Origin of the sequence: Lacinutrix venerupis (assembly GCF_001971745.1) — a bacterium.
In the GTDB taxonomy this organism is placed as follows: Bacteria; Bacteroidota; Bacteroidia; order Flavobacteriales; family Flavobacteriaceae; genus Lacinutrix; species Lacinutrix venerupis.
Genome location: NZ_CP019352.1, coordinates 2,043,259 through 2,137,500, shown reverse-complemented (window position 1 = coordinate 2,137,500; position 94,242 = coordinate 2,043,259). Strand labels below are relative to the sequence as shown.

Here is a 94,242-nt window from a genome sequence, read left to right as displayed (position 1 = left end):
TTTACTAAGTACTATATATTATTTATTTTCAAGTTGATACACATATTAAGTGTACTTTTTTCAATATGTTATTTTATACGGTTAAGTAGTTGATAAAATCACTACATACACCGAAAGATTTAAGGTGATTATTGCGATAGGGCTCACCTCTTACCATTCCGAACAGAGAAGTTAAGCCTATTTGCGCCGATGGTACTACATTTGTGGGAGAGTAGGTCGTCGCCTTTTTTAGAAAGTCCTAAACATTTATTTGTTTAGGACTTTTTTTTGTTTAAAATTTTTTGAATTATGTAAGTTTTAAGTATGTTTAAGACTAATAGAAGACATTATTTTTATTACTAAATTTATTCTAATTAATTTCATAAATATGCATAATATTATAGAATCTAGTTTATTTACTCTTAAAAAATCTAAAGTACTTTTAAATAAACTTTCTAATGAAGAGTTAAGTAATTCGTCAGTTTCTCCATACTATTCTAGTATAGGTTCGCATATTAGACATATTTATGATTTTTATGACTGTTCTTGTAACTTAAATCATGAAGGAATAATAGATTTAACTTCAAGAAAGAGAGATTTATCTGTTGAAGTTTGTTGTGATTCGGCTATGGGTTACCTTAATCAAATTTTAGAAAGATTATCTGTTTTAAAAGATAAAATAAATGAAAGAATTATTGTTATAGATGATCTTGGTTCTGGTAAAATAAAAATAAACTATACTTATGAAGCTTTATTAGCTCAAGCAAATAGTCATACAATACATCATTATGCTATAATAGGTTATATTTTAGATAGGTTAAATATTGAAATTGAAGATAATAATTTTGGATATAATCCTACTACACCAAATTCAAGAATAAACTTCAAGTAGTTTTTTTGCTTTTAAACATACTGTCAAGAATAGTATTTAAACCTTTAAAAGCAAAAAGAATAGCAGTACAACAGGCTATAATTCCAATTATTAATATAGGAATATATAATTTTTTTTCTTGATTACTAAATGCAATATATATTAACGTAGGACCTAAAAACATTAAAAATAATGATATTCCCATTTTTTTTAAACCATTTATTAAAATTTCTTTATCGGTTTTTTTAGTTTTCATTTTTTTTATTCTTAAATGCAATTATTGCTGTTCTTACATTTTTATTCTGTTCTAAAAGTGATTTAGCTAAACTTCTATCAATATTTAGTTCTGACATTATCATTTTTATACCTCTATCAACTAATTTATTGTTACTAAGCTGCATGTCTACCATTTTATTGCCTTTAACTTTTCCAAGTTTAATCATTGTTGAAGTTGTTAGCATATTTAGTACTAATTTTTGTGCTGTTCCAGCTTTCATTCTTGAACTCCCTGTAACAAATTCTGGACCGACAACTACTTCAATTGGATATTTAGCTGTATTTGATAATGGACTATTTTTATTACAAGAAATTGAGCCTGTTATTATATTATTTAAATTACATTTTTTTAAAGCTTCAATAACATATGGTGTGGTACCAGAAGCGGCTATACCAATTACAATATCTTTTTTTGATATGTCATGGTTTTGTAAATCGTACCATCCTTGATTTACTGAATCTTCTGCAAATTCTACTGCTTTTCTTATAGCAATATCTCCTCCAGCTATTAAACCAATAACCATTTCATGAGGTACACCAAATGTTGGAGGACATTCTGAAGCATCAACTATACCTAATCTTCCGCTTGTACCAGCTCCGATATAAAAAAGTCTTCCGTTATTTTTTAATTTTAATACAATTTGATCTACTAATTTTTGAATTTCCGGTAATGCTTTTTCTACTGCTAATGGTACAGTTTTATCTTCGTTATTTATATTTTGTAAAAGTTCTAACGTGCTCATTTTTTCTAAATGATTATAATTAGATTCTTTTTCTGTAGTTTTTATAAATGCCATATTTTCAAAAATACAATAATTGTATTTATTTTAAGTTTTTTATTGCGTTAGTGGTAGAATCGGCATCCTTTTTTTTGTTGCATATATGCAACAAAAAGATATAGCGGATGACACGACGAAAACATGCTTTGTTGCATGTTTTGGTAACGCCAAAATTATTTTATTCAATTGTATAGACAACTTCTGTTGCTTGCGACACTCTAAAATATCCAAATGGAAAATTTTCTGGATTTGTTTGATTTATACAATTACCACGGACTATTGCTGGCTGAACTTCAAAAGGACCTCCTCCTTCTGACGTTTGTTGCAATAGTAAAGACATAAATTCGAAAAACTGCTTTGAAACGCCATAGTTTTTTATGGTTAAATTATTACCAGAAACAGTGTCTTCATTTGTGTAATATGCAAAAATTTGATTTCCATTTGTAAACTCGTCATCGTAAACTTCTAAATAAGGAAGAGTTTCATACTCTTCTTTAAATTCAAAAAAATAGTAATTTTCTTGATCGATTGGATCTGTATAGTATGCTTTTATTTCTATTTCATCTCCTTCGAAACCTCCATCGTTATTTTGTTCTATATAATCTATTGGAGTTACAGATTTCATAATTTCTGTACCGGTATAGCTTTCATTATTATAAATAATATTTAAAGTATATTCTTGATTTAATTGAGGATTAAAATCAAAACATTGATAAATACCGTTAGAGTTTGTATCTAAAAAAGTATAAACATTATTGCTTTGATCCGTTACTATTACATTAGCTCCAATTGCTGGCGGAGTTTGACTATTAAAAAAAGGTGCAGAAAGCGATAGTATTATAGTTTGATTTGTTCCTGAAGTACCTTCGAACCAATTTAAAGATGCATCTATTACTAAACGTGGTTGTGTATTTGGTACTTCTACATCTATTACATCTTCGCATGCTGTGACTATGTTTAATATAATTAATAGAAGAAATATTTTTTTCATTTTTTTAGAATTTAAAATTGTAAGAAACTGATGGTACAATACCAAATATTGCCAATCTAGTCGCCTCATTATTACCTGTGTCTTCGTTTTGAGCAAAGGAAATTGAAGTGGCATTACGTCTATTGTATGCATTATAAATACCAAAAACCCATGAACCTTGCCAACCTTTTGTTTTTTCTGGTTTAGGTTTATAAGTTGCGGATAAATCTAAACGATGATAAGTTGGTAATCGTGTTGAGTTTCTAGCACTATAATTTGGTACTACAATGTTATTATATACGTATTGACTGTTTGGATATGTTGTAGGTTGTCCTGTTTGAAATAAAAAATTAGCATTAAAATCCCATTTTTTATTTAAATTATAACTTGTTGTTATTGATAAGTCGTGTGTTTTATCGTAGCCAGTATTATACCATTCTCCATTGTTAATTCCTGTTTCAAGAGGTGTTCTACCTTCAGTTTTTTGTTCAGATTTAGATATTGTATATGCTAGCCAACCTTTAAAGCGACCTTCGTTTTTTCTAAAAAGTATTTCTAATCCATAAGCTCTAGCTTTTCCGTTTAAAATTACTTGTTCTATAGCATCGTTTGCGATAAGATCTGCACCATCAATATAGTCGATTCTATTTTTTACGTCTTTGTAAAAACTTTCTATTTCTAAAGAGAAATCGCCATCTTTTAAATTTTTAAAATATCCAATGGCATATTGATCTAATATTTGTGGTTTAATAAATTTTCCACTAGGAGCCCAAATATCTAAAGGTGTTGGAGAGCTTGTATTAGAAAGTAAATGCAAATATTGAGACATACGATTGTAGCTCGTTTTTACAGATGTATTTCTATTAAATTGATAGGCAGCAGAAAAACGTGGTTCTAAATTTAAAAAGGATTTTATAGATTTATTTTTACTTACAGTTTCTGTACCAATGGCATCTGCGCTTTGATATATTTGAAAATCATTATTAAATATTACAGCTTGATTGTTTTCATAAATATTTATTTCACTTTGTCCTAAACGATTAAAAGTACTTAATCTTAATCCGTATGCTAGTGTAAGATTTTTTAAAACTTTGTGTTCGGCATCAAGATATAATGCGTTTTCGAAAGCGTATTTATCTATAAGTTTTTCGGCATTTATTCCTGAAGTAGGAGTAGAAGGTTCAATTTCACCAGGATTAAATTTATAATAGATACTGTTTAAACCATATTGTAGTTTAAAATTATTACTTATATAGTGCTTAAAATCGTATTTAAAATTAAAATTTTGAATTCCAGAATTCCATTTAAATTCTACAAAATCTAAATTTAACCCATAATAATAATCTGAATAAATAAGTGACATATTAGAAAATAACTTGTCGTTAAATAGATGATTCCATCTAAAATTTACAATAGTATTTCCATAAATGTTTTCGAAACTATCTGCTAAGCTAAAGACATCTCTTCCAAAATAACCAGATAAGTAAATGTTATTATTATCGTTTAATTTATAGCTTAATTTTGTGTTTAAATCGTAAAAATAGGCAACATTGTCTAAATCAAACAATGGTAAAAATAAGTGTGCATAGCTACTTCTGCCTCCTAATAAAAATGAACCTTTATCCTTTTCTAGCGGACCTTCTAATAACAAACGGCTTGATACAACACCAATTCCGCCATTAGCATGAAACTCTTTACTATTTCCTTCTTTTTGATAAATGTCTAAAACAGATGCTACACGTCCTCCATATCTTGCAGGAATGCCACCTTTATATAATTTTAAATCTTTTATAGCATCTGGATTAAAAACAGAAAATAGACCAAATAAATGTGAAGAGTTATAGACAGTTGCTTCATCTAAAAGAATTAAGTTTTGATCTGCCGCACCACCACGAACATTAAAACCAGACGAGCCTTCTCCTGCATTTGTAACTCCAGGAAGTAATGTTATAGCCTTTAAAACGTCTGCTTCACCTAGTACTACAGGAATTTGTTTTATAGTTGCAGAAGTTAATGCATTAACACTCATTTGTGGTTTTCTAATGCTTAATTTTTCAATATTTTCGGTAATAATAACTTCTTCTAAACTTTCTGTTGCTTCATTTAATAAAAAGTTTCTTTTTAAATTATCGTTTAGTAAAATTGTCTCCAATTTATCGGTATAACCAATATAACTAAGTTGTAATTTATAGCTTCCTTTTGGTAAGGTTATAGAATAAAACCCATATTCGTTTGTTGTTGTACCAGTATTTAATTCGGGAAAAAGAACTGTAACTCCAATTAATGTTTCGTTTGTATTTTGATCTTGTATTATACCGCTAATGGTAAATTTTTCTTGAGCGAAAAGAAATGTTATACTAAAAAAAAATAATGTGAAAATGATTAGTTTAGATTGATTCATTTATAACAATTTAGAGTATGTAAAGTTAATTAAAACATAATTTTGTAATTAAGAGTTTAACATATTATTTGTGTGTTATTTTATTATAAAAATTGTGATATCAAACTTTTAACTGATTCTTTTTTTAGAAAATTAAATATGCTTGTTTAGTCTTTAATGTAAAAAGCTCCTTAAAAAGGAGCTTTTATAAGAATATTAATATTTTAATATCTATTAGTTTAAAATGTTATTTAACGTTTTACTTGGTCTCATAACTGTATTTATTAAATCTTCTTTTGGTTCGTAATAGCCACCAATAGTTACAGGACTTCCTTGTATATCGTTTAATTCTTTAACAATTGTTTCTTCATTATCAGCTAATTGTTTAGCAAGTGGAGTAAACTCTTTAGCTAAATCTGTATCTGTAGTTTGGTTAGCAAGTTCTTGTGCCCAATACATTGCTAAATAAAAATGCGAACCTCTGTTATCTAACTCACCAGCTTTACGAGAAGGACCTTTTTTATTTTCTAATAGTTTTTCAGTTGCATTATCTAAAGCATCTCCTAAAATTTTTGCTTTAGGATTATTATTTACTTGGCTAAAATGTTCTAAAGAAACGGCAAGAGCTAAAAATTCTCCTAAAGAATCCCAACGTAAGTGATTTTCTTCTAAAAGTTGTTGTACGTGTTTTGGTGCAGATCCACCAGCTCCAGTCTCAAACAATCCACCACCATTCATTAATGGTACAATAGATAGCATTTTAGCACTGGTTCCAACTTCAAGAATTGGGAATAAATCTGTTAAATAATCACGTAATACGTTTCCAGAAACAGAAATAGTATCTTTTCCTTCTTTTAATCTTTTACAAGTAAATATTGTTGCATCAACAGGAGATAAGATACGTAAATCTAATCCATTAGTATCATGATCTTTTAAGTAAGTATTTACTTTTTTAATTAATTGTGCATCGTGTGCTCTGTTTTTATCTAACCAAAAAACAGCAGGTGTTTGTGAGGCTCTCGCTCTAGTTACAGCAAGCTTAACCCAATCCTGTATTGGAGCATCTTTTACTTGACACATTCTCCAGATATCTCCTTCTTCAACATTATGAGAAATTAAAGTTTTTTCATTTGCATCAATCACTTCCACTTTACCATTTGAAGTAATTTCAAAAGTTTTATCATGAGAACCATATTCTTCAGCTTTTTGAGCCATTAATCCTACATTAGGAACAGTTCCCATTGTAGTAGGATCGAAAGCACCATGCTCTTTACAAAAATCTATAGTTGCTGTATAAATACCAGCATAGCTACTGTCTGGAATAACTGCTTTTGTATCTTGAGCTTTTCCTTCTGCATTCCACATTTGTCCAGAGTTGCGAATCATTGCAGGCATTGAAGCATCAATAATAACGTCACTTGGTACATGTAGGTTTGTAATACCTTTATCGCTATTTACCATAGCTAAGTCTGCACTATGCTCTAAGGCATAACGTATATCTTCTCTTATTTCTTCGTGCTTATCGTCTGGTAATTGGTTTAAGTTACTTAATAAGTTTCCAAATCCATTGTTAACATCTACACCAATTTTATCGAAAGTTTCTCCATGTTTTTTAAATAAATCTTTAAAGAATACACGTACAGCGTGACCAAAAATAATAGGATCACTAACTTTCATCATTGTAGCTTTCATGTGTAATGAAAATAACACACCTTTATCTAAAGCATCTTCAACTTGTTCATCTAAGAATTCAATTAAAGCTTTTTTGCTCATTACAGTTGCGTCAATAATTTCGCCTTGTAGTAATGCTAAATTATCCTTTAAAATGGTTTTATTTCCATTCTCATCTGTATGTACAATTTTTACAGAAGTTGCATCTGTTAAAGTTGTAGATTTTTCGTTATGTGCAAAATCTCCTTCAGTCATTGTAGCAACATGAGATTTAGAGTCTTTAGACCATGCTCCCATAGAATGTGGGTTCTTTTTTGCGTAGTTTTTTACAGCTTTTGGAGCACGTCTATCACTATTTCCTTCACGTAATACTGGATTTACAGCACTACCTTTAACTTTATCATAACGAGATTTTATTTCTTTTTCTTCAGTGTTAGAAGGTTCATCTGGATAGTTAGGAATTTTAAAACCTTGTTCTTGAAGTTCTTGAATTGCAGCTTTTAATTGAGGAATAGAAGCACTAATATTAGGTAATTTAATAATATTAGCTTCTGGTTTTTTAGCTAATTCTCCTAAAAAAGCTAAGTCATCATTCACCTTTTGGTCATCATTTAAAAAATCTGGAAATATAGCTAAAATTCTAGCAGCTAAAGAGATGTCTTTAGTCTCAATATTAATTCCTGAAGACTTTACAAAGGCTTCAACAATTGGTAAAAAAGAACGTGTTGCTAAAGCTGGAGCTTCATCTGTTTTTGTATAAATGATTTTTGGAGTTGTTGACATATGATATAGGATATTTTAATTTCTAAAAGTCCCGAAAAAGTTCGGTTTGCGAATATACAAAAATTCAAAATTATATTAAAGCTTGAAGCCTACGAGTTTAAAGGATTTGAATAGAGTATAGTTAAAAATGTTTGGTATTGTTAAATTGATAATTTTTGTGTTTAAAAATTATCTAATTATAATATTATAGTCTTTTAAAAGGCCGAAAATTTCGTTTTTCGAAAATTGAGCACCTTTAATGTTGTTTTTTGAGGGTGAAATAGAGTAGTTGTATGATGTTAAAAAATTTACTTTTTCTAAATTAGTATTATCAAAGATAGCTTGGTTTAAATCGCAATTATTAAAAGTAGATTGTTTTAAATCTGTATTTGTAAAATCTGTTTTTTCTAATTTGCAATTATCAAAAAACGTATTGTTTAATTTTAAGTTATAGAATGAAGCTAAATTAAGCTGACATTTTTTTAATGTTATTGCTAATAAAAAGGGATCACATTCGTTAAAAGGTGTTCCTACTAATTTACAATCGGTAAATAAAACATCTTTAAACGATGTTTCACCAAGTTTAACAGAGCTTAAATTACAGTTATTAAATTCGCATTCTAAAAATGATATTCCAGATAGGTATATATTACTAAAATTACAATTATTAAAAATACAGTTATCGTATTCTGCTTTTTGTAGGTTATTGTTTGTTGTATAATCTTTAGAATTAAAAGATTCTTCTGTTATTAAAGGTAAATTCATTTTATAAAATTACATGTTTCAATATATTTATAAAAAAAATTAGAATAAGAATTTTAATACTAAAGGAATTGCATCTTAAAAAATAGAAGGAGTTTATAAAGAATAAAAGCCATAATAAAATAGATTTAACTATTATTATCATGGCTTTTTTGAGATAACATCAACTGATCTATTTAGCTTTCACTAACTCAATCCAAAACCAAAGTTTTACATCTTTTCGATTCAAAATCTGTTAAATCAATGATACATTTGGGTAACTTTCAAAATGTATTGACTTGTTACGCCTATGTACCGAGTAATTGTTTTTCTTGAAACTTTAAATTAATTTGTTTTAACAATATATTTCTTTTAAAGTCTTGTTTCATCCTTTCGTATTCACTTTCGATCTCTACTACTTTTTCCGAAACTTTCAATTTCTATAATTTCAACCTGTATAAACATACTGAAATTTTCAAAATGTCATGATTTTTATTATTCATATATAATATGAAATTTTTAAACCTCAAAAAACAATTAATACTTAAAATAAATTTAAGTACTTATTTTAAAACTCATTAGTTAAAAAAACAAAGTTTTAAAATCAATTAAATATAAATCCTAAACTAATTCTATTTAGAAACCAACATAAAGTTGTTATTAATTGTTTTACTAAAGTACATAATTAGTTTAAAATAAACTAGATTTTTAACATTCTATTTATCAACTAGTTATAAACCAATGTTATTAACAATTGTTTATAACCAAAAAAGTCCATCTTATATAAGATGGACTTTTTAATATCATTTAAGAGTCTAGTATTATCTTCTAGCTTCTTTAATTCTAGCTTTCTTACCAGTAAGACCTCTAAAGTAAAAGATTCTTGCTCTACGCACTTTACCTTTTTTGTTTACTTCAATTTTTTGTAATGCAGGTAAGTTAATTGGGAAAATACGTTCTACACCAATTGTTCCAGACATTTTTCTAATTGTAAAGGTTTCTGATGTTCCAGTTCCTCTTCTTTGTAAAACAACACCTCTAAAAAACTGTGTTCTACTTTTTTCTCCTTCACGAATTTCATAATAAACAGTGATTGTATCACCTGCTGAAAATTCTGCGAAGTCTTTTTTTGGTACAAATTCGTCTTGTACAAATTTAATTAAAGATTCCATCTTTATTTATTTTTAAATTATTAAATCAGAACAACATTCACGTATATCGCCAGAGGTTAACCCGAAATTGGCTGCAAATATAGTTATTAATGCTCAATTACCAAATAAGAAAAACATTTTTTAAAAAATTAATTTAAAGACTAAGTTTTAGGCTGTATTAGTTTGATTTATAGTGTTTAAAAAGACTTATCTGTTTTCTATTTCTTTTAGTTTTTTTGCTGAAAAACTAATTAATTCATTAAAAAAGAGAGTAAATTCATTTTCAAATTCTTTGTAGAATTCTTGTAACTCGTTAACAGCTAAATTCATTTGAGAACGGTTTTGTGTTCTCCTATTCATACCTTCTAAAACTTTTTTTATACCCTCAATAGATGCATAACTTAATAACCAATTATCTGCAATCATATATGGCATCATTTTTTGTATCCTCGTTGGTAATATTTCAAAATTATCTTGTAGACTATTATAAAAATTATCTATATAATTATCTAAAGGAATATTAGAATAATTGCTCCAATTTTTAGCTAGAAAATGGTCATATAAAATATCTACAATTACACCAGAATAATGGCCGTAATTTTTGTGAAGCCTTTTAGTACTTAACCTTACTATTTTATGAGCATCTGTAAAAGTATCTATTTGACGATGCAATAAAATACCAGTTTGTATGTCTTTAGGATATTTTAAATACTTTTTACCACGAATACCATCTGCAATAAAATTACCAATAGTAATAGCTTCATTATTTCCAGAAAGATAAATGTGTGCGAGAAAATTCATAATTCGAATTTACGAATTCAGAATTGATAAATACGCTTTTGAAATAGTATATTTGTACTTCAATTTTAAAATATAATTAATGACACTTATAAAATCTATTTCAGGAATTCGAGGAACTATTGGCGGAAACGTTGGAGAAAATCTTACTCCTATTGATGCTGTAAAATTTGCTTCGGCCTATGGTACTTGGTTAAAATCGCAACGTAATAAAGAAAACTATCGTGTTGTAGTTGGTAGAGATGCTAGAATTTCTGGAGAAATGATACAGAATTTAGTAATGAATACTTTAGTTGGTTTAGGTATTCATGTTATAGATTTAGATTTGTCTACAACACCAACTGTTGAAATGGCAGTTCCATTAGAACATGCAGATGGAGGTATTATTTTAACAGCAAGCCATAACCCAAAACAGTGGAATGCTTTAAAATTACTAAATGAAAAAGGAGAATTTTTGGATGCTGTAGAAGGTGCAAAAATTTTAGAAATAGCAGAAGGTGATGCCATGCAATTTGCAGACGTAGATAGCTTAGGTAAAATAACTAAAAATGATGCATATATAGATATACACATAGATGAAGTTTTAGATTTAGAATATGTAAACAAAGATATTATTGAAAAAGCTAATTTTAAAGTGGTTGTAGATGGCGTAAACTCTACAGGCGGAATTGCTATACCATTATTATTAGAACGTTTAGGTGTAGAAGCGGTAAAACTGTATTGCGAACCTACAGGACATTTTCCACATAACCCAGAGCCACTTAAAGAACATTTAACAGACTTATCTGCCGAAGTTAAAAAACATCATGCAGATTTTGGTATTGTGGTAGATCCAGATGTAGATAGATTAGCATTTATGGATGAAAACGGAGAAATGTTTGGAGAAGAGTACACTTTAGTTGCTTGTGCAGATCATGTTTTAAGTAAAAATCCTGGAAATACAGTAAGTAACATGAGTTCTACTCGCGCATTAAGAGATGTTACAGAAAAACACGGTGGCACATACGAAGCTAGTGCTGTAGGAGAAGTTAACGTAGTATCTTTTATGAAAAAAAATAATGCTGTAATTGGTGGAGAAGGTAATGGAGGTATTATATATCCTGCTTCTCACTATGGTCGTGATGCTCTAGTTGGTGTAGCTCTATTTTTAACACTTTTAGCCGAAAAGAAAATGAGTGTTAGTGAGTTGCGTAAAACATATACAAGTTATTATATGAGTAAAAAGAAGATTGCATTAACTCCACAAATAGATGTAGATGCAATTTTAATACAAATGGCAGAAAAATATAAAGATGAAAACTTAAACACTGTTGATGGTGTAAAAATAGATTTTGCAGATAATTGGGTACATTTAAGAAAAAGTAATACCGAGCCAATTATTAGAATTTACACCGAAGCTTTATCACAAGAAATAGCAGATGAATTAGCTGATAAAATTATTACAGAAATTAAGCAAATAGCTAATATTTAGTATTTTAGCAACACAAAGATAATTTTCATGATTACTACAAAAGCACCAAGAGAACAAAAATCTGAATTAGAAGTTTACTTTTCTCAATTTAGAAAACATATTATTGGTATAGATCAAGAGTTTGAATCTCCATATGGTATACAAAAAATGGTATATACAGATTGGACAGCTTCAGGTAGATTATATCGACCAATTGAAGAAAAAATAACAAATCAATTTGGACCTTTTGTAGCAAACACGCATACCGAAACTACAGTTTCTGGCACAGCAATGACGAATGCTTACCATAAAGCAAGACATATTATTAAAGGCCACGTAAACTCTAATGCAGATGATGTTTTAATTGTGTCTGGAAATGGTATGACTAGTGTTGTAAATAAATTTCAGCGTATTTTAGGTTTAAAAATACCAGAAAATTTAAAAGATTATACTAAAATTCCAGACCAAATGCGTCCTGTAGTTTTTGTAACTCATATGGAGCATCATTCTAACCATACTTCATGGCTAGAAACTATGGCAAAGGTAGAAGTTATACCTGCAGGAGACGATGGATTATTTAGTATTGAAAATTTAAAAACTCTTTTAGAGCAATATAAAGATTGTACACTTAAAATAGCTTCTGTTATTGGTGGAAGTAATGTTACAGGTATAGAAACTCCTTATCATGAAATAGCAAAAGTTATGCACGAGCATGGTGGAGTATGTTTTGTAGATTTTGCATGTTCTGCTCCTTATGTGAATATAGATATGCATCCAGAAAATGAAGACGAAGCACTTGATGCTATTTTCTTTTCGCCACATAAATTTTTAGGTGGTCCAGGAACTTCTGGAGTATTAGTTTTTAATAAAAAATTATATAAAAATATGGTGCCAGATTGTCCTGGTGGTGGTACCGTATCATGGACAAATCCTTGGGGAGAACACAAGTATATAGATAATATAGAAGACAGAGAAGATGGTGGTACACCAGGTTTTTTACAAACTATAAAAACTGCTTTAGCAATTAAGTTAAAAGATCAAATGGGTGTAAAAAACATGCTGGATAGAGAGCACGAATTGTTAGAAAAAGTTTTTTTAGAATTAGAGCACGTAGACAATATTAAAATTTTAGCAGGTGACCAAAAAAAACGACTTGGTGTTGTTTCTTTTTATATTGAAGATTTACATTTTAATTTAGGAGTTAAAATACTTAACGATAGATTTGGTATACAAACTCGTGGAGGTTGTAGTTGTGCCGGAACTTATGGACACTTTTTATTACATGTAGACCAAGAGCAATCTAATAGTTTGGTAAACGAAATAACTTTAGGAGATTTAATACGTAAACCAGGTTGGATACGTATGTCTATTCATCCAACTACAACTTGTAATGAAATAGATTATGTGTGCAATAGTTTAAAAGCTTTAGCAAAAAACCATAAAGAATGGGCTAAAGATTATGAATACAATAAAGTCAATAACGAATTTATACATAAAACTTTTGTGCCTAACCAAGACATGAGAGTAGATGGTTGGTTTGATTTATAATCAATTAAAAAGCAAAGCACATTTTATAAAAATTCTTTTGGCACTTTATCTCGGTGTTTCCAACGTTTATGTGTCCATAAATAAAATTCAGGAGCTTCTAAAATTTGTTGTTCAACAATTTTTAAAAATGCATCTGTAATTTCATAGTTTTTATAATCGTTTGGATTTTCAGCTAAAATTTTAAAACCAGTTTGGTAATAACCACGTTTTAACCTTTTGGTTCCAAAGAAAACAACAGACATGTCTAATTTTTTTGCAATCATTTCTGCTCCTGTATGCACAGGAACTTTAATACCCATAAAATTTTGCCAATGATGTGCTTTATCTATTTTTGGCGATTGGTCCGATGCAAAACCACTCATAGATAATTCTCCTTTTGCTTTAGATGCCGAAAGGGTAGATACTGTTTCCTTTGTAGTTATTAAATAGGAGTTGTATCGCGCACGAATTCTTTTAACTAAAGCATCAAAATATTTATTACTTAAACGTTTATATATACCAAAACCAGTATAATTAACATGCTTTTGTAATATAAAAATCCACTCCCAGCTTGCATAATGCGCACACATTAAAATAAGACTTCTATTCTTTTTTTCAAAATTTTGTAAAATATCTAAATCTGTAAAAGTAAAACGTTTACGCATTTCTTTTTCAGAGATTGTCATCGATTTTATAGATTCAAAAATCATATCACACAAATGGTGATAAAACTTTCTGGTAATTTCTTCTATTTCATCTTTACTTTTTTCAGGAAAAACTAAACGTAAATTTTGTTTAACTACCTTTTTTCTATACTTGAAAATACGATAAACTATAATGAAAACAAAGTCTGAAAAAGCATACAATAATTTAAATGGAAGAATAGAAATTAACCATAAAAACGGATAAATTAAAATGTAAGCTAATAATTGCATGAATTAGTTTTAGATTTGTAAATGCAAATATATGCTATATTTAAAAAATACGTTTATTGTTTATGGATATAAATATTATTACAATTATCATTATTGGAGCCAATGCTTTAGCTTCTTTTAAGGGTTTTAACGACTATGCATTTTTCGAAAAATATAAGTTTAGTATTGGAGCAATTACAAGAGGCGAAAAGATTAGAATGATAACTTCTGGATTTCTTCATGTTAATCCACAACATTTATTTTTTAATATGTTTTCTTTATATTTTTTTGCTCCTGTTGTGGTTGCAGAATTAGGTAATGCTAAATTTATTATTATATACTTAGGAAGTTTGTTGATAGGTAATATTTTATCGTATTATTTTCATAAAAACGAGTATCACTACACTGCTGTTGGAGCAAGTGGAGCGGTAATGGGTATTATTTATTCTGCAATATTATTACAACCAGGAATGAGTTTATATTTGTTTTTTATTCCTATACCTATTCCATCTTATATTTTTGGAGTAGGTTATTTACTATATTCAATTTATGGAATGAAAGCAAAAGCAGATAATATTGGTCACGATGCGCATTTTGGTGGCGCTATTGGAGGCTATGTTTTTACACTTTTATTTGCAACATATTTATTTAAAACAAACGTTACAATGATTCTTGTTTTAGCAATACCTATTGTATTATTATTTGTATTAAAGCGTTTAGGAAAAATATAATTTATGAGTTTTAATAACGACACTATAGTAGCATTAGCAACCGCATCTGGCGCTGGAGCAGTGGCGATAATTCGTCTATCTGGAGAAGAAGCAATTACTATTGCTAACGCCCATTTTAAGTCTGTAAAAAATAACAAATCACTTTTAAAGCAAAAAACGCATACAATACATTTAGGTCATGTAGTTGATGGAGAAAGAGTTATAGATGAAGTTTTAGTTTCTATTTTTAAAAACCCAAACTCTTACACAGGAGAAAATGTGGTAGAGATTTCTTGTCATGGTTCGGTTTATATTCAACAAGAAATAATTCAATTATTTTTAAGAAATGGTTGCCGTATGGCAGATGCAGGAGAGTTTACACTTAGAGCATTTTTAAACGGAAAACTAGATTTAAGCCAGGCAGAAGCTGTTGCAGATTTAATTGCGAGTGATAATGAAGCATCGCACCAAATAGCGATGCAGCAAATGCGTGGTGGTTTCTCTTCTGAAATTGCTAAGCTTCGCGAAGAACTTTTAAATTTTGCCAGCTTATTAGAGCTAGAATTAGACTTTGCAGAAGAAGATGTTGAATTTGCAGATAGAACACAATTTAAAGAGCTAATAAATAGAATAACCTTTGTATTGAAACGTTTAATAGATTCTTTTGCTGTTGGAAACGTAATAAAAAACGGAATACCAGTAGCTATTGTTGGCGAGCCAAATGTTGGAAAATCTACACTTTTAAATGCACTTTTAAACGAAGAACGCGCCATTGTAAGTGATATTGCAGGAACAACTCGAGATACCATTGAAGATGAGTTAGTAATAGATGGTATAGGTTTTAGGTTTATAGACACTGCAGGAATTAGAGAGACAAAAGATGTAGTAGAAAGCATAGGAATTAAAAAAACCTTTGAAAAAATGGAGCAGGCTCAAGTTGTTATTTTGCTTTTTTCTGCTGGAGAGTTTCAAACCGAAAGCCAACGATTAATTGTAGAAATTGAAAAAATAAAAAATCGTTTTCCGCTTAAACCATTAATAATTATAGCAAATAAAATTGATATTTTAAATACTTCTGAAATTGAAAGTTTAAAGTCTAAAATTGATAATATTCATTTATTATCTGCTAAATCAGGAATTGGAGTAGAGGAGTTAAAGCAAAAATTAATAAGCTTTGTAAATACAGGAGCATTAAGAAATAACGAAACTATTATAACAAACACACGTCACTACGATTCGTTATTAAAAGCATTCGAAGAAATTAATAAAGTTAAAGAAGGATTAGAGTTTGGATTGTCTGGAGATTTAATGGCAATAGACGTTAGGCAAGCTTTATACCATTTTGGTGAGATAACAGGAGCTATAACAAATGACGATTTATTAGGTAATATTTTCGCTAATTTTTGTATTGGGAAGTAAATTAAGTATAAAAATATGACTCTAGTTAACATTAAATTGTCTTAAAGCCTACAATGCATGCTTTACATTAAATTTAATATAGAAGACAGATATAAATTTGAAGATTTTAAAAAAATCTATAAGCATATGGTTATGGTCAGGCAACCAGATTTTAAATTTGATGATAAAGGACCAGATTTTGATTGGGATAGTATGACAGAGGAGGAGGTTGATATAGCATTAATAGAGCTAAATAATTTTTTAGACCAACAAGCAGAACCAGAAAAATATAGATGTAAAGAATTATTTCCTAGTTATGTAAATGAATATATAAAGGATTTTTTTAAAGAAGAAAATAATAATATTGAACAATTAGGAAATCTTGATACTCTTTCCATTTTTAATTACTTAGAATATGGTTTTGAAGTTGATATGAGTAATTTAAAAAAAATAAATCAAGATACTGGTATTGTAGAGTTTTCCACAGGAAATTATCCATTTGGAGGTTTAGATCGATTTATAATTACTTTGGCAGCTTACAATTTAAAACCTATAATGTGTTTTGATGGTTTTAATAAATGCGAAATTACCTGGAATTCGTTATATCAATACAATTTAAATATATTACCAAAAACAGAATAAACATTATTTTATTACATAGCTTATACAGCAATAAAGAATGTTTTTTATATAAAAAAAGACATTAGATTTAATCTTTTTATAATTATTTATTTGCTTTTGTAATGTTTTAAATAATGTTTTTATAGAAAATATTTTTTGCTGTAAAAGGTTTTAAATTTTAAAATTATTGGATTTTTAATAAATAAAGTTTACATTTAATTAATAAAATTCATTTTTTTATGATTTTAACTAAGCCCAAAAAAGGAGATTTATTAATTGCAGAACCATCTATAATAGGAGATATGTCGTTTAATCGTTCTATTGTTTTATTAACAGATCATTCTGCAGAAGGTTCCATAGGATTTATTTTAAATAAACCTTTAGAGTTTACCATTAGCGACTTAATACCAGAAATCGAAACACCAATTAAGGTTTATAACGGTGGTCCAGTAGAACAAGATAACCTTTATTTTATCCACAAAGTACCAGACCTAATACCTAATAGTATTGAAATTTCTTTAGGTATTTTTTGGGGAGGAGACTTTAGTGAAGTTTCTAAATTAATTATGGAAGGTAAAATTAGCGAAAAGGATATAAAATTCTTTTTAGGTTATTCTGGATGGGAAATTAACCAATTAGAAGAAGAGTTAAAATCTAACGCTTGGGTTGTAACTAAAAATGTACATAAAAAAGCGATTATAGAAAAAGACTACCAATTTTTTTGGAAAGAAAAAATGGTGGAACTTGGTGGCGATTATAGCATTTGGTCTAATGCACCAGAAAACCCTAGTTATAATTAGCCTAATCTAACCTTTACATTTATTTTTTGAAGCAGTAATTTACTTACATTATTAGTAAATGTCTTTTTTCTATACTTAGTTATAGGTTGAATGCCTTGTATAACATTGGTTGTAAATAACTCGTCTGCTTTTTGCAATTCGAAAGGAGAAATAGAAGACTCATCTAAATTATAATCTGGTAACAGTTCTATTATATTTATAATTTGCTGTCTCATTATTCCTTTTAAACATCCATCTGCAATAGGTGGTGTTTTAATAGTGTTTCCTTTTACTAAAAATAAATTTCCGTTTAAAGCTTCTACAACATTTTTGTTTGTGTTAAGTAGTAAACAATTATCTAAATCATTTTCTTTAGCATAAATACTACCAATTACGTTTATAGATTTACTATTTGTTTTTAATGTAGAGAGTAATCCAGGTGCAACATAAAAGTCTTTAAATAAATCGACTTCATGTTTTTCTTCATTTAATAAATAAAAATCATTATCAATTTTTTTTGCTGAAATAATAAATGATACTTCTTTATTTGTAGGTAAATATAAACCTCCAAAATTTCTATGTACTTGAATTTTAACTCTGCAAGAATTGTTAATTAATTCATTTTTTTCAATGGTTTTTAAGATTTCAGTCTCAAAAAACTCCATAGTATAGTTCATAGGAATTTCCATACGCATAATACGCATAGAAGCCATAAGTCTAAAATAATGATCCTCTAGAAAAAGTATTTTACCATGCGATACTTTTATTGTTTCAAACAAAGCATCACCATAACTGTAACCACGATTTTCTGGAGTTAAAATTTGATTATTGTTGCTAAAATTTCCGTTAATGTTTATCATAAAAAAAGTGCCGAATTTCTTCGGCACAAATATAAGTTTAAATTATGGAATGTATTAAGCAGAACCTAATACTTGTTTTAAATCTGAAATTTGGTTTTCCCACAACATTTTACTTTCTTCAACTTCATCTTCTTCAGCAAAATCTGTAACAATTATTGAAACATCTTTTGTTATTTCATCTACTTGTATTCTAATTTCAAAGAAATAAGCTTCTCCTTCGTCTTCTAACCAACGAAATTTAATGCGTTCTCCACTTTTTTTTGTTAATAATTTAGCTTGTTCTTCTGCGCCATCCCAAATGAACTTAAAAAGCTCTCCACGAGAATTTACGTTATCGGCATACCATTCAGACAAACCAGAAGGCGTTGAGATATATTGATAAAGTAGTGTAGGTGAGGCGTGTATGGGGAATTCTAATTCGTATTTAACTTTTTCGTCCATGTAATAAATGATATAAAAATATTATGTCTCCAATATATACATTAATTAATGAGTTTAGAAAAAAAATTAAATAAATATTTTATTTGCTTTTATGTTTGCTCACTATAAATTTGTTTTTATATTTGCAGCCACAAATAAATGGCGAGGTAGCTCAGTTGGTTAGAGCGTCGGATTCATAACCCGGAGGTCACGAGTTCAAATCTCGTTCTCGCTACTTAATAAATAGTACTGATGTAAACGGTTTAGCCTTGCTAAACCGTTTTTTTATGTCTAATTTTAAACAGATTGTTAAATTTGCATACGATAGTGAATACGATAATGCATACGATTTGAAAATTAAAAAGAATTATTCTACTCCTAAAATTTATGATGCCAATGGTGATTTATCCAAACGTTGGTATGTTTATTTTTCATATAGAAATCTTGAAACAGGTAAGCTTAAAAGAGTAACACATTTTTATGGAGACGCTAATAGGTCTACTTCCAATAAAAGTAAGGCTGCTACTAAAGGAGATTTAGAGGCATTAATAAACTTACTTACTTTTAGATATTTACCTATAAATAATATGGAACTTAATCAATTTGGTAATATGTCTTAATATGATTTGGAAACTTAAGGTGTTGTTTATTTGAATGGGTAAATTTTTAAAAAATATCCTCTTCCTTTTCTCTTTTTGTTAATGTTTGAGTTTTAGTTTCACCTTTCTTTAAATCTTCTTTATCTGAATCAGAACTTGCTGGTCTAGCTCTTGTTGATGCCCAATCTCTTAATCCGTCAATTTTATTTTTCATTGTGATTGCAAGAGGAACAATTGCTTTGGCTGATTCAATTAGATGTGATAATTTTATTGCAGGTTCTTCATTGTTTTCGATATACGCCTTAAACATTGCTTCTTTAACAGTTTCTTCTATTTCAGCTCCATTGAAATATTTAGATTCTTCAATTATTGGATTGAAGTCAGTTATATTTAATTGATTATTTTTATTGAGATGAATTTCAAATATATTTTTCCTTTCTTTTTTTGTTGGTAAGTCTATAAAAAAGATTTCATCAAAACGACCTTTCCTTAAAAGTTCAGGTGGAAGATTGCTAATATTGTTGGCAGTTGCAACTACAAAAACTGGTTTCGTTTTTTCTTGCATCCAAGTTAAAATGGTTGAAAATACTCTTGAATTTGTTCCTCCATCTTTTTCGCCACCACCAGTACTCAATCCTTTTTCGATTTCATCTATCCACAAAACACAAGGTGCAATTGCTTCTGCTGTCATTATAGCATTTCTTATGTTGTTTTCACTACTACCAACTTCTGATTGAAATACTTTACCTATGTCTAGTTTTAATAAAGGTTGATTCCATTCTGTAGCAATTGCCTTTGCTGTTAAACTTTTTCCAGTTCCAGGAACACCTAAAAGCAACATTCCTTTTGGTTCTTTTAAACCAAAAACTTTCGCTTTTCTTTCAAATGCTTTGCTTCTTTGTTTCAACCAAACTTTTAAATTGTCTAAACCACCAACACTTGAATCTAAATTTTCTGTTGTATGATAATAATCTAGAATTCCACTTTTCTTTATTATCTGTTCTTTTTCGCTTGCTATGATTCTAATTGCATCTTTACTATTTAAGCCAACTTTTTCTTTTGCTAAGCGAAAAGCCAAATCAGCTTCAACATCTGTTAATCCAGCACCTGCATCAAGAATTAGATTTTTTAAATCATCATTTATAACTTCATCCTTTGTTATTACTTTCAACCTTTTTTCTAAATCGTTTTTATCTGGTAAAGGCATATTTAGAACTGTCACATACTTTTCTAATTCAATAGGCAATTTAAAAAATGGCGATAATAACAATAAGTGTTTGTTTAAGACTTTAAAATATTGTGTAAGTTTTCTTAATTGAACCACAAATTTTTCATCTCGAAATTGTTTATGTGCATCTTCAATAATAAAAATCTCTTTTGATTCTTGGTTCTCATTATTACCTTTTAATAAAAATTCAAGAAAAGAATCAGGATTTTTAGTTTCGCCATTATTTGGATGTTTCTCAACCTTATCTAATTTATTTGAGTTTTCATCTTTATTGTGGATTTGTAAACCATCTACAATATCCCAAGTGCTAAATGTATATCCTTTTCTAAAAGCTGTGCTTCTAACTTTTTGAATTATGCGTCCATATTCTGGTGATGCTAGATAAATTAGTGGATAATTAGCGTCAAGCATATATTTTAAATCTTCAAATGATTTTTCCATTGTTTTAATTTTTTGCTATAATTTTATTTGAAGCACTACAGTAAGACTTGTTTTTATATCTTACTGGTATTTCTTTTCTTTTTATTTCTATTCCTTCTCTTCTTGTATTTCCAAATGACTTTTCTATTCCTTCCATTGCTTTATCCGCTAATTCGTGAACATCATATGGAATATAGTTTGAATCAGAAATAATAGTACCATCTTTTAGAATTGAAAATTCTATTTCAGTTCGTTTTTCGTCTTCATTGTCAAGTTTAGAATAACCAACCATAAAAAACTTCTCTTTCACTTCTTCATTTGGTTCAAAGTCATAATCTTTTTTTAAAGAAAACCCAACACTTTCAAATTCAGTTAGGATTGTTTTTTTTGCGTATTCAACGTTCAACGTAAAAAACTCACTTTGTAATTCTTTAACTAATTCTTTTCCGTTTTTCAGGTAATAACTATTATAGGTTACTGTTCCATTTTTAATTTTTATTGCATATTCTCCGTGAAGCTTTGTATTTGGTATTTTAGTAACAATAACTTCATTATCACTTTTAATTTCATATTCCCAGTTAAATTTCTCAACTGCTTCAATAAAAACCTCTGTTTTAAATACTTGAGGATTTTTCAGGAAAGTGGATGTTTCAAAACAAGACATATTATCGTTTTTTTCTATTGTTGGTTCTATTTCTTTTGCTAAGAGAAAGTAAAGATGTTAATTCAGTAATTGTTTTAGCTGGAATCTCTAGCATTTCAGCTTTAATCTGCAAACCTTTATCATTAGTTAAAAGAATAGGGTTTCTTTTTTGGTATTGCAATGCAACAGATAAAATCATATTATCAGGTGATTTTTTATTTAAATCATCAGGTAAGTTATCAACTTTACTTGTATTGAAACTTATATTTCTATTTTTCTGATGTTTACGAATTTCTCTAATAGCTTCTTGTGCCTTTTCTTTAGTTTCTCTTCTATTTTTTAAACCATCTAGTTCTTCAATAACTTTAGCAGAAAAAATAATATTTTGAAGTGGACCTATTACATCTATAATTTTAGGTTCTTCAATTAGAATATTTGTATCAATTATTATTGATTTTCTCTTTTTTATTAGTTCGAACTCTTTCTCTTTAAGTGAAAACTTCTTTTCTAATTCTAAAAACAAACGAGGTTCTAAATCTTCAAATTTCTCTTTCTTATTATTTATTTTTGATTTTAAAGTTTTAAATTCCCTTTCATCAGACAGGTTTAAATTTTTAAGTTCTTCTACTATTGAATCAATAAAAGATTGTACTTTTTCTTTCCTAGCTTTTTCAACAGCAATTAATAATGAACTCTTAGTCACTTTAATTTCATTTAAAATTGCGTTGTATTTTGGAACATCATAAAAAGGTCTCATTTTATAATCAATCGTTTCAATTTCTTGAATAGTACAATCTGATAAATTTTTATTACTAACTTTTTCGGAAATAACAGAATTTATTTCCACTATTAAATCCTGTACATATTCATCAGCAAAATCTCGTCTAAAAGTGTCCATGTGTTCTTTAATATCTACATTTAAATACTTTTTAACGAATTGATATTTGATTGATTTTTTATTTATTTCTAAAGGAAAATCTTCTTTTTTATATATAGATGTTTTGTTTGAGTTTTCAGTTATAACATTAAATTCATCAATGTTGCCAATTATTAAATATGAATTTAAAGTTTCCGAAACCTTCCTTTTAAACTCTTCTAATTCAGTTTCTAAATCATTATTAATTGGAAGATAAATAAAAAAGTATTTATCGTTAATGTCTTTAATAATTTTAGATAGAGTTTCAATCAATAATTTTGACACCTTATTAAATATTAGCCAAACTTCATTTTCTGAATTTTTGATAATTGTATCTAATTTATCAATAAACATAAATGGTTCAATAAATTCTAATTGATTGAAGTTTTTTGCGATTTTTTCAGAAATATTTTTATTTTCAGCTATTATGCTTTCAATTTCTTTTTGAGACTTAATTAGTTCTTCACGATATGAATAATCATCAGAAGTTGGATTTTGATAAAAACTATATTTTTGTAGAATTTGAAAAAATAAATTATCTGCATTTATTCTATTTTCATTTAAATATGAAGAAAAATAATCATTAATTGTTTTTGAATATTCTTCATAAACAAGAGTTCTGTATTTTCCTGAAATTGTATCTACTAAAAAGACTGCATATAAATTAACTGATTTATGTTCTTTTTCTAATAGAACAGAATCCTTAAAAGAATTCATTTTTTCAACATTATAGATTTCAGGGATTTGATTTTCTGAAAATGATTTTAATAGTTGTTCATCTTCATAATTAATCCTAGAATTAATTGAATTCTCTTCAGCATTAACACTTTTCAAAAACTCAAAATTATCTTTTGCTTTTGAATGATCATTATTTGTATTATCAAAATATAACTCAAATCTTTTATTTGTATGTACTCTGAATTTTTTACCTTTTTGAAAATATTCTTTTCCAATATCAGTTAATTGGCAATAGGAATAAAAACTATCTCCAGTAGTTATCATCTCAAATTCTTCTAAACTTTGCAATGCTTCTTTCAAGATTTCATATTCGGCGAAATCTTTATATTTATTTTGAGTTGGATTATCTATTACATTGAAACCTAAAATTTCGCCAATTTCCTCTATACTCAAAGCTCTTTCAATATTTAGTAAGCCACAAATAGTCTTATCAAATAATGTGAATTCAACTGCTTCTGTACAAGTTGCAGCATACTTTGCTTTTGTAAAAAACCAATCAAAAGGTGTATAGCCAACATATATTTCTGTTAGTTTTTTATCTTGTTCTATGGCTTTAAATATGTTGTAGTCTATATTATTCATTATTACCAAATTCTTTTTTTAAGTTTTTGTAGTCCACAACAATTCCTTCATCGTTTATAGTGTCAATTACATTTTTATAAATTTGGTTTCCATTTTTATCTTTAAATCTGTAAAACATATTTTTATTACCAACGACTATTAATAATCGTTTGGCTCTTGATAGTGCTACATTCAATCGTTTAGGTGATTTTGCAAAACCAATATCATAATTCTTTTTAATCTCTCCATTTTCAATCTTTTTATTACTCCTTACCGTAGAAACAATAATGATATTTCTTTCCATTCCTTGAAATTTATCGACAGTATTTAGTCTAATAGGAATGTTATACTTGTTTTGAGCGATTTTTTTTACTTCTTTCAGTTTTGATACTTGATGCCAGTAAAAACTAATTAAACCAATTTCTTTTTCTTCTTGAACTTTATTTTTGTCGTTACTGCTTTCCCAATGTTTCATATACTCTTCAAATCCATTTGATTTTTTAAGAAGTTTTATGACTAGCTCAACAGCTTCAATTTCATAATTATTTATTCTTGATGTTCCGCTTAATTCTTCTGGTTCATCCACATTAACCCAAATAGTATGAATATCTGGATTTATAAATTTGTTAAGTAAAAAGCCGTGATGTCTTGAAAATGGATTATTTAGATTTGGGTCATTTGCATTTTCCTTTATTGGTTTTCCAGGTTCTAGACCACCTTCATCCAAATAAAATTGTTTTATGACATTGTTGATTTTTGGATGCATTCTATATTGTTCATTAAACGTAGATTTAATGGTTGGTGAAACTTTAGGGTGCATTATTAATCGTTCAAACTGAGAAGTTTCTACAAAGTCCTTATTAATTTCAGATGCCAATTCTTTTGCTTGTGTTGTTTCAAGTGATTCTAATGTTTCTTTGAAAGTTTTGTCGTGAAGCATTGGAGGTAATTGTCTATGGTCGCCAATGATGATATTTTTGCGCCCAAAACACATTGGTAGTAATAATTCTGGTGGTGTTGCTTTACTTGCTTCATCTGTTATTACTGTATCAAATTCAATAGGTTTTAATTTATCAATGACATTAACACCAGCATACCATCCACCAAAATCAGACTTGTGTCTTTTAATTATGTTTTTTACTTTTTTTGCAAATTTTTCAATTTCAACATCTCCAAATTTTGTTTCAATGAATTTAGATTCATTAAAAATTTGTTGGTAATCCGCTCCGAAATTTGGACTTCCTGCTGAACTACTTGTGCTACCAACAACATTGACATATTTAAAATATTTATCTTTAAACAAGGTTTTCATTTCTTTATCAGGTTGAGCCATTTCAAAAGCCCAATCTTTCATAATGTCACTATATTTTGGATTAGATTGTTGAGAATTGTTCGCAATTCTTCGCATCCATAACTGAACAGAATTATTGTAAAAATCTTCTTCAACTATTTCAACATAATCTTCCTCTAAAACTTCATTTTCATAATCATCATCAGTTTCAAATTTTTCGTCAACCCATTTCATTATACGCTCAAACGCGTACTTTTTCCCTTCTTCCTCAAATTTACTTGCTCTTCCAAAGCGTATTGGTTTTACTAGTGTATGATTTTTGTTAAGTAATTTTTCTAATGCGTTATCTACAGCAAGGTTCGTTTCAGAAGTTAAAAGAATTTTTTGTTCTTGATTAACTCTTACCATTTGCCAAATCATTTCTGCAATTACTGTCGTTTTACCAGTACCTGGTGGACCTTGAAGTAATGCTAAATCTGTGCAATTTAAAGCAGATAAAACAGCTTTTCTTTGAGAATCGTTTAAGACTAGTAATTCGTGTCTTTTTAATTCATTCCATTCTTCCTCATCTTTAGAGAGGTTTTTATAAATTTCTTCAGCTTTTGAGCTATCAAAAATAAAATCCTTGATTTTTTCGTTTACAGGTTTTAGGTCTAATCCTTCTTTTGGATTAGTAATTTTGCTCATTGCTTCATTTAACCAAGATATTTTTGCTTGGTCTCCTCTTAAATTTGGTATAACAAATTTTATTTTAGGTTCATCTTCAATAAACTTGAAGAACCTATCAGTTTGACGTTTGTCGTCTGGCCATTTGTAAGGTAAATTAAAAACGTAATGATTATAATCCGAATATTTACCATTCAAATTACCAATTACAACCTGTCTATTTTTGCTTTCAAACTTATCTCCTTTATCGATGTAAAATTCTGAACCAGCTATCTGTCTTGTTTTATCCAAAAATTCCTCTTTCTTAGATTTTTTAGCTATAATCTCAATTTTCACTTTGAATTTAAAGTCTTCATCTAAAGGTGATTTTATAATATCAAACTTTTGAAGATTCTCTATTTTATCGTATTTGTATTTGAGCTCTTCTTTATTTTTGAATTCAAAAGCTATATTTCCGAGTTCGTTAAATTCCAATTCAAATTCAAAGTCATGAAATTCTCTTTGTAAATAATTCCAAAATTCAGTATTAAATTCGGCTTGAATTTCTTTATCGATAGAATAAACTTCTCCAAGATGAATCTTTACGCTTTTTGCTCCTTTATCAAAATACTCCTTTCTTTTGTTCAGCAGTTTTCTTTTAAAGTTTATTTTAGTTTTACCTATAAAGGAGGCACTAGAATTTTCTTTTAAAAGTTCTACAATATTTTCTTTGATAGTGAGTCCAGTGCTATTAATTATTGAAAAACGACCAATAAAAGATTTTCTTTCGAGTCCAAATTCATCTATTATTGATTTAGGAATAATAGCAGCTTTGTCACTTTTGTTATGAAACTCGATCGTATTTTTATCTAATCCGTTTCTTACAAATAAATTCCAGTTTATTTTGTCAAGTTCATTTTTAATAAGTTGTGAATTTAAATAAGGTCTTATTCCTAAAATGCAAACTAATTTCTCATCTCTTTTAAAAATATCAGAAAAGTCTTTATTGATGACTTTATCAATCCCATTAAAAATATCTTCATATTTTAGAAGAATTATATCATTATCAAATGTGTCATTGATTTTAAAGGGTTCTTGCTTTAATGCCTTTTGTAAACTATTATATTCTAAATTTTCTTCCTGTTTTAACTTAACTCTAAATTGATATCTTGATTCGTCTAACTCTTTTGGTTGTTCGTAGCTAACTATTTCTAATGGTTGAGAATTTTTATAAAGAATGAGTTGTTGAGCTTCAATCCATTTATCCCAAATTTCTTGCTGATTTTCAATTTCGGATTTTGGCGAAATTTCAAGATTGCAAAGTCTACCATATAATTCATTTAGTTCTCTATTTGGGAAATTAGATTGTTTGAAATCTATTAGTTTTATTTTGCAGGTTTCGACTATTGTATATTCATCTGAATTGAGTTGTTGAATTTCAGATAGTACATTTTTTGATTTTTGATTTATTATTGTTTTATAGTCGAAAGTTTGCTCTTGCCATTTTAAAACTAATTCTATTTGCTTGTTTTCAATTTGAAAAGTTACTTTATGCTCTTCTTCATTTTTTTTTTGAAAGAAGCATTTTATTGATTTGTTTTCAATCCATCTTTTTAATTCTTCAAAGCTTCCTTTATTTTGTTTGTCAAGAGTACTTACTGCTTTATTTTCGAATCTTATTATTAGTTCTATTGGTTCGTCATCGAAAATATCTTCATTGTTGTATGCCATTATTCTCTTTTTAATTATTAACAATTAATTACCAGCACTAGCCATACGTTTCATAGTGTCAAAAAAGGCTGTTTTAAACGCGTCATCCTTAGCATACAGCCTATACAAGTCTAGTTCTTGTTTACGTTGCTTAGACATGACCTCATCAAGAATTTTCTGAAAGGCTAAATTCTTATTTTGCTCATCACTATTTTCGACTACTTTTTGTAGAAAGTCTGGATGTGCTTGTATCGATTTCGTTAAACTAATAAACTTTACACGTTGGTCTTCTGGAGTAACTTCCCAATTTTGAAACCACTTTTCGTTAAAGCTTAGAATTATTAAATCTAAAGGATCTTTATCTTCATCTGTGCCATGTGCACCTCTAGGATTTGGATTTTGAGGGTCAAGTTCACTATCCGAATCGTCTAAGCCTATAGTCTCATTCAATCGCACACGCTCTAAACCATAGGTAGATAAATCTACCGAACTTAGTAATTCGTCTAAAGCGTCTATTTCAGGATTTTTTATAGGTAATTTAGGAATCAAAAATTTTAAAAACCAATACAGTTTTTCCCAATCTAAGATTTCAAAAGGCATAATAGATGCCATTTGTCCATATATTTTTACAAATTGCTTTGCTTTAATCTTAAAATCTGCTTTATCATCGTCTTCCAATTCTAGCTCATGAACAAAACGCTCTGCTGCATGTTCTATAATCGGACTTAATACTTGTGCGTCTTCTTTATTAAAAAACTTAATATTAAAGTCTTCTACCTCGCTCCATTCATAAACACCAACATCATCCAGCACTTCTTTTAACTCGTGCAATACATTAACATCTGTAGCTTCGCTTAAAGATGTGGCTGTGTAAAAAGGATCGAAAGACGCTTTTATATCAGTAGTAGAATTAAAGAAATCTAACACAAACAAGTCTTCCGTTTTCTTACCTAATTTATTTGCAGATCGGTTTAAACGCGATAAGGCTTGTACGGCTAATACACCTTGCAGCTTTTTGTCCACATACATAGCGCAAAGTTTAGGCTGATCGAAACCAGTTAGGTATTTATTGGCCACAACAAGCATTCTATACTCATCGTCATCAAATTTATTTTTGGTATCTTTTTCAGAGAAGCCATTCATTTCAGTTTCTGTGTATTCTATGCCATCTACTTTTTTAGTTCCTGAAAACGCAATGACTATTTTAAAAGGCTGTCCTTTGTCTTTTAGAATATTCTGTAAAGCTTTATAATATCGTATAGCAGATTCAATACTTTGCGTAATGACCATCGCTTTGGCTTTCCCTTTTAACTTTTTTTTATTCACAATATTTGGAATAAAATGATCTAAAATAATTTCGGCTTTGGTTTGTATGGTTTCTTGGTGTTGTTCTACATACGCACGTAACTTTTTCTGTGCTTTTGCGGAATCGAATAGCGGATTATCTTCTACCGACTTTTCAATTTCATAATAGCTCTTTAGTGTGGTGTAATTAGCCAAGACATCTAAAATAAAACCCTCTTCAATGGCTTGTTTCATTGAATACAAGTGAAACGGTTTAAAGCTACCATCTTCTTGCTGTTGCCCAAACTTCTCTAAAGTAATTGGTTTTGGTGTTGCTGTAAATGCTAAGTAACTGGCATTACCTCGCATTTTACGCGATTGCATTGCTGCTACAATTTTGTCTTGTGCATCAAAACTTTCATCTTCATTTGCTTGCTGTCCCATAGCGGTATTCATACTGTCGTGAGCAGAACCACTTTGACTAGAGTGTGCTTCATCAATAATAACTGCAAAACTTTTTTCACTTAAATCTGCAATACCATCAATTATGAATGGGAATTTTTGAATCGTGGTTATAATTATTTTTTTGCCTTGTTCTAAACTATCTCTTAATTCTTTGGAAGAATATGCAGGAGCAATAATGTTTTTAACTTCAGAAAAACTGGCAATATTATCACGAATTTGCTTGTCTAACAAACGTCTGTCTGTAACTACAATAACCGAATCAAACAATGGTCGTTCTACATCTGCAATGCCTGGTACATTACTATTTTCTGGATAGGTTTCTATGAGCTGATAGGCTGCCCAAGTAATAGAATTGGATTTACCAGAACCTGCAGAATGTTGAATTAAATAGGTCTCTCCTACACCTTTTTTACTAGCATCTTCTATAATTTTACGTACCACATCCATTTGGTGATATCTTGGAAAGAATAGTGTTTTAGTCTGTATTGGGTCTTTCTTTTTACCATCCAATCGCACAAAATGCTGAATAATATTCGCTAAACTCTCTCTAGTAAAAATTTCATTCCATAAGTAATTTGTGCGATGGCCAACTGCACCTTTTTGTAATTCCGGATTCCCTTTACCATGCTTATTTCCTTTATTAAATGGCAAGAAAAAGGTGTTTTTACCATTTAACTTGGTGGTCATATACGCTTCATCTGTGTCTACAGCAAAGTGTACTACGCAACGTGCAAATTGTAATAATGGTTGTTTGGTATCGCGTTGGGTTTTGTATTGGTGTTGCCCATGCACTCTGGCATTTTGACCAGTCCATGCATTTTTAAGCTCCATAGTTATAATAGGTAAACCATTAATAAACAATACCATGTCTATTTCTTCTCTTGGGTTGTCTATGCTATAACGCAATTGTCTGGTCTCACTAAAACGGTTTTGTGCAAAATTATCTTTTACTTTTTGACTACTACTTGCCAATGGTAATTGATAAAACAAGGTGAAATGCGCATCATCTACTTGCAAGCCTTTTTTAAGTAAGTACAGAATACCATACTTTTTAACCAAACGATCATAACGATTTAGAATCTTTAATTTCCAGTCGCTTTGCTTTTGTAGCTTTTCTAATTCTTCTTTTTGAGTACTTTCTAAAAAATCCCAAAAGAATTGCTCGTCTATAGCAAATTGTACATTAAAATTAGAAGGCTGACCAATATAATAGTTTTTACCTGTTCTATACACTTCTGCATTTTCGTTTACAGCATCTATAGATACACCATCTTTTTTAATATTTTCTATGCAAGTTCCTGTTAAGGTTCTTTCTATGGCTGCTTCTAATGCTTGTTCGTTTGTTTGGCTATGCATTTGATTCAATTTCTTTGTTAATCTTATCAAGAAGTGAATCTACAAATTCATTAAACTCAGCTCCTTGTTTAATAACATCCTGAGGAATAATACCGCGATAATCAATTAAATGAATTAATTCATCACTGTTCTTTTCAGCCAATAAATTACTTTCAATTAAAGGTTGGATATTAGTTCCAATATTATTTACCAATTTTGTTAATGGAATAATTTCATTAATAGATAAATCATATTGATTGTTATTACCTGTATATCTAGTAATGTCCACAGAGCAAAGTGAATATCTATGATTTTCTTCAACAGCACGTTGTAGTTGTAATTTACTCATTGAAACTGAGCTTTCAGAATTCCATCTTGATTTGACTTCGATGAAATAAAATGGTTCATTATCTAAAAAAACAACAATATCTTGTCCGCCCTGTATATCCGTGGTTTCAATAATTTCATCATTATTAAATGTGACTCTATCTTGTAATTCTGCAGAAAGTTTCTCTCTAATCAATCTTTCTATATTTGTACCAATCTCATATTTATGTTGAAAATCTGCTTTTCTGTTTTTCTCCTGTAGAGCTAAAATCTCAGCTCTATTTAAAATTTCATCAAAATTTTCATTTTTAACAAGTTCCCCTAATTGTTTTAATTTAGCTTCTTTTAATGTTACAATCGAAAATATATCATCTTTTGTTCTTTCATTAGTAACTACGTCAAGCATTAATTTAGCTTTTTTATCATCTAATCTGTGAAAAAGTTCTTTATACGTTTTAGTATTGAGTTTAGAGATAATACTAAGAATTTCGTCCTTAAAAGGATGTTCGTTAATATCTAAAATATCTGTTTCAAAAAATACATCTTCAATTTGCGTTGTTAAATATTTATTATTAATAAAATCATCTTTATCAATAAAATCGTTAAAACCTGTAAATACTAATTTCTCTCTAATTTCAACATTACCATTAACTTTATTATATAAATCTTTTATCTCTTCTAAAACGTCAATATCTCGCTTTAATTCTTTAGCCTCTTTTAATTGATAAATTTGATTAGGGTAAATACTTGAATCTATAAAAACTTCTTTTAAACTGTCTTCGTAGCAATTAGCAACATCCATTAATAATGAAATATTCTCCTTTACCCAATTTTCATTATGTTGAGATAATAAATTAAAGAATATTTTTACCAATATTTTTCTTGAACTTCTAACTTCTAAGTTGTCTTCTGTATTAGAAACATTTGGTAAATGAATTAAGGCTTGTTCTGAATTATAGTATTCACTTATTAATCGAAGCAATTGAGCAGGTTTGCTTTGAGACTCAATATTGTTACTTAATTTACAATAGTTGATTAATGCCTCAAAAAACTCGAAATCCATTTTTTCTTCTACTTCAATTTCTAAAGGATGATAAATATCACAATCGAAAGGTTCAGGTAAGCACACTTTTTCATCTGCTTCTAATTCATCTAGTTTATTTTTTACGCTTGTTGAATAATCCTTTCTATTAAATTTCTCTAAATTAAATTCAAATTGAAAATCGCTTTGTATTAGTTTATCTATTGTTTCTGGTATTAAAATATTACCAAGTTCAATTAATTTTGGTGTTATAGAAGACGGTAATAGTAACACGTTTAAGTAACAAAACTCACCTTTTAAATTAGGCAATAGCATGTGTTCTGCGAAGAAAGATGCTTTTTCCTGTGAAATTAAACTTTGATAATAATTTATTAGATTAGACCTTTCAAATTTGGATAAATCTTCATTAGAAATTGCCTTTACTAAATCTTCATGAGTTATAAAATCCACCTCATCATCATCCCATTCCTTTACATAATTTGACCAATGTTCACATTTTTCCTTTTTTGGAATATTTGTGTAAAAAACAGAAGCCAATTTATATATATCATCAAATACTTCTGTATCAAAAAATAACTCTTCATCTAAAAAATAAACTTCATTTACTTCTTTAAAGCCACCATTAGTTTCTACAATTGGTAAGTTTTTTAATTCTTCATTCCATAGTTCCTGCAATCCTTCGAAGTAATCATTAAGTAAAGCATTTTCAGAGTTTCTTTTAAAATTTACATTTGCATAAAACAATGGATTTTTCACCTTTAAAACATTGCTTTTAAGAAATCCAAAAACCAACGACGAGGATATTTTCAATATATTTCTATTTGCCTCTTCTTGATCTCTAACTTGGTCTTTATTACTATTTAGATGAATACCACTTCTTGGTTCATTTGGCAAGAACTGATTACAGTTAATAATAAAATTTAATCCGAAATCTTCTGAACCAACTAATGGGTAATATAAAAATAGACGAGCTACACGTTCTGGAAATTCAAACAGCTCTAATTCTTTATTAATAGGTAGTATGACTTCAATTTCATTTTCTTCATCTATTAATGAATATAAATAAAGCTCTTCACCATTTTTATGAATAATCGTTTTAAACAAATTAATATTTAGCTCATTTTCTACTGGAACTTTACTTTGACAGGTAAATGTTGTTTTAACCCCTTCTTCATTTATAATATTAACTTGCTTTAATCTATTATTAATAGTTAACACTAAAGGAACATAATCTATTAAATCGTGACCAGACTCTTTTACATATTCTTTTTCTTGATCTGTATTAGGTATGTAGGTAAACGTAGTTTTAAATTCTGAAGGTTTTGGTACTATTGTACCTTCTTTAATAATTTTGTAAACTTTCTTTTTTTGATTCCTAATATGCTCACTTAAACCCTTCCATTCTTTTGGGCTTCTATCAATTTCAAAATCCTCTAATTTGAAATAAGCGCCTTCAGCTTCCATTACAGAATTAATAGAGAATTTTCTACCAAAGGTATGTGTTGTTAGAAAACCTGTACCATATTTGCCAACTTCTGGAATATCTGCTTCTTCACCGTATTTGCCACTTACTTGTTTTATTAACGAGTTTAATGAATTTGTTGTGAATGGCTTACCATTATGACTAAAAGAAAAGCCATTGTTGCGATAATCAATTATGACTTTACATTCCGTTGTTAAATCGCATGCATTTTGAACCAATTCCCAAATGGCACGATTAGATGAAAAATCATTAAAGTTTTCAAATCCTCTAATCATTTTATCAGCGTGTTGTTTTAAATCGGATAATTCAGATTCAAGTTCAGCTCTTTTTAAAATTTCTTCTCGATTTAATTGTAAATTTTGTTCCATAAGTTTGATTCTTAATTTTCTTGTTTCAGCAACCAGTAAATCTCATTAAAAAAACTATCTACTTCTAGCATGTTTTTTAAATCTAATTCGTTACATATTTCTTCAATTAATAAACAATAGTCTTGATAGTTTTGACCACTAAATGAATCACTATGCGCTTTAAAGTAAACTCCTGCTTCTTTTTTTAATACGGTAATAGGATTAGAATTTAAATTAGCAAAACGATTTGGTTGAAACGTCATCATTATTTCGGTTATATAATTTACTCTTGCTCCATGGACATTTTCTACTAAGGCTTTTGCTTCTGTAAACACATCATTTGGCAAGTTATTTTGGTGTTCTTTAATAAACTGCACAAGTCCTCTAAATTCGTTTTTACTATTATATACAAATCTGCGATTTCTATACAAACTTCCACTTTTCCATAAAGCTTTTTGTCCAGCAGCTCCAACCAATGCATCAATAATTTCTTCAAATCTATTCTGAGTTAATCTATTGCCGTCTGCAATTTCGTTAAGTAGTTTTTTAGCCTCTTTATAATCCTTTTCTCTTTGTTTAAAATCTGCCTTACTTTTAGCAGTTCTATACTTTTTTAAACGGTTTTTTAGGTTTTTATAATCAAAACTATATTCTGAATCCCTTTTATCTGGTGTTACTTTTTGGTCTTTTCTAGCTTTAAGTTGTTTTTTGTAATAATCTTCATAACGGTTGATAAGCATTAAATTTAATAAGCTAGCGTTATCTTTAGAAGTTATACTTTTAAAGTATTTAATAGCAGCTTTCCAATCTTTACTAGATAGTTTGGATTTCCTAACCAAAGACACTTCTTGATTAGTTGTTAAACCTCCTTTGGTAATATTTGCTGAACCAGAAATTATAATTCCACTATCATTGTTTTTAAATAGAAATAATTTTGGATGAAAGACTATTATTTTCTCTTCTGCCTTATCAAGAAACAAATTTGCATTTCTTTTTTTCTCAAACAAATTAAAAATAGTTCTTAAAGCTTGTGGTTCTGTTAGCCCAAAATTTTGACCAATAATAATGTTTATGGGTTTTTTTGCTTCAATATGATTTTTAATTGCTGGTAATAATAATTTTAAACCAGACATTTTAAAAAATGCTGTTGCTAGCCAAACTTCATCAGCTACTTCAAAACAATTTAGTATATAATCTAGATGGTTCTTTTTCTTAGTATTATGTAACAATTTTGTTCTACTCATATTAATACACCCTAACCTTACCCGTTACCACTCCATTTATTAAACTACTCTTATACTCTTTTAACTTGGCTATTTCTTGCTGTTTTAAGCCAATAGCAGTTTCTATTTTTTGAGTACCATTTTCGATAAAATCAACAATTTTATTTTGTTCATCAATTGGTGGACGAGAAATCGGATGATTATTTAAATCACCCTGTGTCATGCTGGGTAATGCAGTTGCAGTACTATAATAACTAAAAGGTAATGTTGTTGCTAAATAATACAAATACTTAACAATATTTCCATTTATAGCGTTTGCATAAAACATTGTATCTACAGCCCAAAACTTACCTTTAAAATAAAGAGGTTTGTCAATTGTACCTTTTCTACCTAACAAAACGACCTCTCCATCATACATATAATCAGAAGCATATGCGAATTGACCTCCAGATCCAATGACAGGATAACCTTCGTCAGTTTGAATATGTTTGTAATCCGAACCATTATTAATATTTAAACAATGTTTCAACCGCTTCACTTCCCAATGCTCAGGAATCTCCCCAATCCACTCCACACCAGAATCTTTTAAAGTAACACTATCATCTAAACCACGTGTTACTGCTTTGTGTATTAAAATTTGTTTGCGTTCTTTAAGTAAATTTATTTGTTGGGCTTTAATAGCAATAGCCTCGTCTATTTTGGTGGTTTTATCGTCTAGAAATTGTGCTATTTTGGTTTGTTCTGGAAGTGGTGGGAATACTAATTCTGAATTAGCGATATGCGTAAAACTCAAAGTTTGCCTAACACCAGAACCTAAAGTTTTCATAAATGCCACATCAAAAATATGAAGTAACCATTTGTAATAATCTTTATATATTTCAGTCGTGTTTTGCACAATGATATAACCAGAACTAACTACAACATCTTTATCTGACAAACCAATCCTTAAACTTTTAAGGTCATAATTTAAGTTTAATGGATTTATAAGAAACTCACCTTTATTTAATACTTGATAAGACTTCTTTGTTGAAACAGGTATTTTTTCATCATCCTTATAAACAACTTTTCCAAAACTTATTGAACCACAATTTAATTCCACATTATGTGTGATTTTCTTTTCTTTAAAAATATGCTTAAAGCGTTTCAACTCCCAATGCTCAGGAATTTGTTCTAACCAACTAATTCCAGACTCTTTATACCTTTCGTAACGTTGTACTGTTGTTTCCGTTTCTACCATTACACCAAGTTTAAAATTTCAGCAATTAAACCATCACTTTGTTGTTCTAAGTCTAAAATATCTTTAGTAACGTCTTCTATGTTGCGTAACGGTGTATGTTTGTAGAAGTATTTGTTAAAGCTAATTTCGTAACCAATTTTGGTGACGTCTAGGTTAATCCAAGCTTCATTAACATGTGGTTTTACTTCGCGTAAAAAGTAGCTGTGTATGTTATCTTTTAATGGTACGTTTTCGGTGTCGCGTAGGTCGCTTTCGGTTTCGTAAACCGTATATTCTCCTTTTTTATTGGTAGCATAATACCCAAAGTCGGCTAAGTCTTTTTCTTCGCAATCTAAATGCGCTAGTAATTTTGCTAATTTATCACCAGATAATTTTTCTACTTTTTTAATGACTTTATCGGCATCAGCACTGTACCAACTTACCGCATTTAAAATGGCTTTCTTATCGCTTGCAGATAGGTCTAACTTTTGGGCTTTTACTTCAGCATCTACTTCGGTTTTAAAATCGTTAAAATTGGTGTACAGTTTATCTCCAAATACATTTTGTAAGGCTTTGGCATTGGTTACTAAGCGTAAATGCTTAGCCCAAGTAGCTGGTTTACACAATTTGGTTTTATTGGCAGACGATAGATTGAGCTCGTTTTTTTCGCACCATGCTAATAATTCGGCTTCATATTGCTTTATATTGTTATATATGCTGTCTCCAAAGGTTTCAAAAGCATATTGCATCGGTTCTTGTAACACTCTATCGTAACGTAAGGCTTCTATACGCTCGTTGGTAAATTGTGCTTTTAAGCGTTTTGGTCGTTCTATGGTTGCTTTATAATAGCCAAAATCTGCATTATCAAATACCTGTGCAGCAATATCTTGCTCACCTTCACGTTCGGCAACACTCATGTTGGTATAGGTGTTTACAATTTTGGTAATGTGTTTTGGTGCAAACTCACAGTTTTTGTTTCCTAAATTTTTACGCAGTTTTCTATATAATTGTCCTGCATCAATCAATTGCACTTTACCTTTACGGTTGGCAGTTTTATTGTTACTTAAAATCCAGATATAGGTGGTAATGCCTGTATTGTAAAACAGGTTGTTGGGTAATTGCACAATAGCTTCTAACCAATCGTTTTCTATAATGTGTCTACGGATGTTGCTTTCACCACCACCTGCATCTCCTGTAAACAGACTACTACCATTATGTACCGAAGCAATACGTGTACCAGTAGTACTTTGGTGTAAAGGTTTCATTTTAGAAACCATTTCCATTAAAAATAGTAATTGCCCATCCGAAGAACGTGGAATGGCATCTGCTTCTTCTTCAACTCCCCAATAGTTTTTTAAACTGATTTGAAAACGTGGGTCGATTACGTCTTTACCATCTTTGATATATTTTTGCTCACTAGACCATGATTTTCCGTAAGGCGGATTGGATAACATAAAATCGAAAGACTTGCCTGCAAACTCGTCTGTAGATAAGGTAGAACCTACTCTGATGTTTTCAGGATTATTACCCTTAATCATCATATCAGACTTACAAATGGCGTAGGTTTCGTCGTTAATTTCTTTTCCGTACAAATACACGTCACCCATCGCTTTAATAGCACCTTCTTCGTCTTTAATAAAGTTTTGTGCCTCTGTAAGCATACCACCAGACCCACACGCAGGATCGTAAATAGTCATTACTGGTGGCAAATTGTCTTTTATAGGGTCGAAGATAATGTGCGTCATTAAATCGATTACTTCACGTGGTGTAAAGTGTTCTCCTGCTTCTTCGTTATTTTCTTCGTTGAATTTTCTTATTAGTTCTTCAAAGACATAACCCATTCCTAAATTAGAAAGCGCAGGTAATTTTCTGCCTTCTGGATCTTCTTTTTCAAAAGGTGTTAAGTTGATGTAAGACGAAGTAAATTTTTCTAAAACATCAAGTAATACATCTTTGGTTGCCATATGGCGCACTTGACTACGTAGTTTAAATTTCTCGATGATTTCCTTTACATTAGGACTAAAACCGTTTAGGTAATCTTCAAAATTGGCTTGTAATATTTGTTGGCTATTGGTAGCGGTATCTTTTAGTTTTTGAAGTGTCCAGGTGCTTACGTTATAAAATACGTAACCCGAAGCTTCACGCAATCCTGTTTCGTCCCATTCGGTAAAACCTGCTTCGTCCCGTTGAAAGGCTAATTCTTCTAAAACAGCATCTTTTGTTGGTTCTAAAAGTGCGTCTAAACGACGTAAAACGATCATTGGCAAAATAACGTCGCGGTATTTACCACGAACGTAAACGTCTCTAAGGCAGTCGTCTGCAATAGACCAAATGAAGGATACTAATTTATTGTGGGATTGTTTATTCATTTGAAATAAATGTAATTTTTAATATTTAATAAAAAAGCTATATTATTAGTAATATGGGAGTGTTTAAATATATAACCTTTTTAAAGATTGATAAACTTTCTTATTATTGAAAAGTGCGTGTTACATTACTTTCTCTGCCAAGTACTTTTGCACCTCGTAGACGTCTATACTTTTATTAAACTTTTTACTTACTGATGGTATGTTTTCACTAGATATCCAGATTTTAAGTTCGGCATCTAAATCGAAGGTTCCTGAGGTTTCTAAAGAGAATCTTGAAATACTTTTATAAGGCATGGATTTATATTCTACTTTACTACCTGTTAAACCTTGAACGTCTATTAATATTAATCGTTTATTGGTAAACATAAACACATCTCTAAAAAGTTTGAAGCCGAGTTCTATGTGCTCATTGGCGGTTATTAAGCGTCCGTATTTATCGGTTAATTGCTCGGTTGAGGCTTGACTCGCGTTTCCTAATATTTTATTTAATAATCCCATGGATTTGTTTGGCTGTTGATTAATATAAATTATCTAATTTTTAATAAGATTTTAAATATAAAACCTTTTTGTAAAAACCTATTTGTATAAAATCGTAAACTTTTAAAAAAAGTAATGCTATTTTTTAATTTTTATTCTGGTGCGCACTCTAAAATTTCGTTATACGGTTTTATATATTTCCAGAATGCCTTTCCTGCACTGTTTAAATAATTTTGAGAATAGTTATATTTTGTATTTGATGCGACTTGGTATATATATTCTGAACATGAGTAAGAATATTTTGTTTTAAAACAAACAATTGCAAAATAGTAGGTGTTGTAATTTAGAGTTTTATTGTAGAATGTAACTTTAGAAATGGCTTCACTATTATAACTGGTATATGTAGTACCATAATTATCTTTTTTTACAAAGTCAATCATGTCTTGGCAAGATTGTGCATTAATTTTTAAAAGGCTAAGTATTAAAATTAAGGATAGAAGGAATGTTTTCATTTGTATGGGTTTATTTTAAATGTGCTATAAACATAAATTTTAAAAACAAAAAAGCCCTACGGTTTCCCGTAAGACCTTTAAGCATTGATTAATAGCGCCTTTTTTATTCTGTAAATTCTACTATTTGAGCAGATACAATTACTTTGTATTTGTTTATAAATAGAAAACCAGATGCTTTAACTTCTACCACTTCGTTTACAATAGTTCTAGAGTTTCCTTCCATACCTGCATTTTTTAGCATTTTTGCTTTAGCTTCTGCAATTAATCCGTTTTTAGCTAAGCCACCAATTCCAAAAATATATGTAGCTTCGGCTTCACCTTTAACTAAGTCTATTACTTTAAAATTATTTTTGGTTAAAATAACTTCTGTTGTATTTTGGTTATAATTTTTAGGTAACCCATAATGCGATGCACAACTGGTTAAAGACATTGAAATGATTAATAAAAGAATAGCGATTTTTTTCATTTTATAAAATGTTTAGAATTTGGTGCCTACTTCTGTTTATAGTCTGTTTTCGGTTAGTTCCGACTTACAGAGACAAACATAATTGATGCTACATTTTATATTTTACGGTATTCCATAAACATGAAAAAACAATTTTATAATGCGTTTGTTAAGAGGTGTTTAATTTTTAAAAAAAATTAAATAAGTCCAAGATCTTTTGTAATTGCAATTAAATGAATGGTATTGTTTGCGTTAAATTGATTTTTTAGTTTGTTTATTTTCTTTTCGACAGTACTTAAACTAAATGGAGATATATTATTTGCTTTTAGATATTTGGAAATTTCGTCTTGAGATAGACCACAAGAGAGTTGGCGTAACAACTCTACATCGAAATCTGTAATTTCCATATTGTTTTTAGAAGATAATGCTGCGCTAATTTGTGGTGATAAATACTTTTCGCCAGCATGCACAGTTGTTATTGCTTTGTTTAATTCTACTAAACCTTTTCTGCCTTTACATACGTAAGCGTTTATATTGTATGAGTTGAATAAGGTTCTTACTTTTTGTAGTCTGTCTTCTACTGTATATACTATAATTTTTAAATTAGGAAACTCGCTGTGTAAAACAGAAATTAAGTCTTCTCCAGAATTTAATTTTTGGTTTCTATGGTCTTTTTTATAGGATAAATCGGTAATTAATAAATCTATAGGTTTATTGTCGAAATTGGCTCTCTTTATTTTTAAATACGCATCGTCACAATACTGTACTTCTTGAATATTATTAATATTTAAAGTTTTTAAAATACTTAATACACCTTGATTAATACTTAATAAATCGTCTGCGACTAGAACTTTTTTAAACATATTATACTTTAATTACAGCTTTAAAGCCTTTGTTACTTTCTGTTTCAAATGTAACCGTTCCTTTAATGGCAGCGATACGGTTTTCCACATTCTCTAATCCGTTTGCTTTTTTTAAAATAGCGCCTTTACCATTATCTTTATAATTAATAATTAGATTATGGTTTTGTTTTGAAAAATTAATTATTACAAATGAAGCTTCGCTATGTTTTTTCATATTAACCAATAACTCTTGTAAAACTCTATAAATAGTCATTTTCTTTAATTCTGAAAAAGATGTCCAATCTATATTAGATAGGTTTTGGGTGATGATGTTTGTAGATTGACTTTTAAAACTTAGAAGTAAATCGGTTAATAATTGCTCGAAGTCTTGTTCGACTTCTATAGAATTGTTTTCTCTAGAAATATCTCTAGTTTTAATATAAATAGTTTCTAAATCGTCTAAAACAGTTTCATTATTTAATGTGTTTTTATTGCTCTGAAGCTTAGTCATAATTTGGTACACATCGTTAGCAACTTCATCATGCACCTTTTTAGATATTCTGGCTTCAGTAGTAAATACTTGCTGTAAGTTTTCTTTTTTATGTTTTGCTCTAATAATAAAATATAAAAAAGCTGCACTTATAATAAGTAAAATGATTCCTGCTAAATAGATAAATTTTAAGCGTTTTTCTTTTTCTTTTTCTAATTCGTTTTCTTTAGCTATAAGTTCCTGCTTAGCGTAATCGTATTTTATTGATGTGTATTTGTTAGCCGATTTTAGTTTGGCTTCTTGAATACTATCTTTAAGTATTACATATTCGGTTACATGTTTGTGGTCTGATAGTTTGTTAAGCAAGGCTAAAGCATCTAAAGTATAAGATTTGCTTTTTAATTTTTCAGCAATATTTAAAGCTCTTAAAGCAAAAGTTTTAGCATTATTGTAATTGTTATTGTTTAAATAATGTTGCCCAATATGCATACAGCTTGTATAAATACCAAACTCATCATTTTCTAACTCTCTATTTTGTAAGGCCTTTTTTAAATTTTTAATGGCAATTTCTTGATTAAGTTTAGATTGCACAAAACCTAAATTATCTAAAACTCTATTTTTAATTTTATTATTTTCAAGTTTTAAACTTTTGTTGTAAACGTCTTTTAAAATTTTTTCGGCTTGTTCAAGTTGGTTCATTTCTCTATAAACATTTGCTTTATTGTTTAATAGAGTATAGGTAGATGCTTTATTAGTTGTAATGGCTAATGCTTTGTCGTATAGCATTAATGCACGGTTGTAGTTTTTTAAATCTTTATAAATAATTCCTAATTGATTATATATACCAACTTTAGCATCTAGAACTTTAGAGGTGTTATTTAGTTTATCTAAAAGTGATAAACACTCTACAGCAGATGCTTCACTTTCAAAAGGAAAACCAATAATATTTTGGATACTGGAAATAAACTGTAATGCCTGTACCACAGATAAGGTGTCTTTTGTTTTTAGGCTAATATCTATTACTTTTTTATGATAGTTGTAGGATGTAACAAAATTTAAAGCATCCCGATTATAGCGAGCTAGTTTTTTTAAAGCAGATTTTTTCATTTTAATTTCTTTTTGCTCAATACTTTTTTCTAATAAAAGTTTTGCAGAAATTAATGCACTATCGGTTTGTTTTAAGCTACTTTGTATGTAACTTTTTGTACTTAATGTTTTAAGGTAATAGCTGTTTTGGGTATTGTTGCCAATAAGTTTTAAAGCAGTAGAGACGGCATGTAATCTACTTTCGAAATTTTTGTGTTTATCTCTTGCTATGTTGTAAAAATAGGCAATACTATCTTCTTGTTTTAATGTGTTTTGTGATAGAACTGGATTTATAAATACGTATAATAAACAAAAAAAGAGAAATGATTTGTTGGTTGTTTTCATTCCTCAAATTTATTAACTATAAAATTATTTTTTAACTATCTTAAAAAAAATATTGCTTACTTAGTTTATGCGTTCTTTTAGACTACCAATTCTAAAGCAACGTTCTTCACCTAAGTATAAGGGATTTCCTTTTTTTTCTGACCAAAAACCATCTAAAATATCTTTGGTTACGCATTTATAAACAACAACTCCTTTGTAAATTTCATTATCGTCTCCTTTGTAATTAAAATTAATAACTAGAATGTTGTCTTTAAAAAAGCCAGTGCCTAATTGTTTTTGACTATTATTTATAATCCATTTGGCATTAATCCTGTTGTTGTTATCTAGTGTAAGTTCTAATGTTCCTTTATAGGTTGTTTGTTCTTGGTCTTGATTACTTCCAGTTATATTGTATATGCCTTGTAAATCTTTAATAGTCATAAATAGTTTTAAAATAGAATTGTTAATTATAAAGTTTATGTTGTCTAACTTATTTTAAAGTAAGACAAATAATAAACTAAAAAAGCCTCCCAAATAGGAAGGCTTTATAATTTATAATGAGTAAAACTTAGTTTACTGCGTTAGCTAAATCAGATCCTGCTTTAAACTTAACAACGTTTTTAGCTTTGATTTTGATTGTTTTTCCTGTTTGAGGATTTCTTCCATCTCTTGCAGCTCTTTTCGATACTGACCAAGATCCAAATCCTACTAATGAAACTCTGTCACCTTTTTGTAAAGCTCCTTCGATTTCAATTAACGCACATTCTAAAGCTTTCTTAGAAGCTGCTTTAGTAATTCCTGCGTGTTCTGCCATAGCATCGATTAAATCTGTTTTGTTCATAATTTTAATTTTTAATATTAATAAATAGTTGGTAAACAATTTTTTTTGTTATCCTCCTACAAATTTATACGGATTATGCTACTATGCAAGTAATAGCAAGGGAAAAACGTGATTTTGTTAATAACTTTGAACATTTGTTAATAAAGCCAGTCGTTTTTGTGAGATTTTTAACTATTACAGTGCCCATAGGGCTTTAGAGCATTTTGGCATCTGTTTTAAATGCGTATCCATTTAAAAGTGATTTTATATCCATGGTTCGCTTTCCAGGAAGTTTAATATCTAATATGTTTATAAATCCTCCTTTAACTGCAACTTTAACTTCTTTTTTAGTAGAAATAATACTTCCTATGCTGTAATCGTGATTTATTTCCTGTTTTTCAACAGTGTATAATTTAATGTCTAATGTTTCTTCTCCATTCTTAAGCTTACTCCATGCTGCAGGATATGGACTTAAACCACGTACTTTATTATATATAGTGTCTATGTCTTTATTCCAATCTATTTTGCAATTGTCTTTATTAAGTTTGTAGGCCGTTTTTGAAATTGCATCTTCTGGCTGTGGTGTTGTTTTTACATCTCCAATAGCTATATGTTTTACAGTTTTTATAACTAAGTCGCTTCCAAGGTGCATTAACTTATCGTGAAGACTCCCAGCGTTTTCATTAGCATCAATATTAACGGCTTCTTGTAAAATCATTTCACCAGTATCTATTTTTTCGTCTATAAAAAACGTAGAGACACCTGTTTTTGTTTCACCATTAATTATAGCCCAATTAATTGGTGCGGCACCTCTATAATTAGGTAGAAGGGAAGCGTGTAAATTAAAAGTACCATAATCTGGCATTTGCCATACAGCCTTTGGTAACATTCTAAAGGCAACCACAATTTGTAAATTAGCATTTAATTGTTTTAATTCTTCAAGAAATGCTTCGCTTTTTAAATTTGTAGGTTGTAATATATTTAAACCTTTAGTTTCTGCATATTCTTTAACAGCACTTTTATTTAGTTTTCTACCACGTCCAGCAGGTTTATCGGGTGCTGTAATAACACCAACAATATTATAATTGTTGTTTAATAAAGTATCTAGAATGGTTACTGCAAATTCTGGAGTACCCATAAATACAATTCTTAACTCTCTTTTTTCACTCATTATATATGTGCTAATTTGTATTTGTTATTTTTTGTAATGCTTATAATTTGGTGTTCTAGTAACTCTTGCAATTGTAAGTTAATACTTTCTTCGGAAAAACTAAGACGTTCAAACAAACCTCTAGAAGACAATTCGCCAGTTTCTAATGCATTAATAATGCCTTTTTTAATTTCTGTTGAGGTTGCTTGTTTAGAGTTTTTTCTAGCAATACATACCGAGCATACTCCACAGTCTTTAACATTGGTTTCTCCAAAATAGGAGAGGAGTTGTACACTTTTACATATGTTATTGTTATTTGCATAATTTAAAACAGATAGTACTTGTTTTTCTTTTAAAGCATTTTGTTGTTTTATAATTTTACTAATTCTATTTATAGTTTTATTATCTTCTCTAGGCACTAAATATGTAATTTGTGCATCGGTTTTAGAATGCTTAAGTGTAATAATATCTGCTTTTTCTAAATTTATTAGAGTTTCAATTATTTTATCCTCGGTTGTGGACGCTTTACCAGCAATTAACAAAGTATTAATTTTAGTTTCTTGCTCAAAAATACCACCGTAGGTGCGTAAAATAGATTTTACAATAATATTAATGTTAGCATGTGTTTCTAAATAATTAAATAATGCAGAATTACTAACTTTAAATAAAACTTTTGTACGGTTGTTAAACTGTTTAGATAGAGTAATAATACTAGTTCTGTCTAATAAAAGAATTGCATTGTAAGCTAATAGTGCATTAAAACCGTATGTTTTGCAAAATCTATTAAAATTAAAATCGAATGTCTCCTCTTGTCCTTCTCCATATGGAACTTGAAAATAACTACTTAACTTTCTGTATACTTGTTTTATAAAATCTATTGTTGGTAAAACTTTTAAAAACTGATTTTCAATAAGTACATCATCACTTTTATTTTTTAAAATAACTGCAAAAGCTTTATTGCCATCTCTTCCGGCACGACCAGCTTCTTGAAAGTAACTTTCTAAACTTTCGGGTAAATTTAAATGAATAACCGTTTTAACATCAGGCTTGTCAATACCCATTCCAAAAGCGTTTGTAGCAACCATTACTTGTTTTTGGTTATTCATCCAGCTCTCTATAGCGGTATCTTTTTCTGTGTTTGTTAAGCCACCATGGTAAAAGGTAGCTGTAAAATTATTACTTTCTAAAAAGTTAGAAATATCTTGTGTAGCTTTTCTATTTCTAACATAAACTATTGAGGAGGCTTTGTTTTTAGTTAAAATGGTTTTAAGTCTAAAAAGTTTATCTTCTTCGGTAAAAGACATATAAGCTAAGTTAGGCCTTAAAAACGATTGTTTAAACACTTTTGGGCTTATAAAATCGAGTTCTTTTATAATATCGTCTACAACTTCTGGTGTTGCGCTTGCTGTTAATGCAATAACATTTACAGTTGGTTGTAGTTCTCTTAGCTTAATAATATTTCTATAGCTTGGCCTAAAGTCGTTTCCCCATTGGCTAATACAGTGCGCTTCGTCAACAGCAATAAGGTTTACATTCATTTGTCTTATACGATCTTGTACAATGTCTTGCTGTAAGCGTTCTGGAGAAAGGTATAGAAATTTATAATTTCCGTAGATGCAATTGTCTAAACGTGTGTCTAATTCTTTATAAGATATACCACTGGTTAAAGCCATTGCTTTTATGCCTTTGTTCTCAAGTGCTTGTACTTGATCTTTCATTAAAGCCACTAAAGGCGAAATAACAATACAAATACCATCTTTAACCAAAGCTGGTACTTGAAAACAAACAGATTTTCCACCGCCTGTAGGCAATAGAGCAAAAGTGTCTTCACCTTCTAAAACCGAATTGATAATGTTTTCTTGAAGCGGCCTAAATGTAGTGAATTTCCAATAACGTTCTAATATGTTAATAGGATGATTCAAAATAAATGTTACAATGCTTTTACAACATCAATTATATGGTCTGCTCTGGCCTCAATAGAACCAAAAGGAACATCTCTTAAGTCGTAACCGTATTTTGTATAGGTTTCAATTAATTTTTCATGGATTTCTAATGCCTGGTCAAAGTTTTCGTATCTCTCATTATCATTAGTAAATATTTCTTGCCAAGGCGCTAATATAAAAATAGCATCATATTTATACTCTTTGCAAGCTTCGCTAAAAAATTCAGGATATTCATCACCCTTAAACTCCATGTAAGCAGGAATGTCTGGAATACCTCTATCTAAAAAGAAAAACTCATTATTGCTAGCTAAAGCCGTATGAAATTGTTCTTTTCTACCTTTTAAAAGTAGCTCGCTAAATTGTATTGGGTTTGTTAAAAATAGTTGGTCGATGCCGTCTTCTCTAGCTTTTAAAATGATATCTCTAGATACTTCTTCAGAGCATGTGAAACCTCTTTTTTCAAGTTCTTTAATAATAGAAGTTTTTCCACTTCCAGGTCCTCCTGTTATGACAATTGTTTTTGTATTCAATTATGGTATGATTTTAGTTGTAAAATTCGGAATAAAAAATGTATAAAAAAAATACAAGGATAACTTATCTTTGCTAACTATTATAAGATTTATGAGCAACAAACAAAATCAAGAAGCTTTTTACGCAAAATTAAAGGAGCAATTACAAGATACAACACTTTGGCCATCGGAGTATTTATACAAATTTATTGTAAAATCTAATAAAAATAAGATTGAGCAAGTTGAAGCTATTTTTAACCATTTAGGCGCAGTAATTAATACTAAAGAGTCTAGTAACGGTAAATATACTAGTGTTTCTATAAATGTAAGAATGAAAAACCCAGATGCTGTTATTGAAAAATACCTAGAAGTAGCAGAAAAAATAGAAGGTGTAATTTCTCTATAATTATTGCGTTATAACATAAGAATTTGTATTTTGCGAAAGCATTAAATACTTCAATGCAATACATTAATTCTACACAATTTTAATTTTGATAGACGATATAGAATACAACACAGAGCGTGAACATTTAATTATTCCAGAATACGGAAGACACGTTCAAAAGATGGTGAACTTCGCCAAAACAAGAGAAACAAAGGAAGAACGTAATAAAGTTGCTAAAGCCATTATTTCTGTAATGGGAAATTTACAACCACATTTACGTGATGTTTCAGATTTTCAGCATAAACTTTGGGATCAATTATTTATCATGTCTAATTTTGAATTAGATGCAGATTCTCCTTACCCAAAACCTTCAAAAGAAGTTTTAGAAGAAAGACCAGAGGCTTTAAAATACCCTCAAAACTTTCCTAAGTATCGTTTTTACGGAAACAATATTAAAACGATGATTGATGTTGCAGTTTCATGGGAAGACAATGAGTTAAAGGAAGCTTTAACTTATACTATTGCCAATCACATGAAAAAGTGTTTTTTAAACTGGAATAAAGATACTGTTGAGGATGATGTAATTTTTAACCATTTATATGAATTGTCTGATGGTAAAATTAATTTAAAAGGATCTGATGAAGATTTAATTGACGCTTCTAGCTTAATGAAATCTAATTCTAAAAAGAAATACTCTAACAACAAAAAAGGGTCAAAGAAAAACAATTCTAATAGAGGTAAAAAGAGATATTAATATAACGAATGGGTACATTTATAATAGAAGGCGGACACCAACTTAAAGGTGATATACAACCACAAGGCGCAAAAAACGAAGCATTACAAATATTATGTGCAGTATTACTAACTCCAGAGGTAGTAACAATTAATAATATTCCAGATATTATTGATATAAATAAACTAATAGCATTACTTAAAAATTTAGGAGTAAAGGTTAGTAAGTTAGGAGAAGGTTCCTATACTTTTCAAGCTGATGCTTTAGATTTAGATTATATGCAAACTGCCGATTTTAAAAAAGAAGGTAGTGGTTTACGTGGTTCTATTATGATGGTTGGTCCATTATTAGCACGTTTTGGCAAAGGTTATATACCAAAGCCTGGAGGAGATAAAATTGGTCGTCGTCGTTTAGATACGCATTTTGAAGGTTTTATAAATTTAGGTGCTAAATTTAGATATAATAGAGAAGACTATTTTTATGGTGTTGAAGCTGATAAATTAGTTGGTACAGATATGCTTTTAGATGAAGCTTCTGTAACTGGAACAGCAAATATTGTAATGGCAGCTGTATTAGCAGAAGGTGTTACAACAATATATAATGCAGCATGCGAACCTTACTTACAACAGTTATGTAAGATGCTTAATCGAATGGGAGCAAAAATCTCAGGTGTAGGCTCTAATTTATTAACTATTGAAGGTGTTGATACTTTAGGAGGTACAGAACACACTATGCTTCCAGATATGATTGAAATAGGAAGTTGGATTGGTTTAGCTGCTATGACAAAAAGCGAATTAACCATTAAAAATGTAAGTTGGGACGATTTAGGACAAATACCTAGTGTATTTGCTAAATTAGGTATTACGCTTGAAAAACAAGGAGACGATATTTACATTCCTGCTCATAAGGATGGTTATGAAATACAAAACTATATAGATGGTTCTATATTAACAGTAGCCGATGCGCCTTGGCCTGGTTTTACTCCAGATTTATTAAGTATTATTTTAGTTGTGGCTACACAAGCAAAAGGTGAAGTTTTAATACATCAAAAAATGTTTGAAAGTCGTTTATTCTTTACAGATAAACTTATAGATATGGGAGCAAAAATTATTCTTTGCGATCCACATAGAGCAACAGTAATGGGTCATGATTTTAAATCGCAATTAAAAGCAACAACAATGGTCTCTCCAGATATTAGAGCTGGAATTTCATTATTAATTGCTGCACTGTCTGCAAAAGGAACATCTACTATACATAATATAGAACAGATTGATCGTGGTTACCAACATATTGTAGAACGCTTACAAAGAATTGGTGCTAAGATTACTAGGGTTGAAGGGAATTAGTCTTATACAATTTTTACTTAGCATTTTAAATGAATAAAGTATTTATAATATTTTTTGTGTTACTTTTCTCATGTAATTCTGATAAAAAGGTATTGCCAAGAGAATTTGCAGATACAGAAAAACACCGTATTGAATTTCTAAATAGTTATATTCTACTTCCTAACCAATTTAAAAAATCAAATTTAGAAGAATTCGAATCCTTAGTTAATTCTGATCAGACTAACAGCGAATATGCAAGTATACAGCTTAATGGATTAAAGAATATTAAGAAGTATAGTCCAGACCTAGAAATTTTTATAGATAAAAATAATTACTCAAATACTATTTCTTTTGAATTAGGTGAAACTGTTGAGTTTGACGAAGGTGTAGTTCCTTATTACTCTTATCTATTAGAAAATCAATTACAGATTTCTACTTCGAAAACTGGAATAAAATACGAAAGCCTTGAAAGTGATTTTATTAAATTGAAATATCTTAAAGCGATTAAGTTAAAGTTTAAACAAACTTTTGATGGAAACGTTAAATATTTTACTCAATATATTATTTCTTATAAGTTAAAAACTTTTAATGTCATTGTTACAAATATTGAAGACTTAGATTATCAATTTATACTGCAAAGCTTTTCAAATTGAAAAACATGAAACTTTTTTAGGTTGAGACAATTGGAATTTAACTTCGCTTACAACCACTTCTTTCTCTTAAAATAATATAGCATTCCTAAGAATATAACAATCATTACTACCCAAAGAATATAGTAACTGTATTTATAATGCAGCTCTGGAATGTGGTCAAAATTCATTCCATAAATACCAGCAATAAAAGTTAGTGGAATAAAAATAGTAGCAATAATAGTTAGTACTTTCATGACCTCGTTCATGCGATTGCTAATTGTTGTCATGTACATGTCCATAAGTCCCCAAATCATTTCGCGATAAATATCAATCGTATCGGATACTTGTATAATATGATCGTAAACATCGGCGAAATAATGTAATGTTTTTTGATCTATAAGTTTACTATCGCTTTTGTCTATTCGGCTTATAATTTCACGAAGAGGAAAGATTGCACGACGTACTTTTAAAACTTCTCGCTTAAGACTTTGAATTTCTGTACTAATTTCGTCTTTAGTTAGGCCTTCGAATAGGTTGTCTTCTAAATCTTCAATTTTGTTACCCATAGTTTCTATAATAGCATAGTAATGGTCTACTACAGAATCTATTAAAGCGTACATTAAATAATCTGAACCTAGATTACGAATTCTACCTTTGGCTTGACGAATACGCTCACGAAGCGCATCGAAAACATCTCCTTCTGCTTCTTGTAATGAAAGTACATAGTTTTTGCCTAAAATAAAACTAACTTGTTCAGACACTATTTTTTCATCGGCATCGTAATACATCATTTTTAAAACCAAAAAGATGTAGTCTTCATATTCATCTATTTTGGGACGTTGATTGGTACTAACAATATCTTCTAAAACAAGAGGATGCAAATTATAATGCGTTCCAAGTTTCTCGATTTCATTAATTTGGTTTAAGCCATTTAAGTTTATCCAAGTTACGGTGTTAGAGTGTTTAAACTCGAATGCTTCTTCTACCGTTTTTAGTTCTTTTTCAACAAAAAAATCTGAATTATAATCAAACGATTCTATAAATAACTGTGAGGTTTCTTTTGTTCCTGTATATACTAATGTTCCAGGAACTTGTCCAACTTGTTTTTTATAGTTTTGAGTTCGTTTTTTTTGTTTTCTTTTAGCCATATTAATGTTGTTAGTGGAAATCGCCAAAATCTTCAATGGCATCTTTCTCGACTAAAGTTACAGCTTTTTGAAGAATTAAATTATTAGGATATGTTACTAAGTCTCCGTTTTCTACTCTAAGATGTAATTGAAACGCACGAATATCTTCAATTACAGCTTCTATAGGATAGTCTTTATCATGAATTTTTATTTTATCGCCAACTTTATATGGAAACGAGAAAAACATAATAATTCCAGAAGTAACGTTGCTTAAAATAGACCAAATTGCAAATAAACCAATGCCAATTACAGCAAAAACTGAAGAGAAAACTAAGGAGATATCTTTTAATTCGGCTCCAAAAATATAGGTTTCAACAAATAGAAAAATAATTAATAATGTTACTGTATAATATCTTGAAATAAGATTAATACGAGCGTCGTTTACACCACTTTTTTTTCCTATTTTACTTATAGTCATTTTACCAACTATTCTAATAAATAGAAATACAGCTAATACAATTGCTGTGTTTATAAGTTCTACTTCAATTTTTTGCAAAAACATATAGTTAATTTTTGTAGTAATTATAATAATGTTTTACTGTAACAAAAGTGTTTCTCGCAACACTTCGTCTTTAATACTTTTTTTGTTCCAATAAGCAGATTTAATTGTTTTTAATTTTGTTGCTTTTGTTACATTATCATTATTAATTTCTTCCCAATTAGTTATTTCAAAAGGAAATTCTGGATTAAAATTGATTGTTAGTTTTCTATTTAAGTTGGTGTAATTTAATGTGTATTTTCCATTTTCTAATTTAGCAGAAGCTTGGTAAGCTTTAAGTGGACTATGGTTTAAACGTACAAACTCTAAAGAAGGAATTATGTTAATTTTTCCAGTTGGAAGACTATTAGGATTGATACGTAATTGCGTCCATATTTCGTTTTCTAAAATGTCTTTTTCTATTTTGAAATTATTATCTGCTTGATTTTCAAAATAAGAATGTGAGTTTATTTCAAATAGTTCGCGGTTGTTTAATTGTGTATAAACATGTCCGCACCATTCTTGTATAGAGCAGCTTACTTTTATAGCATGTTTATTGTTTGCAACGGGATAAAACGTACTTTGCATTATAGAGTACGGATAGATACCCGTTGTAAAATTCTTAGTCCTATTTAATTTTAAAACATTAACATTAGTAGGATTGTTATTGTCTGCTTTTACTTGTTTATTTTCTAAAAAAGGTTCTGTTACATATATTAAAACAGATGTTCCTTCTCTAATTTCGCCGTAACGTGATTGTAGTAGCTTGTAAGATGTAATTTCTGCTTCTCCATTATACCAATAGTTTGTAAAGTTTTTATTTGGTTTAAAAGCTTCAGCTATAATATTATTGTTGTTATTTTCTTTTAAAGTTGTAGTGGTTTTTTCTTCTTTATTTGTACAAGACAATAAAGACAAAAGTAAGCCAATAATTATGCTTAAATATATTATACTTTTTGTTTTCATAATATTTTATTACAAAATTACAACACTAAAAATCGTCTGCAATAATATTTAACGTTTCGTATAATAGGTGAGTGGGTAAGCCCATAACATTAAAATATGAGCCTTCAATAGTTACTACACCTATTTGTCCAATCCACTCTTGAATTCCATAAGCACCAGCTTTATCCATTGGAGAATATGTGTTTATGTAATACCATATTTCTTCATCAGTAAAATCTTTAAATGTAACTTTTGTAACAGCATTTACTGTTTTTTGAAAGATTTTTGTACGCACACATACAGAGGTAATTACTTCATGAGTGTTATTGCTTAAAGATTTTAGCATAGCAAAAGCTTCATCTTTAGTTCTTGGTTTTCCTAACGCTACGTTTTTATGCCAAACAATGGTATCGCTAGTAACTAAAATATCATTATCGTTTAATTCTTCAAGAAATGGTAAAGATTTTAATTGAGCTAAATAATCGCTAATTTCAAAATGAAGTAATTTTGGAGGATACTCTTCTTTAGTATCCTTTAATCTAATTTCAAAATCCAAACCTAAATTCTTAAAAAATTCTTGACGTCTAGGCGAACCAGAGGCTAAAATAATGTGTCGATTTTTAAGTTTTTCTTTTAACATGTTTATAAAATTAATCTGTAAAGTAGCATCGATAACATTCCAGAAATCATCACCATTTTAAGCATGAAACTAATATGTTTAAAATGCGCATTACTTTCTGCAGTAAACATTTTAATTGCTATATAAATTAACGGTCCAACTACCGCAATTAAAAAATAAGCGATAGCTTCTACATGCATATATAAAAATGTAGTTATATAATATACAATAATTACAATTGTTATTAGGGTTAAAACCATTGTAATTTTGCTAGTTCTACTTTTGCCAAAAAGAATTGGTAGCGTTTGCATGCCAGCTTTGTGGTCGCCATCTACATCTTGTATGTCTTTTACAATTTCGCGTATAAAGTTTATTAAAAAAGCAAAAACACCAAAGTCTGTAAGAACTTCTAGCATTGTAGATTGGATACTTTCATTTTGAATAGTTGTTGCAGGAATAAGCTCAAAAACACCAACAATTAGTAAACTTATAGCAACTAATAAAGAAACAATAATATTACCAGCAACGGCAATTTGTTTTAAATAAGAAGCATATACATAAAGTGCTGCTGCTATAATAACAAATAGACCAAAAAACGGAGGTCTTGCTACTTGATGAGACAAATAAAAACCTAAGCAAACACCAACAAAAGTAAAAATAACATAAAGCTTATTTGCTGTGCTTTCGGTTATTTTTTTTCCTACAATTACTTTGTTTGGTTTGTTAACTGCATCGGTTTCCAAATCGTAAATATCATTAATTATGTAACCACCAGCTGCAATACAAACAGTTGATAAGATTAATAAAAAGAAATTTAATGAGCCTAATGTAGTATCAATTGCAAAAGCTGGAAATAATGCATATTTTACTAATAGTTGCACAACAGCAATCATTAATAAGTTTTTCCAACGGATGAGGTTTAAAATATTCAAGGTTTAATTTGTTTTATTATTAGTAAACTTAAAATAGCAATTCTTATTAAAATTATAATGAAGCATCAAAATAACTATTCCAATCGTTATTTACTTTTAGAACTTGTTCAATAACATCGCGCACACAACCTTTTCCACCTTTTTTATGCGATATGTATTTTGATAGTTGTTTAACTTCTTGTACAGCATCTTGTGGGCAGGTGGCTAAACCTACTAATTCTAATACAGGAATATCCGGGATATCGTCTCCCATATATAAAACGTTTTCTGGTTTTATATTTTTGTCTTTTATATATATATTAAACTGCTCAATTTTATTATGAGCTCCTAAAAACACATCTTTAATTCCTAAATTTTCCAATCTTTTTTTTACACCTTCATTAATTCCTCCAGAAATAATACATAAGTTGTAACCTTTGTTTAAAGCTTGTTTTAAGGCATAGCCGTCTTTAACATTCATTGTCCTTAACATATCTCCATTTGCGGTTATGGTAAGAGAACCGTCTGTTAAAACACCATCTACATCAAAAATAAAGGTATTTATATTACTTAAGTGTTCTTTATAGCTTTTATCGTATGCCATGTGTTTTTTTTATAGATTTGGTTAGTAAGTGGTAAACGGCTTTATGCTCGTCGCTTTCCAATTGTTTTAAATGTCTTTTTATGGTTTTTTTATCGTTTCTTAATGCAGGTCCAGTTTGTGCCATGTATGGAGAAAGCGATTCAATTTTATTAGCAGTTTCTTTAATTAAAGGTTTTAAAATATTAAATTCTGCACCATTTTCTTCTGTAATTTCATGCGCAATTCTATAAAGTTGATTTGTAAAATTATTCACAAATACTGCTGCTAAGTGTAATGCTTGACGTTGGTCGCTATTTACTTTGTGGCTTTTACTACCTATAGCTTTTGCTAAGTTTTTAAGAATTGGTAAATCGGTTTTTTTTAGAGCTTCAACACAAATAGGTACATCGTTAAAGTTTAAATCTGCGGCTTTTGAAAACGTTTGTAATGGATAAAAAACACCTCTTTTTTGTTTCATATCTACCGCATATAAACTAGTACTACCAGAAGTGTGTACTACTAATCTGTTTTCAAAAGGTAGTTGCTTCGATAAATCTTCAATAGCATCATCGCTTACCGCTAGAATATAAATATCGGCTTCTACTAATGATGAAAGATTATCTGTAACATTAACCTTGTTTTTATATTTGTCAATCGTTTTTAAATTACGATTATACCATTGCTTTATTTCAACTTCTTCCGAAGCTAAAAATGCTTTAAATAAATGTGTGGCTACATTTCCTGCGCCTAAAAGTACTACTGTAATCATTTTGCTAAAATAGCTAACCAAAAGATGAAATAAAAGACGTTTCTGTTATCTTTGTAAACAATGGAAAAAAAAGATATAGATAGCCGTAAAGATGTAGCGTTTTTAGTAGATTCTTTTTACATAAAAATAAGGAAAGACAAGACTTTAGGTCCTATTTTTAATAATGCTATAAAAGATTGGGATAAGCATTTAAACCATTTAACTACTTTTTGGGAGTCTAGTTTATTTTTTTCTAAAAAACTAGAGTATAAATACATTGGGAATCCACTAGAAGTCCATGCGAAAGTAGATAAAGATAATAATTATAGTATAACAGAATTACATTTTGGTATTTGGCTAAATTATTGGTCGCAAACCATAGACGAATTATTTAAAGGAGAAGTAGCAGAAAATGCAAAACGACGTGCCAGAAAAATGGGAACATTTTTATACTTGAAAATATTTGAAGCAAGGCAAGAAGATGTTAATTAATTTTAACAATAATTACTCAAATATCTGCTAAATAAAATAAACAAAAAGGACTATCTTTGCACGAGCTAAATACAGCCTTATTATTATGCAAAATAGACTAGCAAAAATCCTTTTTTCTACACGTTTAACAGCCGTATTATTTATTGTTTTCGCAGCAGCGATGATTGTAGGAACATTTATGGATGCAGGACAAGAAACTTCGCCAACACCTTACTCTCGTACCTTAATATATAACACTTGGTGGTTTGAAGGTATTATGGTGTTTTTTGTAATTAATTTTGTTGGAAACATTTTTAGATTTAGATTATTTAAAAAAGAAAAATGGGCCACATTAATACTTCACCTAGCATTTATATTTATTTTTATAGGAGCATTTATTACAAGATATATTGGGTATGAAGGTATGATGCCAATTCAAGAAGGTGAAACCGAAAACACATTTTTATCTCAAAAAATTTATGTTTTAGGTTTGGTAAATGGTGATTATAAAATTGATGGAGTTGCGCAACGTCTTAGAATTGAAAAAGAAGTTGATTTTTCAGAAAGATTGAATAATAAACTTTCTATTAATACAACATACGATACAATTCCTATTAATGTTACTTTAGAAAAGTTTATTGCTAATGCCGAAAAAGATATTATTCCAAGTGAAGATGGTGAAGAATATTTAAAAATTGTAGAAGCAGGAAATGGAGCGCCACATAATCATTTTTTAAAATCTGGTGAAGACCAGATGATACACAACATTATATTTACTCTAAATAATCCAAAAAAGGGAGCTATAAATATTATTAATGATGAAAATGGAATAACTATAGACTCTCCTTTTGAAGGTGAATATTTACAAATGGCAACTATGGCCGAAGGTAAATTAATAAAAGATAGTATTCAGCCTTTAATGTTACGTTCAAGATACGTTATTGGTAATATGCAAATGGTATTTCCTAAACCAGTTATAAAAGGTCATTTTGATATTGTAAAAAAATCTCAATTATTAAAAAGTGACGAAGATGGAATTGTTTTAAATGTTACAGCAAATAACGATACTAAACAAGTAAAATTACTTGGTGGTATGGGAACAAGTAACCAATGGGAGCGTGTAAATGTTGGTGGTTTAGATATTGATTTTAGATTTGGAGCAAAACTTTTAGAGTTGCCATTCGATATTAAATTAAACGACTTTGTTGCCGAAAAATATCCAGGAACAGAGAATAGTTATTCTGCTTTCTCTAGTGCTATTACAGTTATAGACAAAGAAGAAGGCGATTTTGATTATAAAATTTTTATGAATAACGTTTTAGACCATAGAGGATATCGTTTTTTTCAAGCAGGTTTCGATAATAATGAAACTTTAACAAGACTTTCTGTAAACCATGATCGTTGGGGAACCTGGATAACTTATTTAGGATATATGTTACTTTATTTTGGTTTAATGGCTATTCTATTTAATAAAAACACACGTTTTGCCGATTTAAAGAGAGCGTTAGATAAAGTTAAAGACAAAAAGAAGAAATTTATTTCTATTTTTATTTTATGCTTTACTTTAACAGGATTTGCTCAAAACGAACATTTTGAAGGAGATGGACACAATCATGCTCAGGAACCTGTAAACACAACAGAAGCACAAGAGCCTATTGTAGAACACGATAATTATACATACGAAGAAAATAAGAATGCTGTAGATTCTATTTTAAGAGCTAATATAGTGCCTAAAAAAGAAGCAGATAAGTTTGGACGTTTAGTTATACAAGACGTTGGAGGAAGAATGATGCCTGTAAATACTTATGCTTCAGAATTTTTAAGAAAACTAAGTAAAAGTGATACTTACGAAGGCTTTACAGCAGATCAAGTATTTCTATCTGTACACGAGAGTCCTCAGTTTTGGTATAACGTTCCAATTATCTATTTAAAATCTAAAAAAGACGATTCGCTTAGAAAAATTATAGGAGTAGATAAATCTGATGGTTATGCCACATTAAGTCATTTCTTTACTAATAGAGGAGAATACAAACTAGCACCATATTTAAATGATGCATACAAAGCACTAGCTCCAAATGGATACCAAAAGGAATTTATAGAGGCAGATCAGCGTGTAAATTTATTACATAATACAGTACAAGGAAATTCGCTTAAAATATTTCCTATACCAGAAGACGAGAATAATAAATGGGTTTCTGCTAACGAGTATAGAACAGGACATTATAAAGAAAAGATAAAAGACACTATGTATCAAAGCTTTATAAATCAAAGTTTTAATCTTTATTTATATCGTTTAAATAGTGCAAAACAATCTGGAGATTTTAAAGAAGCAGATAAAATTTTAGAAGCTTTTAAAAGAAATCAACAAAAACTTGGTGGCGAAGTTATGCTTACCGACGAAAAAATTCAAACCGAGATTTTATATAATAAATATGATATATTTAAAAATCTTCATTATGCATATATGCTATTTGGAGCCTTATTATTTATATTATTAATTGTACAAATATTTAAGGATAAGAGTAAGACTATTAAAGCACTAATAGTAGCTTTAAAGGCCTTAATACTATTATCCTTTTTATTACATACTCTAGGTTTAATTTTAAGATGGTATATATCTGGTCACGCACCTTGGAGTGATGGTTACGAATCTATGATTTATGTAGCTTGGGCTACAATGTTATTTGGTTTAATGCTTTCAGCAACCTCAAACAGAAATTTAAAAACTGTATTTTCAAGTTTATTGGGCGGTAACCATAGTTCAGACTTAACAACTGCAGCAGCAGCTTTTGTAACATCTATGTTGTTAATGGTAGCTCATTTAAGTTGGATGGATCCTGCTATTGCAAATTTACCACCAGTTTTAGATAGTTATTGGTTAATGATTCATGTTGCAGTTATTGTAGCTAGTTATGGACCATTTACACTATCTATGATCTTGGGAGTAACTGTTTTAATACTCATGATTTTAACCACAAAAGAAAATAAAGAAAAAATGCTCTTAAATATTAAAGAGCTTACTATTATAAACGAAATGTCTTTAACTGTTGGATTAGTTATGCTTACTATTGGAAACTTTCTTGGTGGTATGTGGGCTAACGAGAGTTGGGGACGTTATTGGGGATGGGACCCGAAAGAAACATGGGCACTTATTAGTATAATGATTTATGCTTTTGTAATACACGCCAGATTAGTACCTGGATTACGTGGCAGATGGTTGTTTAATTTAATGTCTATAGTTGCACTTTCGTTTATTATTTTCACTTATTTTGGTGTAAACTTTTATTTATCAGGTTTACATTCTTACCAATCAGGACAAGATTTAAGTTATAAATATATAGCAGTTGCTGTTGTATGTGTTACTATACTTGCTGTTCTTTCGTATAGAATGTACGCTAAGTTTTATAAAAAATAATATTTTTTAATTCTAATTTTTAATTGTTAAATTAGACTTTCTAATTAAAACAATAAAGAATGAATTATTTTAAGCGTATTGGTTTACATAACATTTTAATGTTAATACTTTGCTTAATTATAATTCTAGTTGCTGAATATTTGTTTTTAACAGGAAATGAAATTCACGGTATATTTTTGGGATTGTGGGTACCTACAATTTTAGGATTAATGATATTTTTAAAGCTGATAGATAATGGATCCAAATAGCTTTATATTATATTTCTCGATTTTTATAGCATTTTGTGTAATATGTTGGGCTATAGCTATGATAAGAATTTATAATAAAAAATTTAAAAAATAATCATTAATTAGTTTTATTACATGAAAGCATTTTTTAAGGAGTTTAAAGAGTTTGCCGTAAAAGGTAATATGATGGATATGGCAATAGGTATTATTATAGGAGCTTCCTTTAATAAAGTTATTGATGTATTGGTAAAAAAAGTATTTATGCCTCCATTATCTTTAATGACAGATGGCATTAAATTTCAAGATAAAAAAATAATACTTAGAAATGCAGTTTTAGACGAAACAGAGAAAGTTACCACTGCAGAAGTCGCTATAGAATATGGTGCGTTATTTGAAGCCTTATTAGATTTTATGATTATTGGAATAACAGTATTTGTTGTTGTAAAAGCCATGAATAGGTTAAAGAATAAATCTCAAGATCCTAAAGACAAAACTGTTAAAACTCCAAAAGACATACAATTGCTTACAGATTTAAACGAGCTTATGGCAGAGCAAAATAAAATATTAAAATCTAAAGTAAAGGACTAAAAAAACAGCATATGTAGTGGAACGTCATACGCTGTTTCATTTCTAATCAAAATATAAAGTAATTATATTTTAATTAGTGTTTTATTTAAATTTAAATCGTTTAAAACATCATTAGTAAACTTATAGTGGCCACGTGTTGTAATAATTCTAAATCTATTATCATTCATCCTACTTAACACATCAAGAAAACGCCATTTCGATTTTAATAAGCGAGGTTTATCACTTTTTAAACCAATTTCAAAATAATATTTTTTTGTTCTCCTAGTGGCAGTTATATCTGGAGTTATTTTTATGTCACCATCTTGTTTTACGTAAGATTTTGGAGCCTCGTAACCTTCTACATCTGCCTTAATATTTTCAAAACCTAAGTTTTCTAAGTAGTTAACAGATTCCTTAATAAATGCCGCGTTTTCTTTTTTTTCCGTGTGTATCATGTTTCTAAAATACAACCAGACATTTAATTTTTGCGTTAATGGCTTGTTAAACCATTGATTTTTAACATTTTTTAAGAATAATAATATCTTTATAGATTACTTTTTAATCTTAATCTTTACAATTACTATCTTTACATTATGAGTAAAAAGAAATTAGGTTTAAATACCATTTGCGCGCATGTAGGCGAAATTAAAGACGAACAATTTAAAGGTGCAGTATCACCTATTTATTTATCAAGTTCTTACGAATTTTTAGATGTCGATATTAAACGTTATCCGCGTTATTTTAATACACCAAATCAAGAATATTTATCTAAAAAAATAGCTGCTTTAGAAGGTAAAGAAATGGCTATGATATTTGGTTCGGGTATGGCAGCTATTAGTCATATGTTTTTAGCTTTTTTAAAAGCAGGAGATCATATTGTAGTACAAAATACAATTTATGGAGGAACAAGTAATTTTATTAGAGAAGAATTCCCAAAGCTAAATATAGAATTTACATTTACTAACGGTTATAATGTTTCAGATTTTGAAGCAGCTATAAAACCAAATACCAAATTAATTCATATTGAAACTCCTTCTAATCCTTTATTAACCATTACAAATATTAAAGCTGTTGCAGATTTAGGAAAAAAGGAAGGTATAATTACAAGTATAGATAATACGTTTGCAAGTTCTATAAACCAAACACCTGGAGATTTTGGAGTAGATTTAATAATGCACTCGGCAACAAAATATTTTGGAGGACATAGCGACATTTGTGCAGGTGCAGTTGCAGGTTCTAAAGAACATATGGATAAAATATGGAATGTCTCTAAAAATTTGGGAGGTAGTTTAAGCGACTTTACTGTATGGATGTTAGAACGTAGCATGAAAACAATGGGACTACGTGTAGAAAAACAAACCAAAAATGCTTATAAAATGGCAAAGTGGTTAGAAAAAAACGATGCAGTTAAAAATGTTTTTTATCCAGGTTTAAAAAACCATCCAGAACATAAGTTAGCAAAATCGCAAATGCATGGTTTTGGAGCTATGCTTTCTTTTGAGCTTAAAGACGACTTAGATTCTGTAAAATTTCAAAAAGCTTTAAAATTAATAAAAGCATCCATGAGTTTAGCAGGAGTGGAGAGCACGGTTTTAAGTCCTGCTCAAACATCTCATTCATTATTAAGTCAAGAAGAACGTGATGCTATAGGCATAACCGATGGTTTAATTAGATTTTCAGTAGGTATAGAATCTGTAAAAGATTTAAAAAATGATATAAACCAAGCCTTAAAACAATTATAATATTTTGCATAAAAAAAATAAGCATCAAAAAGATTACGATTTTAAAAAACTAATAGAAAGTTTTCCTAGTCTTGAATCTTATGTTTTTGAAAATAAATACGAAAAAAAAACCATTGATTTCGCCGATGCTAAGGCGGTAAAAGCTTTAAACACTGCACTAATAAAAACATATTATAATATAGATTTTTGGGAATTTCCGGATACAAATTTGTGTCCTCCAATTCCTGGTCGTATTGATTATATTCATCATATTTCGAGTTTACTTAACACATCAAATATCAAAAATAATATTACAGTTTTAGATATAGGAACAGGAGCATCTTGTATATATCCTTTACTTGGTAATGCAGAGTATAATTGGAATTTTGTAGCAACAGACTGTAATAAAAAGTCTATAGCTTCCGCAGAAAAAATAATTATAAAAAATAAGATTAAAGGAGTTATTAAGTTAAAGCATCAACCTAATACAGATAATGTTTTTAAAGGAATAATTAATTCTAATAGTAAATTTTCTGTATCTATTTGTAATCCTCCGTTTTATAAAGATGAAGCTGAAGCTTTCGAGGCTACAACAAGAAAATTAAAAGGTTTAGGTAAGCTTACAGATTCCGTAACAAGAAACTTTGCAGGTCAAGCACATGAATTATGTTTTAAAGGAGGAGAAAAAGCCTTTTTACACACTTATTTATATGAAAGTTCTTTATTTAAAACACAATGTTTTTGGTATACAAGTTTAGTCTCTAATAAAGATAATATTAAGTCAATGAAAAAGTCTTTAACAAAACTTGGAGCAACAACAATAAAAGTAATAGAAATGAGTCAAGGCAATAAAAAAAGTAGAGTAGTAGCTTGGACATTTTTAACAGAAAAAGAACAACAAAATTGGATAAACAATAAATAATACATTAAAAATGAAATTAGATATACTGGCTTTTGGTGCACATCCAGATGATATAGAGTTGGGAGCAGGAGGAACGATTGCAAAAGCTATTGCCAAAGGTAAAAAAGTGGGAGTAATAGATTTAACAAAAGGCGAATTAGGAACTAGAGGTACAGCAGAAACTAGAAAAATAGAGGCTGAAAATGCTTCTAAAATTTTAGGATTATCTGTTAGAGAAAATTTAGGTTTTGCAGATGGTTTTTTTGTTAATAATAAAGAGCACCAATTAGAAATAATTAAAATGCTTAGAAAATATAAGCCAGAAATAGTGCTTTGTAATGCAATTGATGATAGGCATATAGACCACGGAAAAGGAAGTAAACTTGTAAGTGACGCATGTTTTTTAAGTGGATTATTAAAGATTGAAACTATGCATAATGGTATAAATCAAGAAAAATGGAGGCCAAAACATGTTTACCATTACATACAATGGAAAAATATTGAGCCAGATTTTGTTGTAGATATTTCTAATTATATGAATATAAAACAAAAAGCTGTAGATGCTTATCAAACGCAATTTTTTAATAGTAAAAGTAACGAGCCAGAAACACCTATAACTAGTAAAAGTTTTATAGATAGTGTAAATTATAGAGCAAGAGACCTAGGTCGCTTAGTAGGAGTAGATTACGCCGAAGGATTCACTGTAGAACGCTATATAGCTGTTAATAGCTTATTTGATTTAAAGTAAAAAAAACAAAAAAATGCATAAAATTTTAATGAAAAGGCTTTGTAGTAAATAGGAATTAATTTACATTTGCACACGCATTACAAAATGCGCACAAATGGTGGTTGTAGCTCAGCTGGTTAGAGCGTCGGTTTGTGGTACCGAAAGTCGCCGGTTCGAACCCGGTCTTCCACCCAAAAGCAAAAAGCCTTCAATTTTTATTGAAGGCTTTTTTTGTATATATAAGTTTGTGTTTTTTATTCTGTTGCTTTATCTACAGTAATTCTAGCCTCTCTATTAGCCAATTCCCATGCTGTATAAAAAATTAAGCGTGTTCTGTTTTCTAATAAATCGTATTGAATTTTATCTGGTGTGTCTCCTGGTTTATGGTAATCTTCATGAGTTCCGTTAAAGTAAAATATTACAGGAATATTGTTTTTAGCAAAGTTATAGTGATCGCTTCTAAAGTAATAACGGTTAGGATCATTTTCTTCATTAAATTTATAATCTAAATCAATATTCATGTATTTCGTGTTCACTGCCTCAGAGATATTATGTAACTCTGTACTTAGCCTATCGCTACCTATAAGGTAAAGGTAGTTTCTGTTTTTCTTTTCACGATTAGGATCTGTACGACCAATCATATCTATATTTAAATTTGCAACAGTATTTGCTAACGGAAAAATAGGATCATTATCTGTATAATGTCTAGAACCTAGTAGGCCTTTTTCTTCTGCAGTAACATTTAAAAAAACGATAGAGCGTTTAGGACCGTTACCTTCTTTTTTTGCTTTAGCAAATGCTTTAGCTATTTCTATAACAGCAACTGTTCCTGAACCATCATCGTCTGCACCATTATAAATTTCACCATTTTTAACACCTTCATGGTCTAAATGTGCAGAGATAATAATGTACTCATTAGGCTTTTCACTTCCTTTAATAATTGCTGCAACATTTTCAGAATTTATTTTTTCAGAATTATTTTTATAATCAATTTTAATATTAGCTTTTAAAGCAGACGCTTCTTCTTTAGTTTCAATATCTTTTACTAAAGTTTTAGCCAAGTCTAAATTAATTAACATGTATAACATATCGTCACCTCCATTAGCTAAAGACATTCTACCACTAGAACGCCCAAAACGATTTACAGCCATTGCATAGACTTCTGGGTAATAATATAGTAACGCTTTTGCACCTTTATTTTGGGCAACTTCTTTTTTTAATGCAAAAGATTGGCGCATATTAGACCATTTAGAGCTTTCATTTGTTCCCGAAATTATATAGCTACCATCTGTATTTTTAGGCTCTCCAGAACGAATTACTACAACTTTATCTTTAACATCTAAATTTTTATAGTTAGAGTAGTTATCGTCATCTATACCAAAACCAGCATAAACAAATTCGCTAGTGTTTAAGTTTGTGTTTTTAGATGATGAAATTGAAACAAAATCGTCTAAATTTTTATAAGTTTTATTGTTAACAGTTAACATTACTTCTGGAGCAGACATTATTTCTAGTGGTACATCTTGAAAATAGTTTCCATCGCTTTTTGCTGCAGGTATAGCACTTTCTATATAATGTTGCTTTATAAACTCCACTGCCATTTTTTGTCCTTCTTCGCCTGTTTCACGACCTTTAAACTCGTCTCCAGCATAAATATAAAGTTCTTTTTTTAAGTTTTCTGCAGTTATAGTTTCTGCATAAGTAGTTGGGTTTGCCGGTACTTTATTAATATTATTAGTTGATGTATTGCTTTTAGAAGTAGAACAGGCTACAATTAAAGCAGAAAGAGAAAAGAAGTAAAATATTTTTTTCATTTTTAGTTTTATAATTTAATTATAAAGTAAAAATACGAGAAATATAATTGTCAACTTAATTTGTTGTATTTTATTTAGAAAACTTTAGATGTCTTCATTTTTAATTAAAAAATCTTTTCTATTGGCCAATTGCCATGCTGTTGCAAAAATTAGTTTTGCGCGTTTTGCCAATAATGGATAATTTATTTTTTCTGGAGTATCTGTTGGTTTATGGTAATCTTTATGTTCACCATTAAAATAGAAAATAACAGGAATGTTTTTTTTAGCAAAATTGTAATGGTCGCTTCTGTAATAATAGCGATTTTTATCATTTTCGCTATTATATTTATAATCTAGTTCTAAATTTGTGAATGTTTGTGCTGTTTTTGCAGAAATATAGTGTAATTCTTTACTTATTCTATCTGCTCCAATTAAATAAATATAATCTGTATTGTTTTCGTGCTTATCATCTACACGCCCAATCATGTCTATATTTAAATTAGCTATTGTTTTATCTAAATTAAAAACAGGATTTTCTATATAAAATTTAGAACCTTGTAAGCCAATTTCTTCGGCAGTAAGATGCAAAAATAAAATACTTCTTTTAGGAGAGTGGCCTTGTTGTTCTGCAAGTTTAAAAGCCTCTGCAATTTCTGTAATGGCAACAGTACCAGAGCCATTATCATCTGCTCCAAAAAAAATAGCATCGTTTTTAATACCTAAGTGATCTAAATGACCAGAAATAATTAATACTTCTTCTGGATATTGACTTCCTTTTATATAAGCTAAAACGTTTTCTGATGCTCCCATACCTTTTGGCAAAAAATCTTCGGGTATGGTTTGGTAGTAAGTAGAGTCGTTAACTTTAGGTGCAATGTTTTTTTCTTTGTAAAAACTTCTTAAATAATTTGATGCTTTTTTTTGTCCTTGTTTACCGGTAGCTCTGCCTTGAAATTCTTCTGAGCAAAAAATATCTAATCTGCTTTTTAAATCTTGAGGAGTTATTGTTTTTGAATATTCAAGTACAAGTTCCTTGTCTATAATTTCTACACTATGTTCTAAATCTTCAATTTTTGTGCTATATTTTGTTTCTGAACAAGAGCCAACAATTAAAAAAGCAGAAGCGATGATTAAAGCTTTCATTTTAAATATATTTATAAATCTAAATATAAATAATTTCCTACAATAAATTACATTATTCTGAAATATCAATATCCTCTAATTCTTCTATAGAGTCTTCAAGTGAGTTTTCTTCTCTTTGTTCTAACTGTTCTGTATCGCCAACTTCGGTAGTTGTGGTAACACTTTTAAAACTTGCTAAAGCTAAAGATATAATGGTAAGTAAAAATATTAATTGAACTGTATGTTTGGGTTTATTTTCTTTTTTTCCTTTAAAAAATGCTATAATTCCGAAAATTAAAGCTGCAATTGCAGGAAAAAAAGCGAAATTGTATAATGGTAAAACCGCTAGTACTACAGCTAGAATAGCACTAATTAAACCTAAACTGATAAATAAAAATCTCATTGTTTTAATTTTTTAAACCTGTTGCGTTTTTAATTTTTAATTCTCCATTTCCAAATGCTACTTTAAATTTAGCATATACTGGAATTTTATTCTCATCTGCAGTTAACCATAAATAGTTACTATTACCTTTTAAGGCATCATTATTAGTAAGATTTATACGTAATTTATAACATTCTTTTTTACCTAAAGCTGTATTAATGGTTTCTTTTGCAATATATGTAAATCTAAATTTAGTTTCCTTATTATCAAATAGCACGGTAAATGTATCACTGTCTCCTACAGATGCTTTTTTTATGTCTAAGCTTCTTAAATGATAAATGGTTGTTACTATGTCTTTAGTATTTCCGTTTATTCTTACAGTGTTATTTCTATCCCAAAAGCCAGATTCGAAGTTTTTACTTTTTTGCCTAATTAAGCTTTTAACTGTATTATTTTTATGGTTAAAATTATATTTTACAAATTTATAATGTCCGCCTTCATCTATATCGCGTTTAAATAAATATGGAGTTAATGTTTTTGGGTTTACATAACTCTCGTAAAGATCTCTAATTTTAAAAAAATTGTCCCATTTTGTGTAAGTAGTGGCTTTACATTTTAAACGTAAAAGTGTAGAGTTTTTAGTTTTTACACTGCTAGTTTCCATAGTTACTTCAGCAAAATCTGTCATTAAACCAGACATATTATAACCTGCAGTAAATGTTAATTTTTCATTAGCTTGAAAGGCATTGTTTTGAGCGTTAATGTGTAACGAAAAAATAATGGCTAGAAATAAAAATAATTGTTTCATAAAGACTATTTAAAGTTCAAAGATAAAAATAGTAAACACTAATTATGCCGAAAATATTGTGTTTATATTTTATTTAATAATTATTTTAAAAGTACACTGCGTAAAATACCTTGTACATCGCTATTATCTTTTTGTTTTATTAGATAATTTTCAAGTTCATCCTCGTGTGTAATTTGTTCGTTTTTATCTATAAAACCGTAGCCTAGGTATGTTCCGTTTTTTATAATTACAAAGGCTTCTTCATTATCATTTCTACCTTTTTCTTTTAAAATTTTATCTTGACTATCATTTACAATTTCACATATTGCATTAGTAACTCGTTCGTTATATATGTTTACATCTTCATTGCCTTTACAAATGCCCTTACAGTTTTTAATAGAAAAGTGAGAACATTCACTAACACCTTCTTGTAAATGGCAAAATTTAGGACAAAGATTAAATTGTTCGCAAATACGTTCTAAAAATAATCTTGCTTCGCGTAAGCTGTAGAACGTAATTATAGGATTTGGTGTTGCTTTGCTATTATTAATAGCAATATGCATAATGTTATTTCTGTCTTGATAACTAAAAAGAGAAAAACCTTTTGGTGCTCGTTTTGCTACTTTATTATACTGTGGAAAATGTTGTTTTATGGCTGCATCTTCCATTAATAAAGCAATAAGTTCGCTACCAGAGAGTTCAAAATCTATGTCTCTAGTTTCACGAACCATATTTAAGCTTTTTTGTGCTTTACTGTAAAAATGACTAAGCACTCTTTTTTTTATGTTTTTAGCTTTACCAACGTAAATTATTTCGTTTTTTTTATTTTTAAAATAATAAATACCTGTAGCATTTGGTAATGCATTAAAAACTTCTTTTGGTAAGTTAGGAGGTAAGGTAGCTTCTTTACTATTTTTATTTAAAAAATTACTAAAAACATTCTCTGCATTGTCTTGAGCTTGTAATTTTTTAAATAACGTAACTGTTGCTTCTGCATCGCCACGCGCTCTGTGTCTTCCATTTATATTTATGTTTAAATCTTTAGAAAGTTTTCCTAAACTATAGCTTTTATGGCCAGGTAAAAGTTTACGACTAAGTCTTACGGTACATAATTTTTTTCTTGTAAAATCTATATTAATAGACTTAAATTCGTTTCTAATTACGTTATAGTCGAAATTAACATTATGGGCAACAAAAATGGTGTCTTTAGTAATTTCTAAAACTTGCTGTGCTATTTCATGAAATTCTGGAGCATTTGCTACAGTGCCGTTATCTATTCCTGTTAAAGCAGTAATGTGTTCTGGTATATAGCAGTTTGGGTTTACAAGAGAAGTAAACTCATCTATAACTTTATTTCCATCGTATTTAAACACCGAAATTTCGGTAATACGATTGGTTCTTCCAGAAGTTTCAACGTCTATTATTGTGTAATGCAATGTGTTTTTTAGCTAGAAATTAATTATTCTTCTCTTAGTTTATTTGTTGTAGTATCAATTTTTTTCCACATGTGTTCTGATGTTAAATAAAAACTACCTATAAAATTAAAATTACATTCTGTAGGCGAGATTATAGATAAAAAGGGCTGTCCATTTTTGTCTTTATAGAGGTGATAGGTTTCACCAAGAATTGGTTCAAAATTAAATTTAGCATTATAAACTAGGTTATTGTATTCTAATTCTTCAATTATTTTATCGTACTCGGCTTTAATTTCTAAATACCTAGCTTTTAATTGTTTATTAGCTTTAATAACATTTTTATTTTTCCAGGTTATATTTTCTTTAACGTGTATTGCAGGAGCGCCAACATTTGTAGCATACGGTTTTAAAGCAGCATCATATTGTTGTGTTTCTTGGTTAAAAACAACGTTATCTGGTTTTTTTGAATCAGACATTTTTTCTTTTTTTTAGCCTTGTAAAGATAATGGTTTAAAGATTTATAATGAAATATATTAACCATAGTTAGTTTCTTTACGGTATTTAATAAAACTATTATTTAATTTTAAATACAACCATTTTTTTGAGATGACATAAATCATCTTTTAAACTTTAATTACTCTATAAATTTGTTTAAAAATTTTAAATAAATGAATAGCTCTTTAATAGCAAAATATAATGTTGCAGGCCCAAGATATACTAGTTATCCTACAGTTCCTTATTGGGACAATAATTCTTTTTCTTTAAAACGTTGGAAAGCTTCTTTAAAGAAAAGTTTTGATGAAACTAATAGTACTAATGGAGTAAGTTTATACATTCATCTGCCTTTTTGCGAAAGCATGTGTACTTTTTGTGGTTGCCATAAACGTATAACAAAAAATCATAAAGTAGAAATACCATATATAGAATCTTTAATTGCAGAATTTAAGCTATATAAAGACTTTCTTGGAGAAACACCAAACATTAAAGAACTCCATATTGGAGGAGGAACGCCAACTTTTTTTAAACCAGAAAATATAACTGTTTTATTAAACGCAATTAGTAGAATTGGAAAATTTAGCAATAATTGTGAATTAAGTTTTGAAGGGCATCCCAATAATACAACAAAAGAACATTTAAAGATGTTTGCAGGTTTTAAATTTACACGAGTAAGTTATGGTGTTCAAGATTATAATTTAAAAGTACAAAAAGCAATACATAGAATCCAACCTTTTGAAAACGTAAAAAAAGTAACAGAATATTCTAGAGCTGAAGGATTTACATCTATTGGACACGACATTATTTTTGGGTTGCCATATCAAACTGTAGAAGATGTTATTAATACCATTAATAAAACAATAACATTAATGCCAGAGCGTATTGCTTTTTATAGTTATGCTCATGTACCATGGATAAAAGGAAATGGACAAAGAGGTTATAATGAAAAAGACTTACCTACTGCAACACAAAAAAGATTACAATACGAAAAAGGAAAACAAATGCTACTTGAAGCAGGTTATTTTGAAATAGGCATGGATCATTTTTCTTTATCAAAAGACTCATTATACCAAGCACATAAGAACAAAAAATTGCATCGAAATTTTATGGGCTATACAGTAACAAATACTAAAGTTATGATTGGTTTAGGCGCTTCTGCAATTAGTGATAGTTGGTATGGTTTTGCTCAAAACGAAAAAGGTGTTGAAAGTTATAAATCACTTGTTCATGAAGGTGTAATACCAGTTTTTAGAGGACATATTTTAAATGAAGAAGATTTAATTATTAGAAAACACATATTAAATCTCATGTGTAAATTTGAAACCTCTTGGAATGATGCTACTTTATGTTTTAACGAACTTCCAGATGTACTTATAAAGCTAAAAGAATTAGAAAAAGACGGGCTTATTAAAATAGAAGCTAAAAGTATTTATGTAACAGAAAAAGGAAAACCGTTTGTTAGAAATGTGTGCTTACCTTTTGATAGACGATTACAAAGAAATAAACCAGAAACTCAAGTTTTTTCTATGACTGTTTAAAACATAAATACTTAAATAAAAAAAATGGATAGTTTCTACTATCCATTTTTTTATTAATCTTTTTTAGAAGTTTCTTTATTTTTTTTGTCTCCTTTTACCATGTTTATTACAACAAGAGATAACACAATACATACAAGTGCAAATACACCAATTAAAGTTGCTCCCATTCCCCAATCGACTAAAGGTATTATATAAGTTTTCATCATTATTTAGTTTAAATTATTACGTTTTTTAGTGACATTTGTATTCTGCAGTTACTTGTTCTACAGTTACCATATTAGACGGAGATAAATATGGGATACCTAAACCTAAACCTCTAAGAATAAAAAATAAGCCAATAATTATTACAAAAACAGGTATTAATTTTAATACACGCTGCTTAACTGTTACTGTTAAAAAATTGCCTAAGTAAATAGCAGTAGTCATAAGTGGTATAGTTCCTAGACCAAATAAAGCCATATATAAGCTACCTTGAAGAGCATTACCTGTTGCTAAAGCACCAAAAATAGCCATATAAACAAGTCCGCATGGTAATAAACCGTTAAGATAGCCTATGGTAAAAAAAGTACTAGGATTCTTTTTTTTCAAATTAGCTCCCATTTTGTTTTTAACTTTACCTACAAGTTTATAAATAGGTTTAGAAAAATTATAACGATTAAAAATTTTTGTAGGAATTATAATTACAACAATCATTAATAATCCTATTACGATAGATAACTGTTGTTGTAGCCCAAATAAATTAAGGCTTTTACCAACAATTCCAAAAATTAGACCTAATGCGCTGTATGTTAGTATACGGCCAAAGTGATAGCTTAATAATTGTAATATGCTTTTAGTTTTATTTTTCCTGTCTAAAGGCAATAAAAAAGCAATAGGGCCACACATACCAACACAGTGGAAGCTTCCTAATAAACCAAATAATATTGCCGAGATTAACATTTAATACGTTATTTCTTTTTTATACAAATAGTGTTTGTCTTGGTACACCCAATCTATAATAATGTTCCAACGGCCATCTAACATCTTATTGTCAGGTATGAGCAAATGAGAAGACGTTAATTTTAACTCAAGGTTAAAATCTAGTTTTTCGTTAGATGGCCTATATAGGAACACTTTACCTATAATTTTTGATGGTTCTAATTCCTTAGGAAATATTAATAACCATCCATCATTTGTTTTTTTACTTATAATTTTCTCTTTTAAATTATATGTGTTTGTTTCTGCATCAATTTCTGTTTGATATAACATTTCCTTTGCATAATATTCTTCGGTAACTAAATCGAAACTAAATTTCTCGTTAGTGGTCATTTTAATAACTAGAAATAGAATAAAGCTCATAAAAGCAGCTATACCTATTACAATTCCTGTTCCCCAATTCCATTTCATAATTTTTCGGTTTTATAATTAATTATAACTTCTAGGCCCTAAAAATGCTGTGGTAGTGGTTTCTATTAATTGGTCTCCACTATAAATACCTATTTCTATTCTATCTTTATCTCCTTCAAGAGCACTTGCATTAACTTCTACAAAAAGAGTACCTTCAGCAAAAGCTTTTGCTTTAACTTTAAAGCCATCATGAGCTACTAATTTTATATTTCCTTTATGTGACAATAGTTTAAAACTTACATTTTCGATATCATCTACTGTTTTATTTACTAATTTAAAGGTGTACACATTACTAATCATGTTTCCTGCTTTATGTTCGTATAATTGTCCAGGAAGTCTTAGAATATTTGCTTCTACATCATTACGTAAAAAAAGCATGCCTATTAAAACTGCAATTAAAATTCCTAATACGGCTGTGTAACCTTTTAAACGAGGAGTAAATTTAAATTTCTCTTCTTTTTCAATATTAGCTTCACTAGCATAGCGAATAAGACCTTTTGGTAAGTTTACACTTTCCATTATATGATCGCAAGCATCTATACAAGCTGTACAGTTTACACATTCTAATTGTGTACCATTTCTTATATCTATTCCTGTTGGACAAACATGTACGCATTGAAAACAATCTATACAATCTCCTTTACCAGAAGCTGGTCTATCTTCATTTTTTTTAAATTTAGCACGTCCGGTTTCTTTTTCACCTCGTTTATGATCGTAAGCAACGATAATAGATTTATTATCTAAAAGTACACCTTGTAATCTACCGTACGGGCAGGCAATTATGCATACTTGTTCTCTAAACCAAGCAAAAACAAAATAGAAAACTCCTGTAAAAATGAGTAAGGAAATTAAGGTACTTAAATGCTTTAAAGGCCCTTCGTAGATATATCGCATTAATTGATCGCTACCAATCAAGTAAGCTAAAAATACATTTGCAATTAAAAATGAAATTATAAAAAAGATACTCCATTTTAAAACGCGCTTTTTTATTTTTTCGGCATTCCATGGCATTTTTTGAAGTCGGATTTGTTTGCCTCTGTCTCCATCTATCCAATATTCTATACGTCTAAAAATCATTTCCATGAAAATAGTTTGTGGGCAAACCCAACCGCAAAATAAACGGCCAAATGCTACTGTAAAAAGAATAACGAATACCACACCAATAATCATCATGATTACAAATAGATGAAAATCTTGTGGCCAAAATGGAAATCCAAAAATATTAAAACGGCGTTCTAATACATTAAACATTAAAAATTGATTGCCATTAATTTTAATAAATGGAGCAGAGAACAAGAAGGCTAATAATACATAACTAACATATTTTCTGTATGTATACCATTTGCCATCTGGCTTTTTAGGGAATACCCATGCACGCTTACCTTCTTTGTTTAGTGTGCCAATAGTATCTCTAAAATTATCTCGACCTTGCTCTGCCATTGTGCTATTAATTACTCTTTTTTACTAGATTTCTTGTTTTCAATTTTTTATTACATCATCTGTAACTGGTTGATTTTCTATAAGTATTTTTACCTCGGTATTTGTGCTGTCTATAATTTCTACTTTTACTTCTTCTACTGGAGCATTTGGATCTATCCAAATTTCTCCTTCCGGATCTTTTGGCTCTGCAGGTGTAGTACCATGTAAACTTAAAACATAGCTAGCTACCTGTGCCATTTCTGCTGGTTTAAGATCTGTTTTCCACGAAATCATACCTTTTCCAGCACGACCACCTTCAGATATTGTATGGAATACGTTTTTAATACCACCACCTAAAATCCAGTAATCGTCTGTTAAATTTGGTCCAATACCGCCACCACCATCGGCTTTATGGCAAGCTACACAGTTGGCTGTAAAAATGTTTTGTCCTGCTTTAATATCTGAAGGATCTGTTAAAATAGTTACAGTATTAACATCGACTAGGTCTTTTGCAGTTTTTTTCCATTCTTCAATTGCAATTTTAGCTTCAGCAACTGCTAAATCGTATTCTTCTTTTTGGTTGTAATCGTTTACAATTTCAAAACGCACCCAATATATTGCAGCAAATATTATTGTAGCATAAAACATATAAACCCACCATGGTGGTAAATTGTTATCTAATTCTTTAATACCATCGTAATCATGATCTAAAATTATTTCATGTTCTTCTTCAATTCTTTTTGTACCTAAAGATTTTTTATAAGTTTCTCTAATCCATTTAAATTGATTTTCTCTTTTAATAGCTTGTTGAGATAAGTAAGTTGCTTTTTGCTCTTCTGTAAGCGTTTTAAATAATACGGTTTTTAAAGCTTCTATACATATTTCAAAGGCGATGGCAAATAACATTGCTGTTCCAATAATGGCCCAAAATACAGGTTGAGTAAGCATTGCCCATTCTTCTCCAGTGTTATAAACCCATTCAATTAAAATTATGGCTAAAACAAAAAAGAGTAATAGTCTTAATAATGATGCTGTAGTTTTCATATTTAATCGTCGTTATTAGTATTAATGGTGTCGTCTTGAAGCGGAATATTACTAACCGTTTCTATATGCGATTTTTTAGCTGTAAAAACCCACAGAAATAATCCTGCGAAAAAGATGAAGAATATTAAAAGTGATATAATAGGATATATTTCTACTCCATCTATTTGTTCTAAATTTCCTTTTACAAATTTAAACATGGCTATTATTGATTTAGTGCAGTTTCGTTTGCGTTTTTAATTTTAATATCTGTTCCTAAACGTTGTAAATATGCTATTACAGCGACAACTTCACGATTGCGCATCTCTACAAAATCTTCTCCATTTTCCTTTGCATATTTTTTATCTGCCTCATAAGTTTTTGCGAAATCTGGATCACTATAAAGGTTTTTTTCAATTTGGGCACCTTGTTCTGTCATCCATTTTTGAGCTTTAGCAATATCTTCTTTGCTATATGGTACACCTAAAGTTACCATAGCTTCCATTTTTGCTTCTGTTAAACTTTTATCAAGCTTGTTTTTAATTAACCATTTGTATGATGGCATAATTGAACCTGATGAGGTGCTTTGAGGGTCGTAAAAGTGATTTAAATGCCAATTATCACTATATTTTCCACCAACACGTAGTAAATCTGGACCTGTACGTTTACTTCCCCAAAGAAATGGATGATCGTAAACATATTCTCCTGCTTTAGAGTATTCTCCATAACGCTCAACTTCACTTCTAAAAGGTCTTACCATTTGTGAATGACAGCCTACACAGCCTTCTCTAATATATATATCTCTACCTTCAAGTTCGAGTGGAGAATAAGGCTTAACACTTGATATAACAGGTATATAATCATCGACAATTAATGATGGAACAATTTGTACCGCTCCACCAATTAAAATTGCTATTGTAGCATAAATAGTTAATTTAACTGGGCGTCTTTCTAACCATGTATGGTAGCCTTCTTTATTTGTACGTTTTTTAGTTACTTTTTGTAATGGAGCAGATTCTGCTAACTCATCTGTTACTTTTACACCAGAACGCGCTGTCATAATAACATTATACACTCCTATTAGGGCTCCTGTAATAAATAAAGTTCCTCCAATGGCACGCATCCAGTACATTGGCATAATTTGCGTTACAGTTTCTAAAAAGTTTCCATAAGTTAATGTACCATCTGGATTAAACTGTTTCCACATAGATGCTTGTACAAAACCTGCAACATATAATGGTAAAGCGTATAAAATAATACCTAAAGTACCTATCCAAAAATGTACATTGGCTAACTTAAGCGACCATAGTTTTGTTTTAAAGAGTTTTGGTACCATCCAGTAAATCATACCAAAGGTTAAGAAACCATTCCATGCTAATGCACCAACGTGAACGTGTGCAATAATCCAATCGCTAAAGTGCGCTATAGCATTTACATTTTTTAATGATAACATCGGGCCTTCAAACGTTGCCATACCGTATCCAGTAATAGCCACAACCATAAATTTAAGAACAGGATCTGTACGTACTTTATCCCAAGCACCACGTAAGGTTAATAACCCATTAATCATACCTCCCCAAGAAGGAGCAATTAACATAACTGAAAAAGCTACACCTAAATTTTGTGCCCAATCTGGAAGAGCAGAGTATAATAAATGGTGTGGTCCAGCCCAAATGTAAATAAAGATTAAAGACCAAAAATGTACAATAGATAGCCTATAAGAATAGACAGGTCTATTAGCAGCTTTAGGAACATAGTAATACATTAAACCTAAAAAAGGTGTTGTTAAAAAAAACGCCACTGCATTATGGCCGTACCACCATTGTACTAATGCATCTTGAACGCCTGCATAAGCAGAGTAGCTTTTAAATGCACTTACAGCTATTTCCATACTATTTACAATATGCAAAACTGCAACAGTTACAAATGTTGCTAAATAAAACCAGATAGCAACGTATAAATGACGTTGTCTTCTTTTAAGAATAGTACCAATTAAATTAGCACCAAATACAACCCATATTAATGCAATAGCAATATCAAAAGGCCACTCTAATTCGGCATATTCTTTAGACGTAGTGTAACCTAAAGGTAATGTAATAGCAGCACCAACAATAATGGCTTGCCATCCCCAAAAATTAAGATTACTCAACCAGTCTTTCCACATACGTGCTTTTAACAAACGTTGAGTAGAGTAGTAGACACCTGCAAAAATAGCATTACCAACAAAGGCAAAAATTACTGCGTTTGTATGTAATGGACGTAAACGTCCAAAGCTTAGCCAAGAAATACCATCTGTAAGGTTAGGAAACAAGAACATAAAAGCAAGTAATAAACCTACTGACATGCCTACAATTCCCCAAACGAGTGTAGCGATAATGAATTTGCTAACGATTTTATTATCGTAATAAAATTTTTGTAATTCCATAGTTACTTTAGTTATTCTTTATATATAATTGGTTTTATGTTGTCTTTAGACTTTGTTTTTTTGTTTTTCTCTTTAACAATTTCATCCTCAAAAAGCATTCTTACAGAAGGTGTATACATGTCATCATACTGTCCACTTTTTACAGATACTATAAAGACTGTAAAAAATATTAATGCTACCAAAACACTAATTGCTAAAAGCATATAAATAATACTCATACCTTACCTGAATTATTTTGTAAAATTAGCGCTGTTGAGGTTTAAAAAAGATGACAATTATCATGTTTCAAAGTTTATTTTAAATAGTTTTAGTTAATTAAGATTAAGTTTTTTTAGGCAGTAATTTTTTTCCAATGTAATAGGTAGCTAATGTTGTGAAAACAACAATACTTATAGAACTTAAAGGCATTAAAATGGCTGCCACAACAGGTTTTAAATGACCTGTGATAGCAAAACCTAATCCAATTAAATTATAGATTAAAGAAAAAATAAAAGCGTATTTAATAATTGTAATACCTTGGTTTGAAAGCGATAAAAAATTTGGTATATCTTTAAATTTTGAAGCATCTAAAATACCATCGCAAGCTGGAGAAAAAATGTTTACGTTTTCTGAAATTGAAAAGCCAACATTACTTTGAGCTAAAGCTCCTGCATCGTTAAGTCCATCTCCTAGCATTAATACGTTTTTTCCGTTTTGTTGCTGTTGTTTTATATAGTTTAATTTGTCTTCTGGTTTCTGATTAAATAATAATGTTGTGTTTTTTGGCAATAATTTTTTAAGATGTTCTTTTTCGCCATCATTATCGCCTGAAAGAATGACTAGATTATAATTTTTTTTAAGTGTGTTAAATACTTCCTTAACACCATCTCTGTATTCATTATAAAACACATAACATCCTTTGTACTTATTGTTATTGCTAATATGAATAGCTGTACGTTGTTGTGCTTTAGATTGTGAAATTTCATTTTTGTTCTCAACATAACCAAAGGAACCCACTTTAATCTCTTGATTGTTAATTTTACCGGTAATACCTTGTCCTATATCTTCTTTAAAAGTATCTAAAGGTTGAATATTATTTTTATCTAAAATAGCATATAGAGATCTGCTTAATGGATGGTTTGATGCTCTAAGCGTACTTGTAAGTAATGTCTCTTCTTCTTCGGTAAGAGAAATACCTTCATAAGTTATTGTATTTTTAGTATTTGTAGTAAGCGTTCCTGTTTTATCAAAAACAACAGTGTCTATATGCGCTAACTGTTCTATAACTGCACTGTTTTTAATGTAGAGTTTATTACGACCAAAAATGCGTAATAAATTACCTAATGTAAAAGGAGCGGCTAAAGCAATGGCACAAGGACATGCTACAATTAAAACCGATGTAAATACATTTAAAGCAATATATGAGTCTATAAATAACCAAACAAAAGTTGCTATAAATGCTATAAATAGAAGACTTAATGTAAAACGCTTACTAATACCATCTGTTAAAGATTGAAAATGACTTTGCTTATTTTTACTAAAAATCTCGTTAGACCAAAGTTGTGTAAGATAGCTTTGCTCTACAGGTTTTAAAACTTCTACTTCAATAGATCCAGCTTGTTGTCTTCCTCCCGCAAATAAGTGTTCTCCAGATGTTTTTGTAATAGGTTCTGCTTCGCCAGTAACAAAACTATAATCTATTAAAGCATTTCCTTTTATTAATATTGCATCTACAGGAAGCAGTTCTTCATTTCTAATAAGTATTCTATCTCCTTTTTTAAGCTCGTAAACTTGAGCTTGTTCTTCTTTAATTGTAAGATTAATTTTTATTAGTCGTGTTACTGCAATTGGGAAATAAGATTTGTAGTCGCGCTCGAAAGATAAAAATGCGTAGGTTTTTTTCTGAAAAAATTTGCCTAGTAATAGAAAAAATACCAAGCCCGACATACTGTCAAAAAAACCTGTTCCATAGTCGAAAATAATTTCTATTGTAGATCTTATAAATAAAACAGAAATACCAATGGCTATTGGTACATCGATATTTAATATTTTAGAACGTAATCCTTTGTAAGCAGAAATAAAATAATCTTGACCTGAATATAATGCAACTGGTAAGGCAAATGCAAACATTAACCACCTAAAGACAGATTTAAATTTATCTAACCAAAACTCGTTAACCTCGAAATATTCTGGAAAGGAAAGAAACATAATGTTTCCAAAAGCAAAACCAGCAACACCTAGTTTATAAATTAAACTTCTATCGGTTTTTTTACTTTTTTTAGTTGCATCATCTAGAGAAATGTATGGTTCGTAACCTAATTTAGATAATAAAACAACTAAGTTTTTAAGTGTAATTTCTTCAGAAGAAAAAGTAATCCTTACCGTTTTTTTAGGAAAATTTACTTGTGCCGTTTTTATTGCTGGATTAAGTTTGTTGAGGTTCTCTAAAACCCATATACAAGAACTACAATGTATTGTTGGAATTAATAATGAAACTACTTGTGTACCTTGCTCGTTAAACTCTAAAAGTTTAGAGGTAATTTCTTTATTTTCAAGAAAATCAAATTTTCCTTCTTTAAAAAATGGAGTAGTACCTGGTGACTGTTCTATATCATAATAATAAGATAAATCGTTATCATTTAAAATATCGAAAACAGTTTTACAACCGTTACAACAAAAAGATTTATTGTGATGATTGATTACTGTTTTGCACTCATCTCCACAATGGAAACAATTTTCCATAATTATATTATTTGCTCATACCAATTAATCTCTATTAATTAGTATTGTTATACCTAATACAAAGGTCTTTAAATAGTAAACCCTAAAAAATGACATTTGTCATTCTTTACTTAGATTTATAGAGGTATTTATTATATATCGTGAATAGATTTGCGTATCTTTAGCAGTAGAAAAATTAGAAAGAATGCATGGTCGTTGTGAGAATTGTATAATTAGAGAATTAAACTCGCTTAAAGCTTTAAAAAAGGAAGAGTTAAAGCGAATTTCGGATAGTAAAGTTTCAAAAATTGTAAAAAAAGGAGAAACTTTATTTGCAGAAGGAGAGAAGCTTAACGGCGTTTTTTGTGTACGAAGTGGTGTCTCTAAATTGTCTAAAATGAGTAACAATGGTAAAGACCAAATTGTAAAAATTGCTACAAAAGGAGAGGTTTTGGGACAACGTTCTGTAATTTCAGACGAATCGACTAATTTAAGTGCTGTTGCATTAAATGATATGGAAGTTTGTTATATACCCAAACAACATCTTCAAGAGAGTTTAAATAACAATGTAGAATTTACAAAAGCTGTATTAGTGCATATTGCCAGCGATTTAAAGTTTGCAGATAATATAATAGTTAATATGGCACAAAAAACGGTTAGACAACGTGTTGCCGAAACTATTAAATATCTTGAGGATAATTTTGGTAAAGATAACGAAGGATATATTTCTATAACGCTTACACGAGAGGATATTGCTAATATTGTTGGTACAGCAAAAGAAGCATGTATAAGAACGCTATCTTCATTTAAAAAAGAAAATTTAATTGCTACAGATGGAAAACGCATTAAAATAGAAGATAAAAAAGCCCTCTATCGTTTAATAGAAGGCTTTTAAAATTTTAAAACTATTTATTTTATATTTTAACGGTTAATACAGGAAGTTTAGAGTGGTTTACAATATCTTCACTTATACTACCAGAGAAAAAATGTGCTAGTCCTTTTCTTCCATGAGTTGGAATTCCAATAATATCTGCTTTTACTCTTTTTGCATAATTAAAAACACCTTTTTCTACCGAGTAGTCTGAATAGATTGCAATATCTTCGGGTAAAATATTATCATCTTTATGTAGGTGCACTAAAAAATTAGTTATACGTTGCTCTATTTCGTTTGTGCTTAAATAATATTCTCCAGGAAGATTAACAAAAAGTAATTTTACTTCTATCCCTAATTTTTTAAATAAGTTAGTAGTTTTATTAAAAACCTCAAGGCTTTCTAACCTATAATCGCTTGCAAACACTGCTCTTTTAATATTAAAATCGCTTTTTTCTTTAATAACTAATACTGGTACCGAAGCTGTGCGGACTACTTTTTCTGTGTTAGATCCAACAAATACCTCGGTTAAACCACTACTTCCATGAGAACCCATTACAATAAGGTCTGCTTCGTATTCTTTAGCGACATCGTCTATTTCACTAAAAACTTTATAGTTTTTAACAGTTTGATGAATAGTGATACCATCTAAATAATTTTTATCTAAAAACTCGGCAAAACGTTTTTTTGTTAATTGTACAAAAAACATACCTTCCATGGAGTCGTCTTCTTTTGTAATTACAGCATCACTAAGACCTAGCATATGTACAGCTACAATTTCTGCATGCTGTTTTTTAGCTATTGTTGCAGCAACTTTTAATGCATTTTCTGAATATTCTGAGAAATCTACGGGAACTAATATTTTTTTCATTGTTTTAGTGTTTGTATTAATATACTCCAAAGGTAAGTTTGCTTTTTTTTTATTAAGATGATAAAAGTCATATTACAAGACTTATTATATTTTTAGTTTTACCAAAATGAAAATTATAAATTAAATGAAAGCTGCTGTAATTACTAAAAGTACAGAGTATTATATTTCTATTAAAGAGTGTCTTATTAATACTCAAGGTATTTCTAATTTAATAGAAGATGCATCTAATAATAAAATTATTTTCGAGTTCACCACACATAATGCGGTAGAAGGTTTACGAGAAAAACTTATAATTTTTGGAACTGCTATAGAGTTCGTGTTTTTGTGAAAAAAAAACTTATAATATTCTCATTTTACCGGTAATATCTTCAATTTCTATTGTGTAAATTATTGGTAAATCTTCAGACGATATTTTACTAGAAAACTGATTAATATAATCTAAACTTTTATTTTCATTTTTATTTATTAAATCTTTTACACCAAGTGAAAACTGGTGTAGTAAAGCAAGTGCACCACTACCAGATTGCTCTTTGTATTTACCATGTACCATAATAGATTTCCAATCGTTTATTGCAGATATGGTTGTAACGCACATAGAAACAGCGTTATTTTTTCTTAACGCATCAATTTTATGACCTTTTGCAGAATAACAAATTATATTATGTTGTTCTTTATTATAAAAATAGGTTATAGGTAGTACATAAGGCTTATTTAAATAGTTATATGCTAAGTAGCCAACGTAATTTCTGTTTAAAATGAACTCACACTCTTTAGTATCTAAATTTTTTATCATAATTTTTTTATTTAGTGAATAATATTTAAAATTCTAATGGATTAAACTCATGTTTCTTTAAAACCGATAGTAATTTTACTAATGGTATTTTTACCGAATAACTTCCTGTGTAAGATGGACACATTACACAATCATCGAAATAATACTCTACATAGGTTTCATTTAAAACAAAATTATTTTTATGGTTTAAAAAGTTGTCTAAGGAGAGTTCCCAACAATCATAATACAATTCTCCTTTGTTAATTTTATTAGATATTTCGTGATTTAAAATGTTTGTAAAATCTGTTTCACTATCGTTTAAAAAGAAATCTTTATAGGTCATAAAAACACCTCGATTTAAATCAAAATTCATACAGTTAAAACTAAAACTAGGATGTAATGTTCCAGAATAAAAATTTTCTTTGTAAAAAACTACACTTACCAAATTGTTATTTACACTATATATTTTATAATTTATTAGTCTGCTTTCTTTAAAGTTTTTTAGAGTAATACTATCGCATTTTTGTTTTTTTTCTAAAATAGAGGCTTCGGTTCCAGAAATGTTTAAATAAAAATCTTTAATATAATTGTTAAAATTCTCGTACTTAGGATTTAATTTTTCATTTAGCTCTGGATAAGTGAAATTTATAGTATAGTTTTCTTTTTCCTTAAAAAAAGTTTTTTCTTTAATTAAAGTTTCAAGATCAATTCTTTCGTCTTTTTTATTAATTAGTTTTTTTTGTTTTATTTCTATGGCAATAGATTTATTATTTTTTAAATCTTTTTCTTCAGCTTTAGAAGTGTCTATAATCTTTTCTTGAACAGGATCAATGTTATAATCTTTAATTTCTTTTTTATAATCTGTTTTACAATTTAAAAGAAGACAAAAAACAAGAACTACTTTAAGGTTTTTCATAATAAATAGCTTTTTAACAATCTCAAAATTAGCGCTATATATTTTTTTTAAACATGATATAAATCATCTTTTTTAAGGTATTTCTGTTTTAATTTTAAGATGTAACCATTTAATATTTAAAGAAAATGATTAAAATAATTATTCCTACAGATTTTTCTGAGACCTCTAAAAATGCAATTTATTATGCCTTAGAATTAATGAAATACGAAAAATGCGATTTTACCATTGTTCATGCCTATGCTACTGAAGTTTATAACAATACTGAAGAGCTTTCTAGAGATTATTTTGAAAAGTATCGAGATAAAATTAAACAAGAAGCAGATAGTAAATTACAGAAAATTATAACACAAATGCTAGAAAAATCTCCTAACCCGAGACATAATTATAAAAGTATTTCCATTTTTAATAGTATTGTAGAATCTGTAAATGACCTTATTAAAAAAGAGGAGGCAGACTTAGTAGTTATTGGAACAAAAGGAAAAACAAATAATGTAAATAATGCGTTTGGCAGTAATACAATTAATTTAATTAAATATGTTAATTGTCCTATACTATCTGTGCCTTTAAGTTATAAAGATATGCACCCAAAACATATTTTATTTCCTACAGATTATAACATTCCTTTTAATAAAAGAGCTTTCAAGTTAGTAAGTAACATTGCTAAAAATTATGTGTGTAAAATTCATTTTTTATATGTTTCTACACTTAAAAAAATGTCTTATAGGCAAGAAGATAATAAAGCCTTTTTAAGCTATTGTTTTAAAGATAATTTTATTGATTTTTTTCAGTTACCAGAAATAGATGTTGTAAAAACAATAGAAAAAACAATAGAAACAAAAAATATAGATTTATTAGTCATGATAAACCATAGGCAGTCTTATTTAGAGAATATGCTAAAAAATTCTAAGATTGAAAATTTAGAGTTAAATATTAAAATTCCATTTTTAGTACTTCAAAATTAAATTTTAGGTGTAACTATTTTAATTTAAAACTATTTTAAATCGTTTCATAAAATTTCAATACATTGGGCTAACCAAACTATAAAATTTTAAAAAATAGATTTTATATAATTAACCAAATAATTGAAATATGGTATCATTAAGCACATTAGACTATGCTTTAATAATAGTATTTTTTGTAATAACATTATCCATAGGAATATATGTTTCAAAAAAATCTAGTAAAAATTCTTCAGAGTTTTTTCTTTCAGGTAGAACAATGCCATGGTGGTTGTTAGGTGTTTCTATGGTTGCCACAACTTTTTCTACAGACACACCTAATTTAGTTACAGATATTGTTAGGACTAATGGTGTTTCTGGAAATTGGGTTTGGTGGGCTTTCTTAATTACTGGATTATTAACCGTATTTGTATATGCTAAATTATGGCGAAAATCTAACGTGAAAACAGATATAGAATTTTATGAATTTAGATACGGAGGTAAGCCAGCCCAATTTTTAAGAAAATTTAGAGCCGTTTATTTAGGTGTTATTTTTAATGTAATAATAATGTCTTCGGTTACGTTAGCAGCCATTAAAATTGGAGGTATAATGTTAGGTCTTGAACCATGGGAAACTGTTATTAGTGCAGGATTAATAACCGTTTTATTTAGTGCTTTAGGAGGTTTTAGAGGCGTTGTATATACAGATTTTATTTTATTTTTTGTTGCTATGGGTGGAGCTATTGGAGCAGCATATTATTTAATAAACATACCTGAGGTAGGTGGGTTAGATGCTCTATTAAGTAATGAAAATGTTTCTAAAAAGCTTTCTATTTTACCAGATTTTAATAATACAAATGCATTAATAACACTTTTTATAATTCCGTTAGCAGTGCAATGGTGGAGTTCGTGGTATCCAGGTGCAGAACCTGGAGGAGGAGGATATATTGCACAACGAATGCTCGCTGCAAAAGATGAAAATCATGCCATTGGTGCAACTTTTTTCTTTAATATAATGCACTACGCATTGCGTCCTTGGCCATGGATTTTAGTTGCGTTAGCATCTATAGTTGTATTTCCAGACTTGGCAAGTATTCAAGAGGCTTTTCCAAATATTACAGAAAGTAAATTAGGTCATGATTTAGCTTACTCAGCCATGTTAACAAAATTACCAAGTGGTCTTTTAGGTTTAGTATTAACGTCGTTAGTTGCTGCTTATATGTCTACAATTTCTACACAATTAAATTGGGGATCATCATACATGGTATACGATTTTTACAAGCAACAAATAAACCCAAATGCTTCAGAAAAAAAGCTTGTATTTATTGGTAGAGTTTCTACAGTTGTACTTATGGTTTTAAGTGCCTTATTAGCATTATTACTTCAAAATGCATTACAACTTTTCGAAGTTTTATTAATGTTTGGAGCCGGAACAGGTTTAATTTTTATTTTGCGTTGGTTTTGGTGGAGAATTAATGCTTGGAGTGAAATAACAGCAATGTTTGCATCTGGTATTATTTCAATTCTATTAAAATTAACACCAATAGGTGTATACCTTTTTGGAGTGGATTCTGGTGTTTTTGCAGAGTATTATCAATATCCATTTGTTGTTGTAATTACTACTATAATTTGGCTTATTGCTACCTATGCAACGCAACCTGAAAGTAAAGAAGTACTTCAGCAGTTTTATAAAAAAATACAACCAGGTGGTCCAGGTTGGAAAAAAGTTGTTTTTGAAGCAGAAGAGCAAGGTATAAGCTTAAAAAATAATAATTATGTTTGGAGTGTTCCTTCTGGTCTATTAGCTATGATTTTAGGCTGTGTACTAATATACAGTTGCATGTTTGCAACAGGTTATTATATTTATGGAGATTATAATTTAGCATTTGTATTAACAGTTGTAGCGCTAGTTTCAGGATTGTTTTTAATTAAGGTGTGGAAGCGTGTTAGTTCAAAAATTTTGTAAAAAACATAAAGAAAAACATAAAAGCCTCGTAATTAAAAAATTACGAGGCTTTTTTTATATAATTAAACGTTTTTTTAAATAAACCAAATCGATAAATAAGATAATATTGTGGTTTAATTATTAAAAATAAATAGGATTTATATTGTGAAATTAAAAACAAAAACCTCATAATCAAAAGATTATGAGGTTAGTTGCGGAGAATGAGGGATTCGAACCCCCGGAGGTGTGACCCTCAACAGTTTTCAAGACTGCCGCATTCGACCACTCTGCCAATTCTCCTTGAGTGCCTCATCAAGCTATTTGCCTGAATGCGGGTGCAAATATAGTGTCCTTTTTCTTTCTTTTCAAATAAATTTTATGATTTTTTTAAAAAAATTAATTTAAAATTGGGATAGGTTTCATTTGTTCGTTGACTGCCACGAACTTAAAGTATCCTGTGACTGTTAATTCTCTATTATAATTATACATGTTTTCCATAAAAATATCGACTTTTACGGTGCAACTTGTGTTTCCAACTTTATAAATTCTTGCAACTAATTCTACAATTGTTCCTTCTGGAATTGGTTTTTCGAAATCTATTTTATCTGTAGATATTGTTACTACTTTTTTTCTACTAAATCTTGTGGCACAAATAAAGGAAGCTTCATCCATCATGTGTAAAGCAGTACCTCCAAATAAAGTATTATAGTGATTAGTTGTATTTGGAAAAATTGCTTTAAATATTCTTGTTTCAGATTCTTTTATTAATTCTTCTTTAGATTTCATATCTATAGTTATATCATTTTAATTTATTAGACTTTATTGTCTTTATTGCGAATGTAATTCTATTTTTGCAGAAAGTTATTATATAAATATATGAACGTAATCGAAGCTTTACAATGGCGCTACGCAACTAAATCTTTTGATGAAGATAAAATAGTTTCTAAAGAAAAATTAGATATTCTTTTAAATGCCTTTAATTTAACAGCAACTTCTTATGGACTGCAACCTATTAAGTTAGTTGTAATTGATAATAAAAAATTGCAAAAGGATTTAGTAAGTTATTCTATGAATCAAGAACAGATTGCTCAAGCATCTCACGTTTTTGTTATTTGTATAGAAACTATAATAGATAAGATATTTATAGAAAACTATTTTAAATTAGTAAAATCTACTCGTAATACACCAGATGAAATATTAAATCCTTTTAAAAATTTTTTAATTGATGATTTTGAAAGAAAAACAGAAAAGGAAATTAAGGAATGGAGTATAAAACAAGCATATTTAGCATTAGGAAATTTATTAACCGTTTGTGCTTTAGAAAAAATTGATGCTTGCCCAATGGAAGGTTTTGAGCCTAGTAAATATGATGAAATTTTAAAATTAAAATCTAAAGGATTACAATCTGTTTTAGTTTTACCAATAGGTTATAGAGCTGAAAATGATTTTATGTCTAAGCTTAAGAAAGTACGTAAAGATATTAACTCTAGTGTGTTATTTACGTAATACATTTTTTTGGCAAGATTCTTGGTATATTGTATATTTATAGTGTAATATTTAAGTCTCAAAAGTATTTATGAAAAACTTATTTTTTTTATTCCTAATATGTATTTCTTTTCAAGGATTTTCTCAAGATGAAGATTACCCTAATCTTAATTGGTTAACAGATTTCGAAAAGGCAAAAAAAGAATCTAATCTATCAGATAAGCCTATACTAATGTATTTTACTGGCAGTGATTGGTGCGGCCCTTGTAAAATGCTTAAAACAGACTTTTTTAATACTGAGTCTTTTGAAAAAAAAGCAGAAAATTTTATTTTATTGAAGGTAGACATGCCAAGACGTTTAGATATTATAACGCCAGAGCAAAAGAAGAAAAATAAAATATTAGTAAAAAAATATAATAAAAAAGGAGGTTACCCCAATTTAGTAGTTTTAAATAATAAATTAGATGTTATAGGTGAATTAACAGGCTATACATTTTTAAGAGAAACAGATAGGCATTTCGCATTTATAGACGGATTTATTAAATGATATTGAAAGTATTATAGAAATTTAAAAGCCTTTTAAACTTTGAGTTAGCAGGCTTTTTTTTTTGCTTTAATTCAACTATTTTTGACCGAATTAAAAAAAGAAATATGCCAGGATTTGAACGCTTTGGAGATTTAGAAAGAGAGGAATTACAAGATGTATTAGACAATGGTATTTTAATGCGTTATGGTTTTGATGGAATGCGAAATGGGCATTGGAAAGCAAAAGAGCTTGAAGAGGAATTAAAAACTTCGTTAGAGTGCGATTACGCTCAATTGGTGTCTAATGGAACCTCTGCAGTTTCTGTGGCTTTAGCAAGTGCTGGAGTTGGTGCTGGAGATGAAGTTATTATGCCAACTTTTACTTTTGTAGCTAGTTTTGAAGCCATTTTATTACTTGGAGCAATACCTGTTTTAGTTGATATAGATGATACTTTAGGTCTTGATGCTAAAGCTGTAGAAAAAGCCATTACTCCAAAAACTAAAGCTGTTATGGTGGTGCAAATGTGTGGTAGTATGGCAAATATGACAGCACTTTCACAAGTTTGTAAAAAGCATAATTTATTATTAGTAGAAGATGCTTGCCAAGCTATTGGTGGTCGATATAATGATAAACCATTAGGTAGTATTGGTGATTTAGGTTGTTTTTCTTTCGATTTTGTAAAAACCGTTACTTGTGGAGAAGGAGGAGCAGTAATAACCAACAATAAAGAATATTATATAAATGCAGACCATTTTAGTGATCATGGCCACGATCATGAAGGGAATGATAGAGGTGCAGAAACACATCCTTTTTTAGGGTATAATTTTAGAATTTCGGAATTACATGCAGCTGTTGGTTTAGCTCAAATTAAGAGATTGCCAGAGTTTTTAGAAGTTCAAAAAAAAAACTATACAATACTTAGGGAAACGTTATCTGAAATTCCAGAAGTTACCTTTAGAACTGTGCCTAAGGGAGGAGAGGAGAGCTATGCTTTTTTTAATTTCTTTATGCCAGATGTAGAAATAGCAAGAAAAACTATAGAAGCTTTTAAAGATCACGGAGTTGATGCTTGTTGGAATTATTTTGATAATAATTGGCATTATGTTAGAAAATGGAATCATTTAAAAGACGCTAAATCTTTATATCCATTATCTAAAGATATTAAAGATGCATTAAACTTGCTTAGTAAAAAAACATTTACTCAAAGTGATCACTATATTGGGAGAAATATTTCTTGTCTTATCAAGTTATCATGGACAGAAGAAGAGGTTAGAAGTCGAGCAAGAAAAATGAAAGAAGCAATATTAAGTTCATTATAAAATTATTTTAAATTATTATATAATCCCTTTTAGGCGTTGGCTTAAAAGGGATTTTTTTTGTTTTATTTTTTTTTAATATAAATGTTAACCTTTTGGTTTTTGTGACATAAATAAGAAATGAATAGCTATTAATCATTTCAACAAAAACCAAAAATCATGAATTATTCAGGCGCTAATCAGCAACTAAAACAAGTTAAGAGTAATTTTATCTTTACAATATTAATTACTCTTTTATTTGCCTTAAGTGGTTATACTCAAAATAGTATAAATTATAAAGCAGTTATAAAAGATGCTTCTGGTAATATAATGGAATCTCAACCGGTAAGTATTCAGTTTATAATATATGAAGGAGCAGCACTTTCTAATAATGTTTATCAAGAAACCCACACAATTAATACCGATGATAATGGTATTATAATAGTAAATATTGGTGAAGGTGTCACTGCAAACAATTTTTCTACTATAAATTGGCAAAACGATGAACATTTTCTTAACGTGCAGTTAAATACAGGATCTGGTTTAGTAGATTTAGGAACAACACAATTTAACGCTGTGCCCTATGCATTAGTAGCTAAAGATGTAGAAAACTCAGTTTGGAATGTTAATGATAATAATACTTTTTACAGTGAAGGTAATGTAGGTATTGGAATTAATGCACCACTTAATACTTTTTCAGTACTCCAGCCAATAGGCATAAATAATACTGTTCGAATTGAAACACAAGATCATCCTACAGGAAAAGATTTAGTAGAACTTATTGTTCCTGCTGGTTCCACTTCTGGTTCTCAGTTTATAGAAATGCAAAATGGTAGTAATATTGTGGCTGCTATAAATAGTGATGGTTCAGCAAAATTTAAATCTGTACAATTTGAAGATACTTCTGTGCAAACAACCGCAGCGGTGGGTCCTGTTGCTTATGGTTTTGTACAAAGCTCTAGTGTAGTTTCATCTGGTTCTAACAATTTTACTGTTGTATGGGATGCAGCTTATAGTAGATATGAAATTTCAATTTATGGAGAGAATTATTTTTGGTCGCATTACACCACTAATGTTACAAGTAGCAGCTCTGCTATAAGCAATATTCGAGTAAGTAGTTCTAATAATAACTTGCTAGTCTACCTTTATAACTCTGCAGGTGCTTTAATTCAAGGCAATTTTCAATTTATAACTTATAAATAATAATCATTTAAAAATTAAAATTATGAAGGCAATTTTATTCGTATTACTCATTTTGAGTTGCAATGTAATTAGTACAGCTCAAAGTATCGATAAATTTAGTATTGATAGTGGAGGTGCAAACTTAACAAATGGAAACGTTAGTATTATATATACCATTGGAGAGGTAAATGTTGCAGAGCGTACTAGTGCAACTATTAAAATTTCTGAAGGTTTTTTATCTCGATTTATAAAAATTAAAATTAACCCAAAAGTCTTTTTGCAAGGAGCAGCAATAAATACAGAAACTAATGGATTGATGAATGATGATTTAAGAGATCTTGGTTTATTACCTATAGCTTCTCCTTTTGGAGATGGAAAAACCGTTGATGTAAGTGTATTTAATCTGGGAGGAACATCTAGTCTTGGTGCTTTCGAAGATGATATAGTAGATTGGGTTTGGTTAGAATTTAGAGATGAAATGGATGTTTCTAATATAATAAAAGGAACATCTGCATTATTACAACGTGATGGAGATGTTGTTGCATTAGATGGCGTTTCGGATATAACTTTAGGTGTTGTTCCAAAAAATTATTATATCGTTTTAAAACATAGAAATCACTTAGGTGTTATGAGTGCAAATCCTGTTGCTGTTACAGAAACTGGTACAGCTATAAACTTCACCTCAAGCACAACAGCTACTTATGGTACTAATGCTCAAATTGCTTTATCAAATGGTGATTTGGCCTTATGGGCAGGAGATACTAATTCTAATGGTGAAATACGTTTTTCTGGTCCAGGTAACGACGCAAATATTATTAAAGATGAAATATTAAACGATCCATTAAATGGATTTAATTCTGCTACCTATACATCTGTTGGTTATTTGCTAATAGATGTAGATATGTCTGGAGGTGGACGCTTTTCTGGCTCGGATAACGATAGCAATATTATTAAGGATAACGTATTACAGCATCCAGAGAATGGTTTTAACTCACCAACATTTACAATAAATACAACAATTCCTGAGGGAAATTAATTAACGAAAAATACTATTAATCAATTCAATAAAAACAAAAATCATGAAAACTTTTTACTCAATTTTAGCATTACTATTTTTTTCGATTTGTAATGCACAATCCTATACTTATGGTATAGTAAATACAGATAATTATAATTTTAAAATTGTAGCTATTCCAGATTTCGATGCAAGTACAGATGCATCAGATATGGGTTTTACATTAACAATGCCAGCTGGTTCTGCAGATTTAATTAATGCTAATAGCTTGCTACCTGGACGTGTTTGGAGTTTGCAAGAATACGATGCAGCTTTTTTAACAAGTCAAGGTTTGGGAGATGGAAGTAGAGATGTTTTTCAATTTAACAATCCGCCAGGACAATCTTTAATTTCTCATGTAAGTGGTGAGCATATAGATTTGGTTTCTTTTTCTGTTACAAATATGCCAATGACAGGCGAAATGACATTTTTAGACAATACAGATCCTGTTGCTGTAGGAGCATTAGGCGTTTTGGATAGTTTCTATAATTCTAATATAGACGCTACAACAACACAAGACTATTTTGCAGGTTACGAACCTGGATTAACCTCAATAATGTTTGATACTTTAAGCGTTGGAGAAGATGAAAAGGTAGATTTAATAACAAAAGTGTTTCCTAATCCTACTAAAGATTCTATAACAATACAATCTAAAAAAACAATACACTTAGCTAAACTTTTTGATATAACAGGTAAACTAGTTATGGAGGTTAATAATCCTCTAACAATATCATTAAGTAGTTTGCCTTCTGGTGTTTATATATTGAAATTAGAAACAGAGTTATCTACGTCTATAAAGCGCATTATTAAAGAATAATAAAAACAATAAAACTTACAATTATGAATTATTTATATAAAATAACAACTATATTAATATTTGGGATTTCAGTATTATTTTCGATTGCCCACGCTCAAAGTATTAATTATAAAGCAGTAGTAAAAGATGTTAATGGTACTTTAATTTCTAACGACCTTATCCAGGTACAATTTAATATTTTAAAAGGTGTAGCGCAAACTAATGTATATTCAGAAACCCATACACCTACAACAGATGATAATGGAATTATTATAGTTAATATTGGAGAAGGAACACCAACATCTGGTAGTCCTACTTATAATACTATAGATTGGGCAAGCGATTCTCATTTCTTACAAGTATTAATTAATATTGGTGATGGGCTTGTAGATATGGGAACAACAGAATTTAAAGCTGTGCCTTATGCAATTACTTCTGGAGATAAATCTTGGGAAAGTGAAATAGATAATGTACACGTAATATCTAAAAATGTAGGTATTGGTACAAGTGCTCCAACCGAACTTTTAGAAATTAATGATGCAGATAGTGCAGGTATCAAACTCGTGGTTCCCTCTTTTAGTGATAGATCTAAAATTGAGTTTAGAAATGGTGCTGAAACAGGTTCACATAGTTTCTATAAAATTGAAAACCGAAATGATTTTTTAAGATTCGAAATCGATTCTGATTTAACAACAGCAACAGGCTATGAAAATTTAATGACACTTTCTTATTTGGGATTAGGACTACAAAACGGAACAAGAATTAATGAGTTTTCTACGGATGGCACATTTGCAGATAATAGTGATAATAAAGTACCTACTGAACAGGCTGTAAAAGAATATGTAGATAGTGCGGTGTCTGCAAGTAGTGAGAAAAATATTGTTATTCCTGCAGTAGCTTTTACATCCAATCAGGCTCTTACATTTGTTAATTATGTTAATTTTGGTGCGTTTGCCCAAAAAACATCGAGTAATGGTTTTTTAGTTGCGCCTTTAACTTTACCACAAGGAGCTACGGTTACTTCTATGACTTTTTAT

87 protein-coding genes, 3 tRNA genes and 1 rRNA gene (1 of these 91 only partly in view) are annotated in these 94,242 nt (G+C 29.3%); 33 read left to right on the top strand and 58 right to left on the bottom strand.

The window, feature by feature from the left end:
- The first annotated feature begins 120 nt into the window (after positions 1-120).
- A 5S ribosomal RNA gene (gene rrf, locus BWR22_RS09660) occupies positions 121-228 on the top strand.
- A 139-nt stretch (positions 229-367) separates the two neighbouring features.
- On the top strand, positions 368-871 hold the full coding sequence (locus tag BWR22_RS09655) for a hypothetical protein (RefSeq protein ID WP_076733475.1): 504 nt from the start codon (positions 368-370) through the stop codon (positions 869-871).
- Here BWR22_RS09655 and BWR22_RS09650 read toward each other — a convergent pair.
- The 8 genes from BWR22_RS09650 to BWR22_RS09615 all read right to left on the bottom strand — a co-directional run bounded on the left by BWR22_RS09650 (position 864) and on the right by BWR22_RS09615 (position 10,381).
- Positions 864-1,106 (bottom strand): DUF6095 family protein, encoded by a 243-nt coding sequence (locus tag BWR22_RS09650; RefSeq protein WP_076733474.1) that lies wholly within the window; start codon positions 1,104-1,106, stop codon positions 864-866. The two genes, BWR22_RS09655 and BWR22_RS09650, sit on opposite strands and share 8 nt — an antisense overlap.
- A complete protein-coding gene (gene murQ, locus BWR22_RS09645) occupies positions 1,096-1,923 on the bottom strand; it encodes an N-acetylmuramic acid 6-phosphate etherase (protein WP_076733473.1) in 828 nt (275 codons plus the stop codon). Before murQ ends, BWR22_RS09650 begins: the two co-directional genes overlap by 11 nt.
- 160 nt (positions 1,924-2,083) lie before the next feature.
- Positions 2,084-2,896, bottom strand: coding sequence for a DUF4249 domain-containing protein (locus tag BWR22_RS09640; RefSeq protein WP_076734407.1), 813 nt, complete (start codon positions 2,894-2,896; stop codon positions 2,084-2,086).
- A 4-nt stretch (positions 2,897-2,900) separates the two neighbouring features.
- Positions 2,901-5,276, bottom strand: a complete 2,376-nt coding sequence (locus BWR22_RS09635) for a TonB-dependent receptor (protein WP_076733472.1) — start codon at positions 5,274-5,276, stop codon at positions 2,901-2,903.
- 213 nt (positions 5,277-5,489) lie between these two features.
- Entirely contained in the window at positions 5,490-7,709 is a 2,220-nt protein-coding gene (locus BWR22_RS09630; protein ID WP_076733471.1) for an NADP-dependent isocitrate dehydrogenase, read from the bottom strand.
- Between the two features lie 168 nt (positions 7,710-7,877).
- Entirely contained in the window at positions 7,878-8,453 is a 576-nt protein-coding gene (locus tag BWR22_RS09625; protein ID WP_121053249.1) for a pentapeptide repeat-containing protein, read from the bottom strand.
- Positions 8,454-9,250: 797 nt separating this feature from the next.
- The gene (rplS, locus tag BWR22_RS09620; RefSeq protein WP_076733470.1) at positions 9,251-9,601 is read right to left on the bottom strand and encodes a 50S ribosomal protein L19; all 351 of its coding nucleotides are present in this window, start codon (positions 9,599-9,601) and stop codon (positions 9,251-9,253) included.
- A gap of 186 nt (positions 9,602-9,787) precedes the next feature.
- Entirely contained in the window at positions 9,788-10,381 is a 594-nt protein-coding gene (locus BWR22_RS09615) for an acyl carrier protein phosphodiesterase (RefSeq protein ID WP_076733469.1), read from the bottom strand.
- A gap of 79 nt (positions 10,382-10,460) precedes the next feature.
- On the opposite strand from BWR22_RS09615, the gene glmM reads away from it, so the two are divergent.
- Together glmM and BWR22_RS09605 are read left to right on the top strand one after the other, a co-directional pair.
- Positions 10,461-11,849 (top strand): phosphoglucosamine mutase, encoded by a 1,389-nt coding sequence (gene glmM / locus BWR22_RS09610; protein ID WP_076733468.1) that lies wholly within the window; start codon positions 10,461-10,463, stop codon positions 11,847-11,849.
- 27 nt (positions 11,850-11,876) lie between these two features.
- Entirely contained in the window at positions 11,877-13,376 is a 1,500-nt protein-coding gene (locus BWR22_RS09605; protein ID WP_076733467.1) for an aminotransferase class V-fold PLP-dependent enzyme, read from the top strand.
- A 23-nt stretch (positions 13,377-13,399) separates the two neighbouring features.
- Here BWR22_RS09605 and BWR22_RS09600 read toward each other — a convergent pair whose 3' ends face one another.
- Positions 13,400-14,290 carry a lysophospholipid acyltransferase family protein gene (locus BWR22_RS09600; RefSeq protein ID WP_076733466.1) on the bottom strand — a complete coding sequence of 297 codons (891 nt, stop codon included), beginning with the start codon at positions 14,288-14,290 and terminating at the stop codon, positions 13,400-13,402.
- A gap of 62 nt (positions 14,291-14,352) precedes the next feature.
- On the opposite strand from BWR22_RS09600, the gene BWR22_RS09595 reads away from it, so the two are divergent.
- The 4 genes from BWR22_RS09595 (at position 14,353) to BWR22_RS09580 (ending at position 17,798) form a co-directional block, all read left to right on the top strand.
- The gene (locus tag BWR22_RS09595) at positions 14,353-15,000 is read left to right on the top strand and encodes a rhomboid family intramembrane serine protease (protein WP_076733465.1); all 648 of its coding nucleotides are present in this window, start codon (positions 14,353-14,355) and stop codon (positions 14,998-15,000) included.
- A gap of 3 nt (positions 15,001-15,003) precedes the next feature.
- Positions 15,004-16,398, top strand: coding sequence for a tRNA uridine-5-carboxymethylaminomethyl(34) synthesis GTPase MnmE (gene mnmE / locus BWR22_RS09590; protein WP_076733464.1), 1,395 nt, complete (start codon positions 15,004-15,006; stop codon positions 16,396-16,398).
- Positions 16,399-16,455: 57 nt separating this feature from the next.
- Positions 16,456-17,019 (top strand): hypothetical protein, encoded by a 564-nt coding sequence (locus BWR22_RS09585; protein WP_076733463.1) that lies wholly within the window; start codon positions 16,456-16,458, stop codon positions 17,017-17,019.
- A gap of 218 nt (positions 17,020-17,237) precedes the next feature.
- Complete coding sequence (locus BWR22_RS09580; RefSeq protein WP_076733462.1) at positions 17,238-17,798, top strand: YqgE/AlgH family protein; 561 nt, start codon at positions 17,238-17,240, stop codon at positions 17,796-17,798.
- On the opposite strand, the gene BWR22_RS09575 is transcribed toward BWR22_RS09580, so the two are convergent.
- The gene (locus BWR22_RS09575; protein ID WP_076733461.1) at positions 17,795-18,637 is read right to left on the bottom strand and encodes an aminotransferase class IV; all 843 of its coding nucleotides are present in this window, start codon (positions 18,635-18,637) and stop codon (positions 17,795-17,797) included. The two genes, BWR22_RS09580 and BWR22_RS09575, sit on opposite strands and share 4 nt — an antisense overlap.
- Before the next feature lie 54 nt (positions 18,638-18,691).
- Positions 18,692-19,078, bottom strand: coding sequence for an START-like domain-containing protein (locus BWR22_RS09570; RefSeq protein ID WP_076733460.1), 387 nt, complete (start codon positions 19,076-19,078; stop codon positions 18,692-18,694).
- A gap of 140 nt (positions 19,079-19,218) precedes the next feature.
- Between BWR22_RS09570 and BWR22_RS09565 the strand changes: the two genes are divergently transcribed.
- Positions 19,219-19,292, top strand: a tRNA-Met gene (locus tag BWR22_RS09565).
- Between the two features lie 52 nt (positions 19,293-19,344).
- Positions 19,345-19,677 (top strand): hypothetical protein, encoded by a 333-nt coding sequence (locus BWR22_RS09560; RefSeq protein ID WP_076733459.1) that lies wholly within the window; start codon positions 19,345-19,347, stop codon positions 19,675-19,677.
- A gap of 46 nt (positions 19,678-19,723) precedes the next feature.
- On the opposite strand, the gene BWR22_RS09555 is transcribed toward BWR22_RS09560, so the two are convergent.
- The 19 genes from BWR22_RS09555 to BWR22_RS09465 all read right to left on the bottom strand — a co-directional run bounded on the left by BWR22_RS09555 (position 19,724) and on the right by BWR22_RS09465 (position 47,518).
- Positions 19,724-21,325 (bottom strand): AAA family ATPase, encoded by a 1,602-nt coding sequence (locus tag BWR22_RS09555; protein ID WP_076733458.1) that lies wholly within the window; start codon positions 21,323-21,325, stop codon positions 19,724-19,726.
- 4 nt (positions 21,326-21,329) lie between these two features.
- Positions 21,330-21,968, bottom strand: a complete 639-nt coding sequence (locus BWR22_RS09550; protein WP_083678273.1) for a hypothetical protein — start codon at positions 21,966-21,968, stop codon at positions 21,330-21,332.
- 1 nt (position 21,969) lies between these two features.
- Complete coding sequence (locus tag BWR22_RS09545; protein WP_076733457.1) at positions 21,970-24,183, bottom strand: PIN domain-containing protein; 2,214 nt, start codon at positions 24,181-24,183, stop codon at positions 21,970-21,972.
- A complete protein-coding gene (locus tag BWR22_RS09540) occupies positions 24,176-27,829 on the bottom strand; it encodes an AAA domain-containing protein (RefSeq protein WP_156875594.1) in 3,654 nt (1,217 codons plus the stop codon). The genes BWR22_RS09545 and BWR22_RS09540 overlap by 8 nt, the downstream gene beginning before the upstream one ends.
- A 24-nt stretch (positions 27,830-27,853) precedes the next feature.
- On the bottom strand, positions 27,854-30,913 hold the full coding sequence (locus BWR22_RS09535) for a type I restriction endonuclease subunit R (RefSeq protein ID WP_076734404.1): 3,060 nt from the start codon (positions 30,911-30,913) through the stop codon (positions 27,854-27,856).
- Entirely contained in the window at positions 30,906-34,112 is a 3,207-nt protein-coding gene (locus BWR22_RS09530) for a sacsin N-terminal ATP-binding-like domain-containing protein (RefSeq protein ID WP_076733455.1), read from the bottom strand. Before BWR22_RS09530 ends, BWR22_RS09535 begins: the two co-directional genes overlap by 8 nt.
- Before the next feature lie 11 nt (positions 34,113-34,123).
- Entirely contained in the window at positions 34,124-35,335 is a 1,212-nt protein-coding gene (locus BWR22_RS09525) for a phospholipase D-like domain-containing protein (protein ID WP_076733454.1), read from the bottom strand.
- A gap of 1 nt (position 35,336) precedes the next feature.
- Entirely contained in the window at positions 35,337-36,551 is a 1,215-nt protein-coding gene (locus BWR22_RS09520; RefSeq protein WP_076733453.1) for a restriction endonuclease subunit S, read from the bottom strand.
- The gene (locus BWR22_RS09515; RefSeq protein WP_076733452.1) at positions 36,551-38,899 is read right to left on the bottom strand and encodes a type I restriction-modification system subunit M; all 2,349 of its coding nucleotides are present in this window, start codon (positions 38,897-38,899) and stop codon (positions 36,551-36,553) included. The genes BWR22_RS09520 and BWR22_RS09515 overlap by 1 nt, the downstream gene beginning before the upstream one ends.
- Before the next feature lie 120 nt (positions 38,900-39,019).
- Complete coding sequence (locus tag BWR22_RS09510; RefSeq protein ID WP_076733451.1) at positions 39,020-39,397, bottom strand: PH domain-containing protein; 378 nt, start codon at positions 39,395-39,397, stop codon at positions 39,020-39,022.
- A gap of 131 nt (positions 39,398-39,528) precedes the next feature.
- Positions 39,529-39,888, bottom strand: a complete 360-nt coding sequence (locus BWR22_RS09505; RefSeq protein WP_076733450.1) for a hypothetical protein — start codon at positions 39,886-39,888, stop codon at positions 39,529-39,531.
- A 103-nt stretch (positions 39,889-39,991) separates the two neighbouring features.
- A complete protein-coding gene (locus BWR22_RS09500; protein WP_076733449.1) occupies positions 39,992-40,354 on the bottom strand; it encodes a DUF6567 family protein in 363 nt (120 codons plus the stop codon).
- A gap of 176 nt (positions 40,355-40,530) precedes the next feature.
- Positions 40,531-41,196: a DNA-binding response regulator gene (locus BWR22_RS09495; protein ID WP_076733448.1), complete on the bottom strand. Its 666-nt coding sequence runs from the start codon at positions 41,194-41,196 to the stop codon at positions 40,531-40,533.
- A gap of 1 nt (position 41,197) precedes the next feature.
- Positions 41,198-43,096 (bottom strand): tetratricopeptide repeat-containing sensor histidine kinase, encoded by a 1,899-nt coding sequence (locus tag BWR22_RS09490; protein ID WP_076733447.1) that lies wholly within the window; start codon positions 43,094-43,096, stop codon positions 41,198-41,200.
- Between the two features lie 60 nt (positions 43,097-43,156).
- Positions 43,157-43,516: a hypothetical protein gene (locus BWR22_RS09485; RefSeq protein WP_076733446.1), complete on the bottom strand. Its 360-nt coding sequence runs from the start codon at positions 43,514-43,516 to the stop codon at positions 43,157-43,159.
- A gap of 127 nt (positions 43,517-43,643) precedes the next feature.
- Positions 43,644-43,916 (bottom strand): HU family DNA-binding protein, encoded by a 273-nt coding sequence (locus tag BWR22_RS09480; RefSeq protein WP_013870774.1) that lies wholly within the window; start codon positions 43,914-43,916, stop codon positions 43,644-43,646.
- A 193-nt stretch (positions 43,917-44,109) separates the two neighbouring features.
- The gene (fmt, locus tag BWR22_RS09475) at positions 44,110-45,066 is read right to left on the bottom strand and encodes a methionyl-tRNA formyltransferase (RefSeq protein WP_076733445.1); all 957 of its coding nucleotides are present in this window, start codon (positions 45,064-45,066) and stop codon (positions 44,110-44,112) included.
- Positions 45,066-46,967: a RecQ family ATP-dependent DNA helicase gene (locus tag BWR22_RS09470; protein ID WP_076733444.1), complete on the bottom strand. Its 1,902-nt coding sequence runs from the start codon at positions 46,965-46,967 to the stop codon at positions 45,066-45,068. The genes fmt and BWR22_RS09470 overlap by 1 nt, the downstream gene beginning before the upstream one ends.
- A gap of 8 nt (positions 46,968-46,975) precedes the next feature.
- The gene (locus tag BWR22_RS09465; protein ID WP_076733443.1) at positions 46,976-47,518 is read right to left on the bottom strand and encodes an AAA family ATPase; all 543 of its coding nucleotides are present in this window, start codon (positions 47,516-47,518) and stop codon (positions 46,976-46,978) included.
- Positions 47,519-47,609: 91 nt separating this feature from the next.
- Here BWR22_RS09465 and BWR22_RS09460 point away from each other — a divergent pair, with 91 nt between their 5' ends.
- From BWR22_RS09460 to BWR22_RS09445, 4 genes are all read left to right on the top strand, one after another.
- Positions 47,610-47,903: a DUF493 family protein gene (locus tag BWR22_RS09460; protein WP_076733442.1), complete on the top strand. Its 294-nt coding sequence runs from the start codon at positions 47,610-47,612 to the stop codon at positions 47,901-47,903.
- A gap of 85 nt (positions 47,904-47,988) precedes the next feature.
- Positions 47,989-48,636 (top strand): DUF4290 domain-containing protein, encoded by a 648-nt coding sequence (locus BWR22_RS09455; RefSeq protein ID WP_076733441.1) that lies wholly within the window; start codon positions 47,989-47,991, stop codon positions 48,634-48,636.
- Between the two features lie 8 nt (positions 48,637-48,644).
- Complete coding sequence (gene murA / locus BWR22_RS09450) at positions 48,645-49,961, top strand: UDP-N-acetylglucosamine 1-carboxyvinyltransferase (RefSeq protein ID WP_076733440.1); 1,317 nt, start codon at positions 48,645-48,647, stop codon at positions 49,959-49,961.
- A 56-nt stretch (positions 49,962-50,017) separates the two neighbouring features.
- Entirely contained in the window at positions 50,018-50,593 is a 576-nt protein-coding gene (locus BWR22_RS09445) for a hypothetical protein (RefSeq protein ID WP_156875593.1), read from the top strand.
- Between the two features lie 47 nt (positions 50,594-50,640).
- Here BWR22_RS09445 and corA read toward each other — a convergent pair whose 3' ends face one another.
- From corA to BWR22_RS09410, 7 genes are read right to left on the bottom strand one after another with little or no spacing between them, the layout of a single operon-like run.
- Positions 50,641-51,720: a magnesium/cobalt transporter CorA gene (corA, locus tag BWR22_RS09440; protein ID WP_076733438.1), complete on the bottom strand. Its 1,080-nt coding sequence runs from the start codon at positions 51,718-51,720 to the stop codon at positions 50,641-50,643.
- A 10-nt stretch (positions 51,721-51,730) separates the two neighbouring features.
- On the bottom strand, positions 51,731-52,261 hold the full coding sequence (locus BWR22_RS09435) for a mechanosensitive ion channel domain-containing protein (protein ID WP_076733437.1): 531 nt from the start codon (positions 52,259-52,261) through the stop codon (positions 51,731-51,733).
- A gap of 33 nt (positions 52,262-52,294) precedes the next feature.
- Entirely contained in the window at positions 52,295-53,203 is a 909-nt protein-coding gene (locus tag BWR22_RS09430; protein WP_076733436.1) for a septum formation inhibitor Maf, read from the bottom strand.
- A gap of 25 nt (positions 53,204-53,228) precedes the next feature.
- The gene (locus BWR22_RS09425) at positions 53,229-53,822 is read right to left on the bottom strand and encodes a Maf family nucleotide pyrophosphatase (RefSeq protein ID WP_076733435.1); all 594 of its coding nucleotides are present in this window, start codon (positions 53,820-53,822) and stop codon (positions 53,229-53,231) included.
- Positions 53,823-53,824: 2 nt separating this feature from the next.
- Complete coding sequence (locus BWR22_RS09420; RefSeq protein ID WP_076733434.1) at positions 53,825-54,733, bottom strand: geranylgeranylglycerol-phosphate geranylgeranyltransferase; 909 nt, start codon at positions 54,731-54,733, stop codon at positions 53,825-53,827.
- A 52-nt stretch (positions 54,734-54,785) separates the two neighbouring features.
- On the bottom strand, positions 54,786-55,316 hold the full coding sequence (locus tag BWR22_RS09415) for a KdsC family phosphatase (protein WP_076733433.1): 531 nt from the start codon (positions 55,314-55,316) through the stop codon (positions 54,786-54,788).
- A complete protein-coding gene (locus BWR22_RS09410; protein ID WP_076733432.1) occupies positions 55,303-56,064 on the bottom strand; it encodes a Rossmann-like and DUF2520 domain-containing protein in 762 nt (253 codons plus the stop codon). The genes BWR22_RS09415 and BWR22_RS09410 overlap by 14 nt, the downstream gene beginning before the upstream one ends.
- 60 nt (positions 56,065-56,124) lie before the next feature.
- Between BWR22_RS09410 and BWR22_RS09405 the strand changes: the two genes are divergently transcribed.
- The 3 genes from BWR22_RS09405 (at position 56,125) to mscL (ending at position 60,744) form a co-directional block, all read left to right on the top strand.
- Entirely contained in the window at positions 56,125-56,535 is a 411-nt protein-coding gene (locus BWR22_RS09405) for a group III truncated hemoglobin (RefSeq protein WP_076733431.1), read from the top strand.
- A gap of 85 nt (positions 56,536-56,620) precedes the next feature.
- Positions 56,621-59,929, top strand: coding sequence for a cytochrome c biogenesis protein (ccsA, locus tag BWR22_RS09400; RefSeq protein ID WP_076733430.1), 3,309 nt, complete (start codon positions 56,621-56,623; stop codon positions 59,927-59,929).
- 362 nt (positions 59,930-60,291) lie between these two features.
- Complete coding sequence (mscL, locus tag BWR22_RS09390) at positions 60,292-60,744, top strand: large conductance mechanosensitive channel protein MscL (RefSeq protein ID WP_076733428.1); 453 nt, start codon at positions 60,292-60,294, stop codon at positions 60,742-60,744.
- A 62-nt stretch (positions 60,745-60,806) separates the two neighbouring features.
- On the opposite strand, the gene BWR22_RS09385 is transcribed toward mscL, so the two are convergent.
- Positions 60,807-61,178, bottom strand: a complete 372-nt coding sequence (locus BWR22_RS09385) for a hypothetical protein (protein ID WP_076733427.1) — start codon at positions 61,176-61,178, stop codon at positions 60,807-60,809.
- Positions 61,179-61,316: 138 nt separating this feature from the next.
- On the opposite strand from BWR22_RS09385, the gene BWR22_RS09380 reads away from it, so the two are divergent.
- The 4 genes from BWR22_RS09380 to BWR22_RS09365 all read left to right on the top strand — a co-directional run bounded on the left by BWR22_RS09380 (position 61,317) and on the right by BWR22_RS09365 (position 64,265).
- Positions 61,317-62,465 carry a trans-sulfuration enzyme family protein gene (locus tag BWR22_RS09380; protein ID WP_076733426.1) on the top strand — a complete coding sequence of 383 codons (1,149 nt, stop codon included), beginning with the start codon at positions 61,317-61,319 and terminating at the stop codon, positions 62,463-62,465.
- A gap of 4 nt (positions 62,466-62,469) precedes the next feature.
- Positions 62,470-63,366 carry a 23S rRNA (adenine(1618)-N(6))-methyltransferase RlmF gene (gene rlmF / locus BWR22_RS09375; protein ID WP_076733425.1) on the top strand — a complete coding sequence of 299 codons (897 nt, stop codon included), beginning with the start codon at positions 62,470-62,472 and terminating at the stop codon, positions 63,364-63,366.
- Between the two features lie 10 nt (positions 63,367-63,376).
- On the top strand, positions 63,377-64,093 hold the full coding sequence (bshB1, locus tag BWR22_RS09370; RefSeq protein WP_076733424.1) for a bacillithiol biosynthesis deacetylase BshB1: 717 nt from the start codon (positions 63,377-63,379) through the stop codon (positions 64,091-64,093).
- A gap of 96 nt (positions 64,094-64,189) precedes the next feature.
- Positions 64,190-64,265 (top strand) — tRNA-His (locus BWR22_RS09365).
- Between the two features lie 61 nt (positions 64,266-64,326).
- Here BWR22_RS09365 and BWR22_RS09360 read toward each other — a convergent pair.
- From BWR22_RS09360 to BWR22_RS09335, 6 genes are all read right to left on the bottom strand, one after another.
- Entirely contained in the window at positions 64,327-65,886 is a 1,560-nt protein-coding gene (locus tag BWR22_RS09360; protein ID WP_076733423.1) for a M28 family peptidase, read from the bottom strand.
- Between the two features lie 84 nt (positions 65,887-65,970).
- Complete coding sequence (locus BWR22_RS09355; RefSeq protein WP_076733422.1) at positions 65,971-67,008, bottom strand: M28 family metallopeptidase; 1,038 nt, start codon at positions 67,006-67,008, stop codon at positions 65,971-65,973.
- A 52-nt stretch (positions 67,009-67,060) separates the two neighbouring features.
- The gene (locus BWR22_RS09350) at positions 67,061-67,390 is read right to left on the bottom strand and encodes an FUSC family protein (RefSeq protein WP_076733421.1); all 330 of its coding nucleotides are present in this window, start codon (positions 67,388-67,390) and stop codon (positions 67,061-67,063) included.
- A 4-nt stretch (positions 67,391-67,394) separates the two neighbouring features.
- On the bottom strand, positions 67,395-68,177 hold the full coding sequence (locus tag BWR22_RS09345) for a DUF3108 domain-containing protein (protein ID WP_076733420.1): 783 nt from the start codon (positions 68,175-68,177) through the stop codon (positions 67,395-67,397).
- 80 nt (positions 68,178-68,257) lie between these two features.
- On the bottom strand, positions 68,258-69,592 hold the full coding sequence (locus BWR22_RS09340; protein WP_076733419.1) for an exonuclease domain-containing protein: 1,335 nt from the start codon (positions 69,590-69,592) through the stop codon (positions 68,258-68,260).
- A gap of 23 nt (positions 69,593-69,615) precedes the next feature.
- Complete coding sequence (locus BWR22_RS09335; protein WP_076733418.1) at positions 69,616-70,047, bottom strand: DUF2452 domain-containing protein; 432 nt, start codon at positions 70,045-70,047, stop codon at positions 69,616-69,618.
- Between the two features lie 192 nt (positions 70,048-70,239).
- Between BWR22_RS09335 and hemN the strand changes: the two genes are divergently transcribed.
- Positions 70,240-71,604, top strand: coding sequence for an oxygen-independent coproporphyrinogen III oxidase (gene hemN / locus BWR22_RS09330; RefSeq protein ID WP_076733417.1), 1,365 nt, complete (start codon positions 70,240-70,242; stop codon positions 71,602-71,604).
- Between the two features lie 53 nt (positions 71,605-71,657).
- Here the strand turns inward: hemN and BWR22_RS14430 are convergent, their stop codons facing one another.
- The 9 genes from BWR22_RS14430 to BWR22_RS09290 all read right to left on the bottom strand — a co-directional run bounded on the left by BWR22_RS14430 (position 71,658) and on the right by BWR22_RS09290 (position 80,575).
- On the bottom strand, positions 71,658-71,807 hold the full coding sequence (locus BWR22_RS14430; RefSeq protein WP_170148495.1) for a hypothetical protein: 150 nt from the start codon (positions 71,805-71,807) through the stop codon (positions 71,658-71,660).
- 28 nt (positions 71,808-71,835) lie between these two features.
- Complete coding sequence (locus BWR22_RS09325) at positions 71,836-72,543, bottom strand: sulfite exporter TauE/SafE family protein (RefSeq protein WP_076733416.1); 708 nt, start codon at positions 72,541-72,543, stop codon at positions 71,836-71,838.
- On the bottom strand, positions 72,544-72,990 hold the full coding sequence (locus tag BWR22_RS09320) for a FixH family protein (RefSeq protein ID WP_076733415.1): 447 nt from the start codon (positions 72,988-72,990) through the stop codon (positions 72,544-72,546).
- 18 nt (positions 72,991-73,008) lie between these two features.
- The gene (gene ccoG / locus BWR22_RS09315; protein WP_076733414.1) at positions 73,009-74,430 is read right to left on the bottom strand and encodes a cytochrome c oxidase accessory protein CcoG; all 1,422 of its coding nucleotides are present in this window, start codon (positions 74,428-74,430) and stop codon (positions 73,009-73,011) included.
- Positions 74,431-74,469: 39 nt separating this feature from the next.
- Entirely contained in the window at positions 74,470-75,453 is a 984-nt protein-coding gene (locus BWR22_RS09310; protein ID WP_076733413.1) for a cbb3-type cytochrome c oxidase N-terminal domain-containing protein, read from the bottom strand.
- 2 nt (positions 75,454-75,455) lie between these two features.
- Positions 75,456-75,650 carry a cbb3-type cytochrome c oxidase subunit 3 gene (locus BWR22_RS09305; RefSeq protein WP_076733412.1) on the bottom strand — a complete coding sequence of 65 codons (195 nt, stop codon included), beginning with the start codon at positions 75,648-75,650 and terminating at the stop codon, positions 75,456-75,458.
- Positions 75,651-75,655: 5 nt separating this feature from the next.
- Positions 75,656-77,854 carry a cytochrome-c oxidase, cbb3-type subunit I gene (gene ccoN, locus BWR22_RS09300; protein ID WP_076733411.1) on the bottom strand — a complete coding sequence of 733 codons (2,199 nt, stop codon included), beginning with the start codon at positions 77,852-77,854 and terminating at the stop codon, positions 75,656-75,658.
- An 11-nt stretch (positions 77,855-77,865) separates the two neighbouring features.
- Entirely contained in the window at positions 77,866-78,072 is a 207-nt protein-coding gene (ccoS, locus tag BWR22_RS09295; RefSeq protein ID WP_076733410.1) for a cbb3-type cytochrome oxidase assembly protein CcoS, read from the bottom strand.
- A gap of 103 nt (positions 78,073-78,175) precedes the next feature.
- Complete coding sequence (locus tag BWR22_RS09290; RefSeq protein ID WP_076733409.1) at positions 78,176-80,575, bottom strand: heavy metal translocating P-type ATPase; 2,400 nt, start codon at positions 80,573-80,575, stop codon at positions 78,176-78,178.
- Positions 80,576-80,759: 184 nt separating this feature from the next.
- Between BWR22_RS09290 and BWR22_RS09285 the strand changes: the two genes are divergently transcribed.
- Positions 80,760-81,449: a Crp/Fnr family transcriptional regulator gene (locus tag BWR22_RS09285; protein WP_076733408.1), complete on the top strand. Its 690-nt coding sequence runs from the start codon at positions 80,760-80,762 to the stop codon at positions 81,447-81,449.
- 19 nt (positions 81,450-81,468) lie between these two features.
- Here BWR22_RS09285 and BWR22_RS09280 read toward each other — a convergent pair whose 3' ends face one another.
- Positions 81,469-82,296 (bottom strand): universal stress protein, encoded by an 828-nt coding sequence (locus tag BWR22_RS09280; RefSeq protein WP_076733407.1) that lies wholly within the window; start codon positions 82,294-82,296, stop codon positions 81,469-81,471.
- Positions 82,297-82,420: 124 nt separating this feature from the next.
- Here BWR22_RS09280 and BWR22_RS09275 point away from each other — a divergent pair, with 124 nt between their 5' ends.
- A complete protein-coding gene (locus BWR22_RS09275) occupies positions 82,421-82,624 on the top strand; it encodes a hypothetical protein (RefSeq protein WP_076733406.1) in 204 nt (67 codons plus the stop codon).
- 9 nt (positions 82,625-82,633) lie between these two features.
- Here BWR22_RS09275 and BWR22_RS09270 read toward each other — a convergent pair whose 3' ends face one another.
- Positions 82,634-83,089, bottom strand: coding sequence for a pyridoxamine 5'-phosphate oxidase family protein (locus BWR22_RS09270; protein ID WP_076733405.1), 456 nt, complete (start codon positions 83,087-83,089; stop codon positions 82,634-82,636).
- 25 nt (positions 83,090-83,114) lie between these two features.
- On the bottom strand, positions 83,115-83,984 hold the full coding sequence (locus BWR22_RS09265) for a DUF3298 domain-containing protein (RefSeq protein WP_076733404.1): 870 nt from the start codon (positions 83,982-83,984) through the stop codon (positions 83,115-83,117).
- Positions 83,985-84,109: 125 nt separating this feature from the next.
- Here BWR22_RS09265 and BWR22_RS09260 point away from each other — a divergent pair, with 125 nt between their 5' ends.
- Together BWR22_RS09260 and BWR22_RS09255 are read left to right on the top strand one after the other, a co-directional pair.
- A complete protein-coding gene (locus BWR22_RS09260; RefSeq protein WP_076733403.1) occupies positions 84,110-84,946 on the top strand; it encodes a universal stress protein in 837 nt (278 codons plus the stop codon).
- A 127-nt stretch (positions 84,947-85,073) separates the two neighbouring features.
- On the top strand, positions 85,074-86,888 hold the full coding sequence (locus tag BWR22_RS09255; RefSeq protein WP_076733402.1) for a sodium:solute symporter family protein: 1,815 nt from the start codon (positions 85,074-85,076) through the stop codon (positions 86,886-86,888).
- 194 nt (positions 86,889-87,082) lie between these two features.
- On the opposite strand, the gene BWR22_RS09250 is transcribed toward BWR22_RS09255, so the two are convergent.
- A tRNA-Ser gene (locus tag BWR22_RS09250) sits at positions 87,083-87,167 on the bottom strand.
- Between the two features lie 96 nt (positions 87,168-87,263).
- Positions 87,264-87,653 carry an acyl-CoA thioesterase gene (locus BWR22_RS09245; protein WP_076733401.1) on the bottom strand — a complete coding sequence of 130 codons (390 nt, stop codon included), beginning with the start codon at positions 87,651-87,653 and terminating at the stop codon, positions 87,264-87,266.
- A gap of 90 nt (positions 87,654-87,743) precedes the next feature.
- Between BWR22_RS09245 and BWR22_RS09240 the strand changes: the two genes are divergently transcribed.
- The 7 genes from BWR22_RS09240 to BWR22_RS09210 form a co-directional block, all read left to right on the top strand.
- Positions 87,744-88,373, top strand: a complete 630-nt coding sequence (locus tag BWR22_RS09240; RefSeq protein ID WP_076733400.1) for an NAD(P)H-dependent oxidoreductase — start codon at positions 87,744-87,746, stop codon at positions 88,371-88,373.
- A 70-nt stretch (positions 88,374-88,443) separates the two neighbouring features.
- Positions 88,444-88,899 (top strand): thioredoxin family protein, encoded by a 456-nt coding sequence (locus BWR22_RS09235; protein WP_076733399.1) that lies wholly within the window; start codon positions 88,444-88,446, stop codon positions 88,897-88,899.
- 104 nt (positions 88,900-89,003) lie between these two features.
- Positions 89,004-90,197 (top strand): DegT/DnrJ/EryC1/StrS family aminotransferase, encoded by a 1,194-nt coding sequence (locus BWR22_RS09230; protein WP_076733398.1) that lies wholly within the window; start codon positions 89,004-89,006, stop codon positions 90,195-90,197.
- 156 nt (positions 90,198-90,353) lie between these two features.
- Positions 90,354-91,376: a hypothetical protein gene (locus BWR22_RS09225; RefSeq protein WP_076733397.1), complete on the top strand. Its 1,023-nt coding sequence runs from the start codon at positions 90,354-90,356 to the stop codon at positions 91,374-91,376.
- 22 nt (positions 91,377-91,398) lie between these two features.
- Positions 91,399-92,391 carry a hemagglutinin protein gene (locus BWR22_RS09220; RefSeq protein WP_076733396.1) on the top strand — a complete coding sequence of 331 codons (993 nt, stop codon included), beginning with the start codon at positions 91,399-91,401 and terminating at the stop codon, positions 92,389-92,391.
- Between the two features lie 43 nt (positions 92,392-92,434).
- Entirely contained in the window at positions 92,435-93,226 is a 792-nt protein-coding gene (locus BWR22_RS09215; protein WP_076733395.1) for a T9SS type A sorting domain-containing protein, read from the top strand.
- Positions 93,227-93,249: 23 nt separating this feature from the next.
- On the top strand, positions 93,250-94,242 hold the 5' portion of the coding sequence (locus BWR22_RS09210; protein WP_076733394.1) for a hypothetical protein. 255 nt of this gene lie beyond the right edge of the window; the window shows 993 of its 1,248 coding nt (coding positions 1-993); the start codon lies at positions 93,250-93,252; its stop codon lies beyond the right edge, outside the window.

What these genes read in the sequence shown, in the direction of transcription:
- BWR22_RS09655 (WP_076733475.1), top strand. Translation starts at nt 368, where the DNA reads ATGCATAATATTATAGAATCTAGTTTATTTACTCTTAAAAAATCTAAA.
- BWR22_RS09650 (WP_076733474.1), bottom strand. Translation starts at nt 1,106, where the DNA reads ATGAAAACTAAAAAAACCGATAAAGAAATTTTAATAAATGGTTTAAAA.
- murQ (WP_076733473.1), bottom strand. Translation starts at nt 1,923, where the DNA reads ATGGCATTTATAAAAACTACAGAAAAAGAATCTAATTATAATCATTTA.
- BWR22_RS09640 (WP_076734407.1), bottom strand. Translation starts at nt 2,896, where the DNA reads ATGAAAAAAATATTTCTTCTATTAATTATATTAAACATAGTCACAGCA.
- BWR22_RS09635 (WP_076733472.1), bottom strand. Translation starts at nt 5,276, where the DNA reads ATGAATCAATCTAAACTAATCATTTTCACATTATTTTTTTTTAGTATA.
- BWR22_RS09630 (WP_076733471.1), bottom strand. Translation starts at nt 7,709, where the DNA reads ATGTCAACAACTCCAAAAATCATTTATACAAAAACAGATGAAGCTCCA.
- BWR22_RS09625 (WP_121053249.1), bottom strand. Translation starts at nt 8,453, where the DNA reads ATGAATTTACCTTTAATAACAGAAGAATCTTTTAATTCTAAAGATTAT.
- rplS (WP_076733470.1), bottom strand. Translation starts at nt 9,601, where the DNA reads ATGGAATCTTTAATTAAATTTGTACAAGACGAATTTGTACCAAAAAAA.
- BWR22_RS09615 (WP_076733469.1), bottom strand. Translation starts at nt 10,381, where the DNA reads ATGAATTTTCTCGCACACATTTATCTTTCTGGAAATAATGAAGCTATT.
- glmM (WP_076733468.1), top strand. Translation starts at nt 10,461, where the DNA reads ATGACACTTATAAAATCTATTTCAGGAATTCGAGGAACTATTGGCGGA.
- BWR22_RS09605 (WP_076733467.1), top strand. Translation starts at nt 11,877, where the DNA reads ATGATTACTACAAAAGCACCAAGAGAACAAAAATCTGAATTAGAAGTT.
- BWR22_RS09600 (WP_076733466.1), bottom strand. Translation starts at nt 14,290, where the DNA reads ATGCAATTATTAGCTTACATTTTAATTTATCCGTTTTTATGGTTAATT.
- BWR22_RS09595 (WP_076733465.1), top strand. Translation starts at nt 14,353, where the DNA reads ATGGATATAAATATTATTACAATTATCATTATTGGAGCCAATGCTTTA.
- mnmE (WP_076733464.1), top strand. Translation starts at nt 15,004, where the DNA reads ATGAGTTTTAATAACGACACTATAGTAGCATTAGCAACCGCATCTGGC.
- BWR22_RS09585 (WP_076733463.1), top strand. Translation starts at nt 16,456, where the DNA reads ATGCTTTACATTAAATTTAATATAGAAGACAGATATAAATTTGAAGAT.
- BWR22_RS09580 (WP_076733462.1), top strand. Translation starts at nt 17,238, where the DNA reads ATGATTTTAACTAAGCCCAAAAAAGGAGATTTATTAATTGCAGAACCA.
- BWR22_RS09575 (WP_076733461.1), bottom strand. Translation starts at nt 18,637, where the DNA reads ATGATAAACATTAACGGAAATTTTAGCAACAATAATCAAATTTTAACT.
- BWR22_RS09570 (WP_076733460.1), bottom strand. Translation starts at nt 19,078, where the DNA reads ATGGACGAAAAAGTTAAATACGAATTAGAATTCCCCATACACGCCTCA.
- BWR22_RS09560 (WP_076733459.1), top strand. Translation starts at nt 19,345, where the DNA reads ATGTCTAATTTTAAACAGATTGTTAAATTTGCATACGATAGTGAATAC.
- BWR22_RS09555 (WP_076733458.1), bottom strand. Translation starts at nt 21,325, where the DNA reads ATGGAAAAATCATTTGAAGATTTAAAATATATGCTTGACGCTAATTAT.
- BWR22_RS09550 (WP_083678273.1), bottom strand. Translation starts at nt 21,968, where the DNA reads ATGTCTTGTTTTGAAACATCCACTTTCCTGAAAAATCCTCAAGTATTT.
- BWR22_RS09545 (WP_076733457.1), bottom strand. Translation starts at nt 24,183, where the DNA reads ATGAATAATATAGACTACAACATATTTAAAGCCATAGAACAAGATAAA.
- BWR22_RS09540 (WP_156875594.1), bottom strand. Translation starts at nt 27,829, where the DNA reads ATGGCATACAACAATGAAGATATTTTCGATGACGAACCAATAGAACTA.
- BWR22_RS09535 (WP_076734404.1), bottom strand. Translation starts at nt 30,913, where the DNA reads ATGCATAGCCAAACAAACGAACAAGCATTAGAAGCAGCCATAGAAAGA.
- BWR22_RS09530 (WP_076733455.1), bottom strand. Translation starts at nt 34,112, where the DNA reads ATGGAACAAAATTTACAATTAAATCGAGAAGAAATTTTAAAAAGAGCT.
- BWR22_RS09525 (WP_076733454.1), bottom strand. Translation starts at nt 35,335, where the DNA reads ATGAGTAGAACAAAATTGTTACATAATACTAAGAAAAAGAACCATCTA.
- BWR22_RS09520 (WP_076733453.1), bottom strand. Translation starts at nt 36,551, where the DNA reads ATGGTAGAAACGGAAACAACAGTACAACGTTACGAAAGGTATAAAGAG.
- BWR22_RS09515 (WP_076733452.1), bottom strand. Translation starts at nt 38,899, where the DNA reads ATGAATAAACAATCCCACAATAAATTAGTATCCTTCATTTGGTCTATT.
- BWR22_RS09510 (WP_076733451.1), bottom strand. Translation starts at nt 39,397, where the DNA reads ATGGGATTATTAAATAAAATATTAGGAAACGCGAGTCAAGCCTCAACC.
- BWR22_RS09505 (WP_076733450.1), bottom strand. Translation starts at nt 39,888, where the DNA reads ATGAAAACATTCCTTCTATCCTTAATTTTAATACTTAGCCTTTTAAAA.
- BWR22_RS09500 (WP_076733449.1), bottom strand. Translation starts at nt 40,354, where the DNA reads ATGAAAAAAATCGCTATTCTTTTATTAATCATTTCAATGTCTTTAACC.
- BWR22_RS09495 (WP_076733448.1), bottom strand. Translation starts at nt 41,196, where the DNA reads ATGTTTAAAAAAGTTCTAGTCGCAGACGATTTATTAAGTATTAATCAA.
- BWR22_RS09490 (WP_076733447.1), bottom strand. Translation starts at nt 43,096, where the DNA reads ATGAAAACAACCAACAAATCATTTCTCTTTTTTTGTTTATTATACGTA.
- BWR22_RS09485 (WP_076733446.1), bottom strand. Translation starts at nt 43,516, where the DNA reads ATGACTATTAAAGATTTACAAGGCATATACAATATAACTGGAAGTAAT.
- BWR22_RS09480 (WP_013870774.1), bottom strand. Translation starts at nt 43,916, where the DNA reads ATGAACAAAACAGATTTAATCGATGCTATGGCAGAACACGCAGGAATT.
- fmt (WP_076733445.1), bottom strand. Translation starts at nt 45,066, where the DNA reads ATGAGTGAAAAAAGAGAGTTAAGAATTGTATTTATGGGTACTCCAGAA.
- BWR22_RS09460 (WP_076733442.1), top strand. Translation starts at nt 47,610, where the DNA reads ATGAGCAACAAACAAAATCAAGAAGCTTTTTACGCAAAATTAAAGGAG.
- murA (WP_076733440.1), top strand. Translation starts at nt 48,645, where the DNA reads ATGGGTACATTTATAATAGAAGGCGGACACCAACTTAAAGGTGATATA.
- corA (WP_076733438.1), bottom strand. Translation starts at nt 51,720, where the DNA reads ATGGCTAAAAGAAAACAAAAAAAACGAACTCAAAACTATAAAAAACAA.
- BWR22_RS09435 (WP_076733437.1), bottom strand. Translation starts at nt 52,261, where the DNA reads ATGTTTTTGCAAAAAATTGAAGTAGAACTTATAAACACAGCAATTGTA.
- BWR22_RS09430 (WP_076733436.1), bottom strand. Translation starts at nt 53,203, where the DNA reads ATGAAAACAAAAAGTATAATATATTTAAGCATAATTATTGGCTTACTT.
- BWR22_RS09425 (WP_076733435.1), bottom strand. Translation starts at nt 53,822, where the DNA reads ATGTTAAAAGAAAAACTTAAAAATCGACACATTATTTTAGCCTCTGGT.
- BWR22_RS09415 (WP_076733433.1), bottom strand. Translation starts at nt 55,316, where the DNA reads ATGGCATACGATAAAAGCTATAAAGAACACTTAAGTAATATAAATACC.
- BWR22_RS09410 (WP_076733432.1), bottom strand. Translation starts at nt 56,064, where the DNA reads ATGATTACAGTAGTACTTTTAGGCGCAGGAAATGTAGCCACACATTTA.
- BWR22_RS09405 (WP_076733431.1), top strand. Translation starts at nt 56,125, where the DNA reads ATGGAAAAAAAAGATATAGATAGCCGTAAAGATGTAGCGTTTTTAGTA.
- ccsA (WP_076733430.1), top strand. Translation starts at nt 56,621, where the DNA reads ATGCAAAATAGACTAGCAAAAATCCTTTTTTCTACACGTTTAACAGCC.
- mscL (WP_076733428.1), top strand. Translation starts at nt 60,292, where the DNA reads ATGAAAGCATTTTTTAAGGAGTTTAAAGAGTTTGCCGTAAAAGGTAAT.
- BWR22_RS09385 (WP_076733427.1), bottom strand. Translation starts at nt 61,178, where the DNA reads ATGATACACACGGAAAAAAAAGAAAACGCGGCATTTATTAAGGAATCT.
- BWR22_RS09380 (WP_076733426.1), top strand. Translation starts at nt 61,317, where the DNA reads ATGAGTAAAAAGAAATTAGGTTTAAATACCATTTGCGCGCATGTAGGC.
- bshB1 (WP_076733424.1), top strand. Translation starts at nt 63,377, where the DNA reads ATGAAATTAGATATACTGGCTTTTGGTGCACATCCAGATGATATAGAG.
- BWR22_RS09360 (WP_076733423.1), bottom strand. Translation starts at nt 65,886, where the DNA reads ATGAAAAAAATATTTTACTTCTTTTCTCTTTCTGCTTTAATTGTAGCC.
- BWR22_RS09355 (WP_076733422.1), bottom strand. Translation starts at nt 67,008, where the DNA reads ATGAAAGCTTTAATCATCGCTTCTGCTTTTTTAATTGTTGGCTCTTGT.
- BWR22_RS09350 (WP_076733421.1), bottom strand. Translation starts at nt 67,390, where the DNA reads ATGAGATTTTTATTTATCAGTTTAGGTTTAATTAGTGCTATTCTAGCT.
- BWR22_RS09345 (WP_076733420.1), bottom strand. Translation starts at nt 68,177, where the DNA reads ATGAAACAATTATTTTTATTTCTAGCCATTATTTTTTCGTTACACATT.
- BWR22_RS09335 (WP_076733418.1), bottom strand. Translation starts at nt 70,047, where the DNA reads ATGTCTGATTCAAAAAAACCAGATAACGTTGTTTTTAACCAAGAAACA.
- hemN (WP_076733417.1), top strand. Translation starts at nt 70,240, where the DNA reads ATGAATAGCTCTTTAATAGCAAAATATAATGTTGCAGGCCCAAGATAT.
- BWR22_RS14430 (WP_170148495.1), bottom strand. Translation starts at nt 71,807, where the DNA reads ATGAAAACTTATATAATACCTTTAGTCGATTGGGGAATGGGAGCAACT.
- BWR22_RS09325 (WP_076733416.1), bottom strand. Translation starts at nt 72,543, where the DNA reads ATGTTAATCTCGGCAATATTATTTGGTTTATTAGGAAGCTTCCACTGT.
- BWR22_RS09320 (WP_076733415.1), bottom strand. Translation starts at nt 72,990, where the DNA reads ATGAAATGGAATTGGGGAACAGGAATTGTAATAGGTATAGCTGCTTTT.
- ccoG (WP_076733414.1), bottom strand. Translation starts at nt 74,430, where the DNA reads ATGGCAGAGCAAGGTCGAGATAATTTTAGAGATACTATTGGCACACTA.
- BWR22_RS09310 (WP_076733413.1), bottom strand. Translation starts at nt 75,453, where the DNA reads ATGAAAACTACAGCATCATTATTAAGACTATTACTCTTTTTTGTTTTA.
- BWR22_RS09305 (WP_076733412.1), bottom strand. Translation starts at nt 75,650, where the DNA reads ATGTTTAAATTTGTAAAAGGAAATTTAGAACAAATAGATGGAGTAGAA.
- ccoN (WP_076733411.1), bottom strand. Translation starts at nt 77,854, where the DNA reads ATGGAATTACAAAAATTTTATTACGATAATAAAATCGTTAGCAAATTC.
- ccoS (WP_076733410.1), bottom strand. Translation starts at nt 78,072, where the DNA reads ATGAGTATTATTTATATGCTTTTAGCAATTAGTGTTTTGGTAGCATTA.
- BWR22_RS09290 (WP_076733409.1), bottom strand. Translation starts at nt 80,575, where the DNA reads ATGGAAAATTGTTTCCATTGTGGAGATGAGTGCAAAACAGTAATCAAT.
- BWR22_RS09285 (WP_076733408.1), top strand. Translation starts at nt 80,760, where the DNA reads ATGCATGGTCGTTGTGAGAATTGTATAATTAGAGAATTAAACTCGCTT.
- BWR22_RS09280 (WP_076733407.1), bottom strand. Translation starts at nt 82,296, where the DNA reads ATGAAAAAAATATTAGTTCCCGTAGATTTCTCAGAATATTCAGAAAAT.
- BWR22_RS09275 (WP_076733406.1), top strand. Translation starts at nt 82,421, where the DNA reads ATGAAAGCTGCTGTAATTACTAAAAGTACAGAGTATTATATTTCTATT.
- BWR22_RS09270 (WP_076733405.1), bottom strand. Translation starts at nt 83,089, where the DNA reads ATGATAAAAAATTTAGATACTAAAGAGTGTGAGTTCATTTTAAACAGA.
- BWR22_RS09265 (WP_076733404.1), bottom strand. Translation starts at nt 83,984, where the DNA reads ATGAAAAACCTTAAAGTAGTTCTTGTTTTTTGTCTTCTTTTAAATTGT.
- BWR22_RS09260 (WP_076733403.1), top strand. Translation starts at nt 84,110, where the DNA reads ATGATTAAAATAATTATTCCTACAGATTTTTCTGAGACCTCTAAAAAT.
- BWR22_RS09255 (WP_076733402.1), top strand. Translation starts at nt 85,074, where the DNA reads ATGGTATCATTAAGCACATTAGACTATGCTTTAATAATAGTATTTTTT.
- BWR22_RS09245 (WP_076733401.1), bottom strand. Translation starts at nt 87,653, where the DNA reads ATGAAATCTAAAGAAGAATTAATAAAAGAATCTGAAACAAGAATATTT.
- BWR22_RS09240 (WP_076733400.1), top strand. Translation starts at nt 87,744, where the DNA reads ATGAACGTAATCGAAGCTTTACAATGGCGCTACGCAACTAAATCTTTT.
- BWR22_RS09235 (WP_076733399.1), top strand. Translation starts at nt 88,444, where the DNA reads ATGAAAAACTTATTTTTTTTATTCCTAATATGTATTTCTTTTCAAGGA.
- BWR22_RS09230 (WP_076733398.1), top strand. Translation starts at nt 89,004, where the DNA reads ATGCCAGGATTTGAACGCTTTGGAGATTTAGAAAGAGAGGAATTACAA.
- BWR22_RS09225 (WP_076733397.1), top strand. Translation starts at nt 90,354, where the DNA reads ATGAATTATTCAGGCGCTAATCAGCAACTAAAACAAGTTAAGAGTAAT.
- BWR22_RS09220 (WP_076733396.1), top strand. Translation starts at nt 91,399, where the DNA reads ATGAAGGCAATTTTATTCGTATTACTCATTTTGAGTTGCAATGTAATT.
- BWR22_RS09215 (WP_076733395.1), top strand. Translation starts at nt 92,435, where the DNA reads ATGAAAACTTTTTACTCAATTTTAGCATTACTATTTTTTTCGATTTGT.